Raw genomic sequence first — 97,720 nt, 5'->3', positions numbered from 1 at the left:
TCAATCTTTGTCATGTCAATGATCCAATGAATATTGAAATATTGCAGAAAATCAGCACACTTCACGGCCGATGCGGTCGAGCTCGCTCTTGAGCGCGGCTTTATCCAGCGTTTCGAGCGGCAGCGCGAGCATCGCCTCGATGCGCGCACGCAAGGTGCGGTACGCCGCCATAAAGGCCGCGTCGATTTGTTCGTCGGTACCGGTCGCATGCGCCGGGTCGTCCACGCCCCAGTGCGTGCGCAGCACCGGCCCCAGGTAGGCCGGGCAGGTCTCGCCGGCGGCGGACGCGCATACGGTGATCACGATGTCCGGCACCGCCGGCAACACGTCCCAGCTCTTGCTGGAAACACCGTCCGTCTGCATCCCTTCACGCGCCAGCAGCGCGATCGAGCGCGGGTGCACATAGCCCGTCGGCTGACTGCCGGCGCTCATCGCCCGCCAGCCTTGCGGCGCCAGATGGTTGAAGGTGACTTCGCCGAGAATGGAGCGGCACGAATTGCCGGTGCACAGGAACAACACATTCATGGTTTGGGTTCCGTAACAGTTGAAACAGGGGGCAGCAGCGCGGCCGAACACGATGAAGCCGCACGTGCGTCCAGACACTGCCCGGGCTCGCCGCTGCAACACTCGGCGGTCAGGTAGGCAATCAGGTCCAGCATCAGCGCGAGGTTGGCGCGGTAGCGCTGGAAGCGCCCCTCCTGCGTCACCGACACCAGACCCGCGTGGGTCAGCGCCTTCAGGTGGAAGGAGAGCTTGTTCGGCGCGATATCGAGCGCGCTGGCAATCTCGCCGGCGACAAGGCCCGCGTGGCCGTGTTTGACCAAGAGGCGGAAGGCGTCGAGCCGGATGCCGGAGGCGAGTGACTCGAACAGTTGGGTAGCGGTCTGGTTTTCCATGTTTCTATATTACGACGAATATTGAATTGTTCGCCAGCCATATTTTGAAATCTTAAATATTTAAAAATCACATTGGCGTATTTGCTAAAAATAAGACGTGACCGGACAGGAGCCCCCCCCCGATGAGCACCCTCATTCCCGCGCTACAACGCACTGTCCACTGTCGGTGCGACAGGCAGACGCCTGTGCCAGCAGTTCGTCAATTCGCATGGTTCTTCTTCGGGTAACGGCGATGGGTACAGGCGCCCCCGCCCTTGTCCTGCAGACCTGGTCGGATGCGTTCCGCACGGCTGGCGCTGACCCGGGCGGTGCGGGCGGACAAAGCGTTCAAGTCCCCCGCTTGCATCGCTGCCGGGGCGTGCTGGCCCTGGCCGGGCGATCTGTTGGCGCGACCCCCGCCCCGATCGGCGCGCAGGGCACTGCAAGGCCATTCTTAGACGATTTCGCGCGCAGACGCACCGTGAGCCATCCATGGCACCGATCGCAGCACGGACGCGCAATGCGGGCCTGCATTGGGGGGGGCGATGCTGGCGGGTGCGGCGTTGGTGGTACGCTAGAGACTTCTCGAATTCTTGCCAGACCAACCGATGCCGATCAGTGCCCAGCTCTATCTCGAAGTCCCGTTTGCCGAAAAAGACCAGGCCAAGAAGCTCGGCGCGCGCTGGGATCCGGCGCTCAAAAAATGGTACGCCCCGCATGGCGTCGACCTGCACGCCTTCCGCGCCTGGTGGCCGGCTTCGCTCGCAGGCGAGTACGAGCGCATGGCGGATGCGCCGCCCGCCGCGGCACCAGCGCCCCGTCCAAAAAAGCGTTCTCCAAAACCGAAGCCCTCGGCAGTGGTGATCGACGACCGTCCGCTCAAGAATGACCGCAGCACGCCGGATCTCGAGCTTCCCTGGGACTGAGCGGGACTAGCCCTGACGCCGCAAGTAGCGCTGGAGCAGAATCCCCCGACGGCGGCCGCGGTGAGCAGCACGACGGCGGCTGCGAGGATGTAGGGGAGACCGATTTCGAGGTTCGACATTCTGTCCTCGGCTGTCAGCTTGGCAAGATTGCCAGTTGCACTGCTGGATCGTGCCGCAAGAACCCCCGCGCGGTTGCTGGATCCCGACAGCGCAGCCAGTCGCCGTAGTACGCCGGCGGCAGCACCACCAGCGATCGTTTCTCGTCGCCTGGCTTGTGCATCCGGCGCATCAGCGGGTGGTCATCCGCGTTAATGGTCAGCAGCGTGAAGCTGTGACTGACGTCCCCGTTCTCACCGCGCCAGCCTCTCCACAGGGCAGCTACCGCGAAGGGCTCACCCTTTTGCAGACCGATCCGCGTCCACACATTCCGGCCGGTCTCGTAGCACGGCTCGACAAACGCCTGCATCGGCACCAAGCACAGTTGGCTCTGTGCCCAGGCCTGCCGATAGGTGGGCAGGCGGCCGACCGTTTCCGACCGCGCATTTTGGGTCGATAGATGACGGCCGCCGCTCTGGTGCAGCTTGGGCACGAAACCAAACGACGCGAGGAAGGCGTACGGCCCTTCCCCGGTATCGATCAGCACTGGAGCGGGTTGGTCCGGCCACACATCCGCCGGCCACTCCCCTTGCGGCGGGTCAACGTGGAAGTGCCCGGTGAGCTGGCTGCGGGTGGGCGGGGCGAAGTTGACGCACATGGACTATTTCGACCGTGGATGAGATGGTGCAAATTTTGCACAAGCTGCGCTGCAGGCAGTTTCCCCGCTTGTCGGCGAAATGCGGTACTGCCCAAACGCAACGCGTCTAGCTTTTTGGCGTTCGCTCTGCAGGAGCGCTGGCAGAAAATGCATCCTGAACAATGCCCGCAATTTTCTCAGCCAAAGCAGGATTTTTTTCCAGTAAAGGATAGCGTTTAAGCAGCTTGTTGGAGACGCGGTTATTGTTCTCTCTGATGCTGCGAATGATCACGTCGAGATCAGCGTCCGGGGCTTCCAGTACGTGCTTTATGCCATGGCGTGAACGTTCGTTGGCCTGCAAAAAACGCGCTTCGTCACGCATTTCCAGACTAAGGGTCTGGTCGACCACTTGAGCCAGATACGCGACATGGGCGGTCAGGTCCGGATAGGCCCAAGCCGGGCGCGCGTCTTCATACGCATCAAAGTGAAAATTGAAGACCACGCCATCTTCAGCCTCAATGCTTTCGGCAAAGCGGTAGTGTTGGCTGTAGCGTTGCAGCAGTGGACGCGAGAAGCGCTCCAGCACCCGGTCGTAGTCTGCCCGGTTACGCGTGCTGTGGGTGATGGTGGCTGAGATTGGCAAAATGATGGGTGCTGGCACCTGGCCATCCCGCCGCAGTACGTCGTTGATCAGGAAGCGAGAAATGCGGCCATTCCCATCTGCCATGGGATGCACGTAGACAAAACCAAAGGAGGCAACCGCTGCCCGCAGCAAGGATGCCTGTCCCTGTGTACGGTTCAGGAAGGCAGACAACCCTCCCAACATGGCCACCGTTACGTCCCAGTGTGGTGCGATGTAATCGACGACAGGCTGGTAGTGTGCGACATGCCCGACAAATACCGGTGACTTGCGCAGGCCGTAGCGCAAGGCAGACGCCCCCAGGATGTCGTGCTGCAAGGTGGTAAGCACCGAAGGGTCGAACGGGTTGTCATATTGACCGCATGCCTGCTCCATCACTGCGGCAAAGCGTCGGATTCGGTCTTCCTGCCCCTGCTCACGCTCAATCAGAAAACTCGCGCGGCTTTCCTTCACGGTCAGCCAAACGGTACTTCGCATGATCAGATCAACACCGTAGTCCTCTTCCAGCGAAGCCAGCTTGGCAGCAACGTCGTAGGCTTCAGCTTGCCTGACCACCTCCGTTCGTCTGACGATGGGGCAGAAATCCCGGTTGCCGGGCAGGTTGTCGCGCACCCGCCATCGTGCGCAGTTCGTCGGTGTTCCTGTCAGGTAGCGCTTGTCATCCAAGGCATCGACATAGTTGCCACGCACCACCCCTGGGAAATCGAGCGCATTGCCCGTCAGCCATTCATACAGAAAGCAGGCGCGTCTGGCGTAGGTGCCAGTGGGCTCACTTTGAATCCATGCAGTCAGCGCCTGTTTGACTGCAGACCTTCGAAACAGCCGGCTCAAAAATTCGAGGTGTACCTCCTCGTGCTTGAGTGCAAACGTGAGCTGATCCTTCAGCGTTTCGGCTGGCCGGTAACTTTCCGGATAGACCTCGCGCCGGCGATCATGCTCAAGCACGGTCGTGCGCGATCCCCCGATGGTGCTCTGCACGGCAAAGGGGTGAACCGGATCGATGTTGTAGGCCTTGGCGAGCCACTGGTAGCCGATGGCAGGCACGGTTTTGCTTACCGGTCTGTGAAAATGATTACATTATGGCCGATTTGCAAAAAAATAGTTACAGATTAGCTGCCGGCATATACCGCCAGCACAGAGATGTTTAAATCCACGCCTCTCCCAGCGCCTCGGCCTGCTGCAGCACCGTCTGCACGGCCTCGTCCTGACCGTCCGGCGGATACCTGTACTTGCGCAGGATGCGCCTGACCATCAGCCGCAGCCTGGCGCGCACGCTTTCGCGCTGCGACCAGTCGACGCTGATGTTGGCGCGCAGGTTGCTGGTAAGTTCGTGGGCGATCTTCTTCAGCGTCTCGTCGCCCAGCTCGAGCACGGCAGCGGCGTTGTTGGCCAGCGCGTCGTAGAACTTCACCTCGTCGTCACTCAAGCCCAGCGCCTCGCCGCGACCGGCCGCCTCGCGGAATTTCTTGGCCATCTGGACCAGCTCTTCGTAAGCGTCCGGCCGCTCCACATTGTCAGGTATGGCGGTCGGGTCGAACATCGTAGGCTCCTGATGACCGGGCTCAGCCATGGAACCTACTTATCCGAATCCGGAGCGGGATTTGCCGGTTTCAGTGCCAACGCCGCCGCATGAGATGACGCGACAACTACTTTGACAAACGCTGCTGACGGGGGCAGGCGGCGTCAGCGGATCAGCGTTTCCAGCGGGATGTGCAGGCCGTTGTGCAGGCGGCGGATCATGGCGAGGCTGAGGCCGCGCTTGCGGCTCATCACTTCGGAGACGCGGCCGCTGCTACCAAGGTAGGGGCGCAGGTCCTTGAGGGTGAGGCCGCCTTGCTCCATGCGGAATTTGATTGCCTCGATCGGGTCGGGCGGGGCAATTGGGTAGTGCTTGGCCTCGTAGGCCTGCACCAGCGTGAGCAGCACCTCGAAGCGGTCACCGTCGGCGCTGCCGGGTACTGGTTCGCTGTCGAAGTAGGCGGACACCTCGCGCAGTGCCTGTTGGTAGTCCTGCTCGGTGCGGATTGGCTTGATGTCCATGTTAAAGCTCCATTTCTACGGTTTCGGCGTCGATGGCATCGTATTCGCGGTGGGTGCCGATGAACTTCACGTACACCGCCTGATACTGGTAGGCCACCGACACCACCAGCCGGTAGTCGTTGCCCTTGATGTTGAACACGACGCGGCGGTGCTTAAGGATGCTGGCATGGCGGTAGCCGACCTTGATGTCGGCCGGCTGCTGCCAGACGGCCTTTCCTGCTTCGTCCGCCCATGCCCTGAGCGCCTGTTCCGCGTCCGGGTGTTTGTCCCAGAAAGCCTTGAGGCGGCTGATGGCGATGATTCTCATGGATGGATTATATCCCGTATTGGGAGCGCAGCAAGGGCGCACCCATTTGTTTGCACATCCGTTTGGCAACGGCCTTTGTGGAAGACCCTAGGCCTCCGCACGTGAACGTCATGCGAGGTTGAGGCCCAGAACCCGCTCGCGCTCTTCATCTGACCAAGCCGTCGCCTTGGGACATGCTGATTTAATCCGGCGACGACTCGAGGAACCGATGCCATGCGAGAACCAGTACAGTGAGAACGGAGTGGATGGTCGGGTCGATGCAGAAGAGTTTTGCTGATCTGGAGTACGCCGCGAAGCGCAAGACAACGCGGCGTAAGCGTTTCCTGGCAGAGCTGGAACGAATCAGCCCGTGGTCCGAGCTGCTTGCGGCGCTGGTGCCGTTCTACCCGAAGGGTGGCGGGCGCGGCCGGCCGCCGATCGGACTGGAAAGGATGCGTATGTACACGTGCAGCAGAGCCTGGGGCTGTCCGATGAGGACATCTGAAGACGCCCTCTACAACAGTCAGGCCATCCGCCAATGAGCTGTAAGAAAATCGCGAACAATGACTCTTCAGGATTATTCGACCACGTTTGAGCGCGAATTGAACGCGCGGCGTGAGCTGGAAGTCGAGCAGGTGCGCAGCCAGTTGACCGGCGAGCTGCACGCCGTCGGCGCCTCGCTCGCTGCCGAGCTCGCGCGCGAGCGCGAGATCGCCCAGGGCGAGCGCGCCTACCTGATGGAGCAGACCCACGAACTGCGTCAGGCCCGCACCCGCGAGAAGGAAGCACTGGAAAAGGCACTCGCGGAAGCGCGCAAGGACGCGGACGCCTCGCGCACGCGGGCCGCCCAGTACCGCACGGATTTGGCCGTCGAGCGCGGCCGACTAGAAGAGCGCGCCGGGCAACTGGCCAAGGCCGAGCAAGGCAACGAGGTGCTGGCGGCGCAGGTGAAGGCGCTGGAGGGTGAGTTGGCCGCCGAACGCAGCATGTTGGCGCAGCGGTCCGAGCAGTTGGCCAAGTGCCTCGAGTCGATGCGCGCTGACATTCCCGATCGGGAAACATATAGCTAAACCACGGCCTAATCGCACTCAGAATTCCCGATCGGGAAATATCGCTTGCACATAGTACGGTTATGGTTGATTATTTCCCGAACGGGAAACTGAGCAAGCTGATGATGACGTCCATTCGATCACCCCAACAACTCGGCGATGCACTGCGTGCCGCTCGCAAGCAGCTCGGGCTGACCCAGCCCCAGTTGGCGCTGGCGGCAGGGGTGGGTGTGCGCTTCATTGTCGACCTTGAAGCAGGCAAGCCCACCTTAAGACTGGAAAACGTACTGCGGGTCATTGATGCATTGGGTGGAGAGGTCCAGTTGAGCGGGTTGCCATCATCTGTTAGCAATGATCAACGCGAGGGTGGCAACCATGGCGCATGAGCTGGAAGTCTGGCTATTCGCAGATCGTGTCGGCACGTTGGCGCTGGTCGATGGGCGGCTAAACTTTTGCTACGCACCCGGTTGGCTGTCACACAATGACGCCGTTGCCTTGTCCGCTTCACTCCCACTGCAAGCCGAGCCGTTCGACGATCGCAAAACGCGTCCCTTCTTTGCGGGTCTTCTACCTGAAGGGCAAATGCGCCGCCTGATTGCGCAGCAGTTCCAGGTGTCTGGCCAAAACGACTTTGCGCTGCTGGACCACATCGGCGGCGAATGCGCCGGGGCCGTGACCTTCCTTGAGCCCGGCCAGGCTTTCCCTGTGCCAACAGGCAGCGATGACGTTCAATGGCTGAGCGACGACGAAGTCGTTGCCATCCTGGATGAATTGCCGCGTCGCCCCATGCTGGCGGGCAAAGACGGCTTGCGGCTTTCCTTGGCTGGCGCCCAAGACAAGCTGCCAGTGGTTTTCGATGGTACGCGCATCGGGCTGCCCCTAAATGGAACACCCAGCTCGCACATCTTGAAGCCAGCCATTCACGCGGTTGACGATAGCGTGAACAACGAAGGGTTTTGCATGGCGCTGGCTGAGGCCATGAAGCTGAAGCCAGCGAAATCGAAAGTTCACTTTGTGCTGGATCGCTCGTTTCTGCTGGTTGAACGCTACGACCGACTGATTGATGCCCAGGGGCAGCGGCAACGGCTTCATCAAGAGGACTTTTGCCAGGCACTGGGCGTGGTGCCCGAAATGAAGTACCAGAATGAAGGTGGACCAGATCTGGTCCAGTGTTTTGATCTGGTGCGCAGTGCGACGCGCCCCAGTGCACCGCAAGTCCTGCGACTGCTCGACTACGTGGTCTTCAATGCGCTGATCGGCAATCATGATGCGCACGCCAAGAATTTCTCTCTGCTGTACTCAGGCAAGGCCCCCGTTCTGGCACCGTTTTACGACACGCTGTCGACGGCGGTGTATCCAACCCTGACGCAGAAGATGGCGATGAAAATCGGCAGCAAGTACAAGTTCAGCGAAGTTCAGGCGCGGCACTGGGAGCAGTTTGCAGAAGGCGTGGGTTTTACCAAGGCGCAAGCCAAACGGCGCATTCTGGAATTGGCAAAGTTACTGCCCGCGACGTCGCGCAAGCTCCAGTCTGACCCGGGGCACGGTTTTGCTGGCAATGCCGTGGTTGAGCAAATCAATACCTTGATTGAACAACGCTGCGCCCTGACGATTCGGCGGCTCACCGCCCCCTCCGCCGACATTGACGCAGCAGCCGAACCCACCGTTTGAACCATCGTGCGGACGCGGGTTCGATTCCGGGTTTTGTGGGCGCAATGTGGGTGCTTAATGTGATGGTCAGCCTGAACAAACAGCCCAGCAGGCTACGCTTGCTGGGCTGTTTCCTATTCGGCGCGGAGGATCATCATGGCAAACATCGCACTTTTCGGTCTGGACATCGGCAAGCAGACCTTCCACGTGGTTGGACACGACGCGCAGGGATTGAAGGGCTTGCAGGTCGTTGCACTTACTTTTTGAATCCGCGCTGCTCAGCGCCTGCCTTGGCCAACGCTGCAAAAAATCGTCCCACTGTTGCTGTGCGGCCAAGGCTTGAGGCGTATTCATAGATTGAACTCCAAAATTAACGTCATGCTGTGCTGGTTACTATCAGTCGCGATCGCGACATGCCGTGTCGCAACTGGCCAGTATTATCTTCTAGCGCTCTCGATGTTGCCCAGTCTTACCCGCAGACATGATCCATGTCATCTGCTGTGCAATGACATGTGAGTATAATGTCGAACTAATGATCGTGGTCAATAACACTGCTTCACCTGAAGAAAGCCAGCACATGCATATCTTTCTCGGTCTGTCGCTTGACGGACAACAGGACCTGCTGCCGGTCGCCCAGCTTGGGCGGATGTCCGTCGGCCCGCTGGGCATGCTGAATTTTCTGGAAACCCAACTCGGTCTTTTGCGCGTGGAAACACCGCAGGTCGAGCGCATCCTGCAATTTCGCGATGTGCTGAAAAAAATGGACGCCGCCGATCGCTTCTATCACCGGAGCTTCCAGGCAGACGAACTGGGTACTGCACAGACGCTGCTGGCTTGGCGGGATCAGTGGCACCTGCATGGTTCGTTCAGTCAAGCGGCCGTAGCTCTTGAAAAAGCGGACTCCCGGCGTTTGCGGGATATGGCCGAGCTCGAGCAGCAAAGTTGCAGCACTGTCGCGCCCGGCATGGGGGAGCGGCTCGCGGCAATCGAAGCGAAGCTGGCGGTTCGCAAGCCCTGGTTTGAGCGTCTGGCGTTGGCCGAACCGCTTGGCGAATGGCCGCTGGCGTGGCAGCGTGTGCTGGCGCAGTGCAACGCGATCGACCCCGAAGCGGCGAAGGCCCATGCCCCGGAAACAACGATGTTGGGCGCGTTACAGCAGGCCCTGCTCGCGCAGGCCAACGGGGATGCGCCCCCGCCCTTGTGCTGGAAAGACGATGGCAGCCTCAGGGTGGTACAGGCGGGCTCTTCGCTGCTGGCCGCCCGCTGGATGGCTGCCCAATGGCAAAGGGCTACGGAAGATGACTTGCTGCTTGCTTCCGAAAGCGGTGGCATCCTCGACGATACGCTGGCCGCCAGCAACCTGCCCCGTCAGGGCTTGATGGAGCGCAGTGCGTTGCGTCCCGCCCTGCAGGTCGTCCCGTTGGCGCTCGCCCTGCTGTGGCAGCCACTCGATTGCAAACGGCTACTCGAATTTCTGACCCATCCGATCTGCCCCCTGCGCAGCCTTGTACGCCGCCAACTGGCGGAGCATTTTGCAGAGGCGCCCGGCATCGGCCAGGGGCCTGCCTGGCAGCAAGCGCTCGAAACGCTCAAGACAAAGTGCCATGAGAAGGAGTTGGATTGGGACAAGGTGCGGGACAGCATCCGCTTCTGGCTTGAACAGCCGAGGTTCATGCCGGCGAACGGCGCGCCGATCGCGGCGGTGGTAGAACGCCTCGATAAATTGGCCGAGTACTTCCGCGGCCGGGCCTCGACCACTGAAGATGCGTCCGAGCAGCCCGCATTCGTGAGCGCGCAGGCTCAGGCGCAGTCATGCAAGCGCAGCCTGCAGGCACTGCTGTTGCAAGGCGAAGACCGCGTCTCTGCACAGGTGTTGCAGACCCTGATCGAACAGGCGACTGCACAGATCGCTAATCCGCTTGCCGTGGCTCAAGTCGGCGCAGGCCGCACGGTGACCAAGCCCGGAGCAGTCATCCGACCGGCCGATCACGTCATGTGGTCGACGTTGAGCGCGGCAGCGTTACCCGCGCGCTGGCCATGGAGCGCAACGGAGCTGGCCACCTTGCGGTCAGCCGGTGTCGCCTTGCCGGAAACTGACGTCCTGCTGGCGGCCACAGCCCGCGACTGGCAGAAGCCCGTGCTGGCAGCCCGCCAAACGCTCACCCTGGTGCTCCCCCCGGCCTCTGTCGAGCGTCATCCGCTGTGGCAAATGATCGAAATGATGTTCGACGCCAAGGCCAGGCCTGCGCCATTGCAGCTGGAGCAATGCCTGACCGACGATGCGCTACCCGGGGTGGCTGCGCGCCCACTGCCCAAGGCCAGGCGCTGGCTGCAGTTGCCGGAAGGGATTCGCCCGGGCAAACGGGCCAAAGAATCGTACTCCAGCCTTGAGCCCTTCCTGTTCAACCCCTCGCTGTGGGTACTGCGCTATTCGGCCAAGCTGCGCAAGAGTGCCCTGCTTGACGTAATGGACGGCCCCCGTCTGTACGGGACACTGTCGCACACGCTGATCGAGCGTTATGTGACCACGCCCGCCGCGCTGGAGATGGACGCCAGCACGCTCGAGCGCTGGTATCTGCAGACATTCGAACAACTGCTGGACGAGCGTGGTGCCGTGTTGCGGATGGAGGGCCGCCGTGCCGACCTGGAATCTCTGCGAGAAAAGCTTTTCCGGGGGTTGCGTCAATTGCAGTCCCATCTGGTCAGTGCAGACGTGGTTCGCGTCGAGCCTGAGGCCGCGCTGAGCGGCCACTTCGATGGAGGTGAACTGGGCGGCTTCAGTGATCTCTTGCTGACCCGTCGCGACGGCCGACAGGCGGTGGTCGACATGAAATGGAGCGGACTGCGCTGGTACAGCGAGAAGCTGCAGAACAACCGTCACCTGCAGCTGTTGATGTACGGCGAACTGCTGCGCCAACGCACGGGGCACTGGCCTGACTTCGCCTTCTTCCTGATCTCGGATGCGGCGCTGGTCGCCACGGACCGTGAATTCTTCCCGCAGGCGAGCCTGGCGCACCAGGCCGCCGCTGCCGCCGGGGAAAACCCGGCCGCACTCTGGCAACGGTTCCTGACCAGTTGGCGCTGGCGCCGCGCACAGCTCGATGCAGGCCTGATCGAGGTGGTGCTGCCGGAGACGGCGGAGGATGCCGAACCACACCCGGACTTCCCGCTGCCGGAAGACGGGATCGAACTGGAAGAACTGAAGGCTGACTACAACGACTACCGCGCGCTGACCGGTTCGGGAGCAAACTGATGAATCTGACGTTTATTAGTGCAGGAGCCGGCAGCGGCAAAACCCACACCCTGACCCATACCCTGGGCGAGTTACTGCAGACAGGGTCTGTGCATCCTGCCGGTGTGCTGGTCACGACCTTCACCCGCAAGGCCGCCAGCGAGCTGCGTGAACGGGTGCGCCAGCACTTGCTGTCAGAGAAGGCGTTCACGCTGGCCAATGCCATGGGGCAGGCACGCATCGGCACCATCAACAGCGTGTGTGGCGAACTGCTCGAGCGCTTCGCCTTCGAGGCTGGCCTGCCGCCGCAACAGCAGGTCATCGAGGAAGCGCAAAGCCGCCAGCTGATTCGCGTGTCGATTGATGCCGCACAAAGTGGCGACGAAGTGGCCGAGCTCTCCCGCCTGGCGCACCGGCTCGGCATCGAAGACTGGCCCGCCGAGATCCGCTTGCTGATCGATCAGGCGCGGGCCAACAACCTCTCTCCCGCGGCCTTCGAGGACTTTGCCAAGCGCAACGCTGACGACCTGTTGGCCCACTTCCCGGCACCGGCCAAGCGGGACATGGATGCGGCGATGCGCCGGGCGCTGGCCGAAGCCTTGCCGGAGCTGAGCCGTGCCGCAGAAGGCAGTACCGTCAAAAAGACGCGCGATGCCATCAGCGCCCTCGAGTCGTTTGAGCGCGACCTGCACAACGGCCAGTTGCCTTGGGCGGCCTGGGTCAGGCTTGGCAAGGAGTGTGTCCCGGAAAAATCGCTGGCACCGCTGGTCGAGCAGGTGCAGGCCATCGCCGCCGAGTGCGCAGCCCACCCAAGGCTGCATCAGGACCTGCGCGACTATCTGCTGCGGATCTTTGCCATGGCCGGCGCGGCACTCGACGTCTATCAGCAGCGCAAACGCACGCTCGGAGTGGTGGATTTTACCGACCAGGAGCACTTGCTGCTGGGCTTGCTGGACAACCCGGTAGTCAGTGACGTCCTGCGCGAAGAGATCGAACTCTTGCTGGTCGACGAATTCCAGGATACCAGCCCCCTGCAGTTGGCCATTTTCATCAAGTTGGCCGGTCTTGCCCGCCAAACCTACTGGGTCGGCGACATCAAGCAGGCGATCTACGGCTTCCGCGGCAGTGACACCGCCCTGATGGAGGGTGTACTCAAAGCGCTCCACGCATTGGGGGGCGAGAAGACCATCCTCTCCGACTCCTGGCGCTCCCGGCCAGCGCTGGTCCAACTGGTCAACGCAGCCTTCACGCCACTGTTCAGCGGGATGATGGCTGCCGACGAGATCCAGCTGAACCCGAAGCGGCCGGAACTGGCTGGCGAACCTGCCTTCGGCAACTGGTTCCTTGAGGGGCGCAATGCCGAGTCGATCGCCCTGTCGCTCGCCGGCGCGGTGCAGCAGTTGCTGCAGGAGAAGCCTGCGGTGGCACAAGGCCAGGGTCCGCAAACACGCCCGCTTGAGCCGAAGGACGTGGCCATCCTCTGTTACACGAACCATGCCGTCACCCAACTGGCAGCGCAATTGACGGCCCTGGGCGTACCGGTCTCCACTGCGCAGCCTGGCTTGTTGCGCACCGCGGAGGCCAAACTCGCGCTCGCCGGCTTGCGCCGTCTGAACGATGCCGGTGACACCCTGGCCAGCGCCGAAATCATCGCGCTTGCGGATAGCTGCGATATCGAGGCGTGGTTGCCCGAGCGCCTGCAAACGGTCGCATCGCAACAGGACAGCCATTCCTGGCGGGAAACCGGGGAAGACGCCCACCCGCTACTTGCCCGCATTGCCGCCTTGCGCGCCGAGCGGCCGCTGCTGACACCCGCCGAGGCAATGCGGCGGATCATTACAGTGTGCGAGCTGCCGGAAAAAGTGCTGGGCTGGCAAGCAGACCCGCAGCGAAGCCAGACGCGCATCGCCAACCTGGACGCCCTGCTTGAGATGGCAGCGTGTTACGAGCAGCAGTGCGAGGGCAACCGCCAACCGGCGAGCATCTCTGGCCTGCTGCTGTGGCTGGCGGAACAGGCTGGCAATGAAGAGGACCCACTGGCCGAGCCTGCGCTGAACGCGGTGCGTATCCTGACCCATCACGGCGCCAAGGGGCTCGAGTGGCCGGTCGTCATCCTGGCGGATCTCGACCATGCATTGCGTGACCGGCTGTGGGGCATCAGTGCTGTCAGTGAGAGCGCCGTCAACGCACTCGAACCGCTTGCCAACCGCTTCATCCGCTACTGGCCGTGGCCGTTTGGCAAACAGCAAACCGGCCTGGCCTTGTTCGACGAGATCGCTGCTTCGCCGATCGCGGCACAGTACCGGCAGGCCGCCGTTTCCGAAGCACAACGCCTGCTTTATGTGAGCATGACCCGTGCCCGCGACCGGTTGATTTTTGCCCGCAAGGCGAAAGCCAAGCAGGAGCCATGGCTGGACACCCTGTCCGCGCCGTGGCTTGGCGATGCGGGGCAGGAAACCTTAGCCGGCGCAAGGCAAGAAGGCATGCTGGCCTTGCCTGAAGGTGGCCAGCTTGCTACCTGCCACCTGCGCGTCGATGCCACATTGCAGCCCTTGCAGGCGAGCGAGCAGGCAGAGCAAACCCTCCACTGGTTCTCAAACGCTGCGGAACAGGTACGGTTGCCGTTGTGGGTCGCACCCTCCGCAGAACGTATCGAGGGGGCTTGCGTCCTTGCCCACGAAAAGATCGCCGACCCGTTCGCTGTATCGGGCGAGCCGGACTGGGCGCAACTGGGTACCGCCATCCACGCCTGCCTCGCGGCAAGCTTCACGCCCGGTGGCGGCATGCTTGCGTTCACCGAGATCGAGGCGCTCCTCGAACGCTTCCACGTCCGCCAGCATGTGCAACCGGAGACGCTGGCCCGGCAGATCGGCGCCCTCCAAAGCTGGATCGAAAGCCATGCGCCGGGTGCGCGCGTGCTGACCGAAATACCGGTGTCGGCACCGCTGGCCAACGGGCAGATCTGCGGCGGCCGGATCGACATGCTGCTGGACACGGCAGAGGGCTACATCCTGATCGACCACAAACTTTCCGCCAACCGCAAGCAGACCGACGCCGAGCTGGCTGCGGCCTATGGCGGTCAGTTGGCGGCCTATCAGGACGCGATCGAGCGCGCCAGCGGCCGGGCAGTCACCGAGAAGTGGATTTTTGCGGTGAGTAGCGGGCGGATGCTGCAAATCGGTCAGCAAGTATCTCAAACCGTCTGACAAATTCGCCATTCCATTACCCATAGGTCGTTCGACAGTAAGCGATTACTGTCGAACTGATGCCAAGTCCTCTTGAAAGGAAGCAGATGCCCCCCCTGCCCGACAGAATGCCCGCCACTGACGCGGACAACTATCGTCATACCCGCAGCGACAAGTCACTACGGGCATGGCTGTTTCTCGCAGAAGAAGCGAGCGACGATCCGTTTGTGCATGGCATTTATCTGGCCAATCACAGCAACGTGATGCTGACAAATGTAGAGATAGAGGGCGGAGCTGTGTTGACTGTCGGCGAGGAAGCAGTTGCCTGCGGGGGTGGCCGGCCACTGTTTTACCGCAACGTGCAACCAGGAGAGCAGGTGTGGGTCGACCGTTACGACAGCTTTCTAGACTCGGACTACCTCATCCAATTGACCATAAAGATCAAGGCGGCAGGTCTGCCGGATCTCGTCCGCACAGTCGCAACAAAGGGGGGCAAGGCCTACCCAGTCCTGCTGTGGAGCGATCAGGAATGGGCAGACGAACGTTAGGCGGCCCACCCTTGGTCGGCTGATTAGCTCTGTCTGCCAACCGGTGGCATGCTGTGCAGCAAGTTAAAAAGGCGCCGTGCAGCTTCGTCGTAGCGCTCAGCCGAGACGCGGCTGAGTGCATCATCGCCGAACCACTCGACGAAAACCTCAACGATCAGCGCGCGTGCTGTTGCTTGGTCTGTGACTTCAGCGATCCTTTCGACGATACCTTGCGCCTCGGGCAGGTACTCGTCCGGATTGCAGCCTACGTTCAGAAAGAACGGATCGATCTCGTACAGATCGGCGGCGATGGTTTGCGCGAGAATTCTGGACATGGGCGACTTCCACTCTTCCGACTCAGGCGACTTCACACAGCGGCGCAGCAGGTTGCCGCTTGAGCGCCGCAGTCAGGTCGTACCCCATCACAAACAAGGCGGCTTCCAGTTCGCGGGAACGCCAGGAAAAACCGGGGCGTTGCCTTTTCGCTTTGGCGAGCACCTCGGCCACCAGCCAGTTGGCACGCAAGTTCCACTGGGCATGCTTGTGGTGCTGGCGAACCGCGCCGGAAGCCGCGAAATATGGCATCTGACGCGAATCCGGCGTACGGCACAGTTTCCTGCTTTTCGGGGCCATGCAGGCAAAGCGCAACGCCTCAGGCATCGCGTAGCCTTGCTCCTGGCTCCAGCGCCAAACCAGCCAGGCGAGTGCAGCGGCAACCCGGCTGTCGTAGATCACGAAGTCCGGCAGCAGCAGGGAATGCACCTTGGTGGTTCCCGCATTCGAGCGCAAGTGGTCCAGGCGGCAAATCGACTCATCGTCGGCTGCGCCAAGTGCCTGCAGGGCTTTACCCAGGTACACCGTCAGCTGCGGCCGCATGGTGTCCAGCCAGCCTGCATTCCCCTTGCCGCCGGCCGTGCGGGTATACACGCCGCCCCAAATGAACACCGCCCGCATCCAGTCCGCCAACAGATCCTGATTCCCTGCTGCGAGTGCGGTGTGCAGCCCATTCTCCAGCTTGTCCAGCACCGCTTCGTTGGCAGCAAAGTCTGCATTGGCCGGCAGGCTGATCAAGCCTTCGGGTGTCGGAATGTCGGTGCGCTTGTTCGGCCAGGCGTAGGCTGCCAATGCCTCCTGCAAACTGTGGTAGACGCCGCCCTGGTGCGGGAAATCCAGTTTGTGCTGGCCGGTCAGGATACGCGCCAGCCAATCCGTGAACTCAACGCTCTGCTGCAAAAAAACGGTCTGTTTCATCTGCCAACTCCTCTTGATACGTATCCGGCCGAGCGCAAACCCGGCGCATTTCGCGATGGACGTAGCCTCAGCACAACTTGCAGAAAGCATCCTGCAGATCACCGCCACGGGATGCCCTCGCCACACTCAAGGCACCTGGTTTTCCGTGCGACACGGAAAGGTCAGGGAGACCTGAACGCCCCGGCGATGAAGCTCGCCAACAATTTGTTCGATCGAGGCTTCTTTCAGGGTGAGCGGAGCCGGCTCGCCGGAAGGCATTGCACCGCCCTGAGCCTCTGGCATCAGTCCAAGTGCCCGGTTAAGTGCCAAGTAGGTCGACTCGCTGGGCCTTGCGAACTCGCCGCAATCCCTCTCCTCGTAACGGCGGGGCATGACCGCGTGAATCCCCGCTTTGCGGGCCAATTCTGCTCGTGACATGCCCGAGGCTTCTCGGGCAGCTCTCAATGCAGCCGGAAATTCATCAGAGTGAGGATGGGGCAACATTTGTTTCACCTACAAGGGTCGGTAAAGTGAAATCACTGTATCAAATGCGATACGAATATGCAACCTGTATTTCACTATTACGCACTTTATGCAACCTTTGGCGATGTTGATTCACAACGCTCACGCCCCCCTCGTCCCTGCATGACAAGAAGTACAGCGCCGTTCGTTGCAGCGGCATCTCACCTGGCCAAAGTTGCACATGCCTTCACCAGCGACAGGGAGCGAACGATCCCGCATCCCAAACGGGTTCAGCCTTCAGAAGCCCAACGCGACACAGGCTGTCGCTTGCCAAGCGCATGATAAGGGCTGGTCACCGGAGAACCCATCATGGCAAGACGTCGTCTGCGCAACACCACATATGCTGGCAACCTCGACACGGGCATCCAGCTCTGGCTGCTGAGAATGCTGGTGCCGCTGGGTGGACATCGTGCTTTCCTCTCCCCCAGCGGTTTGGCAGACGATGCCCTCGCGACAACGCTCGGCCTTGAGCACTGGCTCGACGCTGATGTAGAGGACTTCGATCCGCGAGCCGTACTGACCGAGTTGCGCAGAATGCACAAGCAAGCTGAGCAACAGGCCGACAAAAGCGCACTACCTGCCTGCCTGCGCGGAAACGTCGAGCAACTCGCCGAACTGGTGGGGCTCGACGAAACCGAATGCCGCATCCTGGAATTCGTCATCACCCTGCACAACGAGCGGCTGCTCGATGACGCGGCCGACCTGTTGGGCCAACTGTCGTCGGCCAAAGTACAGCATGTCCTGTCGACCATCCTGGGGCTCCCCGAGACCGAGGTTCGTGCGGCCCTGAGCACACACGGCATCCTGGCCCAGTCGGGGCTGGTCTCGGTCGACCGCAACGGCGCAAGCACCCTGCGCGGCAAGCTGGACCTGCTCTCTAGTGATTTTGCTGACCTGATGGTGTCGTCCGAGGCCGACCCGATCGACCTGCTGCGCGGCACGGTGTCGGCAGCTGGCCTCGCCCATCTGGCCCTGAGCGACTTCCGGCACATCGCCCCCTCGCTCAAGTTGCTGCAACCCTATTTGGAACACGCGCTGGAGACGGGCAGGCACGGCGTCAACATCTACCTGCATGGCGCGCCGGGCACCGGCAAGAGCCAGCTGGCCCGCGCGCTGGCCGACGAATTGGGGTGTGAACTTTTCGAGGTGGCCAGCGAGGATGAAGAGGGCGACCCGGTCAACGGCGAGCGCAGGCTGCGCGCCTTTCGTGCCGCGCAGAGTTTTTTCGCGCAGCGTAAGGCGCTGATCGTGTTTGACGAAGCCGAAGATGTCTTCAACGACGGCAACCTGCTCTCCGGCCGCAAGAGCACGGCCCAGCTGCGCAAGGCCTGGATCAACCGGATACTGGAAGATAACCCGGTGCCGACCTTGTGGCTCTCCAACGATATCGAAGGGCTCGACCCGGCCTTCATCCGCCGCTTCGACATGGTGTTCGAGCTGCCCGTGCCGCCCAGGCGGCAACGCGAGCGCATCCTGCAGGAGCAATGCGCGGGCTTGCTCGACGCCGCCAGCCTCGCCCGCATCGCAGATGTCGACACCCTGGCACCGGCCATCGTGACCCGGGCCAGCACGGTGGTGCAGGCCATCCGCCACACGCTGGGCGAAGCGGGCAGCGCGGCGGCGCTGGAGCACCTGATCAGCAATACGCTGCAGGCACAAGGACACCGTCCGATCAGCCGGCATGATCCGAACCGTCTGCCCGAGGTCTACGACCCGGCCTTCATCCACGCCGACACGGACCTGGCCGCCATCGCCCGCGGTCTGGCCGGCACCCACGCCGGCCGGCTCTGCCTGTATGGGCCGCCCGGTACCGGCAAGACCGCCTACGCGCGCTGGTTGGCCGGACAACTGGGCGTACCCCTGCTGGTTCGGCGTGCGTCGGACCTGATGTCGAAATGGGTGGGGGAAAGCGAGCAGCAGATCGCGGGGGCTTTCCGGCAGGCCGAGCAGGAAGGGGCGCTGCTGCTGATCGACGAGGTGGACAGCTTCCTGCAGGATCGTCGCAGCGCCCATGCGAGCTGGGAGGTGAGCATGGTCAACGAAATGCTCACCCAGATGGAGGCCTTCTGCGGCGTGTTCGTCGCCTCCACCAACCTGATGCACGGCCTGGACCAGGCGGCATTGCGCCGCTTCGACCTCAAGGTGAAGTTTGATTTTCTGCGCCCGGAACAAGCGCAAGCACTATTGCAGCGCCATTGCCGGCAACTGGCTTTCTCGGTGCCGCAAGCGGCTGAACTGGCCCGCGTGGCTCGTCTGCCGCAGCTGACTCCGGGCGACTTTGCCGCCGTACTGCGCCAGCACCGCTTCCACCCGCTGCCGTCTGCAGCGGCGCTGGTCACGGCACTCGAGGCGGAATGCTCGCTCAAGGACAACGCACAGAAGGCGATCGGCTTTGTATAGCCGCCGACCCGGCCACACGCAGCCCACAAGAGGATAACCATGCGCCCGCTCTCGAAATCGAAATTGATCAGTTGCGCGGCAAACCTCGCCCTTCAGAGCGGGGAAGGATAGCGCGGACGGCGTAGCCGTCCTTGCTTTTGCCGTTAGTGCGGGGTTTGCTGCTGTTCGATGTACTGGCGGATGACTTCGATGGGCGCACCGCCGCAGCTACCGGCGAAGTAGCTGGGAGACCACAGCGCACCGCCCCACAGCTTTTTGCGGATGCTCGGGTAGTGCTTCTTGCGAATCATCCGGCTGGAGACGCCTTTCAGGCTGTTCACTAGCGCCGATACCGCGACTTTCGGTGGGTAGTTCACCAGCAAATGCACATGGTCGTCCTCGCCCTCGAACTCCACCAGTTCTGCCTCAAAGTCGATGCAGACACCTGCAAAGATGGGCAGCAGCTCATCCAGTATCTCTTTGGTGAAGACCTCACGGCGATACTTGGTCACAAAGACCAAGTGAACGTGCATCAGGAAAACGCAGTGTCTACCATGCCTTATATCGTGCTCATTTCTCATAGGCCAAAAGTATAATTCCGACCATGCAACGTCTCCAAGCCTACAAATACGAACTAATGCCTACCGGCGAGCAGCAACGCGACATGCGCCGCTTCGCCGGGTCGTGTCGCTTCGTGTTCAACAAGGCGCTGGCGTTGCAGCAAGTCAACCATGAGGCAGGGGGCAAGTTCATCGGCTATGTCGAGATGGCGAAGCAACTGACGGCCTGGCGCAACAGCGCCGAGATGGCCTGGTTGAAGACTGCACCGATCCATCCATTGCAACATGCCCTCAAAGACCTCGAAAAAGCCTACAAGAATTTCTTCGAGAAACGCGCCAACTTCCCACGCTTCAAGAGGAAGGGTCAGAGCGACAGCTTCCGCTACCCCGACCCCAAGCAGATCAAGCTCGATCAGGCCAATAGCCGCATCTTCCTGCCCAAACTGGGCTGGCTGCGCTATCGCAACAGCCGGGAGGCGCTGGGCGAGCTGCGCAACGTCACTGTCAGCCAGTCCTGCGGCAAATGGTTCGTCAGCATCCAAACGCGGCGCGAGATCGACATTCCCGTGCCGCGCGGCGGGATGGTCGGTATCGATCTGGGCATTGCCCGCTTCGCCACCTTGAGCGATGGCAGTTTCGTTGCCCCGCTCCACAGCTTTCGTCGTCACGAGAAGGCGCTGCTAAAAGCGCAGCGCTCACTGAGCCGCAAAACCAAGTTCAGCAGCAACTGGAAAAAGGCTCGCATCCGCGTCCAGAAGATTCATTCCCGCATCGGTAATGCCCGCCGCGACTTCCTGCACAAGACCACGACCACGATCAGCCAAAACCACGCGATGGTGTGTATCGAGGACTTGCAGGTACGGAATATGTCCAGGTCGGCAGCTGGCAGCACCGAAACACCGGGTAGAAACGTGCGGGCCAAGTCCGGCCTCAACAAGTCGATTCTGGATCAAGGCTGGTTCGAGTTCAGACGCCAGTTGGACTACAAGCTGGCGTGGAATGGCGGGCACTTCATTGCGGTGCCGCCACGCAATACCAGCCGCACTTGTCCATGCTGCGGCCATGTGTCGGCGGACAACCGTCGGACGCAAGCCAGGTTCGAGTGCGTCGAGTGCGGCTACGAAAACAACGCCGATGTGGTCGGCGCGATCAACGTACTAAGGGCGGGACACGCCCGGTTAGCTTGTGCAGATACTTCGCCTGAAGTCGGGGCGTCGGGCCAGGAACCCACCGAAGCGACTATACAGTTCAGCGTATAGCGCCGTAGGAATCCCCCTACTTCCCAGCCTCAAGGCTGGCGAGCGTTAGCGAGAGGTGGGGGAGGATGTCAACGATCCGCAGGCAGAAGGCTTCGACGCTGCCTTTCAGCGCACGCAAGCGCTGCTGCAAGGCCGGCAGCCGATCTTCGAGGCCGCATTCCGCGCCGAGGGGGCGCTGGCGCTGGCCGACGTGTTGTTGCCGGTTGGCAGGGGCAGCAAGCGCGGCTGGCGCATGGTCGAGGTCAAATCGTCCACCTCGGTCAAGGACTACCACCGCGACGATGTGGCCATCCAGGCCTACGTCGCCCACGCGGCCGGCGTGCCGCTGACCGCCATCGCGTTGGCGCATATCGATAGCAGTTGGGTCTACCCCGGCGGTGGCGACTACCAGGGGCTGTTGCTGGAAAACGACCTGAGCGACGAGGCGTTCAGCCGGGCAGACGAGGTCCGCGGCTGGATTGCCGGGGCACAGCAGATCGTCGCCCGCCAGCGGGCACCCAAGGTTGCCGTCGGCAAACAATGTGGCGACCCGTACGAATGCGGCTTCCTCGCTCACTGCCAGCGCCAATTGCCTGCAGCCACCCATCCGATCAGCTGGCTGCCCGGCCGCCGCAGTAATGCCCTACAAGCGCATATCGACGCGCATAAGCTGACCGAATTGAAAGAGGTGCCCGACGCGCTGCTCAACGACAGCCAGCTGCGCGTCAAGAAGGCCACCGTGACAGGCAAGCCCTACTTCGATCGGCAGGGCGCGGCGCAGGCACTGGCCGCCCACAAGTTACCGGCCTACTTCATGGATTTCGAGACCATCCAGTTTGCCGTCCCCATCTGGCCAGGCACCCGCCCTTACCAGCAGATTCCCTTCCAGTTCAGCGTCCACCGCCTCACGCGCACCGGCAAGCTGGAACAGCAGGCGTTTCTCGACCTCTCCGGCAACGACCCGTCCCTGGCTTTTGCCAAAGCCCTGCTGGCCGCCTGCGGTGAGCGCGGCCCCATCTTCGTTTACAACGCTGGTTTCGAGAAAGCCCGCATCACGGAACTGGCCGGGCGCTTTGCTCGGCTGAGCGAGTCACTGCTGGCACTAAACGAGCGGGTGGTGGACCTGTTGCCGGTCGCCCGCGCGCATTACTACCACCCCAGCCAGCAGGGTAGCTGGAGCATCAAGGCCGTGCTGCCCGCCCTCTGCCCGGACCTGCGCTACGGTGACCTCGACGGCGTGCAAGACGGAGGCATGGCGATGGCCGCTTTTCAGGAAGCGCTCTCGCCAACTTGCAGCCCTGCACGCAAAGCCGAAATCGAACGGCAACTGCTTGCGTACTGCGCACTCGACACCTACGCCATGGTGAGGATGTGGGCGGTGTTCAGCGGGAAGACGCTCGAGGAAAATCTGGTGTAACGCCGTAGATCACGCACGGCACGATCCAGGCATTTGATGAATAGGCAGAACTGGATGGCTGCATTGCTGAAGGTTGCGGAGCGGCCGGGCTTGCCGGAAGGTTCGGCTTGCCATTGCAGGTTGGTGTCCAGCCAGATCAGAAGGGAACCGCGCGCCTTGAGCGCGGCATCATACTTGGCCCAGTTGGTCGTCTTGTAGCAGGCCGGTGCGGGTTTGCTCATGCTCGGATGCTACCCGACAAGGTCAGCGTGAGTGAGTTGTGCAACAAAGCCGCGCCAGCAGGAAAACTACGGTCTGGTCGTCGAAAACGAGCGCACTGTCGGCTCTCACTCCTTAGAACGGTGGCACCGAGGGCTCAGGTCGATGCTTACGGCCTGGCGCACGGCTTCCTGCTCAGCCCCGGACAACTCGGTAAGTACCTTTAGGAGTTCGGCCTGGCGGGGTTGGCCGATCGTCATGCGGTAGAGGCTGGTGGCTTCGACCAACTGCTTGAGTTTGCTGACGTCGCGGCTCATCGGGAGGAGTGGGACGAGGCGCTGGATCTTCGCGTCGCCGTCAAAGATCCACTCGGGGCGCATGCCACCCTCGCCATCGTCCGCCAGAGTGAAGATCGTCCGCCACGGATCATCCGACTCGATGATCCGTCGATCACTCCCGAAGGCGGCACCGATGTTCTTGCGGACAGCGTGGTTCTTGTAGCGGTGGACGCGTCCCTCGCGCTGTTCGAGGTCGACGGGATTGCCTGGCAGGTTCCAGTGGACGATGGCGTGGGCGTAGTGGTGGAAGTCGAGGCCCTCTTGGCCTACTGATGTAGAGATAAGGACGAAGGGACGAAACGGCGAGTTGAATGCGCTGCGCACATCTACCGGGTTCTCGCCTTCGGCGGTGCTGCCCTTCGCCTGACCGAAGCGCATGGCAAAGTGCGTTCGGAAACGAACTTGGGTCGCATCACCGGTCTCGAGCACGTCGTCGTAGCAGTCACTCGTGGCGCGTCCCGCGTCCAGGTGGAGTACCGCCTTGATCGTCTCGACGATCTTGGCGAGCGGCTCCTCGGAGCCGCGGCCGAGGCGGCATTGGTCGGGCACGAGGTGGAGCCATTCGTCGAGGGTGCTCCCGAGCCCACCTTCAGCGCAGTGGGTAAGGAGTCGCTCCCAGTCGTCCTGCTGCGCTTGACCTGAATTCCTAATGATCTGGAGTGCTTCGGGATTGTGGAAGAAGCTCGCGAATGCCCACGAGACACCCGCTGCAGCCCCCCGTAGGGCCTTGTCCGTGAGTTCCACGGTGAATCGCCCGCGAAGGCGCGAAAGCGAGCGAAGTGCGCACGCAGCCGGCCCGGCGATTGCGATGTCGGTAAGTTTCGCAATGAGGTCTTTCGGAGGCGGGCCCCACGCCGCTGGGTCGTCGAGGGATCGCACAAGCCGAGACCAGTGATCGCTCATACCCTGGTGGCTGCCGCCGACCCAGTCTGCGACGCTGAGGCTCGCCATCTCGCGGTCGAGCCAGAGCTGTGCGGCGGCGTACCATATGTTGTGAGAGATGCCCTTCGTAGGCGTTTGCTTGAAGAGAGGCGCGAGCCGGCTATCGATCTCGGAGGAAACCTGCTTGCGCATTGAGGTCAGTGCGAGCGGGAGCGTCGCTCCCGTAGAGCGTGCGATGGCGATCGGGTCACCGATCTCGGCCAAGACCTTGCAAGGGAGCAACAGCGACAGCGAGGTGAACCGTTCGGATCCGCCCTTGCCAAGGGGCGGCGGCTCTAGAGGACGGTAGGTGTTTTTGCGCGAGTTCTCGTAAGTGGTCTGGCGGTGGTGCCGGCGCTCGAACTCATACGAGAGGAGTGAGGCGACGGACTTAGGGACGACGCTCCAGTTAGAAAATACGAGGCGCTTGGTTAGCGTGGTTGCTGCTGCGTACGACCCGTAGAGCTTGGTCTGCGGTAGAGCAGGCGGGATCCAGAGGACGTCGAAGGCGCCCGCGGCGTCCAGATCGTTGAGCATCCAGCGGAGACGACTGTTGCGCGGGTCGACCTCCTTGAAGCTATCGATGGCACCCGCCGTGAGCATGTGGTCCCCCACCAGAGAACTACGGAGGGTTGAGTCCTGCGGGAGGGCAGCACGTATACGCTTCTTGGCAGCGTACTCGTCCATGAAATTGTATAGATACGGCGCTGACTTCCAGTACTCGACCATCGACGGCACACGGTCGAGCTTCTGCGCGATCTGATCCGTTGCGACGAATGAGTCGACGTCGGACTTTTGTACAGCACACGTCGCGTCGATGCCAACGTCGAGCATCCCGTCCCTGTTCAGCGTTGCGGCGAGCCGCTCGGAGCGAACCATCACGCTGCCGAGGATCTTTTGGATCGAGTCCCGGGCGGCGGCAAGCCGGACGGGGTCGCGGTGACCAAGGATGCCGGACCGGAGCTCACCGAGCGAAGACCGCAGCGTGGACAGATCGCAGACCCTGTCCTCGCCGAGCAAGAATCTCACCGTACTGAGGAACTGCTCGAAGTGACTCTCGTCATCCTCGGCGGTGGTGAGCATCTTGTACGGCGTTGCGGAGAGAAGCAAGACGCGAGCCGTCGGGCTGGTCAGAAGGAGCTTAGCTAGTGCCCCGTCCGGGCCGTCGCCGTGCACGAGGTTGGTAAAACGCTGAAACTCGTCGAGGATAATCAAGTCGGGGCTGAGCTGTTTAATGCAGACCTCGGCGAGAATGCGTCGGAGCTGGCCGATGAAGCGGTTGGCGACGGACCTGTCGTAGCCCCGGCGACCGTCGGAGATCTGGTCAAGCTCGTCGCGTAGCCTCTCTTGCTGCAGTCTTTGTGCGAGGGCCTCGACCACTGCCTTCGGCGGCTCGAAGTCGACGAGCGAGTCGAGCTCCCTGGTGAAGCGAGCTTCCGATGCCCATCCCTGGAATATCCGGTCCGAGTGCTTGCGCTTCCGCAGCAGGTCCGCCCACCCCACTTCGTCGCGCTCCAGCAGGCGCCAGAGCATTGCCCGCTCGCCGACGCGGCCAGCTTGGTCGCCAAGATCGAACGACGTCCCTGGAGTCAACGCGATGAGATTGACGTGGCCGAGGTCGGCGAGTGTTGCCGGGAGCATCGTGAGCCGGTCGGCGCGACGCGGTGCTTGTCCGAGCTCGGAGAAGAGATCAAGGTCTTGCAGGTTCTGACGCGCGATCTGGGCGTTGGAGCAGATGTAGACCACGTCGATACGGTCCACGTCCTTGTCATCCCAGAGCCGCTTGACCGTCTCGGCCACGAGGGCACGGGCGATCTTCGTCTTGCCGAGGCCAACTTCGTCAGCGACGAGAAACCTCCGCTGGTCGTCCTCGAACATTGCTCGCACGACGGTGTCGACGGTGTCGAGCTGGAACTTCTTGTATCCGTCGGTGGCGCGCGCGAGTCTGTCTGCCCACACCTCAGGAATCAGTCCGCGCGCCTTCATCCGATCGCGTCCTTGCGAGCTTCGTAGACGGCATCCCAGAGTTCACTGAACTCTGACGGCACGACTTCTCCGAATCGTTCGTCTTGCTTCAACGTAGCAAGCGTTTGGTCGAGCGACTCAAGCTTCGTTGGGTTTCTGGATGCGGTGGTCAGAAGGTCCTCCAGGACGCGATCGACGTGGATGTCGGCAATCCAGCCGCCGAAGGCACCTGCCTCGCCACTGCCATCTCTGCGACCAGAGGCACCTGTGAAGCCGAGCAACGCTGCGAGGTAGCGAAGGAAGTCCTCGGGTGACTTGATCGCCTGCGCGATCACGGAGCGCCGCCGGCTCGGCGGATCGCCCGCAATGTCAGCTCGGACGAGCACATTGCGGGTGCTCCCGTCGGCTTTCAGGGTGACGACGACAAACGGGGTGATCTCCTCCTCGAGCAGGCCATTCCACTGTGCCCGGCCGCTGGATATTTCAACTGATCGCGCGGCCAGAAGACTGAGCGGTCGTGCGAAAACGACAGCGTCGGACAGTTCCTCGACTTTGCCGACGACAAGTTCCGCGGCCCAAGGTCCGCCGTCGCGCTCGTCCCCCAGTGAGTAGGTGATAGTGAAAAGTTTCGACGCAATGTCGTAAGCGTTTAATTCGATGGGCGAGATCCCTTCTTCGGGGTCAGATTCCGGGTCGTCGTTCTCGGGGAGCGGGTGCGGCTCGACGATCCACGAGAGATCGTCTTTGCGACCGCGCTTGTTGATGACCCGGTCGACCCCTACATACTCTTTCGGTCCGGAGAGTTCGACGAGAATGTCTACATTGGCCCCGAACGCACCGCCAGTTAGATTTGCGGACCCGAGCCACGCCGTCGCCGATTTTCCGTGGTCCTGCACGTAAAACTTGGCATGTAGTCCTCGCATACTCGGCCCCCCTATGGCGAGGCCCGCCGTCGTCTCGCTATCGCTGCCTTCGCTCATCGAGTCGAACGCCTCTAAGTCCTCTTGTGCGTCGAGGAGAGAATCCTTAATGCGGTAGACCTCGCGCAGCCCTCGCAGGAGGCTCGCTTGCGCATTGAGGGCCGCTGGCCTGGAGACGATGACCTTGCGCTTTGCGTTTGGCTTGAAAAACGATGTCACCGCGTCGCCCGTGAGGAACGGCGATACGGCTAAAGAGGCGTCGTACTGTTTGCAGAAAGGCGTCTGACGGGAACCTTTGATCAAAGGCACAAACCGGCCGCTAGTGAAGGGTTGAGGCACGACGAGGCGAGCTCTCGCCAAGCTGGTGCTAAGCGAGGTCACCAGGTCGCGCTGACGATCTGATAGATCGCGCGCTGCGGACGTCGGCAGCGAGTTGAGGAATTCGACGATGCCCACCGAGTCCATCGCTACGCCTTCCTCCGTGTCCTCGTCGAGGCGGACGATCACATCCCACGCCTTGTCGAAGGTAAGGTTGCGGCTCATTACGAGGACGCGGTGGAGTGGGGCGGTTTCAGCGCCAGAGAACCGGACGATCCAGACCTTAGGGTGGAAGATGCCACCGTCGGGTTTTTTTACCTCGACAACGGTGTCCTCGATGAGGGTGTGTGCGGTACGGTAGTGCGACGGGACGCTGATCGCGCCGGCCTGACAGAAGAGTACCGTCCGCTCGGAATAGCGGCGAATCGTCTCCAGCAGGTCAGCTGGCTCAGGGCCTTCTGCGATCGTGCCGAAGCTTGCCGCGACCGGAATGGTGAGGAGCGCGGTCAGGTCGAGCGTGAAGGTGGTGCCGACTGCGGCGTCGATCTCCATGCCTTGCGGAGGTCTCAATGCATCGAGCAGCAGCGTAGTCTGGTCAAGTCGGAGCATCAGTCTTCCTCGCCCTCATTTAACGCGGCGCTGGTGGCCACGATACGCGGGGAGTGCGGAGGCCGGCGTGGATGTCGTTGATGAGTCGTTGAGCGGGTGCCCAGTTATAGTCCATTTCAAAGTACCCAGCGTCACCCTTCCAGTTGCGCAAGCGGTCGCGCTGCACCAGCCGCGCTCGTCCTGGTTTGAGGGATGCTTCACGCTTGGTGATGGTGGTCTCGGCCTTCTTGTCGGCGAGGAGGTCTTGGCTTGCAGAGACGTCCTTGAGCCACTGTGTTAGGAAGGCCATCGTGCGACCCCACCTGATCCGCGCAGCTTGCGACGCGTGCGTGGCGTCGAGGCGCGAGGTTGCCCATGCGTTTAGCTCGGCAAGTCGGTCAGGGCTGGGAAGCTCGTCGCGCCTCGTCAGCCAGTCCTTCATCGCCTTCTCGTATTTTTCAACGAGTTGGTCCCGAACCACGGTGTCGTCTGGGCGGCCAACGGCGCAGAGGTAGTTGTAGAGGATACGAGCCCCAAAGACGAGGCGGTCCGCGTCCCTGCCGAGCCACATCGCTTCCGCTGTTATCGCCGGGAACTCATCTACCTGCGGGTGATCCCACACTCGGCTCAATCCCTCGACCCACTCTTCGCGGTCCGGGTCAAGCAGCCAAGAAACCAACGAACGCGCATTGACCGGACTCTTGTCCGAGAGGAGAAATTTCTCGCGGAGCCACGCCGCCTCGTCGGTACTGAGATCGAAGCCGTCAAACTCGTCGTCAGGCTCGGGGAGCTCGTCCCAGAGGCCAATCTCGGGCGTGACCTGATCGTCCTCGTCTTCTGCATGAAACATAGAGCGTCGCAAGCGCGCGGAACGCTCTGTGGCCAGATCAGAGTAGGCGTCCCAGAGAGAGCCCTTGCCCTTGTAGATCCCGAGCCGGCGGAGTAGCCCCCAATAGCTTCCACTTGGCATCTGCTTGGTTTCGCTACCCGTGGTGTAGCCGATGATCCCCTTGCCTTGGAGGTGCGGCTCGTAGTGACGGCGGAGAGCAGCGATCCGGTCGGTTTCCGCTTTTCGGGCTGCTTTGGAGAGTGCCTCGGCCGTCGAGCCCTTCAACCCGGTGAAGTCGCGTGGCAGGAAGAGTAGGTACTTCGCGCGCGTGTGCAGCACCGTGTGACCTGGAAACAGGACCCCCGCGACGAGATCCCGGAGGATACCCATACCGAGCTCGTCGACAGTGCCTTGCTGGGATAGCGCAGCCATGAGGAGCTGCGTGCGCTGCTGCTGATCATGGTCGAAGCTCAGCCAAGCTACCAGACTTCCTGCCACCGTTTATGCCTCCGAGTGAGGAGCCAAGAGATCCTCAAGGTACTTGAGTGCTTCGAGCATCAGCGAGTCTCTATGGGCATGAGATACAACGTAAAATTTCGAATTTTGCCAAAATGGCATTAATTTAGTCAAACATCATCAATCCTACGCAACTGGCGAAAAATGCCCTTGCCATGCCTTTATATTCCCCCTTGCGGGCTGTCATGCCACTTGGGACTGGCCATGCGAGAATCGGTACGGCAAGGCGGCAAGCGTGCTGAGCCGGGCGGACAAGAGCGAGCTTTCCGGCGTCACTTAGGCCAGTTGCCTGCACCCATTGCTGCCAGTACCCATGCGCATGCAAAAGATGAATCTTACTTGCGCTAGGGACGCACTGAGGTCGGCTGCAAATCGTAGAGTCCAACGGGTTCAAGCTGCCATCCGCATTGCATAGTGCTGTTGACTGAAAGCGGCGGGCGGCTGGCGGGCTTACAGGGCGTTGCACTTACTTTTTGAACCAGTCCCTTTATTTGCAGCACCGCCAGGACAGGTGGGCATGGGCAACTGCGGCCCTGCCCGCCCGACATCCCCGTCCAGCCTCGCCATACTGTCGGCCGGTTGGCCGTAGTGGGCTCCTATCGCGCCCCCCTACTACCCGGCCGGGCGTGAGAGGACAAAGAGGTGGCGTTTGGCGCGGGTCGCGGCTACATGCAGCAAGCAGCGCTCGGCCAGCGCGGTTTCTTCAGACACGCCGGCATCCTCGTCCCTGCTGAACAGTTCAGCGTATGCGTTGCTGCCCTTATAGCCGGCAATGATCACCACGCCGAATTCCAGCCCCTTGATCCGGTGCATGGTCGCCAGACGCACGCCTGCAACGGTGTGGTCGTCCGCAGTCGAACCCTCCAACCGGAACACCTGCACGCCATGCTGGGCAAGGCTGGCGGCCAGCGTGTCCAGGTCGTCGTTGGTGCGTGCCGTGACACATACCTCGCGCAATTCGATGCCGTCTCCCTGAAGCTGGGCCAGGATATCCAGCAGGTGGGACACATCCGCTTCGACCGAAGTCGAAGCGATGACGTCCGGCGCGTCGCCATGGGTCAGCGAACGATAGCCGCGCAGGGAGTCCTGCTCGCCGTCGAGATCATCGACCGAGCAGCCTTCGAGCTGGGCACAGGCCCACTGGCGGATTTCGTCGGTGGTGCGGTAATTGACCTTGAGCCGGCGGCTGCGGCCGCGCACTTCGATGCCTGCCCGCCCCAGCACGACCTTGTGCCGGTAGATGCGCTGGTGCGCGTCACCCACGATAAACAGGTCGTTCTCGGCCGGCCCGACCGCGGCCCTGATCAATTCGAAGGCGGCACTGCTGATGTCCTGCGCTTCGTCGACCACCATGGCGCGGATGCCCAGCGCGGGTTTTTCCCTTTGCAGCAGCTGGCACGCTTCGCGGAAAGCCTCTTCCGGCTCACGCAGATTGGCCGCCTGCAGTTGTGCACGGTATTCGGCGAAAACCGGCCATAAGCGCTTGCGTTGCAGCCGGCTTAACTGGCCGCCCCGGCCCACCCGGCTTGCGCGCATGTAGTCGTCCGCGGTTTCGCAGCCCTGCGGCAAAATGACCCGTTCGTATTCGGCGCGCAGAAACTGCGCCGACAGGTCGAACTCCGCAGGCAGGGCGACGAGCGCCGCCTGCCACATGCGCTTTCGTTCGGCTTCGGCGTACAGCAGGGTGTGCCGGTAGCCGAAACGGCGCAGCAGGGACAGCGCCCACTGGTCGAGGTTGGTGACCTGGATCTTCTCCAGTTCCTGCGGCGTGCACAGCAAGGCCAGATGCTGGCGGATATCCTCTGCCAGCGTCTTGGTGAAGGTCGTGAACAACACGGGCTTGCCGGGGAGCGCCGCATACTGGCGGGCCAGGCGTGCTGCCCGGTGCATGGCGACCACCGTCTTGCCGGTGCCGGCGCCGCCGGTCACCTTGACCGGACCGTTCCAGTCCCGCTCGACCAGCTTGCGCTGACTGGGGTGCAGGAACACGCGCCAGCGCTCCAGCGGTGCGGCCAGCAATGCCTCCAGGTCGCTGTCGTCGGTCAGTACGACAAAATGCCGGCGGGTCGTATCGCGCTCCAGCGCCGCGCCAAAATCCTCCGGGTCCACCTGCACCGGAGCTTCGCGCTCGCTGACGAGGCGCTCGAAAGATTCGCCGGCGGCAAACAGGAACAGCGCCTCGAATGCTTCGTCGGGCAACTGGCTCTGCAAGGCTTCCAGCTCGTCCTCGTTGCGGACGGCACGGACGGCCTGCAGGCGCTCATCGGGCACCCCCAGCCGGCGGATTTCCCTGTCCTTGAGCGCATCAAACAGCCCGGCCGAGGGTTGGGCACCCAGGTTGGGGGCGTCCGCCACCGTGGCGTGCGATCCATCCTCCTGCACCGCATACACCTGGATGCTGCCGAGGTCGGGGTGAATCGCCACCTTGTGACGACGGGCCCACTGGTAGGCGTCGTCGTGCCTGTCGACCCACAGCAGGCAATACACGTTGCCGTGCTCCGGCTTGAGCACGATGCCGCGCATATTGTCCCCCATCCGCACCGACCGCATGTTGGGGTCCGCGGCGTCGTGGATACGCTCGTAGTTGATGCCGCTGGCCAGGGGGTTCTGCCTAAATTTCGCGAGGAAACCCAGCACAGCCTGCTGGTAGGCGCGGGGGACAGCGGCGAACGACTTGAGGAAGTCGTCCGACATGGCGATTTTGGGGGCCAGCGTCATAGCAAGGTCTCCGAAAGAAGATTACCCAGCGCCGCGGGCAAATCCTGCCCGGACACGATAAAGCACTGCCAGCCCTGGCCGGCAAACACGTCGCTTTCCTGCGCGCACTCGGGCAGCAATAGCGCCACCTTGCACGACGGCCAGGCCAGTTCCGCCTCGGCCAGTACCAGGCCTTTGGGGTCCAGCAAGGCGTAACCGGCCTCCGGCGCTGCGATGCCGACAGCGGCCAGCGCCTTGCACCAGTGGTGCGTGCGCTCGTCGCAGACCTCGACCGTTTCCTGCCAATCGTCAGTCAGCCCGCCGGCCCCCAGTTGCAGCAAGGGGCTGTCGCGCAGGGCGGCCAGCGCGGGCATGTCTGCGTTGCCCACCCACAGGTGGCGCAAGGGCAGCAGCAGGTTCATCACCTGCCACAGTTGCTGCCAGGCCTGACGGCACGCGTCGTCGGGCAGTTGCTGGGCCGACCACTGCCCGACCAGCAAGGGTTCGGCCTGCGGCGAACACTGGCCCGTCAGCAGTTGCTTGAGCTGTTCGGGATGCAAGCCGGTGGCCAGCGTCAGCCCCGCACCCAGCTTGCGCACGCCGAAGCGGGCATCGGCAAAGCCCTGCAGCAGTTCCAGCTCGTCCAGCCGTTGCCAGAACGCCCCTTGCCGAAACGCCTCGAGCGTAGCAGCGTCGCTCAGCGGCATCATGAGCCCGGAAGACAGCGCCAGCGCCAGTTGGCGCAAAGCGGCGTGGCGATGCCCGGCGAGGCGCTGGTGCAACTGGGCGAACGGGGCCTGCGTGGCAAAGTCAACCGGCGCCGATGCGCCCAATGCTGCGCACAGGCGCTCGACGCCCGCACGGGGCTGACCGGACAATACGCTCTCCCAGATAGGCGGCGTGGCGGATGCACTGCCACCCAGCGCGCCTTCCACATCTTCCCAGACCAGCGTCCACACCGAGAAACGCCCGCTCTTGGCGATGGCCAGCCGTTTGGCCAGGTCGGTCGCAACGATGTCCTTGTGGTACTGCCAGCCGTCGAGGAACACCGCGACCGGCAAGTCGTCGGCGCCGTCGTCCGGCCAGAACACAAAGTCAGGCTGGCACTCGACCGTCACGCCGTCAGCCTCGCCCAGCCTGACCTGCAGCTCGAGCTTCCAGCGGCGCGTGCCGGCCTGGACGAGGTAACCGGACTTGCCCTTGAACAGCAGCTCGCTCAGCGTGAAGCGTTGCCCGCCCTGTTCACGCCGCAAGGCTTCGACAAAACGCTTTTCAAGCTCGCTGTCGAGCAGCTGGTTGGACGGCAACGTAGCGGCCAGTTGGGTGACCTTGCGCAGCGACTGCTTGTTGCGCAGCACATCCCCCAGCAGGCGCTGCGCGGCCTGGCGGGAAATCCACATCCGGTCGTGGCTGTTGTGGTAGCGGTACACACAGCGGTAGCAGCCATCGCTCTCCGCATCCTGGTTGCAGGCGCAAGCGTCCAGCGCCGCGCGCGCGATTTCCAGCACTTCGAGCAGCGGCTCCGGCGCGCGCATCAATTCCTTCAAGTAGCCGGTCCCGCCGGGGACGCTGTCGTAGATCACCAGATAGCAACGCGGTGTATCCGAACCGGCGGCCATGTGCATGTCCAGCGCGATGCGCAGGTGGTCGACCGCGCCGCGGAAGCGGCGGGCCAGGCCCAGCTCCAGCGCGGCGACGAAACTGAGCAGCGCCGCGTTGCTGATTTCCGGCAGATGCAGGCGGATGCCCTCGCTGGCGAACTCCCGGTACAGGAACACGCACTTGTGCGGGGTTTCCACCTTCTCCTTGCGTTTGGCGCACCAGGAGGCGTGGTTACGGAACTGTTCCTCGGGCTTGCGCCTCATTTGCAAAGTGCCGCAATCGGGGCAGATGGCAAAACCCGGGCGCTTGAAATCCTTGCCGCCGATCTGCATCGGCATGCCCTGCGGGTCATGCTCGCCGAAGTTCACCTCGCGGAAGGTGACGCGGTCGAGGAATTCGAAGCCGAACGGGAAGTCCGGGCTGTCGATCATGAACGCCTGGCGCACCGCCTCGGGCGGGCTGTCGACCAGCGCCTGGCGCACATAAAAGCCGCGCTGGCGTTCGTCCGAGTCGTCGGCGATCCGGCTGTCGCGGTCGAGTGTCCGCGCGAAGACCGTGGTCAGGCGCAGCATCTCGTGCACCCGGCCGCTGTCCTTCCACCACGGATCGCCGCAGCGCGGGCACGCCGCATGCGGCTCGGCCGCCGACGCCAGCTCAGCGTACGAACACTGCCGGCAGAACCGCCAGAGTTCGGGCTTGGCCTTGGAGACGTCGACCTGGTTGACCACGACCTTTCGCCCCTCCGCGTAGAAGGTGTTGTTGGGCGCAAGCTCGGTGATGGCAGTCGCGCCCGGGCGCTCGTACTCGTAGGTTTCCGACTCCGGCAGCGTCGCGCCGGCCTTGGGCTCGCGCACGATGATCGAACGCAGCAGCACCCCCTGCTCGGGGAACGCGTAGTTCGGCAGCAGTCCTTCGTCGGTGAACACGTTCAGCGTCGCCTTGCCCACGATACCGGCGATCAGCCTGCCCAGCGCCGAGCGGTCCTGCTCCAGGCGCGCCAGCTCAGCCGCTTCTTCCTCGCCCAGCACCGAGTCTTTCTTCTTCTGTACCAGCTTGTCGGCCTCGCGGACGGTCGCGTCGCGCTTGCGGCGCAAGCTGTCCACGTCGGTGGCGATGCCCTGCAGGCGGTCGACGATCTTGCAAGCAAGCGGGCTTTCCTGCCCCGCCCCGCCTTCGATGAAGCGGCGCAGCCAGTTCTGCGTCTCTTCGGTCAGCGCCGTGGCGCCCGCCTGGCCAAACAAGGCGAGGAAGCGCTCGAGCAGGCGGGCACGGTGCTGCTCGACGTAAGCGAGCCACGGGTAGGGGAAGCGCGCGGTGTCGCGAGCGGTGATCGCGCGGAAAACGCTGTTGATTTCAGACGGAATCCGGGCGGTCTGGCCGCGCTCATGCACCCAGCAGTCGAGCGTGAACGCCGTGAGCTGGCGCTCGAGCACGGCCGAGGCGTTGAGGAACACGCCGGGTGCGTCGACGGCGCCGGTCAGCATGACTTTGGGGTCTGCCCAGAAATACAGGTCGTGCGGGCGGCTGGCCGCCATGCTGACCAGCAGCGCGTTGCCGGTACTGCGCCCGGCACGGCCGGCGCGCTGGATGTAGTTGGCCTGCGCGGGCGGGATCGAACACTGCAGCACGCTGGAGAGGTCGCCGATGTCGATCCCCATCTCCAGCGTCGGGGTCGCCGAGAGCAGGTTGACCTGCCCGGGTTGCGCTTCCTTGGCCTTGAAGCTGCGCTCGACCGCTTCGCGCGTCTCGCGCGGCAGCAAGCCGGTGTGCTCGTGGGCGACCACGCGGCAGATATCGGCGTGCAGGTAGAGCTTGCGGAAAAAATCGCCCGGCGGCGTGCCGGCCGCCAGATGGCCACGGCAGCCTTTGCGCCGGCAGGGCTGGCCGGCCAGGCCGGCGCCGGGGGCGGCCATCCGCGTGGCGTGGCAGGTATCGCAACGCCACGCCTCGGCCCCTTCCACCACGTTGAATCGCGCCGGGTTCAGCCCCCACACCGGCAGCTTGTCGCGCGCTTCGGCCTCCTCGCTGACCACCAGCTGCGCATGCGCGAGCGCCTCAAACGCCAAGCGGTACAGCGGCGTCAGCAGCCGGTCCGCACCGAGCGCTTCCAGGTGCAGCGCGGGCAAGGACGCGTAGGCCCACGCCCGGAAAGCAGAGGACTCCTTGCCGCACACCGCCGCGCAACGCTTGAATTCGTCGATCGTGACAAACCGTGGCGGCCGCGGGCCGGAGAGCAGCTTGCACAGGCTCACCTGCTTCTTATAGGGCCAGGGCGAACTGCCGGAACGCGCGTAGAAGGCCAGCTCCGGGTCGGTCCAGGCGCCCTGCCGCTGCATGGCTTCGATCAGCCCGGTCAGGAACACCCGCGCCTCGGCAACGGTGGTCGCGGCGAGCGGCTCCAGCGTTTCCTTGAGGCGCGGCAACAGCCAGTGCGCGGCCTCGTCCAGCCCGCCCGGGTAAGGCTCGACCATCGCCGTGCCAGTGGCCGGCAGGGTGCGGCCGATTTGCGCGTCCTGCCCGAACTCGGCCTTGATCACCAGCGGCAACAGCTTGCCCATCTCGGTTAACAGCGTGCTGCCCTCGGGCAGCTTGCCCGAGGCGAGCAGAGCCTCGTAGTCGCGCATCCACTGCATCTGCGGCGGCAGGAAGTTGGCGACGTAGTACGCGTCGCCCAGCTGCGCACGCCAGTGGCGCTCGAAACGCGCGGGCAGCTCGGCCAGCGTCAGCGGCTGCCCTTCGGCCGCGGCGCCGGCGATCACCTGGGCCATGGCCGGGCGCAGGTTCAGCCGCCAGGTGCGCGCAGCCAGAAAGCCCGCGCGGTGCGCGGCATCCTGCACCGAGTCGGAAAAGGCGATCAGCTTCTTGTCCGCGTTGTAGCGGCTGCCGAACAACTGGCCGATCATCACCGCCGCCAGCGACGCCGCCTGCGAGCCGACGATGGTCAGGCTCTTGTAACCGGCGCAGAACGGGCAGTCATGGTGCGACTTGGTCAAGGTCGCGCCGTTGCGCTTGCCCTCGCGCAGGTTGCTGGCGATCAGCACCGGCAACAGGGGGGCTGCTTCGCACGCCTCGCACTTGTCCTGCGCGCTGGCATGCAGCGTGCCGCAGGCCGGGCACAGCTTGTGCCGCTCGAACACGCGCGAGTCGGCGTCGTCGACGGCCGGAAACACGAAACGGGTGGTCACGTCCTCGGCAAAGAACGCCTGATAGAAGGTCTGCAGGCTGGTATCGAGCTGGCCGGGCTGGCCCTTGTCGTAGGTCGCGCCCCAGCCGGTCGCGTGGCAGTCTCGGCAATGGACGACCGGCAGGTAACGCCGCTCGAGGCCCTGCTTGCCCAGGTCGTCGTGGTGGCACAGCACCGGTTGTGCGTCCAGTGCCGCCACCATGCGGCGCAGCTCGCGCAGCCAGATCTCGACCTTCACCTGCAGGAAGAAGTCTTGATGGCCGGGTTTGCGCGCGTGGGCGACCAGCGCCAGCAAGCTGGAGAGCCATAGCAAGGGGAAGCGTTCGTCGTCGCATGCGGCCAGCCGCCGCGAGAGCAGCATCAACACGTCGTCCAGCAGCACCGACTTGCCGCCCAGCCGGTCGAGGTCGCGCAGCAGGTTCTGGAAGGCGAAGTGGCTCTTCAGTTTGTCGCCCAGCCGGCAGCGCCAGTCAAAGTCCTGCACCAACTGCGCGGCCACCGGCCCGCCCAGCCACAGTGCCGCCTGCGCGGCAAGGTACTCGGGCAGGTCGTCGTAGCTTTCCGGCTGCAAGGCGGCCAGGTCGGCCGGCTGCGGGGCTGCGGTATATTCGACCACCGCCGCGGCCAGGTAGTCGCCCACCGACTCGCGGTCTTCGCCGATCACCGCGTCGGCCGCCAGCGGCTCGCCGAACACGTCGCCGGCGAACGCGGTCAGCGCGTCGACCCCGTCGTCGCCCAGCGTCGCCGAAGTGCCCACGCAAACCAGCTGGCCGGGCGGCGTCGACAGCCGCCCCTTCAGGCGGCGGATCAGGCAGGCCAGGTCCGTCCCTTGCGCGCCGTCGAAGGTATGCAGCTCGTCGACCACCAGGTAGCGCAGCGTATCCGGCGCCTGCTGCGCCCACAGGGGGGCGTCGGCGGCACGGATCAGCAGGAAGTCCAGCATCTTGTAGTTGGTCAGCAGAATGTCCGGCGGGTTGTCGCGCAGGGTGTTTCGGTCGGTGATCACCGTGTAGCTGTTCTTGTCCAGCTGCGCGACCGTCTGCGACTCGACCGCCGGCGTGTCCCCTACATACAGCCCGGCGCGCACCCCGGCCAGCTCAGGCGCCTTGACGATTTCCTTGGCGACGCGCGAGGCCTGGTCGCCGGCCAGCGCGTTCATCGGATACAGGATGATCGCCTTGATGCCGGCGCGGCCGGCGGCCCGCTCGCGCCGGCAATGCTCGAGGATGGGGTAGAGGAAGCACTCGGTCTTGCCCGAGCCGGTGCCGGTGGCCACCAGCGTCGAGCGGGCGGCTTCCCCGTCCAGCCGCGCAAAGGCGCGCGCCTGATGCGCGTGCGGCACGAAAGCCCCCGGCAGCCAGGCGTAAGGCGGCTTGCCGTCTCCGCCCTCCTTGCGAAACGGCAGCGGCACCGTCAAATACGGCCCCTTGAACAGATTGCCGCGCGCGTCGAGGAAACGGTCGAACATCCCCTCGAAGCCCGGGGTGGTCGACGGGAAGGCGGTGCGCAAAAAATCGGCCACGCCCTGGGTGAGCTGCTGGGAGACGATCAACGGCTGCATCGGTCAGTCCTTGTGCCGGGCGGCGCTGGCTACCCGGGTGGAACGGTGGAAGGCCGGTGCGCGACGCGCACCGGGCGGGCGTCAGGCAGACAGGATCACGGCGTCACGGATCTGGCACTTGATCGCCCTGCCGCTGGCGTCCCAGTGGTTCGACGACATATACCCCTGGTTGGCCGAGTCACCGTTAGGCTTGAACACCTCGATCACCACATTCCACAGGCTGATGCTGGTGGTCTCGTAGCCGGGGTCGAGGCACAGCAGGTGGGTCAGCTGCTCAGTACCGTTTGCGTCCCGCACGCCCTGACAGCCCACCACCAGCAGCCAGTGCGCGCCGCCGCCTTGCCAGTCCACGGCGAGGATGGGCATCTGCTTGTTGGCAACCGCCGCGGACACCGCGTTGACCACCGTCTTCTTGCTGCCTTCCACGTACGCGGCCTGCAAGCCGACGTTCTTGAAATAATCGGTCAGCCATACCAAGTCCCAACAACTGGTTCCCTCGCTGTTCAGGGTGCCGAAGGCCATCAGCGCGTCCCGGAAGCGGCCTTCGCGGGTACGGCCATCCCACTGATCCATGTTCTGGGCCCGCTCACGGCGCATCTTGTCCAGCGCGATCAACGCCGAAACCATGCAATACGGCCCGCAGGCACCGTCCAGCTCGCCCTGGCGCAAGTGGACCCGGTCATCGTTCTTGACCGAGACCGGTCCAGATTCCGAAATGCGCAGCAGCGGGCTGACCATCATCGTATTCATGCTTTTTCCTTTGCAGGTGGGTTGGTATCGGTAAGCCCGCGCGCAGCAAAGTGCGCCCAGGCGGTGCGATAGTCGGCTTCGCGGTCGGCCAGCGTAAACGGCGCGACGTAGCGGACCTTGCGTTCGACGGGGCCACCGGCTTGGGTGTCGTCCAGCACGGTGGCCTCGATCACGCTGCCGTCGGGCAGTTGCGGCACGCCGTCTTTGGGCTGGATGTCCTCCCAGCCGAGGCGGCGGCTGTCGCGGCGGGCGTCGGGGTAGTACAGCGTGCAGGCGGCGTCTTTCTTGCCGGCCTTGCGCGGCAGGCCGACGCCGACCAGGCCCTTGCTCGGGGTAAACACTATGCGGCCGTGGGCGTCGTACCAGGTATCGCGCTCGTACTGGCGCATCACCGGGAACTGCACGCGGTAGATGGTGAGCAGCTCGTCCAGGGTCAGCCCCAGCGCCTGCGCGGCGAGCACGTCGATCTCGACCAGCGCCTGGCGGCGCGCGTAGTCGCTGCGTAGCGCGCAGCCGCGCTGCCAGTCGGGGGTGAGCTTGCTGAAAAAGCCGGGATCGAGTCGCGGGTCGGCGCTGGCCCAGCCGTCCTCACGGAAATCGTGCTGCCAGCAGTCACGCCACAGGTCGGCGTAGTGGGTAGTGAGTCCTGACAGCGCCAGTGCTCTCAGATGCAATGCCTGCCTAATCGCAAGATTGGGCAGCTGTATCGGCAAACGGCTCAAGTACGCATGATTAGCGTGTCCCGCCCCGGTTGATTTCATGAAAAAATCTAGCGGAATGCTCAGGGTTAACGCGTGAAAATCCAACAACCTGACAGACGATTTGAACGCAGTACTGATGCAGGTATGGACATGTCCAACTCCAGGTGGAAGCAGAATACTGATGAGCGTTCTTTCCCCCGACTGGCTCAACATCTCTCGATTGGTGTGCCGGTAATACCCAGTTACCGCCTTCGCCTCGCTTTCTCCCTCTTCCACCCAACTCACCCGCGGCACGCGGCGCGCGTATTCGACGGCGCTGCACGCCGGCAGGTAGTTGCTGCGCGGCAGGTAGTCGTCGGGCAGTGTGGTCAGGTCGAGCACATCGTAATGGCTGTTTAGCGTACATACCGCGCGCGGGGTCTTGTTGAGCGGGTTGCCAACGAAAAAGTGCGGGCCGGACAGCACAAAGTCGGCCGGGGTATCGACAAAGCCCTGCTCGCCTTGGCCACGGCGGCGAATGGTGCCGTCGCGCTGGGCGTAGGTCTCGTCGAAGCAGACCGTGGTGTAGTAGTCGCCCTGCAGGTCGCCCAGCCGGCGCGGCACGCGCGCAAACTTGGCCAGCACCGACACCAGTTCGCGGCTGTGTACCGCCGGCAAGCGCGCCTCATGTGGCGGTGTTCCCGGCACGTCGTACAGCTTGGCAAAGGTGGCGAGCAACGCCTCGTCCACCTCGACAATACGACTGGCGTGGCCAGTGACATCCCAGCCGCCCTCGTCGCGCTTGATACCGGGCACACGGCCACCTCCCGCGTGCGACAGACAAGCCCGCACGGTGGCGGGGTGGAACAGGTTAGCCAGATGCCGAAATTGAGGCTCAGCCAAAGCTGACTCATAAATATTGATGCTGAATTTGGTGTTGTGATGCACCTCAGCGAATAGTGTGAGTTGATTTTCAAACTGGTAATGCGCCCGCAAGCGCGGATAGAGCGCCGCGCGTAGCGCGCCGCCTTTCGGGTCGTCGTACACGCCTTCCGGGTGCAGCAGCGCCTGCACGCCGGCGCCGATCTGCCACACCTGCGGCAGGAAGCACTTGTACAGGTTGCTCTGCTGGCCCTTGAGCAGCGGGTAGTTCTGGGTGGCGTTGAGGAACGCCCCCATGCCCTCGGTGGCGACGCATTCGGTGAGGTACTCGGCGCGCGCTTGCGGAAATTCTGCGAATACCGCTTCGCGCTGCCTGGCGGTCTCGGCAGCGGACAGCTTGCGGATGGCGAAGCGCGGGTCGAAGTCGGACAGCAGCGCCTGCTCGTTCCACTCGAGCTTGATCCACGGCGGGTTGCCGAGCACCACGTCAAAGCCGCCGCGCGCCTTGAAGAGGTCAGCGAACTCCAGCACCCAGTGAAAGAAGCGCTGCGCGGTGGCCACCTGCTGCGCCACTTGAAGCTGTGGCAGCGCGGCTTCCAGCGCGGCCAAGTCGACATGGCCGAAGCGGTCGCGCTCGGGGGTGAAGTTAAGCGCAGGCTGGGCCAGGGTGTCGGCAAACAAGTCGTCGGCCGGGGCGGCGGCGAGGCTGGCGCTACCGATCAGCACAGTCTCCAGCACGAACCACCACTCCTCGCGGGTGGGCAGATCTTCGGCCTTGTCCAGCGGCCAGAACCACAGCGCGCACCAGGCGTCCATCACCAGCTTCAGGCGGCGGTAGGGGCTGGCGTTCTTTTGCGCGTCGCTGAGCATCTCGCGCTGGTAGATGGCGTCTTTTTCGGCGGTACTGGTCGGCGCACGGTTGGGCGCCGGGTCGGGCCAGACGTAGAGCTCGTCGCTGGTGGCGCGGCGCACGCGGGCGAGTTCCTCGGCGTGCTGCTGCCACAAGGCGTCGGCGGCGGCGGTAAGCGCCTGCACGCGACGGATTTCGTCTTTGGACAGCGGTGCGGTGAAGGCCTTGCGCCACTGCTTGAACGCTTCAACCGCGGCCGGTTCCAGCGCCTTGACCACCTTGTCGCTGACCATGGCCATGCCGTCGGCCGGCAGCAGAAAGTGGAACACGTCGGTAGCGGCCGGCGGCTGGGTGAGCGTTAGCGCGCGCGGCGCGGCGGCGCGCCAGTCGCGCTCGGGCAGGCCGGCTTCGCCCTTGCCGGGGGTGAGCTGGGCGGTGGAGAACACCTCGCGCCGCGCGCCGACCAGCGAGTTGCCGGTAAAGAGCTGCAGGCCGAACCACGGCACGTGGCTGCCCTTGAAGATGGCGTTCAGCCACAGCGACACTTCGGCCAGCTCGCCGGCGACCGGGTTGAGGTCGACGCCGTACACGCTGTTGTCGGCCAGATACATGCGCACCCGCTGCTTCTCTTCAGCGTACGCCTCGTGCGGGATGGTTCGCCCCAGCTCCTTTTGCTTGGCCTGCAGGTAGGCTTCGGCCAACTGGTTGACCGCTTCGTTGAGGAAGGCCGCGCTGCCCATGGCCGGCTCGCACACGGTGAGCGCCAGAATCTCGTCGGCCGACTTGCCGGGCAGGATTTCGGCCAGCGCGTGTTCGACCAGGCAGCGGGTCAGCACCTCGGGCGTGTAGTAGGACGCCGACTTCTCGCGCTCGCGCCCGGCCAGCCGGTAGATGAAGCTGCCCTTGCGGTGCAGCCGCGGCTCGCCGCCGAACAGCCGCTCGCCATTGCTGTAGTCGCCGATGCGGCTCTCCGGCACGAAGTAGGCGGCGGCCAGCGGGTCGAGCTCGGCGGCCTTGCCGGCGTCCGGCGCGGCGGCCTCGTCGTCCTCGTTGTCGTCTTCGCCGTCAGCCGCGGGCGCGGCCTTGCTGCCCTTGGGGTCGGGCTGCACTTCGTACAGGTTCTCTTCGGCGAAGAAGCCGCGGAACGACAGCAGCGATTCGTACACCGCGCCCAGCTGGTTGATGCCGAGGGTGGCGTAGCTGATGCGGCCCCGGCGGCGCTTGCCGCCGCCGCGCGACAGCGACATCAGCTCGATCACCTGCTGCAGCACCCGGTTGCGCAGGCGCACGCTGCCCAACAGCGGGGTGCGCGCCGGGTCGAACAGATGGCCCTGCAGCGGGGCGATGGTAAAGCCGGTGTCGAGCAGCGCGTCGTGCGGGGCGAGCAGGTCGGACTGGCCGGCGCCGCCGCGGCGCGGGAAGCCCTGCCAGATCAGGTCGAACAGCCGCTCGAGGCTGTGGTGGAAGTAGTAGCCGTCCTGCGCGTCCGGGGTGGTGAGCGGGGTTTGCTCCAGCTCGCGCAGGTGCTCGACGCTGTAGCCCTTGAGGTAGGCTTCGGCGTCGACCGGCGCATACCCCAGCTCGGGGCGCGCCTCGATGTAAAACATGAACAGCAGGCGGTACATGTAGCGCAGGCTCTCGCGGCCGAGCTGGCGGGCGAGGTCGACGTCGTTGCGCTCGTAAATTTTTTCCTTGGCGACGGTGCGCTTGTAATGGATGGCCTCGTTGGCGATCAGCTCGATGCACTCGCGCAGCGCGTACTTGAGGTCGGTCGACACTTCGAAGGCGTGCTTGTGCGAATGGTCGTCGAGGGTGTCGAGCAGGCTGGCGCCGTCTTCCCCCGGCAGCACCGACTGGCTGCCGGCGAGCGCGGCGAAGGCGCGCAGCCGCGCCTCGTCACGCGGGCCGAACAGCTCTTGCAGGTCGAAGCTGAGCAGCGCCTTGCGCCCCCATTTGCTGCGCTCGATCAGCAGCCATTGTTCGTGGTGCACCAGCAGCACCCAGCGCGGCGGGTGGTCGTCGGCAAACAGGCGGCGGCTGATGGTTTCTTCCCAGTCGGCACCACCCGCCTCGGGCTGCAACTGCAGCGGCGGGGTGTCTTCGTCGCCGGGCCGGGCCAACGCGGCGACGACCACCAGCAGCGGCTGCCCGCGGCTGTCGCGCCAGGCGCCGAGCACCGGCAGGCTGCCGTCGGCCAGCGGCAGCGCTTCGGGCGCGAGCCGGTAGCCCAGCGCGTCCAGCAGCGGCTCGGCCAGGTCGTTCAGACGCGCGGCGCGCTCGTCCGGGCGGCGCTCGGCCAGGAAGCGCTCGCGGGCGCGGAAATAACCGTTGGTGCCGGCGGCGCTGCGCAGGCGGGCGAGCGGGCTGGCGGCGCCGGCCGCCTTCCAGCGGTCGAACAGGTCTTTGAGGTCCTTCTCGAGGATCTCGTCGAGGTAGTGCTGGCTGTAAAACTCGTTGGCGTTGCCAAGGCCGGAAACGGCGAAGCTCATGGGGTATCCTTCCTTACGCCATCAGGGTGGCAATCACGGTGAACTGGGCGCGGTCGTCCAGCGCCAGCGTGTCGCGGATCCATTGCTGGTAGTTGTCGAACAGCTCGGCGGTCGCGCTTTCCTTCTGGCGGCGCCGGGCGGCGGCGACCTGCTCGAGGCCGCCGGCAAAGTCGAGCGCCAGCTGGGCGGCGTGGCGGTCGCGCAGCGCAGCCAGCCGCGTCAGCGCGTGGTTGAGGCGGACGCGGCAGTCGGCGTCGAACGCCTGCTTGATCGGGCGCAGGTGCTCTTCGGCGGCACGAATGACCGCCGGCAGCGCCGCTTGCAGGGCGCGGGTGTCCGGCGCGCGCCCGTCGTTGGGCGGCGCATCGTTGCCGGCGGCAAGACCGCAGCGCGCCAGCACGTCGGCGAGTTCGAGCACGCCCTGGCAGCGGCCCGCACGGTCGAGCTGCACGCCGAACCAGTGCGCGAGCACCGCCTGCCCGCGTCGGTTGGGCACCTGCGCGAGCACCAGCACGATGGCTTCGCCGTCGGCTAGCCCCTGCATCACTCGCAACACCGGCGCGCGCTGGCGGCCAAACTGCGCCATCAGCTTGAAGTCCATCCACTGCGAGACCGGATGCAGCGGCCACAGGTAGCCCAGCTGCGGCCAGGCGTTGCTGTTGCGCCCGTCACGGATCGCCTTGTCGACTGCTTGCGGGTCGGCGCACAGCGCGAAGGTATTGTCGGCCGGCCACATCTCGTCGCTCAGTTCGCGCTCGAGCAGGCGCGCGAGGTCGCGGCCGGGCTGCAGCGACAGGGTGCGGCGCGCGTCGTCGGTGGCAAGCGCCGCAAATTCGTGCGCGCCGCCCTGCCCGATCAGGTGCAGCGCGTCGCGCAGGTAGCGGTAGTGGTCGTCGTAGAGGGCAGGCGGACGCACGGTCGGCGCGCCGGTGGCAGGCGGCGGCACGGCAGCCGGCGCGTCCGACGCCTCTTCGCTGTTCCACAGCAGCTCGAAGGGGTCGACGTCGTCAGAGGCCAGCATGGCGGCAAACATCTCGGCGGTCCGGCCTTCTTCCATGGCGCTGGCAACCTCCAGCGTCTCCAGTTCTTCGTCGTACAGGCCCATGAAGGCCGAGGGGTCGCCGATGTTGCGGGCGGCCTGGGTGTCCTTCTCGATCAGGATCTCGAGGTAGCGCAGGTCGCCGCGGATGGCGTCGTTGTGCGGCTCGGTCAGCAGGTAGCCGATGCGCGGCGCACGCAGCTGGCCGTAACGGTCGACGCGGCCGTTGCGCTGCTGGAACACCATCAGCGACCAGGAAATGTCGAAGTGCAGCAGGCGGTGCGCCTGGTAGTGCAGGTTGAGGCCTTCGGAGGCGACGTCGGAGGCGATCAACAGCCGCAGCGGCGAATGGCTCTTGCCGAAGTCCTCGACCGTTTGCTGGATCTCCAGGTCCGGCAGCTGGCCGTGCAGGATGGCGACCGCGTCGTCCCTCAGGCCGAGTGCGGCGGGCAACTCGCGCTGCAGGAACTTGAGGGTCTCGATACGCTCGGTGAAGATCACCAGACGGTCGTCCGCCTGTTTGCCGTCCCAGCGCCAGTGCTCGCCCCCCTTCAATTGCGCGACCAGATGCTGGAACTTGCTGAACTCGTTGGGGCCGATCTCGCCGACCAGCGCCTGCAGCTCGCGCAGCGCGGGCAGGTCGGCGTGGCCGGCGTCGCGGCCTTCCAGCCGGCGGATGCGTTCTTTCAGGGTTTGCAGGCAGGCCGCCGGCGACGAGAACAGCGCCTTTTCCAGCACGGTGCGGAACAGCATCGCCCCGTCGCGCGCGCCCTTGCCCTCGTTACTGAGCCTCAATGCGGCGAGCGCGTCGAACGCGGCGTTTTCGGCGGCACTGGCCTGGCAGGGCAGGCGGTACACCTCCCGCTCGGGGAAGTCCTGCTTCATCTGCTCGCGCACGTCCTTCTTGAAGCGGCGCACGAACAGGTGGTCGACGTCCTCGCGGGCGTACTCGACCTTGTCGCCGGCCGGCAACACGGTCGGGTCGAGCATGCGCATCAGGCTGGCGAAGCTCTCTTTCTTGCCGTTGTGCGGGGTCGCCGTGAGCAGGATCAGCGCGTCCGAACGCTGGGAAAGCAGCTCGGCCAGCCGGTTGCTCTGCGTGCGATTGCCCTTGTACGAGACGTTGTGGGCCTCGTCGATGATGATCAGGTCCCACCACGCCTGCTCGAGGTAGTGGCGGTATTCGCTGTCGCGCTTGAGGGTGTCGACCGAGATGATGGTGCGGTCGTAGTAGTTGAACGGGTTGTGGTTGGCCGGGATCTGGCGGCGGATGCGCTGGATGCCGGCCGAATCCAGCCGGGTGAGCGGGATGGTGAAGCGGCACCAGAATTCCTGCTGGAACTGGCGCATCATGCTCTTGGTGGTCACCACCAGGATGCGGCGCGCCTTGCCCCTGCGCATCAGCTCAGCGGTCACGATGCCCGCCTCCAGCGTCTTGCCGAGGCCGACGGTGTCGGCGATCAGCAGCCGCGGGCGCAATTGCGACAGCACCCGGGCAGCGGGCGTGAGCTGGAACGGCAGCGCGTCCATCACCGCCTGGTCCCCGATCGCTACCGACGCGTCCTGCAGCGCGGTCTGGCGCAAGCGCGCCTCGATAAACAGGCGGCCCGCGGTAAAGCCGGACGATTGGTCATAAACCAGCTCGGTCTTGGCCGGGTCGATCAGCTCGATCTCTTCAAGCTCGGTCAGGAACAGCGCGTGCCGGTTGCGCACGGTTTCCGAAACGCCGATGCAGGAGAGTTGCCAGCCTCCCAGGTTGCACTGGTCGGCACTTTGCACGATCCATTCTTCATTGCGGATCATGGCGCGGGCGCCGGGCGCCGGGGCTTGGATCAACGGCATGGGACATCCTTAAAGGCTGGGCACGCGCGGCCGCTCGCCGGGCTGCGTGCGGGAATTCGGAAAATACGGGGAAGACGCGCGGCGGCGGCCAGAACAGGGGGAACAGCACCACCGCCAGTTTCACTGGCCGCGTGCGGGAGCACTGCATTCGCCAATCGCATCGGTTAAATCCGTGGTCCAAAAAAGGAAGGAAAACCAGAAATCCAAAAATGAGCCGGTGCCGCGCAAATTTAGCTGCGAGCACACCGGCGGTTCATGCAAATATTATCAAAAGACCATGCATAAAAGCCAGATAGCCTATCAGGCTTTATTTGACGCGCCCGACGACGACGCCATCGCACCACCCTGCGCCAGCACTTCCCCGGCCAATTGCATCAGGTCGAGGTCTTCCGCACCTTTGAGCATGTCGCGGGCGACGGCGCGCTTGCGGCCCAGCAGGGTATCCAGCTTGTACTCGAAGGTTTCGAAGTCCTGCGCGGTGATGGTCGGGTAATACACCCACACATTCTTGGTCTGGCCGATCCGATAGGCCCGGTCGGTGGCCTGGTCTTCCTTGGCGGGGTTCCAGGGGCGGGTAAAGTGGATGACGTGATTAGCCGCCTGCACGTTGACGCCAAAACCCACCGCGGCGGTGGACAGGATGATCACCCCAAAGCCGGGATTTTGCTGGAAGGCGTCGATGATGGCCTGCCGGTTCGGCCCTTTGGCCGAACTAGCACTGGTATCGCCGTTGACGATCGAGACGTCTTTCAAGTCCGGGAAGTGGTCGAGAATGGCGAGACGCAGGTCGCGCTGGATGTCTCGCAATTCGGTGAACACGATGGCCTTCTCGCCTTGGCCCCGGATTTCGCGCAGCTTGTCCATCAGCCAGCGCATCTTCGGCGACGCGTCGAGCAGGTCGCCCTCCGGGCGCACGGCGTGCGGGTGCGCGCAGATCTTCTTCAAGGTATGCAGTAAGCCCAGCACCGCCTCGCGCTGGTCGCCCACCTTGCCCATCAGTTCACCGCGCTGATTGAACTCGGCAATTGAAGAACGGTAGAGATTCTGTTGCAGGGGGCTGATCGGCAGCCGGCGGCAAACATCGTCCTCGATCTTTTTGGGCAGGTCGGCCACGTCGTCCTTGGTCCTGCGCAGCAATTGCGGGGCAATCCGTTCGCGCAATTGCTCGAGCGCCACGTTGTCGACGTCGGTCTTGTTCTCGATCGGGCGACGGTAGGTGCGGCCGAATTCGTTGAGCGCACCGAGCAAGCCGGGCTGGGCAAAGTCGAACAGGCACCACAAGTCGGTCAAGGAGTTCTCGACTGGCGTGCCGGTACACGCGACGCGGAACAAGGCGGGCACCGCCTTGGCCGCCTGCGTCACCATCGCAGCCGGGTTCTTGATCTTCTGCGCCTCGTCGCACAGCATCACGCTCCACCGCTGGCGGGCGAGTGAAAACTCCTGGTCACGCAGCGTCTCGTAGGTGGTCAGCACGATCTTCGCGCCACCTAGCCAGCCAGGCTTGAGCAGGTTGCGGATGCCTTTTTTCTGCAACGAAGCCGGAATCTGGTTGCGCTTGAGCTTGAGCTCAGACAGCGCCTCGCCGTACAGCTTGAGCACTGGCATCGCCGCCGTATGGAAGAAACGGGAGAACTCGCGCTCCCAGTTGTCGAGCAGAGAAACCGGCGCGACGATCAGTACGGGCAGCGGCTGTGGCGTTTTTTCCAGATACCAGGCGACGAAGGTCAGCAACTGCAAGGTCTTGCCCAAGCCCATATCGTCGGCCAGCAGGCAACCACCTACCTTGCGCTCGCGCTGGCCGAACAGGTTTTGCAGCCAGGCCACCCCGTACAGCTGGTGCGGATGGAGGCGGATTTCTTCCCGTAGCGCTGCGGGCAATTCGGCCTCGGCGTTGTCAGCGACGGGCTGTACCTTTGAATCGTTGGCTACAGCCGCGTCGATATTGTTCTCGACCAGCAGGCCGGTACGTTCGCCTTTTTCTTTGGCGTCGCCACCGCCCTCACCGTCCGGGAATTTTTCAGCCCAGGCGTCGCGCAAGCGCTGCGCGGGCAGCATGGCCAGCTCGATCTCCAGACCCGGCAGGCTGACCGACGGTTTACCATCGAGTTGGGCTTGGTCGATACGGCGGCAGAATTCTTCGTAGTGCTGGCGGTTGGCGGTATCCCATTTGGCGATCAGGTCAACATCCAGCCCGCGCTCCTGCAGCAACTCGGTCGGCAACCAGTTTTCGCTGCCCTGCTTGCCGATATAGGGTGAGCTGGGCTTCTGGATCACCCCCAGACCGATCACGCGCTCACCGTACTGTGACAGGTCGAGCACTTCGTCGAACAGGCGACCGAGCGCCTCCTGCTGCCAACGCTCCAACAAGGCCTGCAAACCGCCCAGGTCTTCCTCGTTGAAGTCGGAGAGTTCCAGCTCGTAGCCTTGCCAGAAACCACAAGCGTAACCGGCCGCCAGTTTGGCTTGCAGCTCGCAGACAAACGCCGCAAACGAGGCCGCGTCCTCGATACGCAGCGATTCCACCGCAGCGTCACCGCTGAGCGGCTCCAGCACCAGCTCCGCCCAGAAGATACGGCCGGCGTCGTCCAGATGCGGCTGCACCTTGAAGCGGTGGAAATGGATGCCTGCCTGTTCGCGGGCCGCTTCGAACTCGCCTTCGTCGATCACATCAACCGCATCGTCCCCCAGCAAGGCGTAGGGGTTGCGGACAAACTGCAAGGCCGCGTCGCCGGCAACCCGCCGGCCGGGCATCCGCTTGATACCCTCGAGCACCGATTTGACTTCGGGTGACAGCAAGACATGTGTGATCGAGCCATCCGCCGCGACGACATGGTAGCGATCCTGCACCTGCTGGTAGTTGTCGAAGCTCGACAGCCACTGGTCGGGTTGGCCATCGAAACTGGGCGTCAGCTCGATTAGCGGAACGCCATCGACCGGCGCCCTGCGCATGGCCACCTGCAGCTGGTCTGGCCTCAGTACGATCGTCTGCTTGAGGAAACCATCCATCCCCGCTTGGCACGCCAGTGCCTGCTTGCGGATCCGGGCCCACCCCAGCTGATTGGTCATCTCGCCCGGCTTTTCACGCTGTTCGGCCGAGAACTCGCGGACAGCCTGCAGCAGGCGCCATTCGGCGGCGCCCAGCAGGCCGGTCGAACCATCGACCCTGACCAGGGCGCCAGTTCGGTCTAGCCCACCTGAAATGACAGAACCGTCAGCACGCTGCCAGCCACGAATCGTGACGCGGAAATCACCGTCGGTAAGCGCCCCTTCGCTGATCAACAGCGGCTTCAGAGCCAGAACAGGCGGCAGGCCAAGTAGAGGCAGGCTGCTTTGTTGTGCCTCGTCGGCGAGTAAGCGGTACAGGTCGTCCCAAGCCAACAGCAGATCCTGCGGCAAGGCCGTGAGGTAGCCTTCTTCTTCCAGCTGATCGAGATAACAGCCCAGCTGTCGCAAAGTCGGGTCTGGCTGACTCAGCCACCGCACGGGCTTGATCAATAAGCCCTCTTCAAGCCAACGCAGGCAATCATTCACCGCAGGAGCGGCTGGCTCTTGAGGGTCACTCGATTTTTTACTGGAGAAGAAATTCCAAGCCATTTACAGGATCCAATACCCACCATTTTTTTTGTATTTGAAGCCAAGGTCTTTCAGACGTGCGTCAATTTTCCGCAACTCTGGCGAACGAACCCAAAGCGCACCACCCTTAGGCCTAAAGTCTTCAAATCTCAAATCATCATATCCGGCTGCTGATGCCAACTTGCGCACCTCACCGACGATATCGAACCTTTCAAAGGTTGAACCCTGGACAGCCGTTTTTTTAATAGCCGGCGCTGCACGGGCATGCGAACGAATGCTTTTTGATTCAGCGTATTCACTTGCCTTCATCGTGAATGACACAGCACCTGGAACAGCAATCCCAAGCTTTGACATGATCGAGTCTGCATTAATTTCCCACTCTCTGGCATGGGTGAACCTGTTGTTGTGCACGTCACGAACGCCAACATCAATATGAGCCTTTAGATCTGAATTAATATGCAGGCTTCTTGCATCCATCTCAAACGGAATTCTGTTATTTATGTAAAAATAACACGCATTGCCAACTTTCGAAAATTCCACAAACACAAAATCGCCAATTTGCATTATGAAGGCGTTGTCTGCAGCAAAACCCCCGGCTAGCTCACTGAATCGACCTTTATTGTGCGCACGGAATTCACAGAAATCAGACGACTGATTATTCAAAGCATTACGACCTATCACAATCCGCGTATAGGTCATTTGATCCACGTACCTGAGCCAATAGTTCAACCTTCTTTCATCTGCTTCTTCTTCGTCACGCAAGAGACTAAAGAAGGTTTCCAAATCTTCCTTGGCAAACCAGCGCATGACCATCTTGCTGACACGATCTTCCACACAAACAGACCACCGACCCTTGTGTCGTCCAATTTGCGGACTACCCCAAGCCTCGAGCGACACCGATTTCAAGCGGGGGTACGGCTTGGCTTTTAGCCGTTCACTTCGTTCGTAACGGGTCAATAAGCCAGACAAGATTGGGTCTATTGAGTGCGGGTGCCGGTCTGCCCAGTCGAGCATTCCGTCGATTCTGGAGACGAAGCCATCGTCATCCAGCGCGACGACACGCTTGAGGTGTGCGCCAAGGATGGCCGTCCACAACCAGCTTTCGGACGGGATCTGCAAGAACGATTTCAGTTCGTCGACCACTTGCTGACGGCCTTCAAACATGGCCTCGCCCAACGTCGCTCCGGCATCGTCCGTAAACAAGTCAAGGTGACGTCCAACCAGTTCGACCCAGGCACATTCCCGCTGTTTACCTTGCCGGATCTTGTGAAAGCCATCCAGCACCAGCTTGCGCAACTGCACCCAGTGCTTACGCTCGCCCCCCCCTTCAGGCATGTGCGCAAGATAGGAAGAGACCAGGCCCAGCCAGGATTTCCTGCTCAGACTGCCGCCGTTGATTTCTTGCTCGAAATGCTTGGCAATCCTCGGGTAAAGCGAACCATCGGCCAACGCACGTCCGGCGTTACCACACTCGTCGACCAGCCCCCAGCTGATCAGCCGCCAATCTCTCGCGGTCACCGCCTCCGGCTGGGTTCGCAACTTATGCAGCGCATTGATCCGCAACTGCCGGGGAGGAATAGGCGGAGCAATAGCCAGCCCAAACTGTTGCTTGACCTGCTCGACTCGCGCACGCAGGTGGCTCCAATCAAACGCCGGGAGGGTAACCATTTGCTTGCGGCACCCCCAGCGGTCGAGGCTGCGCCCCAGGCGATCGGGTAATTCTTCGATGGGCAAACTCATGGCACTCAAGACAGCTGGCAGATTTCAGGTTTAGTAATGTGGAATTCTGGGGACGGTTGGGTCGCACCGCCCTTCTCCTTCAGCCCATAGAACTGCATTCTGAGCTCGACCCGTCGGCTGGCATCCTTGCTTTCCTTGGCGTTGTTGAAAGAAACGCCGCCCGCCAGGAAGATGTCGCGGATCTGCGCACGCTGCTTGGCGTCGAGGCCCATGGCCGCCGTCCGGCGGTCATCCAGCAAGGAGCACATCACCCACTCCGACCTTTGCAGACTCAGATGCAAGTTGTACAGATATGAGCCATCCGTATCCGTGAAACCTTCGATCAGCACCTGCTTAAACCACTTGCGCCCCTCTTCGCTGTCCGCGGCCTCAAGGATCAACGGCACGACCTCCTTGAGTGCGGCCTCACCCTCTGCCCCCAGCCGGTAATCGTTGTGCGCGAAGCGTCCTGCCTCGCCGAAGTGGATCCGATTGTTCCGGCAGTCGACGACGATCGCCTTGTTGAGCGACTTGGCCTTCAGTTCGAGACGCTGGCACAACTCGGCAATTCCGGCCGCACGGTCCTTTTCACCTTCCGTTTCGATGGCGATGCGCTGGGTGACTGACAGCAAGGACGCCACCATCACCACCAGAAAAAGAATCATCAGCGCCGTCATCAGGTCCGCGTAGGAGATCCAGAACGGCTTTTCTCCCTCTTCCTTATTGCGCGGTCGAGGCAATTGAAATCCCAACATGGCTCAACCCTTAGCTGCGACGGCCAGCTGCGGCGGCCTTGACCATCACATCCGCCAACTCTTCAACACCTTCGCCCAGCTCTTGAACGCCCGCAGACAAGGACCGTACTGCACTATCCAGCTGCTGGTCGAGGCTACCCAAGGTCTTGTCCAGACTGTACTTCACTCCATCACCAAAGGCTGTGAAGCTGTTATCCAGCACCGCATTGACGCGTTCCAGGTACATGGCGGCCTCTCCGTTGACCTCATGCATCTGCTGTACCACCTGCTGCAGCTCAGCAATCATCCGTGTACGCGCAGCGGCTTCGTTCTGGCTACCCGCCGCGATACCCTCGATCGAAGACAATACCTTCTGCATCGCCTCACGATGGCCGCGGTATTCAGTGATCTGGCTAGCCAGTTCCCGTGTAGCGGTCGTCAGACCACCTGCGCTCGTATTGATCTGCTGGACGGAAGCGCCACTTGCTTCGGCAAGCTTCGCCGCCGACTGGCCCGCAGCGTCGAAGCGATCCGCGGCGGCACGCATCCGATCAGCGCCATCCTTCATCCCTTCGATCGAGCGGCTGGTTACCTCGCCCAGCTGCTGGAGCGATTGGCGGCTATCAACTTGTTGTTCGCGCAATGCCTCAATCAGGCCTTGCACTTGCGTACCCAGGCCATCCACCACATCTCGGGCGCCATCTTGCATACGCAGCTGCGCCTCGACAGCAGCCGTATCCATCCCTTGGCGACTCGTCTCGAGGGTTTGCATGACGTTAGACAATTGCTCGCCAAGCTTGCCGACCGTTGAGGAAATCTCGGCCATGGTCTCCTGCTGCCCTTTGCCCACCGACTCCTTCATGCTGTCGACAAAGGCCTGCATGTTCTCGGCCATTTTTTGCTGCCGGGCCTCGCTTTCCGCAAACAGGCGCTCGAGCTGCTCGGCCATGCGGGTGCCGGCTTCCTCCCCCTTGTTGCCAATCCCGTCGACAGCTTGCTGAAGGCTGGCCAGCATTTCACTCATCGAGGCCTGCATCGCGGATTGCCCCGCCTGCATCTCTGCCAACGTACGGCCAAGCTGCTCATGTACAGCCTGTGAAGAAGATTCGCTCGTCGAACGCATATCGCTGATCAGCGACTGGAAGGCGCCCTGCATCTGCTGCATCGCCTCCACCGACTGGGTCATCATTTCCTGCATCCCGCCAAGCTGCTGCCCAAAAGTGGCGTCCAACCGCGCCATGAAGGCCGTCATCACGTCTTGCAACAGATTTTGCACCTGACCACTCTGCTCGCCGCTGGCCGACTGGACACTGTCGGCAATCTTGTTGAGCGGGTCACGGAAGCTACTTTCAATCGAGCCACTGATGCTGGCTGCGATGCTGTCACCCGACTCCCGGTAGACACTGCCAAGGGTCTCGGCAAGCTTCAGGTTTTCCCGCACCTGACTATCCACCAGGTTTTGCAGCATTTCGCGCAGGTCAGAAACCAAACCGTCCTTCAACTGCCGCGCCTGGCGCGCACTCTCCTCACTGCTTTTCACCAGCGAGGCCAGGTACTCCTCGCCGACGCCAGACTCGAACAATTTGTCGACTGCATCAGTCAGCGCCTCGAGTTCCGCATAGCAGGCGCGCAAGTACTTCTTCTCCGAGTTGGTGATGTACATCGCAGCCATAATTGCCAACGCTGAAGCTACAAATGCATCCCTCACCCCCCCCAGCAGAAGGGACACGCTTTCCTGGACCTTGGCTGGGTCCGATGCGTCAAAATACGTCAAACCCAAAAGCAACCCTGCGAAGGTACCGATAATACCGATCCCGGTCAGGATCCCCGGCAAGTGTTTGAAATATTCTGTCTTGAGCGGGGTCTCAACAATGTTCTGCGAAGCAAAAAAGTAGGACGCCGGAACCGTCGAGCGCGTACACACTACACGCCGTTCGCCGCCATCATCCTCGTACTGACTGTGCAGCGTCTCCTGGTATTCGTTCCAGGCATGCTGCAGGCGCTCATCGTTACCGGCAAACACCTCGGCCAGAGCAACCTGCCTGCGGGAGGCCGCCACATCCTTGACCCCGGCCACTTTCGACACCAATCCATTGAGATCCTGTTGCATGCGCTTCGCTGGCTTCCTGTACTCAACCCAGAAGCGCCGTACAAAGTAGAGCAGAAAAAGAACGACACAAGCGGGGGGAATCAACTGGAACAGTTCAAGAGTAGGCATTAGTGGAGCTCAGAAAGGATAGTGGTCGTCGGCTAAGACAAACGATAAAAATAATTTCCGCAGATTGTAACGGAGAAGGAGTTTTTAAAACAGCCAGTAGCGTGCTGCAATAGATTAAATCCCTATGAAATCAACGCAGTACGCGCATCCGCAAGGAGATTGCATCGCTCGACCAACAAAAAAGCCACCGAGTACACACCCGGTGGCCACAGACTTAAGTCAGGACGACAGAACCCAACTGCGCTGCAATCTGCTGCCTCGCCTTAGCGTCCAGGCTGGCAAAAATCACAGCACCGCTCTTGTGCTGATAAGCCACCGGACTTGGCAGCCTCATCACGTCGGACAACACCCAGGCATGCCGGTACTGTGGTACTTCAGGCAACCGCTCTGCCGAGATGCCGTGTCTGTTCTGCGTCTCCAACATCTGCGCTCCACTCAACGGACCAATACAGTCCACGATGCGGGCGAGCCCAACGACCATGCCACTACCCGCCTTGATCAGGGCCACCCACCCCCGCTCTCGCGTTTCCCTGGACCGCATTTCCCACACCTTCTCTCCCCGCAATATCTTCTCGATCCACGGATCCCGGATTAATAGCCCCTTATCCGGAACCCGGACGGATTTCTGCCTAGAATTTTGTTCGCAACCTTCGCGGGTTTGCTCGACTGGAGCAGCAATCACAGGAGACTGTTTGGCTGGTTGTGCACGCAGACTCAAACCTACTGCAGAATTCATGGTCGGCTTGATGTCGCTGCGCGAAACAGCACCGAGAGCATACCAACTGAGCAACCCACGCAAAGCTTGCTCGTCAGTAACCTGAACCCGGGTCTGTGCATCTTTCAGAAAGATGCCCTTTGTAGGCGCATGAGTAGAACTTCCTCTATAGGGTGCAACCTGCATCACGCCAGCTGGCAGGCCTGTAGGTAACTGACACGACTCAAGAATGATGGATGTGGTTTGAGCAGAGAAAACTCCATTTTCCATCTCCCCAAGAACAATACCAAACACCTTGCCACCCGCTGTCCGGAAATACTGCGCCTTGGTTCTCCGCTCCTCGTCTAGCGCAGTAAAACCAAGTTCCTTCGCCAGGACATTCCTCAAAAAATCTAGTGCATGCTGAGATTTCATCATTAATCCAAATATTCTATTTAAACCTACAATATTCATTAATCTTCTGAGTGAAAACAAATCAGAAAATAAATCATTCAGATTGCTGCCACAAACAATTCAGAGTAAAAATATTCAATTACTGCTCGCCACCTCCAGGTGCTCCCCGCAATAAACGATGTAGACCGACCCGGCATCGATCTTGAAGTAGACGCGCATGAAGCGGCCGACCGAGATATGTTCCGCGCAGTAAACGGGTTTATCTCCCTTGCGCAGGGCAAACATCCGCTCGGACCGCATCGCCTGGTTGTTGCCCGTCACCTCGCTCTCGTGCGGTTTGTACGAACTCCCGAAAACCCTTTGCAAGGGGGCGTGGCCGGCGCCGATCTCGGGCAACACTTCACGCGAAAGTTTCAGCAATACCGTCAGCAAACGGCGGGCGTTGAAATCGTGGCGGGCAAAATCCTGGGCAGAACGCAGGCCGCTTTCGGTAATCACCAACTCGCTGCCGCATACATCCTGGGCAAGATCGAGCACGCCATCCGCAGTCTGGCAAGGGCGGGCGATCAGCAACGTTTCCGCCAGGGTTTCGGAATCCAGTACCGCCCTCACCGGCGTCGGGGACAGCTTAGCGGCGATCAGCCGCTCTTTCTGCTGTTCGAGCAAGCGCACCTTATTGCGGGACTTTTCGAGTTCAACTTCGAGTGCATCCACCCGATCAAGCGCCCGATCATGCCGGGCCGGGTCGACCCCTTGCTTGAGCACGACCGGTGCCTGTTCCCGCGGCAAACCGGGTTCGACGGCAGCAGGTGCCTCAGCACACCACCCGGGCATCTGCCTCCACAGCGCCTCCGCTTCGCGGATAAGACGCTCGACCTGGGCAGGAATACCCTCGACCTGCTGGATCTTCTCCTTGGAGAGCCGCACGGTGGTGGCCAGGCAAACCAGTTGTGCAGCAACTTCTTCCGTTTGCCAGTGCTCCCGCCACGGCAAGATATCCGCGTCTGGCACACCAAGCTTCGCTGCCGCCCCGCTAAAGGCCCGGAGTTCCTGCTCCAGACGAGCCATGTCAGCCAGTTCCGGGTCGACCAGCAGGCTGGATAGTTGGGAGACCAGTGCGGTACCCATTTCCCGCACGGCGAGCGCTGCATCGCCAATGACTTGCTGGTCTGCATGGAGCTGGCCAAGCGCCCTGCTGCGGTCCGCCAGGTCATCAAACGCTGCATGCCAGTTCACGGCTGCATCGCTGTGCTCAAGGAAGTCCAAGGCTTCGAATCGCTGTCCAGCATGGCACGCATCCAACGCTGCAAAAAAATCCTGCAGGTCTCCATCGCAAATGGAGGACGGCATCGCGAGCGAGGGGGTGACCTGACCAAGCAGACAAACCAGCCGGAAGCGTGCGACCCGCAGCACAAAGTCAGCGAACAACGACCTGCTGTTTGCCAGCAGCCGCGCCTTGATCCGCTCGAGCAAGGGGTGGGCCGATTGCTGGACAAACAGGTTCTCCGCCGCCAGCGTCGCGCTCTGCGTACGCCCTCCATACGGCCGAATACGCTCAGGCACCATGGCCAGCGGCAGGATCTTTTCTTCGCCGGACACCAACAGCCCGAGGTCAGGACAACGGTCGGCCTGCAGCAAATGCAGCGCCACACGACTGGCCAGATGTTCGAGAGCCAGAACCGGATTCACGCCGTACAACTCGAACAGCCGAGCATCCACAGCAGGGATACTGGCCGCCTCGCCAGGCAGTACATTAGGCGGCAGGTACAGCGGGAACACCGGGTCGATCAAGCCGACCAGTTCGGCGCTAGGCCAAGCCTTGCTACGCACAGCCTCAGGCGCCGCCGCTGCGGCAACCTGCGCCTCGCCTGACCCCGACTGCGCTTTGGCGATCAACGCAGGCAAGGTGCGGGCCTTTTCCTGCGGCATTTCGAATGCTTCTTCCACCCGGGCCAGCACTACATCCCGCCCGGCGCCGATGCAAAACATTTCCGCCAGTCCCGCCATTGGCGCGGCAACCACGCTTTCCAGCAGCGACTCAACGCCAGGAAATCCCTGCGACGCGGTCTCGCCTCGCCCACACAGCAGCACCGCCCACGCCAACGCCAGCGCCCGGTCCTGCTCGGCTTCCGACGCCTGGCCCCAGCCATGAAACGTCTTCGCGGCCACCGCTGCCGCGCGCACCCGGTACGGCCACTCGACGGCATCGACCGCCAGGGCTTCGGCGATACCGCGTGAGCGGTAGAGCAACGCCGTGCGGGACGCGAGGTATTCAAGGTCATCCCGGACATCGTCGAACGACAAACACGGCATCGCCTGGTCCACCGAGCCGTCATCGCCAAGATAACCAAGCTGATGCAGGAGGATCATCTTGTGCACCGGGTAGACGCGCGCCAATCGATCCCCCGGTGAATCACCTTCAGGACAACCTTCGGTCATGCACTGGCTGTTGAGCAGCAACGTGCCTTCAATGGCCTGCGCAATCAGCGCATTTCCCCAGCCAATGAACGGCAAGGCCAGAATGTGCAAGGGCGTCCCGCCTTGCCTGTTGCCGTAAGTCGTCCAAGGCCCTGGCTGGCGCTTGGCACTCGCTTCCAGCATGCGGAGCATCTGCTCCGAAAGGGTGCCCGCGATGTTTTCCATCGCGGCATTGATGCCACCGACTTTGGTGTACAGCCGTCGCAAGACATTGCCGCTGTCCTGGCAGTAGATTTTCGGCAAACCGAACATCTGCTGTGTCAGCTTCTCTGCGTGCTCACTGGCTTGTACTGCCTCTGGCTTTACCGCCTTGCTTCGCACCATATCCAACCCGCCCTTTCAAATGCCCGCCATACCGATGGCACCATCCGATTAACCGCCACCTGCCGCCATACCACCCCAGTTACCCGCACAGGGGGCCTATACCGACTCAGCCGTCGGGACCAGCGCCTCGTCCTCACTCACGGCACTGGGTTCGGGCAAAGCAAGTTCGGCCAACCCTACCCGCTGAGCGCCAAACTGGCGCTCGGAGGCAATCCCGAACTCCTTGAGCTGCAGCGATTTGCGCACCACGTTGTTGTTGCCACTGGTCAGGCGATGATTGGCTCTGTCGAAGGCCTGCTGGGCCTGCTGCATGCGTTTGCCCAGCAGGTCCATCTCGCCCACGAAAGCGACGACGCTTTCATACAGTTGGGTGCCGCATTTAACGATCGCCTGCGTCTGCCGGTTACTCGTCTCCTGCCGCCACAAATGGGAAACCGTGCGCACCACCGACATCAGTGTCGACGGGCTGACCAGCAGGACGTTCTTGTCCCAGGCGTCCTTGAACAGATTGCGGTCCCGGGTAGTCGCCAGCATGAAGGCCGGCTCCACTGGCATGAACATCAGCACGAAATCGATGCCTTCGAGTCCGGGCAATTTCTGGTACTCGCGCAGCGACAAACCCTTAAGGTGGTTGCGCACCGACGCCAAGTGCGCCGTCAACGCCTGCTCGCGCTGCAGGTCGTCTTCCGCTTCGACGTAATGGACGTAGTTTTCCAGCGACACCTTGGCGTCGACGATCAGCTTGCGGCCCTCAGGCAGGTTGATCACGACGTCGGGGCGGCCCTGGCTGCCGTCTTCACGCACCACACTCGGTTGCTCAACAAAGTGCTGCCCCGGGATCAGGCCCAGTTGCTCGAGCAAGTCCTTGAGAATGAATTCGCCCCAGTCGCCCTGCGTCTTGTTATCGCCGCGCAGGGCTCGGGTCAGGTTGCGTGCTTCGTCACGCAGGGTCTTGTTGAGGTTGGCCAGCATTTCGACCTGGCTCTTGAGTTCGCTCCGCCCCTTTCCTTCGTCGACGTACACTTGCTCAACGCGGGTCTTGAAGTCGGTCAACTGCTCGCGCAGCGGCGTCAGCAGATTGCCCAGCGACTGCTGGTTCTGCTCCGCGAAGCGCTGGCCTTTGGCTTCAAAGATCTGCTGGGCCAGGTTTTCGAACTGCACACCCATCGCCTTGCGCGCTTCTTCCAGCAGCCGCAGTTGCTGTTCTGCATGTTCGCGATCCGCACTTTGCTGGGTCTGCAAGGCAGTCAACTCGCTGGAGACCGTCCGCAGCTCTGTTTCGGCGCGCTCCCGCGCCACGCGGGTCTGATCCAGTCGCTGAACTAGGTCAGCCACCACGCTCTTCTGGGCCTCAAGGGAACTCTGTGCGGCAGCCCCTTCCTCGCGGGCACCCGCAAGCTCGGTTCGGCTGGCCATCAACTGCTGTTGCACCCCTGCCAGCTGCTCACCCAGCGGCGTCAATGCTTCGACTCGCTCAAGCAGCGTCGCGCGCTCCTGCTGTACGGCCATCAGCGCATTCGACTGCTCCAGCAGCTGCGCCTGTACGCGCTTGAGCTGTTCGGCCGACTCGTCCCGCGCCAGCGTCAGGACTTCGTGAGCCGCCCGCACGGCACTGTGTTCTTCACGCAATGTCGCCAGCTGACCGGCCAAATCCTGTTGCGCCTGCTCTGCAGTGACCATCTTGGCCGATAGCGCCGGCAGGGTTGCCAGCCGCTCCTCCAGCCGGGACGCCTCTGCATGTGCGTTCGACAACAGATCGCGTGTGTTTCCGTGCGCGCTCCGCTCGGTATTCAGCTGTTGCTCCAGCTGTTGAAGCTGTTCGCGCAGCGCGGTGAATTGGGAAAGCCTCTCCTCGATCTGGGCCCGGCTGACCGAGTCGGCCACCCCCTGCTGCCGGGCCACCTCAAGCTGCGCCGCCAACTGATTGCTCTTGGCGAGTTGTTCATTCAGTTGCTGCTCGACCCCGTCCCGGCGCAACACGGCGGCCGCCAGCTCGCCTTCCAGTTCTACCTGCCGGGTAGCCAGCTGGGCCCTGAGCCGGCCATGCAGCAGCCAGGCCACCAGCAGACAGGCCGCCCCCCACATCAACATGACAGAAATCAAAACGGGATTCGACATGAAGCCTCCAAAAATATTCCAATCAGATACATGTTACCCAAACTGGGCAAGTCCAAGCCAGCGCCGATTCCCGGCGAAATCAGGTCAGCCGCTGCCACGCCAACGTGCGCCCATAGCGCCTCCCGGCATAGCCGACACACCGGAACTGCCGCCCCGCACCGTCAGCAAAAGGCTCGGCACTTTGCAGCAGGGCCTGGACGTCCTCCACCTTGAGGTCACGGTAACGCCAGAAGCTGTCGTACTCACCGCGCTCGGCTCTTCCATGCTGTGAGCCGTCGGTCACAAACAAGCCTCCCGCCGGCAAGCAGCGCAGCACTTCACGGACATGTTCGCGGAGGAGCCAAAGATTGCCGCTCCCGCCCTCACCCATGCTGTCACCGCGATAGAAAAAAACGCCCAGTTCGCCGAATACAGCTTTGCGCAGGGCTGAAAACCCGTAGCCGCGCCGACGATGGATCCGCACGACACGACCACTTGGTTCGTGCCTGTAGGTTTCGCTGCGCACACAGGGCGTAATGTGCGGCGCGCGGCGATCCCAGAGCGCGGGGCCTTCGACCTGTACGTCAAGCAGACGGTACAGGGGGGCCCTCGCCAACAGCGGGGCTCCTCGAGCGCCGATTTCGAGGTGAAGTAGGCCTTGTCCACGAACCAGAAATCACTGATCCACGGCGCGAACAGTTGGATCGGCATTTGCCAATCTGCGCCGCTGCACGGGTAGAACAGGGATCGCCCATCGAGCGGGGTCAGCACCGACTCAGGCATAAAGGGTTGCATGACGGCCCTTTCAGCGGATTGCGGTGGCACTTTGCCACAGCGCCCGCGCCATTTTGGCAATCAGCTCGCCATGCACCAGCCGGCGCCTCCAGTGCGCGGGAATCGCCTCGACCCCCCAGTGCGCGCCGGCGAGCTGGCCGCAGATCGCGGCGGTGGTATCGGCGTCCTGCCCGAGGTTGGCGGCCATCAGTACCGCTTCTTCAAAGCTGTCCGCCCGCCAGAAGCACCACAGCGCGGCCTCCAGCGACTCGACGGCGTAGCCGCTGCCGCGGATCTGAAGTTCGTCCTTGCCCTGCCAGTGGCCCTGGGCGAGCTCGGCTACTTTCGCTTCTTGTGCGGTAAAGCCGTGCTCGAACACGATGGCCTGCTTGCTGCCGCCGGCCAGCGCGACCGACAGTTGGGCCGCCAGCAGCTGGGTAGTCTCGATGGCTTCGGGCGATGCGTGGGTGGTGCGCGCGCTGTCGGCGGCGTAGCGCGCAAGCTCAGGATGCCCCTGGTAGAACATCGGCACCGGCGCGACGCGCATCAAGGAACCGTTGCCGGAGAAGTGCGGGTCAGGGTTGCCGCTAAAAGGCTCGCCGGTTTTCTCGTAGCGGGACAGCGCCATTCGTGTGGCGCCGCCGATGTCAAAACATTCGCCGGTGCTGCTCAGATGGCCATGACGCCACCAGCGCAGGTAGCGGTCCATCTGGTCGGCCGCGTCGAAACCGTCCCGCGCGAGCAGGCTCTCGGCCAGGCACAGCGCCATCGAGGTGTCGTCGGTCCAGGCGCCGGGCGGCAGGCCGAATACGCCGCCGCCGACCATGTCGGTCAGCGGTGCAAAGCCGCCGCGCGGCTGGAATTCGACGGTGGTGCCCACCGCATCGCCACAGGCGAGGCCGAGCAGACAGCCGAGGTAGCGTTGTTCTTGCTGCATGGATCACTCCGTTCAGTGTTCGTGGTAGTTGCTGGGCGAATACGGGCAGCCGACGCCGCGGCTGTGCCGCTGGCCGCACCAGCGGCAGCGGTCGCCATGGGCGTGCCGGTGGACACGGTAGGGGCTGTACGGGCACGCCGGCCCGTAGGCACGGCTGCCGCAGAAGTCGCAGCGCGTGGGGTCGTCGCCGTGCTCGTGGTAATGGTTTGGGCTATACGGGCAGGCCGGGCCGTAGGCGGCCGAGCCGCAATGGATGCAGCGTGACATGGTGTCCTCTCAGTCTTGTGCCTGCTGGCGGCTGGCCAGCACGTCTTCCAGCGACTGCCCGGCCAGTGCGACGCGTGCGTAGGCGTCGAACCAGGTAGCGTGTACGTCGCCCGCTATTTGCAGCATGTTGTGCAGTGCGCGCGGGGTGACTTCGCAGCCTTCAAAGTCGACGATCTGCCGGTAGCAGATCTGGCCGCCGTTTCTCAGCAGCAGCGCGCCGGGCACCCGCCACTGGTCGTTGATGTGCATCAGCAGACGGCATAGCTCGTCGCGCCGCGCTTCCGGCACAAACAGTGGCGTGTAGAGGAACAGCGCCAGCCAGCAGCGACGCTCCTCGGCCTCGATGAACAGCTTGTAGTGCGCCTGGCCTTGGATGGTGTACCCGGTGGTGAACACCGTGATACCCGCTTCGGCTTCGCCGCTCAATTCGCAGCGGCCGTCAAAGCGCTCGTCGCAGAAGTCGCGCGCCACCGTGCCCAGCGGCAACGCCGACCAGTCACGCGCCGGAACGCCGGTTTCATCTCCGGTGCGTTGCGGCACACGGCGCAGGCCGAAACACGGGCTATCCGTCGACCCGCCGCGACTCAGCTGCACTTCTTCCTCATCGCATTCGCCGGCCAGGTACACCGTCGCGCCGGCGGGAATGGGCTCTCCTGCGTGCACGGTCACAAGTTGCAGTTCGTCCTCGCTCAGGCGGTCGAGCCAGACGGCGTCGCCTGCGCTCAGCGTCGGTGGCGCGATTACTTGCAGGTGGCCGATGTCTTCGACGTCGGCCAGGGCTTCCAGGGAAACGGGCTGGTAGGTACGGCTCATGGCTTGCTCCTTATCCGCTTAGGCAACGGAACACATCATGACATACGGAAGCGACAGTCCGTGTCGCGTTCAGGGCAGGCCTGCTTCGAGTTGGCTAATCCGCTGCTGGTAGGCCGCCCGCAGACACGCCATCTCTTCGCAGGCGTTACGCGTGCGCAGCCATTGACGCTGTTCCGCGCGCAAAATCTCAGCGTCGGCGTAGGGGCGCAGCGCCTGATACGCAGCGAACATGCGCTGGTCGAGCGTGGCCAGTTCGTTGCTGGCGCAGATCCGGTGCTCGACGGGCTGGCGGGCGGCCCGGCAATCGAAGGAGGGTTTGATGGGCGGGTCGGCCAGCCGCCGCAAGGGACTGGCGGCGCTCTCGAGCGCGTCGGTGCAGACCGCGTCGGTGCAGCCGGCCATCGCGGCGTTCTGGCGAACTTTTGCAGGTGGTGCCGCGTCCCGACCAGTCGTGCAGTCGGGACAGTCGTCCGCCCACGCAGCTGCGGCAGGCGGCTCAAGCGTGTCCGGCTGCTCTGCCTCCGGCGCTGCCGCAGGCGGGGAGACTTCCTGCAGTGCCGTGGCGGTGCTGGCTTGCACTGCGGCGGGTGGCTCTGCCGGCACCTCGGACGAAGAGAGCTGCTGTAGTCCCCAAGCAGTAACCAAAACCGCCACGACCAGCACCAGTAAACCGCTGCGGTCTTTGCGTGGCGGCGGTGCAGCAGGCGGCACCGGCTCTGGGCGGGAGGCGAAACGGTCGGTCTCCTCCCAATATTCATCGGACGAGTCATCCCACTCGGCACTTTCGGCAAAGCGCCCCGACTGGGGGCCGCGACCGGCGCCTCCCCGCTCGCGGGCCGCTTCGTCGCACGCAGCGCGCGCCACTTCGATCGCCATGGCCAACGGAATGCCTTGCCCGTACAGCACGCCGGCGATCATTTCGCAGCTCAGCGCCTGGCTCAGCAACAGCCGGGCCAGCGACCACGCTTCGGTGCGGAGTACCTCTTCGTCGTCTTCCTCATTAAAAAATGGCTCCGGCTCTGGCTCCGGTTCAGGCTGTGCCTTGCGCTGCTGCTTGCCCTGCTGGCGCTGCTTGTCGTCCTGCTGCGGCCCCTGCCGCTGCGCCTTCGCACCCTGCTGCCACTGAGAACCCGACCACGAGGCCGATGCCCCCGTACGGCGGCATTCGGCATCGTACGCAGCGCGGCGGGCTGGATCGCCAAGCAAGGCGTAGGCGGCGCCGATTTCCTTGAAGCGGCGCTCGGCTTCGGCCTGCCGGCCGGGGTTGCGGTCTGGGTGCCAACGCATCGCCGCGCGGCGATAAGCCTGGCGGATCTGTTCGTCCGTCGCGTCGCGCGCCACGCCGAGTGTCTGGTAGGGGTCGGCCTGCATGGTGATCCACCGTTTTAAAAGTGGCCTTCATGGAAGGGACGGGCCGAGCCGGCCGCGTAGAGCGCGTCGGCGGATGACACCCCCTCGGCCAACGCGTCCAGCTCGTCTGCCCAGTGGTGGAACAGCGCGCACAGCGGCCCCAGCATGCTGTCGATCAGCGCCGGATCCAGCGCCAACTGGGCGAGGTGCAGGCGCTGGGTCAGCTGGAAACGTCCCCCCACCAGCAGCAGCGTGCCGGGCACCCGCTGCTCGGCGTTGATCAGCCCGGCCAGCCGGTACGCTGCGTCCAAGTGCTCGTCCGCCACTTCGAAGGGCGTGACCAGGATCACGGCCAACTCGCGGTCGGCCTCGTCGCTTTGCACGTAAGCCTTCAGCACCCATGGATCGCCCTGCACGGTGAAGCACAAGGACGCCATGCCCTCGCTGGCGGACTCGACATAGTCGGGATGCTCGGTGCCCAGCGTTTGCCCGTAGGCATACAGCGCCTGCCCGAGCGGCAGGCGGGCGGTTTCATTTGCTGCAGTGATCGCGTTTGCCATGACGACTCTCCTGCCCCGCTCAGCGCGGGGCGGTCGGTGGACGGGAAACTCAGCGCGCGGGCGCGAAGCCGACGTAAACCGCAAGCCCGGCGGGCGCCGGGCCGCCGAGTTCCAGCTTGAACGCGTCGTCGATGCTGGCAGTCACCCGGTCGGTCAGCGCATTGAACCCTTCGTCGAAGGCTTCGTTGTCCCGTGCGCAACTGAGCATCGGAGCCATGTCACCGTCCACCGCTATCCCCAGCGCCTCGATGACGGGACGGGCTTGCGGGCCGATGTATTCGAACCCCTCGTCGCTCGCGATATACAAAGTGTGCGGGCAAGGCGTCAGTTGCGGCTGCCCGGGCGCGGTCACGTCGAGCACCCGTGCACCACAGCACGGGCAATGCAGCGGGTGGTCGTTGAAGGCGGTGGTGGTCAGGCAGGAAACGTTTTGGGTCGTCATGTGCGGCATCCTTGCGTGGGTTGGATGCACTCATCATGACATGGCAATGCGACAGATTGCGTCGTGATTATTGGCTACGGAAGAGGGCTTCTCGAAACTCCCCGCCTACCATGCTCCGGATAGACACTGGTCGAGTTCCCTAGCGAAACGCCTGAGCGCAGCCGTTCACGTGAAAAGAAGCCTTAGCGTTACTGGATCGGCGTGGCTTGTTCAAAATACACATCACAATCATACGGTGCAACATTTCTATTTAATTCTCAAAACCTTCATCACATAATTAAGATCGTTTAAAACTTCACTATCGCTATAGTAGTGAGCCTTGCCATAGAGTGAATCATTGCGTTCTGTTGTTTTCACAACGATGCCACTCTCTAAATTCAATTCAAAACTTGATTCAAATATTGGCTTATATCGATCGCCGCCGACCCTAGCACCTTGTGAAACATGCAACACACCTGTAAACCATTCAGCAAAAACTCTTTCGCTACATCCATGGAACAGATTTTCCATAGCAAAACTTGCTCCATCTTTCAATACAGCATCAAATCCAATCAAGTAGAGCTTGCCATCATGAATCTCCCAACTTCCACAATAGCCACGCCGAAGCGAGGTGCGCGAAATATAAAAGTCAGGACGAGCACCATTCAAAGAGAAATACATCTCAAGCGGCAACTCCTGCATACGAGCCTTAGAGCCTCTGTATAGCAATAACTCACATGATTGAATTGTCATTCAATTCTCTATGACGTCGAAGAATTCAAATAACCAATAAAACCCAAACTACCGATCATAAATAATAAGCACAGCAGCCAGAATTAATTAGAAATGAAATTTTACTTAGAATAGCGCCAAGAGAATTAAAATTATCTTCTTGGCGCCCAAAATGCGATTAGAGCAGAGGGAACTGGGATGCAATCAATTTACTGCGATGGGCTTCATTCGGCATATACAACTGAATACCTGCATCGTTCTCCACATTCGCCGCGACATATCTAGCAAAAATACCGCCATTATCTGGCATGTGTGACATGATGCTCTTCCCATCAACCCTTGTTTTGTTTACCAACTCATTTTCTTCCTTGGTCAGGATAGCAACGAGCAATCGTTCCTCAAAGAAATCATTCAGCGAATCCTCATCAGCAACATCGATCCTAACCCGCAGCTCTTCAAGAATTGACTTGCATGGGCGAACATGTTCAAAAACAAGTTTCTGCTCCAAGCCGCGCACCGGCCCAGACTCAAGGACTTGGTCCAAAATACGAATAGCGCTCTCCGAGTAGAAATCTGCAACAAACAATTTGTAACTATTCTTTGCAGATAAATTGACATCACTAAAAATGTAAGGCATCGAAAGAATTTCGTGCTTTCTACGACACCTTATAGAGATCATTTCTGGCCGATGAAAATAAAAGTAATCATCCAAACCAAAGCTCGAATCATCTTTATTTTTGTAGGAGAAAAGTGCATCCCTACCATGAGCCCCAAAGAACTGGTGAACTGCCTGCGACACCGCCCGAATGCGATTTTTCGAACGCGGAATCTGAAGTTGCGTGCCTACATCACCAGCCATGTCAACCTGATGCCAATCAGTCATTCAAGACCCTTTCTTAGATTGCCAAATTAAATTAAGCACCGCGTCGGACTCTGCTTATCAAAATTTACCATAATTTTACTTGGGGCGGAAGTGTTGAGCATGACGAACTTCCATACCATTTACCAACGCCCTAGCCAGCATCCCAGCCAGAAAAATCACAAGAACCGCCCCAATCTTCTCTGACGCCTTCCGCTTTTCCAAACGTTCCAACTGCCCAAATACTATCACGACAAAAAACGCTACAAAGAACAACCGAAACACCCCAACAACCAAAGCCATCAAAGCGCTGCCACTGTTATTCCATGCCTGGATAAAATTCAACGCAAAAAACAAGACGCCAAACAAACCGGCTAGCGGCGTTGCCACAAACTCCCATAGAGTTCTCGCCCACCAGTTTTCAAACGGGCCGCTCCCGTACATGATGTAACAAAAAACTGGTAGCAATACCGCAAGCAGTGAAACCATCACTTCCGACAAATCAAAATAAATGATTACACGCCGACTAGCACCAGCAAACAACAAAACAATGGCCACAAACAAACAGATATACAGCGACAACTCAACCCAGTTCATGGCCACCCCCTACAAAAGCAAGCCATCCACATCCATCTCTTCCGTTTTGGCCATCCCAGCCGCAAATATTTTCATCGTCTCCAAGACAGCAAGCGCCGAAACGCCTCCAACATAATTGACGATGGCAGCACCGGTCAGGAACTCATCCTCCTCCACGAAGAACCTGCCGGACACGAACTGCGCATTCATCCGGTTCACCAAATTCAGCTTCTTTAGCCTGTCGGATTTTGTGGTAAGTTGATAGTACGAGCGAAAATCAATCCGCTTATACTCGGTGTCGACTGTTACGAAGATTTTTTGATCAAAGACATACGCAGTAAAATCTCCAACCTCCAGGATATCTGTTTCTATCGATGCCAGCGCGAACAACTGCATAAGTAGGCTGGCGGTCACTTTGTCTTCATCAATGAAATTCTCAAACATATACCCCCCCTCAAACAGTCATCTACATGTACACAACCTAAGCACGGTCTAGTCACACATTTCATCTGAACAGCAATAGAAGGATTGATTGCTCAGATGTTTATTTCTACCACCACTCCACTAGACCCAGACTGTTGTACCGTGATTACCTCCGTATTAGGCCGTCAATTTGACTGACTGCCCATGCGAAAATCATCGCACAATATCGCGACAAATTGCGTCGCAATCACTGGCGTTCAAGTTCCGCCACCTGCTCGAAACACACCAGTTGACCGAAACTATCTTCGCCACGATCAAGGCGCATCTGGCTAGCCAGGGCCTGATGTTGCGCGAAGGCACCATCGTTGACGCCACGATCATCGCGGCGCCGTCCTCGACCAAGAACGCGAAGGGCGAGCGCGACCCCGAGATGCATCAGACCAAGAAGGGCAACCAATGGCACTTCGGCATGAAGGCGCACATCGGCGTGGATGCCGCCTCGGGCTTGGTGCATACGGTCATCGGCACGGCGGCGAACGTCAATGACGTTACCCAGGCACAAGCGCTGCTGCATGGCGACGAGCAGGAGGGCTATGGGGATGCCGGCTATCAAGGTGCTGGCAAACGGCCGGAAGCCCAGGGCAAGGTACGCTGGAATATCGCCATGCGGCCCGGCAAGCGGCGCGCGCTGGACATGAGCAAGGAAATCGACCGGTTGCGCGATCAGCTTGAAACTATCAAGGCCCGCATCCGCGCCAAGGTTGAACATCCCTTCCATATCATCAAGAACCGCTTTGGCTTGAAGAAGGTCCGTTACCGGGGGCTGGCCAAGAACGCCGCGCAGTTGATGACGCTGTTCGCACTGGCAAACCTGTTGATCGCCAAGCGACGTCTACTCGGGCTCAACGCCCAAGGTGCGCCCTGAAATGGCAATGAAACGGGAAATGACCATTCCCCGGTTCGTTGAAGAACGAAAACCAGCAGCTGATACGCCCGACCGTGCGGGCAATCTCGCGTTCACAGTCGGCGTCGCCAGCCATGCCGCGCTGGAGCGTATTTGTTCAGCGTGTCCTTAGGTGCGCGGCAAACCTCGGGCTGAATCCGTGGTTTTCCGCGCAATGGGTCAGGACAGTGAGATGATGCGGTCTTCGCAGCGCACCTCTGCCGGTCTGGCAAATACGTTCTGCACGACGGCATCCCGGCTTAAAACATCCATCTGTTGCGTACCTGAAACGATACGCACGCGCCGGCAGCACGCCAGCAAGGCCAGCAACAAGGTATCCGCTTGCTCGGCACTTTGGAACAGCGAGGCCAGATCCGGGATCGGTTCGCCGTCGTTAGAAAGGAAGAAACCGTCTTCAGTGGTATGGATCCGAATCTTGCTCGCACCGCGCGCGGTAGCGGACAGCGCCAGCTCTGCGAATAGCTGACCCGGGTTGAATGAGAAAAATTCTTGCGCCAAGGGCGCACTCTTCAGGACAGGCATGCTTCTCTCCTTGCATGGGGGGTCGATATGACCCCTTCTCTTGCACCGAGAGATGGCAAACACCTGTTGGGGCGTTGCGGACTCAGGAAAGAAGCACTGAGCGAGTGCAGGGACGACTACACCCAACCAGCCCAGACTATGTTTTTGACATATTCGACTCAAAAGGGTCTAATTGCGACGCTCCACCAGAAACTGAGGATATTTTCATGAAGAAAATTTGCACGGCCGTGCTTTTGATGGCTGCTACAGGCGTGACCTTTGCTGCTGATTTCGCTCCGGTCAAGAAGCAACAAGGCTACGAGGCCTGTGTGTATGCCTCCAAAGGAAAGTACGTTGTCAACGAATACGACGTCGCTGTAAACGCTGGCGGGAAAGTGGTGCATGTCAAACTGAACGGAGAAACCCTCCCGACCGAAGTCAAAGGAGAGCACCAGAGCAAGGATGGCTCCCTAAAGATCAGCTATGTGCCAATTGGCAAACCTGAAAAAAACATGGGTACATTAAGCGGAACGTACAAGGGCGAAAAGATCACCAGCATTCCCGTTACCGTGGCCTGCAGCGAGCATTAAGTCGTTCATGCAGCAGAACAGCCAAAAACGCCCCATGATTATTCGCGCAATCATTACTGCCTCCTTGCTTTTCGCAGGAATAGCACAAGCCGAACCGTCGGGGCTGACCAAAGCCCTCCTGAAGGTACTGCCCGAGGATGCTCTCAGTAAGCAGCCTGTCCCGAACATCCCGGAAGGAGCTGTCCGTACCACGAACCCCTTAATTGTCGAACCACTCGGCCAATTCAAGGACATCGCCCTGATGGTCTACCGACAGAATCCCAACAAACCCGAAGTGGTGAGCGATGATTTCATCCGCGGTGTTGCGTCCAACGAGGATGCAAAGAAATATGCCAGCGGTGAGAAAATCATTGCCTATCTCCCTACGGTCAAGATACTGCCTTGTGCCCAGGGTTGCTCGGGCGAGGACTACGAAGAGGCGGCTAACGCGTTCAAAAACCAGTTCAACACGTTCGCCAATCCGAAACACGAGTCCAACAAGAACTTCAAGCCGCGGGGAGAGTTTGTGGTGCAGGTGAGCACCTACAAGCGACGCTCTTTCCTGGAGCGTCGATTGCCACTGGGCGAGGATGCGTTCGGGGTTTCGTTTGCGCTTGAAGGAAAACTTGTCACCCTCACCATGGGTAGCGGCAACGAGGGTACCGTGGACGAGGTTGCTCAATCGCTGGCGTCTAAACTGATGTTTGACCTCATACAGACCGTTGGTCTAGGCATTCGCCCGTGGTTTGTTCAGCCAGCCAAGGAGGTTCAGAGTGAGACAGCTAAGGTGGTGGTGACCGCCTTGGATGGGGTATCGACTGGGCTATCAAAACTTGGCTACGCCATGGGCGGAGAGTATGTGGCACCCCTTGGCCCGGAACATTCGGCGTTGCTGCCGGCGATGGACGGCATTTTGCCTAACGAAGTGCTTCCGGTCGACAAGAAAACGGATTCGCTGGCTTTCGGCTACTTCTAGAAACTACGATACTGCAAAAAATTTCGGCAGACCCACAAATTGCCAAGTGTTCGTCTACATTGACGTAGTCAATACACTGGTAATGGCTGCCGAGATTTTCAATGCTTCGTAAAATCTCTTCTCTATCTGCTCACGCGCAGATGCGTTTAACTGAACGATTCAGCATTTCTACAGATGAACTGGTCAGACTGCTTAACACCGGTCTTGGCAAAAGAATCGGCCATTCCTTAGAAACTCATCTGATCCATATTTTGCTGTGGTGTCCAATTGAAAAGGCATTCCTTGTCTGCATCCAGGACGTCCTAAACGGAATCGTGTTGACCGTGCTGACCTTGGACATGTACATCCGAGATTACGCCCGGAACGTCACGGAGCGGCGCATCCAGAAGGTGATCAACATGATGGTGCATGCGGGGATGGCGCCTGCGGCCGCATGGCGGCCAGGCGTGATGGACGAGTATGTGACCGTTTTCGCGCTCCGCAAGAGCACCAGCTATTTGCTGAGTCTCGGCCGCTGGAGAGGGGCCGTAACTTCCGTCGATCTTGGCAAACTCGGCGAGCTACCCGAGTTTTGGGAATGGGTGGCCAGAACGACGCTCGCACGAGGCGGCACGCTCGAAGATGTGCTGTCGGTTTCCGCACGCTTTTCTGGCGGCGAGCTGCAGCACGTTCCTTATTGTGACTTCCAGAAACCGGTTTTTTGAAAAACAGCACATCGAAGAATCGCGTACTTACCGCGACGTTGCTGACTAAAATTGAGGTTTCCGTAAGTGCAAACGGGGACGTGATCCAAGCGGATTTCAACGCTGCCCGGAATGTGAAACTCAAACTCCATGATCCGGAGATTACCCGTTTCATGCCGCATCGCGAGGTGCTGCGGATTCTGCAATCACGTTCCTCCGGCGCAACTGAGCGTCAAGAAGCTCCAGTTGGGCGGCGCAAGCTGCGCCAACGGAGTTCGGACAAATCCATTCCTCAACTTTGAGCAAGCTTATGGAACAGTCAACCCCCATGCCCGCCCCTGCCGTTACCAGCAGGCCATCAGCCTGCTGCAATGCCGCTACTGCCTTGTCCAGCATTCGATTTCCCCCTGCCGGATCCGCCGGCACGCTATCCCCTGCAAGGACGGCCTGCCCACGCACAGCCAAGCAGGTGCGGGGCGAGTCGAGCAAGGCGTGTCCTGTACGGGCCACTCCTGCAGCATCGGATAGTCATGCGACAGAACATGTCGCAATATTTAGTTATTTGCAGCTTGCCCCAACGGCACCTTGCGCCACCTAAGACACAGCTTGCCGAAGCCGTTGAGCCAGGTCTCCAGCTCGCCGGTGTCGTTGACGGTCGCCGTCAGCAACCAGCGCATGTTGCGGCCGCTGGTGCCCAACGTCGCCGGAATCAGTTCCTGGTCTTCACTCAGCGGGGTTTCCATCAGCGTCTGCACGGCATGTTCGTGGAACTCGGCTTCCAGCCGCACTTGCCCACCGTGGGCAAAACCCAGCTTGCCCTGCGAGATATACGCATCGAGGTTGAAGCCGTCGGCCTTGCGCGCTGGCGCATCGATCAGCCGGGCGCTTTTGATCCGGTGCAACACGAGCTGGCTGATGTCTTCGTAGTCTCGTAGCATGCACAGCAGGTAGCTGACCTGGCCACGCAGCACCAGTGCCACCGGATGGGCCAAATAGCGCTTCGGTTCCGTGGCATCGCGGCGCATGTACTCGATATCGAGCTGGCAATCGCCAAGCAAGGCCTCGTACACCGCCGACTGCACCTCAGGGCTGACCTGGGGCGCCAGCAACGGCTGCCCCTTGGGCAACACCCGCACCTTGTCGGGCCAATGGGCGAACTTGCCGCCACGCTGCGCGAGAATGCGGTCAGCCTGCGTGAAATAAGGCTGCAGGTGCTCAAGCGTGGCGGTCGGCAGCAGTTGCGCAAGCTGGCCTTGCACCAGCTTCAGCGTCATCGCCTCGTGCGCGTCCATCCCCATCAGGCCGACCTCGCCGCCGTCGGCCATCCAGGACCAACCCTGCCGCTTGGCCCCGTCGCTGATCAGCGGCAGTACGCTGGACAGTGAATTGAGATCTCGCTGGATCGACCGCACGGTCACTTCGTAGCCCTGCTGTGCCAGTCGGCTCTGCAGGGTCTGGCAATCGATCGAACGCGGGGAACGGGGAATTTCGCGCAGCATGCACAGGTGGCGCAGCAGGGTCTGGCTCATTGGCTCTCCAAAAACGTGGACGATGTACAGGGGATAGGGCGGGCTGTGTCGTGCAGCCACGCCCAGATACTGAAACATGAATGCGACATGGATTGTCGCATGCGCAAGGCATGATTTGCCAATGCACAGCGAACCCGCATACCCCAACGACACGCAGGACGGCGCCCTTCAGTACACCCTCCTGCAGGAAATCGATCGGCTGCGACATGTATTCACCAGCACGCCGCTCGAACGGATCCCGCTGCTGGAACTGCGCAACGCCCTGTCGGCGCACGCGCGACTGGAGCAAATCGCCGGCGGACCTTGTCCGGCCCAGATTCCGCTGATGGTGGTGCGCGCCCGGATGGAGGTGCGGCGCAGGCTCTCTCCCACCAACGACGAGCGCGCGGTTCTTCAGAGGACGGTTGGCTAGGCGTTAAACAGGCGAGCAAGCCGCCGCACGCCGGTAGTTTGCTTAATCCACGACAAAGCGAGCGAACACACCCAGCTCTATCATCCGGAAATTCACATTTAAGGAAATTGCTATGGCCATGATCACCGCCACCCTCGCCGATTTTCAAGACGTGCAGCAATGGGCGTGCGAAGACGCCTGGAAACAGCCGGTCGTCGGCGAGATGTGGCCGGGCGCGGTTGGCTACGCGCACGCCCGCGGGCTGAAGCACGGCACAGCCCCCTACATGATGTACCTGATGGCGTTCACCGGTGCGCAGGCGTTCGAGGTGAAACTCGACGAAAACCACCTGGTGGTGGAAGTCACGCCCACAAAGGTCGAGGGACTTGCAGGTTAACGCATCGAGTTCATCCCCCTTAACACGCCATTCCACGAAGAGGGGTGTATGAAATATTTATGACATTTAATACTAACCAGCCTTCTTGATCTGCGGCACAATGTCCAGCCTTGAAAAAAAACCAGACAGATTTTTCTCCGAGAACATTTTGCCTTTGGGCATGGTCTGATGATTGCAGCCGGCAAAGCAGACCGTCCGGCCATCACCATACGAAATCACATAATTTGGCGTGAATCCATTACCGCTCGTGCCGAATCTGACCTTGGCCTCTGGGTCTCGCTTCATATTGGCCACCACCTTCAGTAGAAACCCGCCATCCAGATCTTCCATATCAAATGCGCCGCAATCCGCCACTTTTCTTGTCGATCGACGCTCTGGTTTGATCTGACTGGCCGTATTTCTGATCAATTGATGGAAACAACGCATCGTAAACGGGTCTATTTCATCAGCATGCTCTGAAGTCACGGATTCCAAACACCCGATCACGGCAGACCATGTCAGAACTGGTTGATCACGATTCTGCTTCAAGACCAGCATGGTATTGAAAAACCTAGTCTCCTGATAGCAAGGCGCCAGATCTTTGACCAATTCGGAAATTTTTCCCTGAACAGCAGTCTGAGAGATCCCGCCCTCGTACATTGATTCACCAGATTCAATCTTTGCTTCCACCAAAACAGCCTCGCCACCTGACACGAACAACATGTCAGGCTTTGCGTTGAACGAATACTTGATCATTCTGAAACTATTAAGCTTCTCATCACTGGCATATTCAGGGAATGCCTTGCTGATCTCCTCGATCCCCCATTTCCCAGGATTGGGAAGCGCCCCAGTTTTCGTCCGGAAGACCGGGCTCTGCAGCATGCTCTCCGGCAAGTTTTCTTTCGCAAAGATTTTACGCAACACCTCCAGCTTACGGTCATCCCCCCCATTTCTGGACGGGCCACCCAGACGGTTCCAGTAATCCCGCATAGCTGCGACCTCGACATAGACTTCCAGCCCTTCGGGGTCGAGGTGACTGCCGGTGACACCGTTGATTGCCTCGCAGATGGCCGCCCTCACCCGGCTTGAGGACAGAACGGCATGCGCGAGCAAGGCACAGTAAAACCGCTCCTCCCGGTTCACTTCCCACAACTTCAATGGATCAAACACTCAGGCTCTCCTGAAAAATTGGCAATCCAAAAGACATAACTGTATCGCCACCTCACGCCGCCACCGTCCACCATTCGCCATCCTGACGCGGCACGACATTGGCGAACTGTTTTGGGTACTCGTCCGGCGCGAAGCTGTGGATGGGCACCAGTTGCCGGGGGTTCAGCGCGGCGGCGAAACGCCGAAGGTCGGCCGTGCTGGCGTGCCCCGAGGTATGGAGGTGGCGGATACCGATGCCGCGCGCCGCCAGCCAGTCCTGCATGGCGCGGTAACCGTCCTGCTGCAGGTAGCCCGCCCACTGCGAGAACACGAAGCTGGCGTCTTGCAGGCAGTCCGCCGCGTCCAGGTCTTGCATGTGCATGGGACGGAACAGCAGCACGGCGTTCGCCGCGATGGCCTTAAGTTGCTCCGGATAGATGCGACGCGCCGAATGCTTCTGCAGCAGCTCGAACGCCTGCAGCCTGACGATCTGCTTGCGCTGGCGCTCGGGGGTGTACAGCGCCACCTGCGGCCAGAACGACTGCGGGATGTTGGCGTTGCCGGTCGCCGCCAGCACCGCCGCGGTATAGAGGTCGATGACCAGGGTGCGGCCACTCCGTTTGCAGGCACGGTACAGGCTGACGATGCGGTCGATGTTCTGCGCGGAGGCATGCACCATCACCAAGCCCGGCGCCTCGCGGCACAGGCTGGCCAGTTCGTTTTCGAGGTCGGTCTCGGTCGGGAAGCCCTCCTGCCCCTCCGGGCGGGACAGCGAAGAGCCTTCCATCAGCAGCACGTCGATGTCCTGCGGCGGCTGGCTGAGCATGGCCTCGAACAGGCCACTCTTGCGGCCGTGCGCACGGAAGTCGCCACTGTAGAACAGCCGCTTGCCGCCTGCCTCGACCAGAAAGGCGTACGCGTCGTAGGCCGAATGGTCGACCAGATAAGGCGTCACCCGGAACGGGCCGATCTGCAGCGCCTGCCGGTGCGCCAGCGTCGGGCCGGCCAGCGGCGGCAAAGGCTGGCCGGTAAACGGCGCGGCGGCCTCGATGATGCGCCGTGCGGCCGCCCCCATCGCCACCGGCGTGTCCGCCGGCAGATGGTGCAGCAGGCCGTAGTGGTCGAGGTGCGGGTGGGAAACCAGCACGGCGGCGAGCGGCCCCTCCACCAGCGCCGGCAGCAGCGCGCCATCGGCCGCGTCACCGTCCAGCGGCAGGCCGAAGTCGAGTACGATCCGGCAATCCTGATATTGCAGCTCGACGCAGGTGCCGCCAATCTGCTGGCACCCCCGGTGGATACGCACCTTCATGCGGCATTCTCCTTGTCCGTGCTGTCCGCCCAACGGGCCAGGATCAGCGAAAAATTGTCCGGTGCGCCCGCGGCCAGCACCGCCTCGCGCCACAAGCTAACTTGCTGCGACAGCGACAGCGCCGGATCGAACAAGGCCTTGAGCCGCGCCTCGCCCAGCGTGTCGTGTACGCCGTCCGAGCACAGCAACAGGCAATCGCCCGGCACGGGAGAGGCTTTGGCCTGGTGGATGGCGAAGCGGTCCTCGTCGTGGTCGGCGACCAGGCAATCGGACAACGCGTGGTACAGGCTGGCGTACTCGGTGCCCGGGTCGGCCTGCCCAGCTGCGATCAGCTCGTTGAGCACGGTGTGGTCATGGCTTAGCCGCGTCCAGCCACCGGCGCCGGCAATCAGGTAGGCACGGCTGTCGCCGCAGTTGAGCACCGTCACGCCATCGGCCGTCCACTGCGCCGCCACCACGGTGGTAGAACTGCCGAACGTCGCGCCACGGGCGTAGCGGTCGCACAGCGTGCCGTGCACCGTACGCAGGGTGCGTGCGGACAAGCCCTGCTCCGGTACGCGCTTGGCCAGCGCTTCGACCACCAAGAGGCTGGCTCGCTCTGCCGACGGGCTGGACGCAACGCCGTCGGCTACCGCCAGCCAGACTGGCAAACCCAGCGCGTGCACGGCCGGCTCCGCGTCGACCTGCTGCAGGCAGGCCGCACCGTTCCACAAGGCGTCCTGCTGCCTGGGGTTGCGCTTGCCGCGGTGCTGTGTGTAGGCAACTTCCAGCATCGAATCTCCTGTTTTATGCATGATGCATTTGCATTATGCGCTAGGCAAGCGACAAATAATGTCGCGATGCATGGTGAAACGAAGCGGATGAAGATGAAAGAGGATGAATCATGCAAACAGAAACCATGGGCAACTGCCTCGCTTGCGGCCAGGTGCTACCGGAGCAACATGTCGAGCTCAGCCTTAACCGGCAATGCCTGCACTATGCCAAGCAGCCGGACGGGCAGGTTCGCGTCGAGCTGGAGATCATGGCAGCGGACGTGCTGTACCTGTTTTGTCCGCCGTGCGCCGATGCCGGTTGCGCGGCGGCGATGCGCCACGAAGGCGTTGCCGTCAACTTCCCGACAGGGCCGGTCGGCGTCTGCGGGCGCTGCCAGGCGCCCGTTCCGATGAGCGCGCCGCACAGCGCCTACGAGCGATTGGATGGCAGCTTTTACTGGCAAGCCGGATCAGGCTGGCACTGCCAACCCAGCGACAGCGAAACGCTGGCCGTCGTCTGCCAGCGCTGCCTGGACGACCCTCACTGGCCCGCCGCCGCCCTGGCTCGCGAGCAGTCACAACAGGATGCGCGGTGCGCAGCGCTGGAAAAGAGCAAGCCTTAGCCTGCAGCGGGCTTACCAGAATGCGCGAAAAGCCCCGTCATTCATGGCGGGGATGGATAGCGCGGACGCCGCAGGCGTCCATTTACCCAGAGGGCTTTGAAATCTCTGAGAAGCCAGTAAACTATTGTTATGCAACGACTTCAAGCCTACAAATACGAACTTATGCCGAACGGCGAACAGCAGCGCAATATGCGTCGCTTCGCCGGGGCGTGCCGCTTCGTGTTCAATCAGGGCTTGGCTTTGCAGCAGCAGAATCACGAGGTGGGTGGCAAATTCATTGGCTACAACGCCATGACAAAGCGCCTTACCGAATGGCGCAACAGTCCTGAAACACCATGGCTGAGCAAAACCCCCAGCCAAGCTTTGCAGCAGTCGCTCAAAGACTTGGAACGCGCCTACAAGAACTTCTTCGCCAAGCGGGCGGACTTCCCTCGCTTCAAGAAGAAAGGGCACGGCGACAGCTTTCGCTATCCGCAAGGCTGCAAACTGGATCAGATGAATGATCGTATTTTCCTTCCGAAGCTGGGTTGGCTGCGTTACCGCAACAGCCGCGAGGTGGTGGGCACCGTCAAGAACGTCACCGTCAGCCGACATGCGGGCAAGTGGTTTGTGTCCATCCAGACCGAGCGCGAGGTGGCGCAGCCTGTCCCGCAAGGGGGCATCGTCGGCATTGATCTGGGCATCGCCCGCTTCGCCACCTTGAGCGATGGCCGCTTCATCGCGCCGGTCAACAGCCGCTTCAAGCAGCACGAGGCCACGCTACGCAAGGCGCAGCAGGCGTTGAGCCGTAAAACCAAATACTCGAACAACTGGAAAAAGGCGAAAGCCCGCGTCCAGAAAATCCAAGCTCGCATCGCCAACGTCCGCAAAGACTTCTTGCACAAGGCCTCGACCGCAATCAGCCAAAACCACGCGATTGTCTGTATCGAAGACCTGCAAGTGCAAAATATGTCGAAGTCTGCGGCGGGTACGGCGGAAGCGCCGGGGCGCAACGTCAGCGCCAAGAAGGGGCTGAACAAGGCGATCTTGGATCAAGGTTGGTACGAGTTTCGCCGGCAGTTGGACTACAAGCTGGCGTGGCGGGGTGGGCACTTGATCGCGGTGCCGCCGCACCATACCAGCCAGACCTGTCCGAATCCGGCATGTGGTCATGTCTCGAAACTGAATCGCCAGACGCAAGCGGCATTCCGCTGTGTGGCGTGCGGTTTCGAGGCCTATGCCGATCTGGTCGGTGCGATCAATGTGCTTCGCCGTGGCGAGGCCGTATTAAAACAAGGGCAGGACATTGCCCGGCTAGCCTGTGAAGTGAGCGGCGCAGTCATACCGCCAGCAGCAGGAACCCACCGAGGCGAGCTAGCCGCCTAGCGGCCAGACGCGGTAGGAATCCCCGTCCTTTCCAGCCTCAAGGCTGGCTCGCGAAGCGAGAGGGCGGGGAGGATGTCAACGCATCCTCCTTGCAGATCGGATATCGCACGGGTTGCTCCCTATTATTAACAGAGATCATGGCGTCCCACTGGCGGCCAAAGGCCACCTTCACTGCCTGTTACATGCGCTAGGCTGAAGCCAGCCCCGCCACCTGCCGACCCCCCCCCTTTGGCGGCACGCGGCACACATTGCCGCTGGCGGGGCGCCCCCTTTCGACCGCGGCCGACGCACGTGCCGCACCAACCTCGAGCTTTCCTTTCCACGCAGCCCTCGCAATCGTGCGGCATCAGGGTCGTCGAGTTTCTCTGCGGCCAAAGTTTCTCTAACGATCCCAAGTATATCTGAATTAACTAATTGTAAAGATGTGATGCATATCGAATTGCGATGCCTCTAGAGTTGCAGGTTTGATAGCGCCCACATCGTTTCAATCTGTTACCATAAGGCAACCTAATATACGATACCCATCTCAGGGGATCGGTTGAGGCCAACACGCGCGAAGTTTGACTTTTAATGAGTATGGACAATGGCATTCCTGGTCAACTGTATTCTTGTATTTCTGGCATTGTGGTTCATCTTTGGATTTAAATGGGTTCTTCAGTTTTCGTTCTGGTTCATCACTCTTGGCATTGGTGGACTCTTTCTTTGGAGTTGGGTGATCCATAGTTAAACATGGGATTAACCTCACAGATATTGGCAACAGAAGTCAATATGCTAACTGCGGCCTTTTATTTCCGCACTGTTGTTTATGCCTCTTTAAATTGAAATCAAGGCTTCAACATGTTTTATAATATTTTCAAGTGGCTGAAAAAGCATATTTTCAAAAATATATCTGCGGCCACATTGCCAGCCAATCAAAGCAAAGAAAGCAGCGAAAGCAGCGAAAGCAGCGAAATCAGCAAAAGCAATTTAACAATCAGCAGCCAGGAAAACTTTCAATCACTGAAGTACATTCAAAATAATCTTGCAAAATCCGAGTTAAATAGTTACAAAAATACGGATACTATCTCAACCGCCGGTGATGACAAGAAAAATAGTAGTACACAGAAAACAGAAGAAACCATAATAAACAGCGACAACGAAGAAGACTCGTCGTCTACACCAAATTGCAGACAGTCTAGCGCAGCAGACGTCAAAAGAAATCTATCGCCGGACAACTCATTCACCAGTAGCGATTGCCAAAACAGGAAAAGCACACCCAGCCTCTGGGCCGATGACCAAGAGAGGCAAGCTTTTTACGCAAAGAGATTTAACCAGCGAACAACCGCCGCCAGAAACTTGCTCGACATCAAATCTAAATTTAAATTAGCGGAGGCCGGCGATAAGCAAGCATTGTTTGAATTAGGCGAAATCTATTCCAGAAAAGTAATCAATCCGCAGAACACTACAAAATCAATACACTATTACCTGCAGGCGGCAAATAAAGGGCATGATAAAGCCCAGTTTTACATCGGGATTATTTATATCGGCGGCATAAATATATACCAGGATAAAACTAAAGGCCTAGCATGGCTCCACATGTCAGCCGAGCAGAATAACCCAGATGCTATGCACGCCATCGGAATGATGTATTACTTTGGTATACACCTCCCACACTACCCACTCCAAGGTACCGCGTGGTTACGAAAAGCAGCAAAACATGGACACGCTGACGCGCAATCATTCCTCCAAGAGCCTACCGCATGCAGAAATAGATTCTTGAATATTGTAGACAGAAACAATAAAGAACCGGCCGAGTTGTGTATTTATGAAATTCTTAAAAAACATACACGAGAAGATAAAACATCCTGGCGAAAACTTGAAATAACAAAAAATCAAGCCAAGATATTACACAATCTAGAAAGCGAAACCGAGTTACAGATCGATGTAGAAGACACCATCTATTACTTTGATATATTAAACAAGAACAAAATAGAACGCGTGACCATCACTGATGGTATAGAAAATCTATCAGAAATGATTATAAGACAAAATCGCCCGTTAGCACGATCACTTATGGGTGCAACAGTTGGAGAACAAGTAGAGTTAGACCTTGGAAATAACAATAAAAGAGTTTTTGAAATTATGAAAATAGAAAGAAAGTTGAATTAACAACAAACTGATTCGCTTGCAATAGAATTAAACTACATTTCTTTTAATCTTAATGGCTTACCTAAGGACGCGCTAAACAAATACGCTCCAGCGCGGCATGGATGGTGACGCCGACTGTGAAAGCGAGATTGCCCGCACGGTCTCGCGTTTATGGTACGGGCTTTCGTTCTTCAACGAACCGGGGAATGGTCATTTCCAGGTTCGTTGTCATTTCAGGTGGACCCTTTGGCGCAGAGCAAAGCACCGTTTGGCGATCAACAGGTTTGTAAAGGTGACATAGAGTCATCGGATGCACGGTGTTTTGGCCAGCCCCTGATTTCCTTCTTCAAGCCTGGCCGATTCTTGGTCTCCAGCTCCCCCCCAGTAAGCCCCATGCTCCAGTCAACGGCGCCAAACCAGTCGCGACCAAGCACTGACCGCACAACAGTCTCCGCGAGGGACCGGTTTCCATCGATCCAGCCGGAACAGCGTTTTCATGCCACGGATTGATCCGTTCCAGCGCTGCATGGTAGCTCTTGTGCCGCGTTGTTTTGCGCTTTTCGACGTGCTCCAAGATCAGCAAAAATCTTCTGCATCGGTCCAACCAGCCATTTTTTGCTCACAACACTGATTCTATCATGACATCGGCTAATCGAGTTGTCGCCGAATTAAATTAGCCCGTACAGGTAAATTCATTTGACAATTCAATAAAATTCGCTAAAATTTATATGTCATTCAAAACGGAATTCCAAAATGGAAATCAAAGGTTTTTACGTTGGGCAATATCTTTACGACCCAAAAAAAGTTGAATTGACTGCTAAAAGGGAAGCTGAAAAATGGAGAATGCCTGAAGAAACCGCAAGAGAATATCTCAACGACTTGCAGGATGAGCTCATAGCATGTGGCGAATACTATAACGCATTAGTTCAAGTAGCCACTCAGCTTGCTAAACATCCATTAGGATACAAGATAGTAGACGAGGATGGCAGGAGTTATGTTTTGGTCCCTACCGCCAAAAATAATGTCGCATCGTTGATCTTCTTTAACGAAGAAGAGGTAGAAGAGCCTAATTCATTTGATCAAATGGTGCATATTGGTGGCGCACACGAATATCGCCGGTCTGTTTCTATTTTGGAGGTCGCAATTAACTCAACACCTCAACCTGCTAATTTACCTACTGCCACTTATTCATGGCAACAACACTTCAGTCCAGAGAACGCCTTCATAATAAAGAAGAGATCAGATTGATCGCGAAAAAATTGCATCATTCATGTAGATAGAAAATTAAAATTAATTTCCAATGGCTTATCCAAACAACATTGACTAAGAGGAGAGCAGTTTCACCACCCTGCCGATGGCAAGCAACAATCAACTGATGGATAATTAATGACATGGTTCGATCGGCATCGGCCAGTTTGCTTGTATTTACGTATTGATTATGCGCCTCAGATGTTTGATATACTCTGCTTGAGAAATTGGTGACAAAAAGTGAAGTTTTTTAGCCGCCTCAATCCAGTCTCCATCTATATTTGCAATTGGATAAGTATCTAGAACAAGGGCGGTCAGTCGATCAGATGACACTACTCCTTTTCGATTTCGGCCAAGCGCATCGACAATGGATCTACCACACTCCTCTGACGCATGCTCTGGTTTTGGCGGTGTCCAAATAACAACCTCTCTATCTGTAATTATCGGTGGCTCTGGCTCTATAGTTACCAACGTAACATGCGGGGTGTGTCCGAAACGCACGTCAGGTAACGCTTGCCGAATTTTAGAGTGATGGAAGTTGTCTTGATTGAATTGAGCGGGAAGTAATGCACAATCAGTCAGATTGGGCCCAAATTCCCAAAATATATGAAGCCTTGTTCGCTCTCTTTTGTCTAAAATTGGAATGTGCATAACACCATAGCAACATTTATGTGTCGCCTCTTCGTAAAAGCGAGCAGTGAGCCATAGAGCATGGCAGTGCGCTATCAAAGATGCATAGTAACCAGTGTCCATTTCGTTTACATAATGATCATTTATAAAAGGCAATAAATTAAGCGTTTTTATCTTCAAATGCGAAGCGTGGAATTGAGGTTTTTAGTGCACTCAGGATGCTTTCTATATCCATAGAAAAATTTGCATCCTGCATGATGCGCCATAAATGAATATATATACGATCTCGCTGGCACTTAGGTAGTCCACTAACCCATAGGGAAACACAAACCATGCTTGGATATTGCAAAAGCTCTATGCAATCATAGAACATCCATTCATCCACAAGATTTTCCTGCGCCACTGGTTTTAGCATCATTTCTATCATTTCAATCGGAATGTATCCAGAACAAAGACGAATGAAATCAGACCAACCCATTTCTTCGACCCCCTGAATAGAGTCCCACCTACGAATCTGGTATTTTAGGATTGCCAACCCTGAGAACGGACTCATTAAAATCAGGTCGTAGACATAATCGTTCCATCCAATCCTGCCGAACAACTTCAATGTTCTCGGAACATCTAGATCACCGTAATTGTCATCCAGCCAACCATTATTAAGTAATGCGTATAACGCATAGAATGAATCAAGGACGTCCTCAGGCATAGACATCCAAACCACATCCCTCAAAGGATGAATTGGCGCACGATTACTCAGCAAATAAATCCAGTCATTTAACGAAAAGTCTTGCACTAGCAAGTCAAACTCTTCCTTTAAATCTTCTGTATACATAAGCGATGTCCTTATTTACAAACTAGAAGCCTAAATGTCAGATACGGATTTCCCGTTCGAGATAAATTTTGTATTGTTAACATTGCAACATAACAACCAATTTTATTTGCAAGCAGAATTAAAAAATCATCAAAATTACAATTACCTCCACACAAGAATAGCCATTTATTATTCAAGATTTTGCGCGCACAATCGAAAGAGAAAATTTTCAGCAATTCAATTGATTACTTGAATCACATGCTGTTATTTTGTCTGGGAATTATTACGCCGGTCAGCACCTTCGCCACCACAACCAAATACTCACCCACAGCCCCCTCACGCACCAAGGCGTAACCCGAGAACAGCACACCGTCTCCGTAACCCGGCTGCCAGTTCGCTTCGAACGACCAGAGTTCGTCGTGCTCCTCCCGCTTGGCAAGAAAGCTTCGCCAGAGTGCGTTATGGTGACCAAACGGCAAATCTGGCACGGCTCCAAGCGGATCAAAGACTTTCTCGCGAGCCTCAATTTCGGCAATGCTGAGCTGCTGCTGCAGGTGCTCTGGCAAAACGGCAAATACAGGCTCAACCGGCAATGGTTTTGGCGGGGTGGGCCACAACTGCCATAAAACGAGGACTGGCCAGAAAGGCAAGACGAGGGCGTAACAAAACGCTGGCCAGAAGATCCGGCTCAGCAGTTTCTCTGTCAGCGTACGAGGTGGTGTAGAACGTGCCCTAAGCTGCGCCCATAAATCATCGGGGGGTCTTGTGCGCCGGTGGAGATACTCGATCAGTTTGAAGGCGGCAAAGCCACTGGCAAAGTAGCCGAACAGGAAAATCACGATTGCCTCCGCCACCATCGGCTCAAGCCGGCAGCAGGCGGGGCATCCGTCTGCTGCCCGAGCAGGCCCGCCGTCTCGTTGTGCTGGATGCGGGTGCCAGTCACCACACCTCGCTCGATCTCGGTCAACAATTCCTGCTCGTAGAGGCCACCAAAACCGGCACGAATGTACTCAATAGGTTTGCCCTGCGGGATGCAAAGGGTGCCGGAATACCAGTGGGCAAAAACCCGCTTCGGAAAGTCCGGAAAGAAGGTGGCCAAGGTGGCGGGGTTGCCATCTTCCAGCGTGCCGTCCAGTTGCGTGAGATACAAGCGGTCACCGATGATGGCCCAATGACCGACATAGTTACGCCATAGCGCAGAGCAATTGCCGAGGCCGAAGCGAGGCAGGCCATCATCCGGGTGGAAAAAGTCAGAGAGCGGCGTGGAGAACAGTTTTAATTGTTTGCCTTTGTAACGCAGCTTTTCAGGAAACTGGGCGGTCATCGACTTCTCCTTCGGATTGGCAGGTCAGCCAGCACAAGGTGCACGTAGCCGGGGCCATTGCACGGTGTTCTTGCTACGCCTCCGCCGCAAGACAAGTGGGTACCTGCGTCGGAGCGTGGACTGGCGATTGCGCCGAGAAAAGCCGCAGATACGAGGGCGAAATTGCCTGGTAATGCTTCGGCGCGAGCCAGGCCTGGCCACCCGCTGCGATACCGTTGGTGTACGCCCAGGCCCCAACCTGCAGGGTCACTTGTTCATCGGTCAGAAAACCCGCCTCAGTGCCGATCTCTGCCAACGCATCCGAGCATTGCTCGATGCGATCAAGCCATCGCTCTAGGTGCGGTAAGGCTGCCAGCGTATCCGACTTGCTGCGGTTGCATGCCGGGTGCGCCAACACGAAGTTGTGTGCATGCTCGCGCGGGTAAAGCGAAAACGGGATGTAGTGGTCGACATCTGCTTCCGCCAAGGACTCACGGCAGTAGAAGCATCGTGTGCCATCCAGCTTGCGCAGGCCTGCCTCCATGATGCCCAGCGCCTTGCGGGAAGGCGCAAACAGGAAGGCTTCGAGATCGTCGGTTTCACCCAGCAAAGGGGTGTTCAGCCGATTGCCCTTGATATGGCTGATCCAGTGCGTGCGAGTCAGCTGTTGCAGTAACGGATAGAAGCGGCGCAAACAATACGCCACGCCTGGCTTCAGCCGGATCTGGCCGCGGCCGGCGCGGGCGTAAATGAACTCGTCTGTGCCGCCGCCAAAGTTCTGCAGGTAGGTCAACGGTTGGGCTGAAACTGTGGCCGAAACCTTGCCCAGGAGTGCATCAAAGCTCGGGTGGCGGATGGCGGCCATTAGTGTTGGCACCCGGCTTGTGTTCCGGAAGGCCTCAATGGCGGTAAGCACGGCCGCCTGGGTGCCTTTGTTCTGTGCAAGGACGCCGCTAGAACATGCTGCGCGCCCACTGCTGTATGGCAAGGTGTGGTTCCAGTAGAGTCCGATGAACTGCCGGCCAAGCTGGCGCGTGGTCAAGACCAGTTCCCGCCCGTCGTCCGCGCCGAGTTCAACGGACAAATCGGCCAGTGCCATCAGTAGTGCAAACTTATACGTGGCAGTGAAATCGCCCTCGGCGAACAGTCGTTGCAGCTTGGTGAGGAACAGCAGCTGTGCGTCCGGTCCGGGGGCGGTTACTGTCATGTTCAGCGCCCTGTCCAGTAGTCTGCCTTGCCTGGGATCACCCAGCGTACGCCGCCGCGCGGGTCTGCTACATCGCCAAGAAATCGGGGAATCAGGTGCAGGTGTAGGTGGGGGACGGTCTGGCCGGCTGCTGCGCCGTCGTTAATGCCGATGTTGAAGGCATCCGGTTGATGCGCTTGCTGGATCACCGCCTTGGCTTGGTCCAGCAGCGAGAGCATGGCCTGCCGTTCTTCGTCGCTGGCCTCGAAAAACGAGCCGATATGACGTTTCGGGATGATCAGGCTGTGGCCAGCCGAAACCGGGTAACCGTCGTAAATCCAGCGTGCGTGCGAATTTTCGGCCGCAACCCGCGAGGGTGGAAGGCTGCAAAACGGGCAGGCTTTGTCTGGGTGGGAGGCGAATGCTGTGGCGTTTTCCATCTTGATCCGGCTAGGTGGCTATCAAAATGATACGAATATAGCTATCATAGCGCGTCGCTTTTGCTAGCCGCAATACCCACAAATGATGCCATTGAATCTGCTTACCGAACTCAGCTCCCCCCAACGCGACCGCTTGGCGTATATCGAGTTGCGTATCCGCTTCATTGGCGAGTTGCGCAGGCAGGATCTGGCCTCCCGCTTTGGCATCCAGTCGGCGGCAGCCTCCCGGGATCTGGCCCTCTACAAATCACTCGCGCCCGGCAATATCGCGTACGACAGCAAGCAAAAGACCTATGTGCCGGGCGACAACTTCGCCCCGTTATTCGAGTATCCGAGAGAGCGGGTGATGGCCTGGTTGACCCAAGGCTTCGGAGACGGCGAGCCGCAAGCGTTGTCAGCCAGCGTCCCCAGCGAAATCCCCTCACGCCTCACGCACCCCGACCTGGATGTTCTTGCAGTCGTCACACGGGCCATCCACCGTCAGTGCCCGCTAGCCATCGGTTACCACTCGCTCAGCAGCGGCTACAGCGAGCGGGTGATTGTGCCGTTTGCGCTGTTCGATAACGGGCTGCGCTGGCATGTACGGGCCTATGACCGCAAGCGACAAGGTTTCCGAGACTTCGTGATCACGCGCATCCAGCAGCCAAAGCTGTTGACAGACGAAGTGCCAGCCCCTCATGAACTGAGCAGCCAGGACATCCAGTGGACACGCATCGTCGAGATCGAACTGGTTCCGCACCCAGACCAGCCTCATCCGGAGATCACAGCCATGGATTACGGCCTACCTGATGGCGTGCTGCGTATGCAGCTGCGTGCCGCGACAGTCGGCTATGTCCTGCGTAAATGGAGCGTGGACTGCTCGGCCGACCATCACCTGCGCGGGCCGGAGTACCGCTTGTGGCTACGCGACCCGCTGGCCATTTACGGCGCCGAGACAGCAAAGCTGGCGCCGGGCTTTTTGGTGACCGGAAGTAACGATCACCAGACGCAGTCGTGAGCCCATGTCCATAGCCCCTACTTATACAAACTGGATGGAACCTTCAGATGGTTAATCCGCGCTCCCTGATCTTTGCGCTGTACTCCCACTGGGAAGTGGTAGAAGGCCTGGCACGCATCTCCCGGGACTTCGCCATGTTTACCGAAGAGCAAGTGCTTGGGCTTATCCAACGGGTCAGCCCGCAAGATACGCCCGCTGACCGCGGTGCCAAATTGCGGGCGCTCGTCAACGCGGATGTCTTGCAGGTTCTCGCACGCTGCAACGATCTGCAGTTGAATCCTTACGTCCTTGAATTCGTACGAGGCTTGACCCGCGAGCATGAACTGGGGCTGACCGCAGTGCTGCAGGCACGAGTCGAGGCGATCCGTGAGGCGAGCGAAGGCCTGAATGAAGGGATGGCCACCAAGGATCTGGACCGGGTTCGCAGTTCGGCCAACAAACTGGCGGAACTGTTTCGCCAAATCAGCTTGCAACTGGATCAGGACAGGCACGCCATTCTGGAATTGGCCGAAAACGCCAAGGCGGCAGACAGCCGGGTACCTGTTGGGCGGCGTTACCGTCAGGTACTCGAGGCGTTCGACAAATATGTGGAACCCATGAACCAGATGATGGACCCTGGCGCGCAGGGCGCGTTCTACCAATTACTGGAAGATGCGGACCGTTCGCTAGATTTGGCTGGGGAGCAATTGGCGATCCAGGGCGCACTCTACACACACCGTCTGCAGCTGCGGCAAGTCTCGCATCAGGCGAAGGAGTTGCGTCGTTTTGGACGGCAGGTCGCCCAGCAGTGCGCCGATACCCTGCTGCCGCTGCGTGACGAATTGCGTCAGCACAACGCCCTGAGCAGTGCGGTCAGCCTATTGCTTGGGCGGGTCCGCAAGCGAGGGCTGCGACGGACTTTACGCAGCCCAAGTTGCAGCGAAGGCGTACCGCTGTGGCGCAACGATCGTCCCTTCCGGCTACAGCTGGGCGACGAAATCCGCAGCGTGATGGCTGCTGCCCGTGACTACACGCCACAAGCGATCAGTTTTCCGGAAGATGAGCCGATTGCCGCCACGCAAGCGCTGGAGCTGATTGACGACGCTGCGTTGCGTCGCCATCTGGGCGCCAGCCTGCCAGTGGACAGCCTGCTGGACTGGCTGCAAAGCCATTACGGCCACCTGCAGGATGGTACTTTGCTGCGACTCTTCCATGACCTGCAACTCGAGCCTGCTTGGCAAGCCGAGGCACATGGCAGCCAACAGGCGACGGACCTCAATACCGTTCGCGTCTTCCACCACCCACACCGAATCTGCGCCGCATCATGAGCCCTTCCCTTTCACTTGACCATCTGCCTTCGCTGAAGGATCTGTTCCGGCTATTCCTGAGCGGCAAGCACCTTAACCGGATGGCTGAACCGGCCCTCTGGGCCGAACTCGAGCAGCAGGAACAGACCTATGTCGCCTTGTTCTCGGCGCTGGGCTACACCCTGCGCATCGACGCGCGCGGATTTGCCTGGTTTCACCATGATGACGCCAACAGCGCGATTGGCAAGACCAGCCGTCAGCTAGCCCTTGTCTTCATGGTGATCTTCGAAGCACAGGCCAATGCCGGCAAACCGCTGCTGCGCTTTACCGATTGGTTGATCGATCTTGAGTGGCTGGGAGAGGTTCATGCGCAGCAACAGGAGGTTCTGAATGCTGAAGGGATTTCGGAAGAAGGCCTTGCCGAGCTGTTCAGACGCGCGAGCTCTCTGGGGTTTGCCACGGTCGAATCCGGTGGGTGGCGTTTATTGCCGGCCGTATTCCGTTATCTGGATCACTTCGAAGCGCTCGCAGCGTTGACTCAGGACGAAAGTCTGAATGAGAGCAGTGACGGGGCACTGGACGAACTGGATACGGACGTGGAAAGCGAGGACGAGGCATGATGCAGTATGGTTTCCAGAAGCTGGTGCTACTGAACAGCGCAGGCTATTCGCGGGCAGAACTGCCACTGGACGACGCAGTGTCGCTGATTGCGCCCAACAATACCGGCAAGACCAGCCTGATCAATGCTTTGCAGTTCCTGCTGATCATTGACCAGCGCCGGATGGATTTTGGTGCGCACGGAGTCGACAAGAGCCGCCGCTTCTACTTCCCGCACAATAGTGCATATGTGTTGCTGGAAGTGTCGCTCCCAGAGTCCGGTACCGTCGTCTTGGGCTGCGTCGGCAAAGGTGTCAGTTACGGGTACGAGTACGCGTATTTTGCCTACGCGGGGCAGTTGAACATTGAAGAGTTCCGCCTGCCGGACGGCAACCTGGTTGCCCAGCCGCAACTGGCTGCCCATCTAGCCACTTTCCAACGAAGGGTGCTCAGTTATTCGGGCAAGGAATTTTCCGACATGCTGTACGGCGGGCGCGGCCGCAAGCCCAATGGTGAACAGGACTTTTGTGTGTTCCGCCTCGAGCATGCGACAGACGCGACCGCTTTCCAGCGCGTACTCACGCGTACCCTGCGGCTGGACAAACTGCGCTCGTCTGAAGTGAAGGATTATCTGCTGCAGATCTTCCGGCGTGATCTGCCGGATGCCGGAATCGACTTCAAGGCAGAATGGGACAAGGCGTTTGCTGACGTCAATGCCGAGCAAGCCCAGTATCAGGCGGCGGTGAGGCTCAAGCCGGCACTGGATGAGCTTGAACTCCTCCAACAGGCAAGGCTCGAACTGCGGGGTAAGCTGATCGTCCTCAAGCCGAGGATCGAACAGGCGCTCGGGCAATGGCAGCAACATTTCGAAAACAGCCAAAAGTCGCTGCAAGCTAAATTGAACCAGTTCGACGAAGCTCTACAGCGTTTGCACGATGAAGATCGGCTGTATGTGAAACAGCAGGTCGAATATCAGAATGACCTAGAGGTGCGAAAGAAAGAGACCGAGCGTCAGGGCGAACTAGCACTGCGATTTGCGCTGATCCCTGACCGTCAAACGCTCGAGCAACGACGTGAGGAACTGGTCACCCGCCGTGATGCGCTGATCCTCCGCATCGGTCAGGCGGAAAGCCAGAAGCCGGATGCGGTACGCCGCGAACTGACGCGCCTGGAGCGAGAATGCGCCCAGGTTGAGCAGGAAATCCGCACGCAGGGCAACAATCTCTATCAACAGCTTGCCAGAAATCTTCCCGTCGACCATCTGCAGGCGCTAAACAAAGTGCTGGCCAAACCGGTGCTGACGCTGGGTGAGGGTGAGTTCAGTCTCGATACCGCACTGCTGTCGGCAGCGCTCAGTGAAAGCCGTACAGATACCCTGTTGCTGCATGGTTTGCAGCTGCCGCTGGCAGCTTTGCCCGAGCAATATCTACAGCGTACGCATGCCGAGTTGGCAGAACTGCAACGCGAGCTGCAACAGCAGCAGCAGGCGCTGACCCAACAACTGGCCACGGCAGAAGCCCTGGAGAGCGTCCGCCGGCAAAAAGGGGGGCTAGAGCAGGAGCTCGTGCAACTGGATGCAGACTTGCGCGACTATGACGTCCTGCTTGAATTGAGGCAAGGCGAGACCACACGTGTACAGCACATGGATGAACTCGGCACACAGCTGGTTCGTCTGGAAACCCAGCTCGCCCAGTCTAATGACCGCCGTAAAACACTGGCTGGGCAACAGCAGGCATTACAGCAGGCCTTGCAGTCGCTCGAGCAGCAGCATCGGCAGATCGAACGACTTCGCAACCAGCGCGTGGATCAGCAGGAGCAATTCAACTGGCTGGATGCGCTACCGCACATTCCATGTCTGGCAGAGCCAGGGTTCGAGCTGGACGAACTGGCCGAACGTCTGCAGGTCTATCTCACCGATTGCCGCAAGCTGCTGGAGCAGGATGACAAGATCAGGCACCTGTTGAGCGAAGTGCATAGTGGCGGCCTGACCAAATACCAGTTTGTCGTGGAGGGGGAAGGCGAAATCTCAAGACTGGTTGAATTTTCGCATCACCTGCCACAAGAAGCCGAAGCGCTGGAGAAAAAGGCGCGCTCGGCCGTAGTCAACGTTTCGCTTTGTTTGCGCGAGCTGCGTGGCGGACTCGAATCCTTCAAGCTGCGCATGCGCGAATTCAACCGAAAAATCAGTGGCCGCCAGCTGTCCGACCTGGCGGTCTTCAAGATCGAACCGGAAGATGAAACTGCGCTGGTCGAGGCGATCGACCTGCTGATCAGCACTGCATCCACTGTCGAAACCGGAGAGTCGTTCGAATTATTCAACCAGCAAAGCGTGCTCGATGATGTGCAGCTCGACCGTGCAAAGACCCTGCTGATCAAGGAAGGCAATGCCAGACAAGGCTTGCGTGTGGCAGACCTTTTCCGGCTTCGTTTTTGGGTGGGCAAGGCCGACCGCGATGCTGAGGCATTTGATGATCTTGACAGCGCAGCTTCCAATGGAACCGTCTTGATGGCAAAGCTTGTGACCGGGCTTGCCATGCTGCACCTGATGCAAGACCAGCGTCGACCGATCCGCGGCGTGTGCTACCTGGACGAGGCATTGGCTTTGGACGCACGTAACCAGCGCAGCCTGATCGACACTGCGGCCGAGTTCGGTTTCTCGCTGATTTTCGCATCCCCCGCGCCGTTGACCACGGTCCGTTATTGCGTCCCCATCCACCATCGGCATGGCACCAACCAGATTAGCCGCCAGAGCTGGCAGGTCATCGAACCGCTGGATGCTGTCCATGACTGACCGAACCTTACTGGCAGCACTTTCCAAATTTCGCGGTCACGCCGAATTGCCGGTCAGCCAGTTCACGAAAGCGCAGCAGTTTGTCCTTGATCGATTTGCCGGACAGACGCGAGCCCTGCTGCGGAAGGCCCAAGGGCGAGGTGGGGTGTATCAGGTCTTGCAGCAGGAAATTCTGGCCGCACACTTGAATGCGTTATCGCCCGGCGGCAGTGCGGACCTGGGGGGCCTGCCCGCCCGGGCACGACATATAGCCAACGCCCGTAACAGCAAGTCTGCCGCCCACCGTCACGATAAATACAATCTCTTGTTCAAAGCTTGCAGTGCGCAAGTGAGCTGGAAGGAAACACAAGCAGCTACTTTGCTGCCTCTGAGTGACCACACTCGGGATTTTGGTGTCGCCGCGCTCTCAATTACACCGTCCGATCACTGGCAGACTGATCAGGACTTATGGCTAGTCGAGAACCAGGCACTGTTTGACCGGACGGACTGGCTCCCGACCGCGACTAAAGGCTCAATCGCCTATTACGGGGGACAGCTCAACGGGGTCCTGCTCGCCTGGATGGCGACACGCGAACGCGCCCCTCGTGTCATCCTTTTCCCGGATTACGATGGCGTCGGGTTTGCAAATTACACGAGGCTGCATCAACTGCTCGGAGAGCGATGTACATTCTGGCTGATGCCAGACTGGAGAGAGAAGCTGGCTGTCTATGGTAACCGCCAGCTATGGCAAGACACCCGGGCAGAACTCGAACGTGTCCAGCCGCAGCTCCCCTCTTCCCTGAACGAACTGCTTGAACAGATGGCTATCCAGGGGTTGGCCTTGGAACAGGAATCGGTGTGGCTTGATTAGGCAGCGACAGCATTCCGTATCAATAACGAGCTTTCCTCGAGCAGTAGCAACATTTCGTACTTCTGATCGCACGGCACAACATGCAAGCGAAACCCGGCATCAAAGTCGAATAAAGCCAAGGGATTTGTGATAATCCTGTTTGCCGGATAAATCAGCGCAAATTCGGCTATACCGCCCAGCTTGCGCTGCATATAGGCGAACAACTGATTCATCAGCTTGACAGCTTAAAATATAACAAGCAGGTTCGTTTACTTGCCAGGCTCCAATGGCATTGGGCAATAACTGTCCGCAAAAATATCCTCTGCAACCACCCAGCAATCCCCGCTCTCAGTAGAGATTATCCAATCTCCGGGCCTAGCATGTAGCACCCCACGCCCTTCTGACAACTCGATCTGCACGGTTCTGTCAGCTTGCACAGCCTCGACGGTAAGCGGTTTTTTCAGATAGAGCCCAGGCATCCCCATTGCCATGGATGCATCTACAGGGATGTAGGTCTCCTCGAACCGTTGTCTAACAATGGGCCAGCGCTCACCCTTGCTTCCTGTCAGCAGAGCGTCACCTTTCTGGTAGGCCACGATTCCCTCCATAGTCTGTATCTGGCCGTGTGTTTTGGCAAACTCTACGGCTACCTGCAATGGACGTTTTTGATATTTCACAATCTATCCTAATCATTGTCTGCAATTATATAAGGCGTAACTCTCTTTTAAGTGCCATTAGGCATCTATTCCAATTTTTTCGTTCTACGAGTTACTGTTTCTTAATTTTTCACTCAATATTACCTAAGGTTAACTAACCAAGAATCATCTACAAAGCTGCAGTGTTCATCTGTGAGCTTCGAACTCACCAAGCTCGTGAAGGCCATAAATATATATCTTGTTAGCCACTCTAAGTAAGACCACCCATCTACTACGAGGCCTTACATCGCGTCGATTCGTATTGACGAATGATTTCTCAATAGTCATCTCTTGTACCACATAAGCAACTCAGCGAACAGCATTAATTAAATATTACCCATTATAACTGAAGTCTGCATACCTGCTACTATCTAGCAGATCGGGATGCATAAATAGAGACGAAATCACATTATCAATGGCTATTGATGCTTACCACTTTAGATGGTAGATTCATTTTCAAGCCTGTTCAATATTAGTGTTGCACACAAAACGCAAGCCAAATCTTTCCGCCTTTCTTCTGCGCCCAACGCTGAATATGGCTTAATGTCATTATGCATTTTTCTATTTTTCATCCCTTTCTTATCTTTACCCCAACTTTCGTCGCCAACATATCTCCACCCTAAATATAGCCTTTCCGCAACCCATCTATCATGCTCATACTTTAATATTTCATCGAAATTTTCGATCTTAAAGAAATCATATGCATTTTTGACATTTTCCAAACATTGAAATCTGTCACGCAATATTTTTGCATGGATAAATGACTGACGGCTAGATTCGCGCGCCCATTCTTGCATTTCTTGCCACTCATTTTTATTTTCAGAGCTTGAATTATCTTGAAAGAAGATATCAACACATTTTTCCAGTTCTTCGTTGTATTTGGCATTTTCATTGAAGATACTGCTACTGTTGCCATGCTGAATACTGTCATAACTGTGATCTTTATTGCAATTTTGAGTGGGCGTAAAATGAAGACCACTAATATTTTGATACGCCATGTTTATTGATTGCGCTCCTCTATCTAATGCGGCGCCGACAAACAGTGGCATGCTTGGTTCGTCTGGCATCTTCCAAGTTAGAAGCCTATCTAGCAAATTGATTGACCCCACATCTTTTTTATTAGAACTATTTACATCTTCTCCGACATCAACATCAAAGACCGGAGTGACATTAACAATTAATAATTTATCATTGTTATTAATTTTATATTTCCTCACATTGGCTATCAATTTAGAAGCTTCAAGTTCATCATTCGCGCAAATGTAAACAATCAAATTCTCGCCACTTACAAGGACTCTTGTATAAAAATCGGCTTTCTCTAAACACGAAAATTTCAATATTGGAACGAGATTTCGTTCCATTCCAAGCCAGTAAGCCGATATAAACTCTTCATCATCAACAAATACTGGCGAATCAAGCTTCAAATCCCCAGAGAACCATTTTCCTTGCTCTGACACTGAATAAAAATTCAGGTCTTTTGCGTAATCTTTCCTAAGCAAAATCGCTGACTGCTTGATGATTTGTCGTTTGAGACTATCGTTTTCACCGAGCAATACAATATTCCATGATTCATTCTCCTTGCCTCTCATTATTGCAGAGGGGGAATTGTCCTTATCCATCAAAATCTTATAGGCAAAATGCTTCCATATGTTTATTGGCCTGATTATAAATGACTGGTTTTTTGGATTTACCTTGTTTTGATTTGGCAAGTCATCAATCAATTCCTGCATCTCAATATCATTATCAGTCCATGCAAAAATGGTTGGCTCATACCTGTTTGAAGAAGACTCACTTTGAGTCAACCTTTTCGAAAGAGATCTCACAACCTCAGGCATAGATGCTTCTTGCGATAAGAGATATATCAACCGCGCGCGATCTGCGCCAAGGCCAATTAAATCATCAATATCAAAAACACTCTCCGGAATAACGCTAACACCGGCTAATTTTAATTTATCTAGGATTATGGAATTTTGAAAATCACCTAAAATAACAACTTCTGACTTTTTATCCAACGAATGAGAAGCGTGGCAAATAGCGAGTGACGCAGCAATATCGTCACCACCAACAATTATTACATGGTTCTTGCAAAACAAATTCAAGCACAGCCTTCTAATATGAAGAGCGACTTTAGACCATATTAAACCAACAATCGCCAACGACATACTCAGTGGAAACAAAAACATTGCCGCATGAACTAAGTCTGACTTAGACTCACCCCACCCATAGTTCAAAACTATCATTTGCAATATTTTAAAAAAAACTGAGAAGATAGCGGATAAAACTGGCAGATCAAATGAATACTTTTCATCCACACCTATTAACCCTACGATTGCCAATGCTGCTGCAAATATAAAAATAATAAATGCAACAATTTCTAGCAATCTATTTCTTTTTTTCCTATCGAGAAACAACGACCTTGATGCATGTTTTAAAAGTTTTATTTTAAACAACCTCATCGCCATGTCCTTATTATTTAGTTGTATTTAGCAAATGCACCTGAAATGAATTTCTTTACCCTCGCAAGCGAAGTAACTTCACCCAAATTTTCAGTTGGCAATGTGGTCCGTTGAATCCACTGAACCTTCTGGCGCAAAGGATCTGCTGCATCATAGCGACCCAGTTCTTTATACAGAGAGGCCAGGCTGTTCTGGCTAACAGCAATATCTGGGTGTCCGGCGGGGAGGGCGGCACGCTGGATTGCCCTCGCCTCCTGATACAAGGGCTCGGCGGCTTCGTAGCGGCCCTGGTGCTGATACAGGTCGGCCAGGTTATTCAGGCTGATGGCAATATCCGGGTGCCCGGCGGGGAGCGCGGCACGCCGGATCGCCAGCGCTTCCTGATACAAGGGCTCGGCGGCATCGTAGCGGCCCTGTTGCTGATACAGGTACGCCAGGTTGTGCAGGCTGGTCGCAATATCCGGGTGCCCGGCGGGGCGCGCGGCACGCCAGATCGCCAGCGCTTCCTGATACAAG

General features: G+C 59.8%; 79 protein-coding genes and 1 pseudogene. 27 read left to right on the top strand and 53 right to left on the bottom strand.

Features of this window, described 5'->3' with window-relative positions:
- Positions 1 to 51: 51 nt before the first annotated feature.
- On the bottom strand, positions 52 to 525 hold the full coding sequence (locus E5K04_RS12690) for an arsenate reductase ArsC (protein WP_136554662.1): 474 nt from the start codon (positions 523 to 525) through the stop codon (positions 52 to 54).
- Complete coding sequence (locus E5K04_RS12685; RefSeq protein WP_136554659.1) at positions 522 to 896, bottom strand: ArsR/SmtB family transcription factor; 375 nt, start codon at positions 894 to 896, stop codon at positions 522 to 524. Before E5K04_RS12685 ends, E5K04_RS12690 begins: the two co-directional genes overlap by 4 nt.
- Positions 897 to 1,483: 587 nt before the next feature.
- On the opposite strand from E5K04_RS12685, the gene E5K04_RS12680 reads away from it, so the two are divergent.
- Positions 1,484 to 1,801: a DUF5710 domain-containing protein gene (locus E5K04_RS12680; RefSeq protein ID WP_136554657.1), complete on the top strand. Its 318-nt coding sequence runs from the start codon at positions 1,484 to 1,486 to the stop codon at positions 1,799 to 1,801.
- Positions 1,802 to 1,934: 133 nt separating this feature from the next.
- Here E5K04_RS12680 and E5K04_RS12675 read toward each other — a convergent pair whose 3' ends face one another.
- The 5 genes from E5K04_RS12675 to E5K04_RS12655 form a co-directional block, all read right to left on the bottom strand.
- On the bottom strand, positions 1,935 to 2,555 hold the full coding sequence (locus tag E5K04_RS12675) for an SOS response-associated peptidase (protein ID WP_136554655.1): 621 nt from the start codon (positions 2,553 to 2,555) through the stop codon (positions 1,935 to 1,937).
- 106 nt (positions 2,556 to 2,661) lie between these two features.
- Positions 2,662 to 4,218: a Fic family protein gene (locus E5K04_RS12670; protein WP_136554653.1), complete on the bottom strand. Its 1,557-nt coding sequence runs from the start codon at positions 4,216 to 4,218 to the stop codon at positions 2,662 to 2,664.
- Between the two features lie 100 nt (positions 4,219 to 4,318).
- Complete coding sequence (locus E5K04_RS12665; protein ID WP_205700369.1) at positions 4,319 to 4,714, bottom strand: type I restriction enzyme endonuclease domain-containing protein; 396 nt, start codon at positions 4,712 to 4,714, stop codon at positions 4,319 to 4,321.
- Positions 4,715 to 4,857: 143 nt separating this feature from the next.
- Positions 4,858 to 5,214, bottom strand: a complete 357-nt coding sequence (locus E5K04_RS12660; protein WP_136554651.1) for a helix-turn-helix domain-containing protein — start codon at positions 5,212 to 5,214, stop codon at positions 4,858 to 4,860.
- Position 5,215: 1 nt separating this feature from the next.
- The gene (locus E5K04_RS12655; RefSeq protein ID WP_136554649.1) at positions 5,216 to 5,521 is read right to left on the bottom strand and encodes a type II toxin-antitoxin system HigB family toxin; all 306 of its coding nucleotides are present in this window, start codon (positions 5,519 to 5,521) and stop codon (positions 5,216 to 5,218) included.
- 257 nt (positions 5,522 to 5,778) lie between these two features.
- Between E5K04_RS12655 and E5K04_RS12650 the strand changes: the two genes are divergently transcribed.
- From E5K04_RS12650 to E5K04_RS12620, 7 genes are all read left to right on the top strand, one after another.
- Positions 5,779 to 6,042 (top strand): hypothetical protein, encoded by a 264-nt coding sequence (locus E5K04_RS12650; RefSeq protein WP_136554647.1) that lies wholly within the window; start codon positions 5,779 to 5,781, stop codon positions 6,040 to 6,042.
- Between the two features lie 21 nt (positions 6,043 to 6,063).
- Positions 6,064 to 6,570, top strand: a complete 507-nt coding sequence (locus tag E5K04_RS12645; protein ID WP_136554645.1) for a hypothetical protein — start codon at positions 6,064 to 6,066, stop codon at positions 6,568 to 6,570.
- Between the two features lie 62 nt (positions 6,571 to 6,632).
- Positions 6,633 to 6,935, top strand: coding sequence for a helix-turn-helix transcriptional regulator (locus E5K04_RS12640; RefSeq protein WP_205700368.1), 303 nt, complete (start codon positions 6,633 to 6,635; stop codon positions 6,933 to 6,935).
- Positions 6,925 to 8,220: a type II toxin-antitoxin system HipA family toxin gene (locus E5K04_RS12635; protein WP_136554643.1), complete on the top strand. Its 1,296-nt coding sequence runs from the start codon at positions 6,925 to 6,927 to the stop codon at positions 8,218 to 8,220. The genes E5K04_RS12640 and E5K04_RS12635 overlap by 11 nt, the downstream gene beginning before the upstream one ends.
- A gap of 556 nt (positions 8,221 to 8,776) precedes the next feature.
- Entirely contained in the window at positions 8,777 to 11,452 is a 2,676-nt protein-coding gene (locus E5K04_RS12630) for a PD-(D/E)XK nuclease family protein (protein ID WP_205700367.1), read from the top strand.
- Complete coding sequence (locus tag E5K04_RS12625) at positions 11,452 to 14,637, top strand: UvrD-helicase domain-containing protein (protein ID WP_136554638.1); 3,186 nt, start codon at positions 11,452 to 11,454, stop codon at positions 14,635 to 14,637. Before E5K04_RS12630 ends, E5K04_RS12625 begins: the two co-directional genes overlap by 1 nt.
- Positions 14,638 to 14,723: 86 nt before the next feature.
- Positions 14,724 to 15,164 (top strand): hypothetical protein, encoded by a 441-nt coding sequence (locus E5K04_RS12620; RefSeq protein ID WP_136554637.1) that lies wholly within the window; start codon positions 14,724 to 14,726, stop codon positions 15,162 to 15,164.
- Positions 15,165 to 15,187: 23 nt separating this feature from the next.
- Here E5K04_RS12620 and E5K04_RS12615 read toward each other — a convergent pair whose 3' ends face one another.
- From E5K04_RS12615 to E5K04_RS17090, 3 genes are all read right to left on the bottom strand, one after another.
- Positions 15,188 to 15,478, bottom strand: a complete 291-nt coding sequence (locus E5K04_RS12615) for a hypothetical protein (RefSeq protein WP_136554636.1) — start codon at positions 15,476 to 15,478, stop codon at positions 15,188 to 15,190.
- A gap of 22 nt (positions 15,479 to 15,500) precedes the next feature.
- Complete coding sequence (locus E5K04_RS12610; protein WP_136554635.1) at positions 15,501 to 16,394, bottom strand: hypothetical protein; 894 nt, start codon at positions 16,392 to 16,394, stop codon at positions 15,501 to 15,503.
- Positions 16,395 to 16,520: 126 nt separating this feature from the next.
- Positions 16,521 to 16,877 (bottom strand): helix-turn-helix domain-containing protein, encoded by a 357-nt coding sequence (locus tag E5K04_RS17090; RefSeq protein WP_407920085.1) that lies wholly within the window; start codon positions 16,875 to 16,877, stop codon positions 16,521 to 16,523.
- 327 nt (positions 16,878 to 17,204) lie between these two features.
- Between E5K04_RS17090 and E5K04_RS12600 the strand changes: the two genes are divergently transcribed.
- Positions 17,205 to 19,295, top strand: coding sequence for an AAA family ATPase (locus E5K04_RS12600; RefSeq protein ID WP_205700366.1), 2,091 nt, complete (start codon positions 17,205 to 17,207; stop codon positions 19,293 to 19,295).
- Positions 19,296 to 19,438: 143 nt separating this feature from the next.
- Here E5K04_RS12600 and tnpA read toward each other — a convergent pair whose 3' ends face one another.
- The gene (gene tnpA / locus E5K04_RS12595; RefSeq protein ID WP_136554631.1) at positions 19,439 to 19,855 is read right to left on the bottom strand and encodes an IS200/IS605 family transposase; all 417 of its coding nucleotides are present in this window, start codon (positions 19,853 to 19,855) and stop codon (positions 19,439 to 19,441) included.
- 23 nt (positions 19,856 to 19,878) lie between these two features.
- Between tnpA and E5K04_RS12590 the strand changes: the two genes are divergently transcribed.
- Positions 19,879 to 21,093, top strand: a complete 1,215-nt coding sequence (locus E5K04_RS12590) for an RNA-guided endonuclease InsQ/TnpB family protein (protein WP_136554628.1) — start codon at positions 19,879 to 19,881, stop codon at positions 21,091 to 21,093.
- Positions 21,094 to 21,148: 55 nt separating this feature from the next.
- Positions 21,149 to 22,489 (top strand): DUF2779 domain-containing protein, encoded by a 1,341-nt coding sequence (locus E5K04_RS12585; protein WP_136554626.1) that lies wholly within the window; start codon positions 21,149 to 21,151, stop codon positions 22,487 to 22,489.
- On the opposite strand, the gene E5K04_RS12580 is transcribed toward E5K04_RS12585, so the two are convergent.
- The 27 genes from E5K04_RS12580 to E5K04_RS12450 all read right to left on the bottom strand — a co-directional run bounded on the left by E5K04_RS12580 (position 22,426) and on the right by E5K04_RS12450 (position 68,642).
- Positions 22,426 to 22,710 (bottom strand): transposase, encoded by a 285-nt coding sequence (locus E5K04_RS12580; protein ID WP_235844369.1) that lies wholly within the window; start codon positions 22,708 to 22,710, stop codon positions 22,426 to 22,428. The two genes, E5K04_RS12585 and E5K04_RS12580, sit on opposite strands and share 64 nt — an antisense overlap.
- Before the next feature lie 105 nt (positions 22,711 to 22,815).
- A complete protein-coding gene (locus tag E5K04_RS12575; RefSeq protein WP_136554624.1) occupies positions 22,816 to 25,932 on the bottom strand; it encodes a helicase-related protein in 3,117 nt (1,038 codons plus the stop codon).
- Entirely contained in the window at positions 25,929 to 27,758 is a 1,830-nt protein-coding gene (locus E5K04_RS12570; RefSeq protein ID WP_136554622.1) for a phospholipase D family protein, read from the bottom strand. Before E5K04_RS12570 ends, E5K04_RS12575 begins: the two co-directional genes overlap by 4 nt.
- Positions 27,759 to 27,777: 19 nt before the next feature.
- Entirely contained in the window at positions 27,778 to 29,064 is a 1,287-nt protein-coding gene (locus E5K04_RS12565; RefSeq protein WP_136554620.1) for a DUF6361 family protein, read from the bottom strand.
- 630 nt (positions 29,065 to 29,694) lie between these two features.
- The gene (locus E5K04_RS12560) at positions 29,695 to 31,800 is read right to left on the bottom strand and encodes a UvrD-helicase domain-containing protein (protein ID WP_136554618.1); all 2,106 of its coding nucleotides are present in this window, start codon (positions 31,798 to 31,800) and stop codon (positions 29,695 to 29,697) included.
- A complete protein-coding gene (locus E5K04_RS12555) occupies positions 31,797 to 38,126 on the bottom strand; it encodes a DEAD/DEAH box helicase (RefSeq protein WP_136554617.1) in 6,330 nt (2,109 codons plus the stop codon). The genes E5K04_RS12560 and E5K04_RS12555 overlap by 4 nt, the downstream gene beginning before the upstream one ends.
- A gap of 81 nt (positions 38,127 to 38,207) precedes the next feature.
- The gene (locus tag E5K04_RS12550) at positions 38,208 to 38,876 is read right to left on the bottom strand and encodes a hypothetical protein (RefSeq protein ID WP_136554615.1); all 669 of its coding nucleotides are present in this window, start codon (positions 38,874 to 38,876) and stop codon (positions 38,208 to 38,210) included.
- Positions 38,873 to 43,777 (bottom strand): Eco57I restriction-modification methylase domain-containing protein, encoded by a 4,905-nt coding sequence (locus tag E5K04_RS12545; protein WP_136554613.1) that lies wholly within the window; start codon positions 43,775 to 43,777, stop codon positions 38,873 to 38,875. Before E5K04_RS12545 ends, E5K04_RS12550 begins: the two co-directional genes overlap by 4 nt.
- Positions 43,778 to 43,790: 13 nt before the next feature.
- On the bottom strand, positions 43,791 to 46,658 hold the full coding sequence (locus tag E5K04_RS12540; protein ID WP_136554611.1) for a DEAD/DEAH box helicase: 2,868 nt from the start codon (positions 46,656 to 46,658) through the stop codon (positions 43,791 to 43,793).
- Between the two features lie 300 nt (positions 46,659 to 46,958).
- A complete protein-coding gene (gene zorD / locus E5K04_RS12535; protein ID WP_136554609.1) occupies positions 46,959 to 50,252 on the bottom strand; it encodes a type I Zorya anti-phage system protein ZorD in 3,294 nt (1,097 codons plus the stop codon).
- On the bottom strand, positions 50,253 to 51,971 hold the full coding sequence (locus E5K04_RS12530) for an EH signature domain-containing protein (protein ID WP_136554607.1): 1,719 nt from the start codon (positions 51,969 to 51,971) through the stop codon (positions 50,253 to 50,255).
- Between the two features lie 5 nt (positions 51,972 to 51,976).
- On the bottom strand, positions 51,977 to 52,705 hold the full coding sequence (gene zorB1, locus E5K04_RS12525; protein ID WP_136554605.1) for a type I Zorya anti-phage system protein ZorB1: 729 nt from the start codon (positions 52,703 to 52,705) through the stop codon (positions 51,977 to 51,979).
- A 10-nt stretch (positions 52,706 to 52,715) separates the two neighbouring features.
- Positions 52,716 to 54,902, bottom strand: coding sequence for a type I Zorya anti-phage system protein ZorA1 (gene zorA1 / locus E5K04_RS12520; protein ID WP_328591041.1), 2,187 nt, complete (start codon positions 54,900 to 54,902; stop codon positions 52,716 to 52,718).
- A 214-nt stretch (positions 54,903 to 55,116) separates the two neighbouring features.
- On the bottom strand, positions 55,117 to 56,070 hold the full coding sequence (locus tag E5K04_RS12515) for an ASCH domain-containing protein (RefSeq protein ID WP_136554603.1): 954 nt from the start codon (positions 56,068 to 56,070) through the stop codon (positions 55,117 to 55,119).
- 75 nt (positions 56,071 to 56,145) lie between these two features.
- On the bottom strand, positions 56,146 to 58,812 hold the full coding sequence (locus tag E5K04_RS12510; protein WP_136554601.1) for a hypothetical protein: 2,667 nt from the start codon (positions 58,810 to 58,812) through the stop codon (positions 56,146 to 56,148).
- Positions 58,813 to 58,908: 96 nt separating this feature from the next.
- Entirely contained in the window at positions 58,909 to 60,930 is a 2,022-nt protein-coding gene (gene rmuC / locus E5K04_RS12505; protein ID WP_136554599.1) for a DNA recombination protein RmuC, read from the bottom strand.
- 79 nt (positions 60,931 to 61,009) lie between these two features.
- Complete coding sequence (locus E5K04_RS12500) at positions 61,010 to 61,525, bottom strand: hypothetical protein (protein ID WP_136554597.1); 516 nt, start codon at positions 61,523 to 61,525, stop codon at positions 61,010 to 61,012.
- 189 nt (positions 61,526 to 61,714) lie between these two features.
- The gene (locus E5K04_RS12495; protein ID WP_136554595.1) at positions 61,715 to 62,620 is read right to left on the bottom strand and encodes an ADP-ribosylglycohydrolase family protein; all 906 of its coding nucleotides are present in this window, start codon (positions 62,618 to 62,620) and stop codon (positions 61,715 to 61,717) included.
- 12 nt (positions 62,621 to 62,632) lie between these two features.
- Complete coding sequence (locus E5K04_RS12490) at positions 62,633 to 62,887, bottom strand: hypothetical protein (RefSeq protein ID WP_136554593.1); 255 nt, start codon at positions 62,885 to 62,887, stop codon at positions 62,633 to 62,635.
- Between the two features lie 9 nt (positions 62,888 to 62,896).
- Positions 62,897 to 63,700, bottom strand: a complete 804-nt coding sequence (locus E5K04_RS12485; protein ID WP_136554591.1) for a YbjN domain-containing protein — start codon at positions 63,698 to 63,700, stop codon at positions 62,897 to 62,899.
- Positions 63,701 to 63,769: 69 nt separating this feature from the next.
- Positions 63,770 to 65,071: a DnaJ domain-containing protein gene (locus E5K04_RS12480; protein WP_136554589.1), complete on the bottom strand. Its 1,302-nt coding sequence runs from the start codon at positions 65,069 to 65,071 to the stop codon at positions 63,770 to 63,772.
- A gap of 14 nt (positions 65,072 to 65,085) precedes the next feature.
- Positions 65,086 to 65,610, bottom strand: a complete 525-nt coding sequence (locus tag E5K04_RS12475; protein ID WP_136554587.1) for a hypothetical protein — start codon at positions 65,608 to 65,610, stop codon at positions 65,086 to 65,088.
- Between the two features lie 49 nt (positions 65,611 to 65,659).
- The gene (locus tag E5K04_RS12470) at positions 65,660 to 66,052 is read right to left on the bottom strand and encodes a hypothetical protein (protein WP_136554585.1); all 393 of its coding nucleotides are present in this window, start codon (positions 66,050 to 66,052) and stop codon (positions 65,660 to 65,662) included.
- A 246-nt stretch (positions 66,053 to 66,298) separates the two neighbouring features.
- Positions 66,299 to 66,784 carry a hypothetical protein gene (locus E5K04_RS12465; RefSeq protein ID WP_136554583.1) on the bottom strand — a complete coding sequence of 162 codons (486 nt, stop codon included), beginning with the start codon at positions 66,782 to 66,784 and terminating at the stop codon, positions 66,299 to 66,301.
- A gap of 157 nt (positions 66,785 to 66,941) precedes the next feature.
- Positions 66,942 to 67,646 (bottom strand): hypothetical protein, encoded by a 705-nt coding sequence (locus E5K04_RS12460; protein ID WP_136554581.1) that lies wholly within the window; start codon positions 67,644 to 67,646, stop codon positions 66,942 to 66,944.
- 75 nt (positions 67,647 to 67,721) lie between these two features.
- The gene (locus E5K04_RS12455) at positions 67,722 to 68,219 is read right to left on the bottom strand and encodes a hypothetical protein (protein ID WP_136554579.1); all 498 of its coding nucleotides are present in this window, start codon (positions 68,217 to 68,219) and stop codon (positions 67,722 to 67,724) included.
- 9 nt (positions 68,220 to 68,228) lie between these two features.
- Positions 68,229 to 68,642 (bottom strand): YbjN domain-containing protein, encoded by a 414-nt coding sequence (locus E5K04_RS12450; protein WP_136554577.1) that lies wholly within the window; start codon positions 68,640 to 68,642, stop codon positions 68,229 to 68,231.
- A 211-nt stretch (positions 68,643 to 68,853) separates the two neighbouring features.
- Between E5K04_RS12450 and E5K04_RS12445 the strand changes: the two are divergent.
- Positions 68,854 to 69,546, top strand: a pseudogene (locus E5K04_RS12445) (IS5 family transposase); the annotation flags it as partial.
- Between the two features lie 198 nt (positions 69,547 to 69,744).
- Here E5K04_RS12445 and E5K04_RS12440 read toward each other — a convergent pair.
- Positions 69,745 to 70,107, bottom strand: a complete 363-nt coding sequence (locus E5K04_RS12440) for a hypothetical protein (RefSeq protein WP_136554575.1) — start codon at positions 70,105 to 70,107, stop codon at positions 69,745 to 69,747.
- Positions 70,108 to 70,313: 206 nt separating this feature from the next.
- On the opposite strand from E5K04_RS12440, the gene E5K04_RS12435 reads away from it, so the two are divergent.
- From E5K04_RS12435 to E5K04_RS12420, 4 genes are all read left to right on the top strand, one after another.
- Entirely contained in the window at positions 70,314 to 70,676 is a 363-nt protein-coding gene (locus tag E5K04_RS12435) for a hypothetical protein (protein ID WP_136554573.1), read from the top strand.
- A 7-nt stretch (positions 70,677 to 70,683) separates the two neighbouring features.
- The gene (locus E5K04_RS12430; protein ID WP_136554571.1) at positions 70,684 to 71,631 is read left to right on the top strand and encodes a hypothetical protein; all 948 of its coding nucleotides are present in this window, start codon (positions 70,684 to 70,686) and stop codon (positions 71,629 to 71,631) included.
- A 101-nt stretch (positions 71,632 to 71,732) separates the two neighbouring features.
- Complete coding sequence (locus E5K04_RS12425) at positions 71,733 to 72,335, top strand: hypothetical protein (RefSeq protein ID WP_136554569.1); 603 nt, start codon at positions 71,733 to 71,735, stop codon at positions 72,333 to 72,335.
- Positions 72,332 to 72,616 carry a hypothetical protein gene (locus tag E5K04_RS12420; RefSeq protein WP_205700364.1) on the top strand — a complete coding sequence of 95 codons (285 nt, stop codon included), beginning with the start codon at positions 72,332 to 72,334 and terminating at the stop codon, positions 72,614 to 72,616. Before E5K04_RS12425 ends, E5K04_RS12420 begins: the two co-directional genes overlap by 4 nt.
- 252 nt (positions 72,617 to 72,868) lie before the next feature.
- Here the strand turns inward: E5K04_RS12420 and E5K04_RS12415 are convergent, their stop codons facing one another.
- Positions 72,869 to 73,843: a helix-turn-helix transcriptional regulator gene (locus E5K04_RS12415; protein WP_168929221.1), complete on the bottom strand. Its 975-nt coding sequence runs from the start codon at positions 73,841 to 73,843 to the stop codon at positions 72,869 to 72,871.
- Between the two features lie 121 nt (positions 73,844 to 73,964).
- On the opposite strand from E5K04_RS12415, the gene E5K04_RS12410 reads away from it, so the two are divergent.
- Positions 73,965 to 74,255: a hypothetical protein gene (locus E5K04_RS12410; RefSeq protein WP_136554564.1), complete on the top strand. Its 291-nt coding sequence runs from the start codon at positions 73,965 to 73,967 to the stop codon at positions 74,253 to 74,255.
- A 112-nt stretch (positions 74,256 to 74,367) separates the two neighbouring features.
- Positions 74,368 to 74,631, top strand: coding sequence for a hypothetical protein (locus tag E5K04_RS12405; protein WP_136554562.1), 264 nt, complete (start codon positions 74,368 to 74,370; stop codon positions 74,629 to 74,631).
- A gap of 72 nt (positions 74,632 to 74,703) precedes the next feature.
- Here E5K04_RS12405 and E5K04_RS12400 read toward each other — a convergent pair whose 3' ends face one another.
- The 3 genes from E5K04_RS12400 to E5K04_RS12390 are packed head-to-tail and all read right to left on the bottom strand — an operon-like array spanning position 74,704 to position 77,841.
- Entirely contained in the window at positions 74,704 to 75,780 is a 1,077-nt protein-coding gene (locus tag E5K04_RS12400) for a hypothetical protein (protein ID WP_136554560.1), read from the bottom strand.
- Between the two features lie 52 nt (positions 75,781 to 75,832).
- The gene (locus E5K04_RS12395; protein ID WP_136554558.1) at positions 75,833 to 77,068 is read right to left on the bottom strand and encodes an MBL fold metallo-hydrolase; all 1,236 of its coding nucleotides are present in this window, start codon (positions 77,066 to 77,068) and stop codon (positions 75,833 to 75,835) included.
- Complete coding sequence (locus tag E5K04_RS12390) at positions 77,065 to 77,841, bottom strand: PP2C family protein-serine/threonine phosphatase (RefSeq protein ID WP_168929220.1); 777 nt, start codon at positions 77,839 to 77,841, stop codon at positions 77,065 to 77,067. Before E5K04_RS12390 ends, E5K04_RS12395 begins: the two co-directional genes overlap by 4 nt.
- Positions 77,842 to 77,951: 110 nt before the next feature.
- On the opposite strand from E5K04_RS12390, the gene E5K04_RS12385 reads away from it, so the two are divergent.
- The 4 genes from E5K04_RS12385 (at position 77,952) to E5K04_RS12370 (ending at position 83,183) form a co-directional block, all read left to right on the top strand.
- Positions 77,952 to 78,443 carry a hypothetical protein gene (locus E5K04_RS12385; RefSeq protein ID WP_136554554.1) on the top strand — a complete coding sequence of 164 codons (492 nt, stop codon included), beginning with the start codon at positions 77,952 to 77,954 and terminating at the stop codon, positions 78,441 to 78,443.
- A 129-nt stretch (positions 78,444 to 78,572) separates the two neighbouring features.
- Positions 78,573 to 79,808 (top strand): RNA-guided endonuclease InsQ/TnpB family protein, encoded by a 1,236-nt coding sequence (locus E5K04_RS12380; protein ID WP_136554552.1) that lies wholly within the window; start codon positions 78,573 to 78,575, stop codon positions 79,806 to 79,808.
- Positions 79,809 to 80,645: 837 nt separating this feature from the next.
- Entirely contained in the window at positions 80,646 to 81,956 is a 1,311-nt protein-coding gene (locus E5K04_RS12375) for an SEL1-like repeat protein (protein WP_136554550.1), read from the top strand.
- Positions 81,957 to 82,688: 732 nt separating this feature from the next.
- Positions 82,689 to 83,183 (top strand): hypothetical protein, encoded by a 495-nt coding sequence (locus E5K04_RS12370; protein WP_136554548.1) that lies wholly within the window; start codon positions 82,689 to 82,691, stop codon positions 83,181 to 83,183.
- Between the two features lie 177 nt (positions 83,184 to 83,360).
- Here E5K04_RS12370 and E5K04_RS12365 read toward each other — a convergent pair whose 3' ends face one another.
- The 6 genes from E5K04_RS12365 to E5K04_RS12340 form a co-directional block, all read right to left on the bottom strand.
- Positions 83,361 to 83,936 carry a hypothetical protein gene (locus E5K04_RS12365; protein ID WP_136554545.1) on the bottom strand — a complete coding sequence of 192 codons (576 nt, stop codon included), beginning with the start codon at positions 83,934 to 83,936 and terminating at the stop codon, positions 83,361 to 83,363.
- A 37-nt stretch (positions 83,937 to 83,973) separates the two neighbouring features.
- Positions 83,974 to 84,645, bottom strand: coding sequence for a hypothetical protein (locus tag E5K04_RS12360; protein WP_136554543.1), 672 nt, complete (start codon positions 84,643 to 84,645; stop codon positions 83,974 to 83,976).
- 233 nt (positions 84,646 to 84,878) lie between these two features.
- On the bottom strand, positions 84,879 to 85,463 hold the full coding sequence (locus E5K04_RS12355) for a hypothetical protein (protein WP_136554541.1): 585 nt from the start codon (positions 85,461 to 85,463) through the stop codon (positions 84,879 to 84,881).
- A complete protein-coding gene (locus E5K04_RS12350; RefSeq protein ID WP_136554539.1) occupies positions 85,460 to 85,948 on the bottom strand; it encodes a hypothetical protein in 489 nt (162 codons plus the stop codon). Before E5K04_RS12350 ends, E5K04_RS12355 begins: the two co-directional genes overlap by 4 nt.
- A gap of 73 nt (positions 85,949 to 86,021) precedes the next feature.
- Positions 86,022 to 87,134, bottom strand: a complete 1,113-nt coding sequence (locus E5K04_RS12345; RefSeq protein WP_136554537.1) for an HNH endonuclease — start codon at positions 87,132 to 87,134, stop codon at positions 86,022 to 86,024.
- A gap of 2 nt (positions 87,135 to 87,136) precedes the next feature.
- Entirely contained in the window at positions 87,137 to 87,553 is a 417-nt protein-coding gene (locus tag E5K04_RS12340) for an HIT family protein (protein ID WP_136554535.1), read from the bottom strand.
- A gap of 133 nt (positions 87,554 to 87,686) precedes the next feature.
- Between E5K04_RS12340 and E5K04_RS12335 the strand changes: the two genes are divergently transcribed.
- From E5K04_RS12335 to E5K04_RS12315, 5 genes are read left to right on the top strand one after another with little or no spacing between them, the layout of a single operon-like run.
- A complete protein-coding gene (locus E5K04_RS12335; RefSeq protein ID WP_235844367.1) occupies positions 87,687 to 88,550 on the top strand; it encodes a WYL domain-containing protein in 864 nt (287 codons plus the stop codon).
- Positions 88,551 to 88,597: 47 nt separating this feature from the next.
- Positions 88,598 to 89,857 (top strand): hypothetical protein, encoded by a 1,260-nt coding sequence (locus tag E5K04_RS12330; protein WP_136554532.1) that lies wholly within the window; start codon positions 88,598 to 88,600, stop codon positions 89,855 to 89,857.
- Positions 89,854 to 90,456 carry a condensin complex protein MksE gene (locus E5K04_RS12325; protein ID WP_136554530.1) on the top strand — a complete coding sequence of 201 codons (603 nt, stop codon included), beginning with the start codon at positions 89,854 to 89,856 and terminating at the stop codon, positions 90,454 to 90,456. The genes E5K04_RS12330 and E5K04_RS12325 overlap by 4 nt, the downstream gene beginning before the upstream one ends.
- The gene (locus E5K04_RS12320) at positions 90,453 to 93,224 is read left to right on the top strand and encodes a hypothetical protein (protein WP_205700363.1); all 2,772 of its coding nucleotides are present in this window, start codon (positions 90,453 to 90,455) and stop codon (positions 93,222 to 93,224) included. The genes E5K04_RS12325 and E5K04_RS12320 overlap by 4 nt, the downstream gene beginning before the upstream one ends.
- Entirely contained in the window at positions 93,217 to 94,074 is an 858-nt protein-coding gene (locus tag E5K04_RS12315; RefSeq protein WP_136554528.1) for a DUF7281 domain-containing protein, read from the top strand. Before E5K04_RS12320 ends, E5K04_RS12315 begins: the two co-directional genes overlap by 8 nt.
- On the opposite strand, the gene E5K04_RS12310 is transcribed toward E5K04_RS12315, so the two are convergent.
- From E5K04_RS12310 to E5K04_RS12295, 4 genes are all read right to left on the bottom strand, one after another.
- Positions 94,071 to 94,286, bottom strand: coding sequence for a hypothetical protein (locus tag E5K04_RS12310; protein ID WP_136554526.1), 216 nt, complete (start codon positions 94,284 to 94,286; stop codon positions 94,071 to 94,073). The genes E5K04_RS12315 and E5K04_RS12310 overlap by 4 nt on opposite strands.
- Before the next feature lie 36 nt (positions 94,287 to 94,322).
- Positions 94,323 to 94,730 carry a PGDYG domain-containing protein gene (locus E5K04_RS12305; protein ID WP_136554524.1) on the bottom strand — a complete coding sequence of 136 codons (408 nt, stop codon included), beginning with the start codon at positions 94,728 to 94,730 and terminating at the stop codon, positions 94,323 to 94,325.
- A 455-nt stretch (positions 94,731 to 95,185) separates the two neighbouring features.
- Positions 95,186 to 97,204, bottom strand: coding sequence for a hypothetical protein (locus tag E5K04_RS12300; protein WP_136554522.1), 2,019 nt, complete (start codon positions 97,202 to 97,204; stop codon positions 95,186 to 95,188).
- A gap of 17 nt (positions 97,205 to 97,221) precedes the next feature.
- Positions 97,222 to 97,720 (bottom strand): tetratricopeptide repeat protein (locus E5K04_RS12295; RefSeq protein ID WP_136554520.1); only part of this gene is annotated, 499 nt, incomplete at its 5' end.

The sequence above is a fragment of the Crenobacter intestini genome, assembly GCF_004919095.1.
Taxonomy (GTDB): domain Bacteria; phylum Pseudomonadota; class Gammaproteobacteria; order Burkholderiales; family Chromobacteriaceae; genus Craterilacuibacter; species Craterilacuibacter intestini.
The sequence above is the reverse complement of the archived record's forward strand: the minus strand, read 5'-3'. Positions and strand labels throughout refer to the sequence as shown.

Coding starts and splice junctions, on each gene's coding strand:
- E5K04_RS12690 (WP_136554662.1), bottom strand. CDS start 525: ATGAATGTGTTGTTCCTGTGCACCGGCAATTCGTGCCGCTCCATTCTC.
- E5K04_RS12685 (WP_136554659.1), bottom strand. CDS start 896: ATGGAAAACCAGACCGCTACCCAACTGTTCGAGTCACTCGCCTCCGGC.
- E5K04_RS12680 (WP_136554657.1), top strand. CDS start 1,484: ATGCCGATCAGTGCCCAGCTCTATCTCGAAGTCCCGTTTGCCGAAAAA.
- E5K04_RS12675 (WP_136554655.1), bottom strand. CDS start 2,555: ATGTGCGTCAACTTCGCCCCGCCCACCCGCAGCCAGCTCACCGGGCAC.
- E5K04_RS12665 (WP_205700369.1), bottom strand. CDS start 4,714: ATGTTCGACCCGACCGCCATACCTGACAATGTGGAGCGGCCGGACGCT.
- E5K04_RS12660 (WP_136554651.1), bottom strand. CDS start 5,214: ATGGACATCAAGCCAATCCGCACCGAGCAGGACTACCAACAGGCACTG.
- E5K04_RS12655 (WP_136554649.1), bottom strand. CDS start 5,521: ATGAGAATCATCGCCATCAGCCGCCTCAAGGCTTTCTGGGACAAACAC.
- E5K04_RS12650 (WP_136554647.1), top strand. CDS start 5,779: ATGCAGAAGAGTTTTGCTGATCTGGAGTACGCCGCGAAGCGCAAGACA.
- E5K04_RS12645 (WP_136554645.1), top strand. CDS start 6,064: ATGACTCTTCAGGATTATTCGACCACGTTTGAGCGCGAATTGAACGCG.
- E5K04_RS12640 (WP_205700368.1), top strand. CDS start 6,633: ATGGTTGATTATTTCCCGAACGGGAAACTGAGCAAGCTGATGATGACG.
- E5K04_RS12635 (WP_136554643.1), top strand. CDS start 6,925: ATGGCGCATGAGCTGGAAGTCTGGCTATTCGCAGATCGTGTCGGCACG.
- E5K04_RS12630 (WP_205700367.1), top strand. CDS start 8,777: ATGCATATCTTTCTCGGTCTGTCGCTTGACGGACAACAGGACCTGCTG.
- E5K04_RS12625 (WP_136554638.1), top strand. CDS start 11,452: ATGAATCTGACGTTTATTAGTGCAGGAGCCGGCAGCGGCAAAACCCAC.
- E5K04_RS12620 (WP_136554637.1), top strand. CDS start 14,724: ATGCCCCCCCTGCCCGACAGAATGCCCGCCACTGACGCGGACAACTAT.
- E5K04_RS12615 (WP_136554636.1), bottom strand. CDS start 15,478: ATGTCCAGAATTCTCGCGCAAACCATCGCCGCCGATCTGTACGAGATC.
- E5K04_RS12610 (WP_136554635.1), bottom strand. CDS start 16,394: ATGAAACAGACCGTTTTTTTGCAGCAGAGCGTTGAGTTCACGGATTGG.
- E5K04_RS17090 (WP_407920085.1), bottom strand. CDS start 16,877: ATGTTGCCCCATCCTCACTCTGATGAATTTCCGGCTGCATTGAGAGCT.
- E5K04_RS12600 (WP_205700366.1), top strand. CDS start 17,205: ATGGCAAGACGTCGTCTGCGCAACACCACATATGCTGGCAACCTCGAC.
- tnpA (WP_136554631.1), bottom strand. CDS start 19,855: ATGAGAAATGAGCACGATATAAGGCATGGTAGACACTGCGTTTTCCTG.
- E5K04_RS12590 (WP_136554628.1), top strand. CDS start 19,879: ATGCAACGTCTCCAAGCCTACAAATACGAACTAATGCCTACCGGCGAG.
- E5K04_RS12580 (WP_235844369.1), bottom strand. CDS start 22,710: ATGAGCAAACCCGCACCGGCCTGCTACAAGACGACCAACTGGGCCAAG.
- E5K04_RS12575 (WP_136554624.1), bottom strand. CDS start 25,932: ATGAAGGCGCGCGGACTGATTCCTGAGGTGTGGGCAGACAGACTCGCG.
- E5K04_RS12570 (WP_136554622.1), bottom strand. CDS start 27,758: ATGCTCCGACTTGACCAGACTACGCTGCTGCTCGATGCATTGAGACCT.
- E5K04_RS12560 (WP_136554618.1), bottom strand. CDS start 31,800: ATGACGCTGGCCCCCAAAATCGCCATGTCGGACGACTTCCTCAAGTCG.
- E5K04_RS12555 (WP_136554617.1), bottom strand. CDS start 38,126: ATGCAGCCGTTGATCGTCTCCCAGCAGCTCACCCAGGGCGTGGCCGAT.
- E5K04_RS12550 (WP_136554615.1), bottom strand. CDS start 38,876: ATGAATACGATGATGGTCAGCCCGCTGCTGCGCATTTCGGAATCTGGA.
- E5K04_RS12545 (WP_136554613.1), bottom strand. CDS start 43,777: ATGAGCTTCGCCGTTTCCGGCCTTGGCAACGCCAACGAGTTTTACAGC.
- E5K04_RS12540 (WP_136554611.1), bottom strand. CDS start 46,658: ATGCCGTTGATCCAAGCCCCGGCGCCCGGCGCCCGCGCCATGATCCGC.
- zorD (WP_136554609.1), bottom strand. CDS start 50,252: ATGGCTTGGAATTTCTTCTCCAGTAAAAAATCGAGTGACCCTCAAGAG.
- E5K04_RS12530 (WP_136554607.1), bottom strand. CDS start 51,971: ATGAGTTTGCCCATCGAAGAATTACCCGATCGCCTGGGGCGCAGCCTC.
- zorB1 (WP_136554605.1), bottom strand. CDS start 52,705: ATGTTGGGATTTCAATTGCCTCGACCGCGCAATAAGGAAGAGGGAGAA.
- zorA1 (WP_328591041.1), bottom strand. CDS start 54,902: ATGCCTACTCTTGAACTGTTCCAGTTGATTCCCCCCGCTTGTGTCGTT.
- E5K04_RS12515 (WP_136554603.1), bottom strand. CDS start 56,070: ATGAATATTGTAGGTTTAAATAGAATATTTGGATTAATGATGAAATCT.
- E5K04_RS12510 (WP_136554601.1), bottom strand. CDS start 58,812: ATGGTGCGAAGCAAGGCGGTAAAGCCAGAGGCAGTACAAGCCAGTGAG.
- rmuC (WP_136554599.1), bottom strand. CDS start 60,930: ATGTCGAATCCCGTTTTGATTTCTGTCATGTTGATGTGGGGGGCGGCC.
- E5K04_RS12495 (WP_136554595.1), bottom strand. CDS start 62,620: ATGCAGCAAGAACAACGCTACCTCGGCTGTCTGCTCGGCCTCGCCTGT.
- E5K04_RS12490 (WP_136554593.1), bottom strand. CDS start 62,887: ATGTCACGCTGCATCCATTGCGGCTCGGCCGCCTACGGCCCGGCCTGC.
- E5K04_RS12485 (WP_136554591.1), bottom strand. CDS start 63,700: ATGAGCCGTACCTACCAGCCCGTTTCCCTGGAAGCCCTGGCCGACGTC.
- E5K04_RS12480 (WP_136554589.1), bottom strand. CDS start 65,071: ATGCAGGCCGACCCCTACCAGACACTCGGCGTGGCGCGCGACGCGACG.
- E5K04_RS12475 (WP_136554587.1), bottom strand. CDS start 65,610: ATGGCAAACGCGATCACTGCAGCAAATGAAACCGCCCGCCTGCCGCTC.
- E5K04_RS12470 (WP_136554585.1), bottom strand. CDS start 66,052: ATGACGACCCAAAACGTTTCCTGCCTGACCACCACCGCCTTCAACGAC.
- E5K04_RS12465 (WP_136554583.1), bottom strand. CDS start 66,784: ATGACAATTCAATCATGTGAGTTATTGCTATACAGAGGCTCTAAGGCT.
- E5K04_RS12460 (WP_136554581.1), bottom strand. CDS start 67,646: ATGACTGATTGGCATCAGGTTGACATGGCTGGTGATGTAGGCACGCAA.
- E5K04_RS12455 (WP_136554579.1), bottom strand. CDS start 68,219: ATGAACTGGGTTGAGTTGTCGCTGTATATCTGTTTGTTTGTGGCCATT.
- E5K04_RS12450 (WP_136554577.1), bottom strand. CDS start 68,642: ATGTTTGAGAATTTCATTGATGAAGACAAAGTGACCGCCAGCCTACTT.
- E5K04_RS12440 (WP_136554575.1), bottom strand. CDS start 70,107: ATGCCTGTCCTGAAGAGTGCGCCCTTGGCGCAAGAATTTTTCTCATTC.
- E5K04_RS12435 (WP_136554573.1), top strand. CDS start 70,314: ATGAAGAAAATTTGCACGGCCGTGCTTTTGATGGCTGCTACAGGCGTG.
- E5K04_RS12430 (WP_136554571.1), top strand. CDS start 70,684: ATGCAGCAGAACAGCCAAAAACGCCCCATGATTATTCGCGCAATCATT.
- E5K04_RS12425 (WP_136554569.1), top strand. CDS start 71,733: ATGCTTCGTAAAATCTCTTCTCTATCTGCTCACGCGCAGATGCGTTTA.
- E5K04_RS12415 (WP_168929221.1), bottom strand. CDS start 73,843: ATGAGCCAGACCCTGCTGCGCCACCTGTGCATGCTGCGCGAAATTCCC.
- E5K04_RS12410 (WP_136554564.1), top strand. CDS start 73,965: ATGCACAGCGAACCCGCATACCCCAACGACACGCAGGACGGCGCCCTT.
- E5K04_RS12405 (WP_136554562.1), top strand. CDS start 74,368: ATGGCCATGATCACCGCCACCCTCGCCGATTTTCAAGACGTGCAGCAA.
- E5K04_RS12395 (WP_136554558.1), bottom strand. CDS start 77,068: ATGAAGGTGCGTATCCACCGGGGGTGCCAGCAGATTGGCGGCACCTGC.
- E5K04_RS12390 (WP_168929220.1), bottom strand. CDS start 77,841: ATGCTGGAAGTTGCCTACACACAGCACCGCGGCAAGCGCAACCCCAGG.
- E5K04_RS12385 (WP_136554554.1), top strand. CDS start 77,952: ATGCAAACAGAAACCATGGGCAACTGCCTCGCTTGCGGCCAGGTGCTA.
- E5K04_RS12380 (WP_136554552.1), top strand. CDS start 78,573: ATGCAACGACTTCAAGCCTACAAATACGAACTTATGCCGAACGGCGAA.
- E5K04_RS12375 (WP_136554550.1), top strand. CDS start 80,646: ATGTTTTATAATATTTTCAAGTGGCTGAAAAAGCATATTTTCAAAAAT.
- E5K04_RS12370 (WP_136554548.1), top strand. CDS start 82,689: ATGGAAATCAAAGGTTTTTACGTTGGGCAATATCTTTACGACCCAAAA.
- E5K04_RS12365 (WP_136554545.1), bottom strand. CDS start 83,936: ATGGACACTGGTTACTATGCATCTTTGATAGCGCACTGCCATGCTCTA.
- E5K04_RS12360 (WP_136554543.1), bottom strand. CDS start 84,645: ATGTATACAGAAGATTTAAAGGAAGAGTTTGACTTGCTAGTGCAAGAC.
- E5K04_RS12350 (WP_136554539.1), bottom strand. CDS start 85,948: ATGACCGCCCAGTTTCCTGAAAAGCTGCGTTACAAAGGCAAACAATTA.
- E5K04_RS12345 (WP_136554537.1), bottom strand. CDS start 87,134: ATGACAGTAACCGCCCCCGGACCGGACGCACAGCTGCTGTTCCTCACC.
- E5K04_RS12340 (WP_136554535.1), bottom strand. CDS start 87,553: ATGGAAAACGCCACAGCATTCGCCTCCCACCCAGACAAAGCCTGCCCG.
- E5K04_RS12330 (WP_136554532.1), top strand. CDS start 88,598: ATGGTTAATCCGCGCTCCCTGATCTTTGCGCTGTACTCCCACTGGGAA.
- E5K04_RS12325 (WP_136554530.1), top strand. CDS start 89,854: ATGAGCCCTTCCCTTTCACTTGACCATCTGCCTTCGCTGAAGGATCTG.
- E5K04_RS12320 (WP_205700363.1), top strand. CDS start 90,453: ATGATGCAGTATGGTTTCCAGAAGCTGGTGCTACTGAACAGCGCAGGC.
- E5K04_RS12315 (WP_136554528.1), top strand. CDS start 93,217: ATGACTGACCGAACCTTACTGGCAGCACTTTCCAAATTTCGCGGTCAC.
- E5K04_RS12310 (WP_136554526.1), bottom strand. CDS start 94,286: ATGAATCAGTTGTTCGCCTATATGCAGCGCAAGCTGGGCGGTATAGCC.
- E5K04_RS12300 (WP_136554522.1), bottom strand. CDS start 97,204: ATGAGGTTGTTTAAAATAAAACTTTTAAAACATGCATCAAGGTCGTTG.